The following is a 110,101-nucleotide window of genomic DNA, read 5'->3' as shown; positions in this document are numbered from 1 at the left end:
CCTCAGGCCGCTCGCAGCCCTTCAGAAGTTCGTCCAGCAGTTCTTTGGAAATCGTCATCGTCCTTGCTCCTCTCAGGAAGCATGGACCAAACCGAAGTTACACAGAAGATCGGACACTCTCGATACCAAGAAGGTTTACGGCAACGCCGGTCACGGCGTCCGCCCAGACGTCCTTCCATTGGTTGACGGTTGCGCCCAGATTGGACAGCTCGACCGGCTCCCACAGCGGCAGGATTACCCGGAACTTGTCCAAAGGTGCCGTTTTCAACACCACCCGCAGACCGTCCTTTGTTTGCTTGCGGGGTTCGACCATTTCAATGGTTGCGATAAAGGACTCATCATACTGGTCTTTGTGATGGTTCCGCAGGTATTCCTGAACCTGTTCCAGCGTCGGGGACTCGTCCAAACTCAGCTTGCGCATGATATCGTCATGCTTAAGCACCAACTGCGTTTTGCCGTTGTTGAAGCTGGTATACACCAACGCGAAGAGGCCAAGGTCTTCCAGCTTATCCAAAACATCATCCAGCGATGCACCGGAGTCGATATCCAGCCCAACGGCGTACATGGTCTTGATTGCAGAATCCGTCCGCGCGCCGTCGATTGCATCCGCCAGAACGATAGATGAACCTTCTTTACGCCGGGCAACCGGATGACGGGTCAATCCCCATGTTTCGGTGACAAGTTTTCCGTTCAGTTCAGAACCCTTTTCGGCACCGATCAACCACGCGAGCAAAGGCATTTCAACCCGTGTCCACTTGCCGTCTTGCGTGTTACGGTTGTCGCGCTGGCCCCAGAGTTGCCCCTGCATGAAGACGAACGGCTTCTGCAACAGCGCCTGCATTTCGGGGTGATCTTCGCCATGCAGGTGGGCGTTGTTCATGGTGGCCTGTTTGGGGCCGGATTGTTCTTTGGCAGGTTGTGCCATTCGCAGTATCTCCTATGCAGCCGCCAGACATAGCTCCGCCATCAGAGCCAAATGGCCCTGCAAAAGGTGCTTACTGTCTTGGCTGCGTGATTGGGTTAGATCGGACACGCCATTGGCGTGTTTTACGCAGTGCAGGAACGAAGCCGATTAGACCTCAGTTGCCCCCAACTTACACTCGGCAAGGGAGTGAGTCGAATCATTTCCGCACTTTGGTTTAAGAAAAATTCCTCAAGTCAAGCAAAAAGTATAGCAAGGCGGGAAAATACCAAAAACTGCAGGGCAAGCCACTGGCAATGCTAGAAACTTTTTTCGACCATATGTGCTGTATTCCTTGAATTTCCCAGTAGGGATGTGTATTCTGACTGTGCATTGTGGTTAGATGTACGCAGACAGACATTCGTCCGTCAGGATGATTGCTTAGAGAGGCGGTAGGGTTCGCAGTTCCCTGCCGCCTTTTCTTTTTCAGAACACCAGCCAACCGTCATCCACGCCCGTATGCTGCCCGCCGCCTTTGATCATTTGCGGGTTGATTGCGTCAACTTCGGTTTCCATGGCCCATTGGATGATTGGTTCAGGATCAAAGATGCCAACGGCGTGACAGTGCAGGCGCACCGCCTTTTCAACGTCGCTCTGCGTCTTGCAGACAAAGTTGCCAGCATCGGTGTAGATCATACAAGGCAGACGGCAATAATCGGCCTCACCGCCTGACGTGCGAAAGACGCCAAGGCGGTCAAGACGGTAGTTTGCGTGTTTGGGTTTTGCCATCAATCGGCGTTCCAGTCTTCCAGAAGGGTTGCGGGCAGCGTGACCGGCATTGTCGGTTCGCGGTCTGGCGCATCGGTCCAACGGACTTGGCGTCCATGCGCGCTACGCGCGCGAATACCACAAAGGCGCAATGCCAGATTGACGGTTTCCACATCCAACGCAGCCCGCAAATCGCTGGCATCAACGGTCACGTATTGGACGTCCGCGCGATACAGTTCCTTTGCGGTGAAAGCATCCACGGCGCGTGCCAGTTCGAAAACTTCACCGGGGTATTCGGCGTAAGCTACGGTTTCCGCAAAGGCGTGGCTGGTGTCATCATCCGGCATCCCTCCTGTCGGACGAATGTCTGGCAGCAAGCTTTCAAGCATGGCCAAGTGGATACGTGCTTTTGTCTCGCGGTTAAATTCGAATTGCATTTATCAGGTCCAGTTCATTGTGGTGCCTCCGGTCGGGTCTTGGCGTTAAAGTTGGTCGGGTGGGTGCGCGTCCCAGCCCTGACAAGGATGGACCGGGACGCTAAGGCGGTTTCGGGTTCCGCCTATTCGGTTTGTTCTTTCGCGCGCCGTGCCAACCGGCGTTTTTCGGCGGCGCATTTACAGGCTGTGCAGTAGCGGTCTTTTACCCGGCGAGGTGCGGTGTGACCGTTGCGGCATGGCAGGCCTGTGAAATACCGGTTCAGGCCACGGGCAATCGCTTCCTCTGGCGTGGCGGGCAAACTGTCGTTCACCAGAACGGTTGCTGGAAGATCACTGTAGATCATTGATTGACCCAAGCCGCTGTGCTGCGCGCAGAAGCAACCCACCATCGTCAACGGGCTTTACGGGGCCTTTCTGTGCGGCGCTGGGATCACCCGGCGGCAGGTCATCAAGCCACTTTGAAAGCTTGTCCAGCCCGCCGCTGAGCGTCGTCGCGGTACTTTCAAGCGCCCTCAACCGTGCGTCAATCGTACGGCTGTCCGCGTCTTCCAAGGCAGCCACACCAGCCTTCAGTTCCTCCAATGAGGTTACACAGACATAAGTCAAAGCTTCGATTTGGCTCATGGCTCAATCTCCAAGACGCGGCGGGCCAGCCGTTCCACGTCGCCTTCATCGGCAGCCCGCACCGCGCCCGGATTTTCGACCCGCTGCGATACCCGCGAATGCCGCCCAACGTGCCGAGTCAAGGATTGCCGCAGGGTATTCGCCAGCCGATCAGCGCCATGCGCCTTCGCCACCTTGGACGCTTGAAGCAACGCGGCGGATACTTGGTCCATCAACAGTAGAATGGATTGCGGGTCGGTCGAAACTTCGACGGGCGCGGTAGCAGCGGCCTTTTGCTTCGCCAAGAAGGCCCGGCGTGCCTCAGTACGCTTCGCCATGCGTGAAGCCTGAACGCGCGCCGAGTCTGAACGCTCAGGGCGAGGGCCGGGGCGGCTTTCAATAAAGGCGTCTTGGAAAGTCATCGACTCGAAGACAACAAAGCGGCTGAACGCCTCTTCGTCTTCCCGCGTCATTGGGATTGATCCGTCTTCAAGTACGTTCATTTTCGATCACCCGAATAATGTGCTGGCGCTCTTCCGATGTGACAAAACTGTAATCGCCACCCGGCCCGGTCCAGAGCCAACCGCCGGTTGGGCAGGGTTCGAACATCGAACGCGGGTCCGCGCCGTACCGGCGCAACGTCGTCAAGATGCGTTCAGCTACACCGGTCATCACACTGCCTCGCGAACCGCTGGACGTGCCAGTTCCCGCAAGCGGGCCTCAGCCTGTGCGCCAAAGTGGCGAGAGTGCCGATAGAGGAAGGCAACGGCGGCATCGACCGGATACCCCTTTTCCATCCAGTTGGAACGCCGGGAGCGGATGGATTCAGTCGGGGCCACGGGACGCCCCGCGACCATCAGGAACTTCTGGAATACGTCCAGCGAGTGGTTCACAGATTCCGCCATGTCCGAATTGCTGACGTATTTCATCCGAACGTCTCGCGATACCGCGCCATTTTCATACTGGCAGGCAAGCGTTCCATTTCTGCCAGCGCGCGGGCCTTTTCGTCGGGTGTCATAGGTGCCTTCTGTTCGCCAGTCTTCGGGCCGGGAAGGCGCTGACCAAGCTGGCGGGCGCGTGCCATGCGCTCACCGGGCGAGAGTTTGGACAGTTCGTCTTCCAAAGCCTTGCGGGCCTCTTCGTGGCGGTCGTTCTTGGCGTCGTTTACCGCTTCCATGATTGCCTTTTCTTCTGCGGCCTTCTGGAAGGACTCCAGCGTTCCTTCGGCTTCGTCCATCCAGTTGTCATTGATGCGCTCGCCGGTGAGCACATGCAGCCGTACAGCGCTCAAGGCGTAGCAGTCGTCCAGCGTCATGTTGATACCGCGCTGCGCTGCTTCGGCGATGTAACTGGCCGCGATTTCCTGCGCCTTGAATTTCAGTTCGGTGTTGTTTTCGTCGCTCAGCATTTTCTTGAACGACGACAGGTTGTCGATTGCCATTTTCGTGTTTCCGATGTGTGGGAAAATTTTTCTCTTGACACATCATATACCACAAAAACGAATCACTGACAAATGTGGACGGTCGAAACGGGTCATCGCCGAATAGATCAATCCAGCGGCTTCAATTTGTTCAAGCTGTCCGCCAAAATCTTGATGCTGAAACCATGTCCATACCTGTCTTCTGTCAGGTCAGTTCTTGGAGCATCCTTGTCCTTGTCCGCGTCGCTGTCGCGCCCGGCAAGCGCGCGGCGATGCTCAGGATTGATATCCGCATTTCGGGCCAAGTCGGTCCAAGCGTGCCGGAAACTGTGATACCCGACCTTGTACCCTTCGATACCCAGCGCTTTCACATCGCGGCGGAAGCGGGAACCATACATCGTTCCGAAACGCCCCTGCCCATCATGGGCAATCTCATGAAGCTTTCCGCCCCATCGCTCAGCTTCCATGAACAGCATGGCGCCACCCGCCTGACGGCGGCGCGTAACAAAGCCTTCAAAGCCAAGTTCGACAAGCCCGCTGTGCACCGGGATTGTCCTGAACGTATTCTCGTTCTTGACCTTCTGTAGCTCCGCCTCATCCGTCACAGAGACGCACAGGAAACCCTCTTCCGTAGTCAAGTCGCTAACACCTATCTGCGATACCTCTTCGATACGCAGTCCATGAAACGCGCCAAACAACGGCCCCCAATAATCCACGGTGTTGGGGTCACGTGTCTTCTTGGCCTGCGCCACGATACGCTTCACTTCATCCCGGTTGAAAACGTGCTTTTTCTTGGCGCGGGACGCGCTAACCTTCTGTTTGGCAACAGTCGGGTTGTACCTACTCCAAGGGTCCGGTGCTTCGCGGTCCCCTTCATCTACCGCAAAAGTCATTAGGGACTTGAGAAGGGTCAAGTTCTGGTCCCGCGTCCTGACAGAGGCGCGCGGTAGGCCTTCGGCATCTGCGATCTTCACCGCATCCCAAAACGCCAGCGGGCGAACGTCCTTCCGCGACGATACCGGCAACTTGAGGAAGTCCGCCGCAAAGTCGGAAAGGTGCTTTCGGGTAAGATCGGCAACAGCCAAATCGCCATGGTACTCAACAAACCGGCGAACCGCGTATTCGTATTGGCCGCGTGTCTTGTTCTTAATGGTCGCAGTGTGAAGGTAGCCCTTGGCCTCGCAAAACTTGTCCAGAAGGCCGCGCAACCCCGAGACTGCATCCGTCGCAGGTTCGATGACCTCAGCAGCGCTCAGCGCGTCCCGTAAAGCCTTACCCTTCTTTTCCTGCAACGCCAGAAACGACGCGTCCGCCGCCTCTTCAATCTCACGTTCGTCAGAGTCATATGGCTCGCCAACGTCATCTTTCACGCGATAGTCAGCGCCCAGCCCAACGGACATGAACGCGGCAGAAGCTTCATGGTCATCCATAGCGTCCATAGCCATGCTAACGCCGCCGGTCTTCTGAATTAGCTGGCGTTGGTCCGGAGGCAGAGCCGAAACGTTCTTGGCAATGTCGGCTCTCAATCGTTCTTGTTCTGAGGGCGTCAGCCCCCAGTAACCTTCCACACGCCCTGCCACGGAATCCAGCTTGGCCTCCAATTTGTCGAGGCGATTGAGCATGTCACGGGACCGTCGCTTCGCCTCATAGGGGTCCTGAGTCTTCATCGACCCGCGTATGAACCCGTTCTTGTAGTGCTGGAACATAGACGCCAGATCGAAGGATTCGACGAGTCTCTTGGGCACCCGTTTGTAGTAGTGCCAAGTGCTTCCAATGAGCTTCGCGCCTTCAATCTTCTCCACTGGTCAAACCCCTTTTGTGCAAACTTTGTGCAAAGTCTGTGCAAAAACCTTCGATCCCCAGACCTTCGAAAAGGCCTGATTTTCAGGGTTTTCTTGTAATTCAAGGGGATGCCAAAGGCAAGTATTTGGTGCGGTCGAGAAGACTCGAACTTCCACGGGTGTTACCCCACAGCGACCTCAACGCTGCGCGTCTACCATTCCGCCACGACCGCACGTGATCAGGTAGTGCGCGGTTACATAGCGATTTGCCCCCGCGATGTGAAGTGCATTTTTGTGCCTTCCGAAATGCACGCGCGGGGGCCGACCGGTCGGCCCCCGCCGCAATGCCGCACGGCTTAGTTTTCGACCTGGAATGTCGGCAGCGCCGCCGGCTGAACCGTGGGCAGTGCCGGGGATGCCGCCGCATCAGCGGCCCCGCCGACCTGATAGGCCGCCTTGCGGATCAGCCCCGCGCGCTCGGGCTGGCCCGGGGCAAAAACCGGCTGCGCGCCCTTGGTGATCGCGTCCAGCCCGGTCTGATACCAGGCCAGCGACAGATCGGGCCGTCTGGACGCGCCGAAGCCCTGGCTCAGGTGATGGCCCAGCAGTTCGGCATAGACCGGCTCGCCCAGCACCGACAGCAGCAGTGCCGAGGCCAGCGCCACATCCATGTCATCGGTGCGGTAGCCCACCGACAGACAGACCTTGGCGGTCCCCGACAGCTCGGCCGGGGCCATGCCCGATTGCAGCACGAAGCTGCCCACATCGCGCATCACCTCGGCCTGAGGCTTCAGCGACAGCGCAGCCACCTGCTCTTTCAGCGCCGGACCGAAGGCCGCACACTGCTGGGCGATCTGATCGGGGGTGAAGCCCGGAATCCGCGCGGCCATCTCCTCGCCCTGCGAAATCGCATAGGTCCGGGCTAGGCAGAACTGTTCGTTCAGCGCGAAATTGGCGTCTGTCATCGCCGCTTCGGTGACGAAACCGCCATTGGTATTGGTCAGCAGGCTGACCTTGTTGCAATGCGACGCCAGCGAGACCGCCTTCGATCCGCCCATGAAATTCGGCAGCGACGACGACGCGGCGAAGCTGGGCAGCGCTGCGGCCTCTACAGGGGCCTCTGCCACGGGTGCGGCGGGGGCTGCGGCCACGGTGGCAGCGGGGGCCGCGGCCTGGGGGGCCACGACGATCATCGTGCCCGGCGCGGCGGCCATGGTGCCGGTGGCGGCCATGGTCGCGGCGGGGGCCGCCATTTCCTGCTGATAACTTTTCAACACCCCTTTCAGCCCCATCGGGTTGGTCGAGGCCAGTTGCAGCGTCGCCTGACCGCCGGCGATCGCGCGGTGATAAGAACTGGTCAGGAACTGACTTTCATATGCCGTCAACTGCCCGGTCGGCGGATAGCCCATGAACGCCTGATACTGCGAGACTGCCGCGCGGGAATTGCGGCCCATCACCCCGTCCGGGGTCCCCGCCGGGAAGCCGAAATAGTTCAGCGAGGTCTGCACCTCTCGGTTTTCCGCCCGCTGCGCCGACGACACCGACGGCGCCACATAGACCTTTTTGGTGGTGGTCTTCTTCTTGTTGGCGGAATTCACCGCAGCCGATCCGATCACCCCCAACAGAACGCCCGCAGCGACATCGCCGGCATCGGCGGCGGCACGGGTCACCGGGGTCACGGCCAGAGAGGCGGCCAGTACGGCCATTGAAATTTGCTGCTTGAGCATGGCTTCCCTTCCTGAAATTGTGCAGCCGGCAAAACGCCGCCGCATGTGAATGCGCGTAAGAATGGCAAGAGTGTCAGGGCGATTCCCGATTCCTGTCAAGGTTTGAGGCTGCAAGGGGGGACGCCAACCATGGTGGACTGGCTGACATCACAGGGATTGACCCCCTATGAAATCGCCGTGACCGAAATGGAGGCACGCGCCGCCGCCATCGCCGCGGGCGACGCGAATGAGGCGATCTGGCTGGTCGAACATCCGCCGCTTTACACCGCCGGCACCTCGGCCCGCTCCGAGGATCTGACCGATCCGGGCCGGTTCCCGGTCCATGACACCCGGCGCGGCGGGCAATACACCTATCACGGTCCGGGCCAGCGCGTGGCCTATGTGATGCTGAACGTGGGCGCACGCGGCCGCGATGTGCGCCAGTTCGTGCAGCGGATGGAGGACTGGGTGATCGCCACCCTGGCCGAATTCAACGTCAAGGGCGAGCGCCGCGAGGGCCGGGTCGGCGTCTGGGTGGTGCGCGACGACAAGCCGCTGAACCCGGACGGCACCCCGCGCGAAGACAAGATCGCCGCGATCGGGGTGCGGCTGCGCAAATGGGTCAGCTTTCACGGGCTGTCGATCAATGTCGAACCTGATCTGAACCATTTCGACGGCATCGTGCCCTGCGGCATCCGCGAGCACGGGGTGACAAGCCTGGTCGATCTGGGCCTGCCGGTCACGATGGGCGACGTGGATGTGGCGCTGAAAAAGACCTTCGCGCAGGTGTTCGAAACGGGGTAAAGCCCCGTCCTTAAAATCCGGATTTCAAATGCACATTCAGATATATGTTGCCTTTCGCCAAGGCGGGCGTAATTTGCCTGCCAATCCCCGTGCACAATGCCTGCGGCGGCCCTGCGGGAAATCCGCTGCTGCGACGTATCGGAGCATTGCCCCCCTTGGCTGCGCGCATTAAACACGGGATCAGGGAAACGTGCGGCAGGATTGGGATCCTTCCGCTTCAACAGCAGGAACGGGAGGCATCGCATGGCGGACGCAGCCATTCACAGCCACGACGGACACGATTCGCGGGGATTCTTCACGCGCTGGTTCATGTCCACGAATCACAAAGACATCGGGATCCTCTATCTTTTCACCGCGGGCGCCGTCGGCTTCGTGTCGGTGCTTTTCACCGTCTACATGCGGATGGAACTGATGGACCCCGGCGTTCAGTACATGTGCCAGGAAGGCGCGCGCCTGACTGCCGCCGCCGCGGGTGAATGCACCCCGAACGGGCACCTGTGGAACGTTCTGATCACCGGCCACGGCATCCTGATGATGTTCTTCGTCGTGATCCCCGCCCTGTTCGGCGGCTTCGGCAACTTCTTCATGCCGCTGCAGATCGGCGCGCCGGACATGGCGTTTCCGCGTCTCAACAACCTCAGCTACTGGCTGTATGTCAGCGGCACCACCCTGGCGGTCCTGTCGGTGTTCAGCCCCGGCGGCAATGGCCAGATGGGGTCGGGCGTGGGCTGGGTTCTGTACCCGCCGCTGTCGACCAACGAGGGCGGCTATTCGATGGATCTGGCGATTTTCGCGGTCCACGTCTCGGGCGCATCGTCGATCCTGGGCGCGATCAACATGATCACCACCTTCCTGAACATGCGCGCACCGGGCATGACACTGCACAAGGTGCCGCTGTTTTCGTGGTCGATCTTCGTCACCGCATGGCTGATCCTGCTGTCGCTGCCGGTTCTGGCCGGCGCCATCACCATGCTGCTGACCGACCGCAACTTCGGCACCACCTTCTTCCAGCCGGAAGGCGGCGGTGACCCGATCCTGTATCAGCACATCCTGTGGTTCTTCGGCCACCCCGAGGTGTATATCATCATCCTGCCGGGCTTCGGCATCATCAGCCACGTCATCGCCACCTTCTCGCGCAAGCCGGTCTTCGGCTACCTGCCGATGGTCTATGCGATGGTCGCGATCGGCGTGCTGGGCTTCGTCGTCTGGGCGCACCACATGTATACCGTGGGCCTGAGCCTGTCGCAGCAGTCCTACTTCATGATGGCCACCATGGTCATCGCGGTCCCCACCGGCGTGAAGGTGTTCAGCTGGATCGCCACGATGTGGGGCGGCTCGATCGAGTTCAAGACGCCGATGCTCTGGGCCTTCGGCTTTCTGTTCCTGTTCACCGTGGGCGGCGTGACCGGCATCGTTCTCAGCCAGGCCGGCGTCGACCGCGCCTATCACGACACCTATTACGTGGTGGCGCACTTCCACTATGTGATGAGCCTTGGCGCCGTCTTCGCCATCTTCGCCGGTATCTACTACTACTTCGCCAAGATGTCGGGGCGCCAGTATCCCGAATGGGCCGGCAAGCTGCACTTCTGGATGATGTTCATCGGCGCCAACCTGACCTTCTTCCCCCAGCACTTCCTGGGCCGTCAGGGCATGCCGCGTCGCTATATCGACTATCCTGAGCAGTTCGCCTACTGGAACGAAGTCTCCAGCTGGGGCGCCTTCCTTTCCTTCGCGTCCTTCGTGTTCTTCATCGGCATCGTGTTTTACACCCTGTTCGCAGGCAAGCGCGTGACCGAAAACAACTACTGGAACGAATGGGCAGACACGCTGGAATGGACCGTCTCGTCGCCGCCGCCGGAGCATACGTTCGAAACGCTCCCCAAGCAGGAAGACTGGGACAAGGGCCACGCCCACTGAATGCCCTACGAATGGGACAAGAAATTGCAGGGGGCCCCGGATCATTCCGGGGCCTCTTTGCATGCGGCGGGGGCCCCGCCCCGGGCGGTGCTGCATCTGTGGCCCTACCGCTCGCTGCCGCGCCGTGGCTTCGTCTTCTTCATCGCCGTCACCTTCGCCCTGATCCTGCTGCCGCTGGTCGCGGTGCTGGGCACGCCGATCCTGTGGGGGCTGTTGCCCTTCATGCTGGGCGCGCTGGCATTGCTGTGGCTGCTGCTGGAACGGTCCTACAAGGACGGCTCGGTGCTGGAGGAACTGCGCCTGTGGCCCGACCGGGTGGAACTCACCCGGCATGAGCCCCGCGGCCCCGACCGGCACTGGTACGCCAACCCCTATTGGGTCAGCGTGCGGATCCACCCCAAGGGCGGCCCGGTGGAAAACTACCTGACCCTCAAGGGCGGTGAACGCGAGGTCGAGATCGGCGCCTTCCTGACGCCTGAGGAACGGCTGGCCCTGCACGACGCGCTGCAACAGGCCCTGGCGGACGCAGCGCGCCCATAAGGGTTTTCAGCCGGGGTGACAGCCAAATCCCTTTCAACTTCACCTTGGCGCAAATACTCCCGCCGCCACCTGCGGCGCAGACAAAAGACTTGCGCCGCAGGTGCGCGACCGGATCAGACCGGATCAGCCCAGCCGGTCCTTCACCATCGGGCCGACCGCGCCGAAATCCATCTGCCCGGTATATTTCGCCTTCAGCGCGCCCATGACCTTGCCCATGTCGCGGATCGACTCGGCCCCGGTTTCGGCAATCGCCGCACCGATCGCCGCGTCCACCTCGCCACCCGAAAGCTGCTTGGGCAGATACCCCTCGATCACCACGATCTCGGCGCGTTCGCGTTCGGCCAGATCCAGCCGCCCGCCTTCCTCATAGGCGCGCGCACTTTCCTTGCGCTGCTTGACCATCCGGCCCAAAATCTGCAGCACGTCCTCGTCCGACACGCCCTGATCGCCCTCCTCACCGCGGCGGGCGATGTCCATGTCCTTGATCGCAGCATTGATCAGCCGAAGCGTTGACAGCCGCTCGGCCTCCTTGTTTTTCATCGCATCCTTCATGCCGGCGGCGATGCGCGTTCTCATATCCATGTCGGTTTTGTATCCCCGTGAGTCCGAGCCTTGGAAAATACCCGCTCCCGCCCCGAGGCGCAACCGCGGGGCTGAAAACTCAAGACCTTGATTTTCAAAGAAAAGGCATTTTGCCTACCCCCTTGACCCTTCCGGTGCCGACGCCTAGGTTCCGCGCAATTTGAGCCTTGGAGCACGCCATGCCCGCCGCCAGCCCGCAAAATCGCCCCACCGCCTGCCTGACGCTTGCCAACGGGACCGTGTTCTACGGACACGGCTTCGGCGCCACCGGCGAAACCGTGGCCGAGCTGTGCTTCAACACGGCGATGACCGGCTATCAGGAAATCATGACCGATCCGTCCTATGCGGGCCAGGTCGTGACCTTCACGTTCCCGCATGTGGGCAATGTCGGTGTGAACCCCGAAGATGACGAAACCGCCGATCCCGTCGCCGCCGGCATGGTGGTGAAATGGGATCCAACCGAGCCCAGTAACTGGCGCGCGGCCGAACCATTGCAGGGCTGGCTGGCCCGGCGCGGCCGGATCGGCATCGGCGGCATCGACACCCGCCGCCTGACCCGCGCCATCCGTCAGCAGGGCGCGCCGCATGTGGCGCTGGCCCATGATCCCGAAGGCCGGTTCGACATCGAAGCGCTGGTCGCCAAGGCGCGCGCCTTTTCCGGGCTCGAAGGGCTGGATCTGGCCAAGGACGTGACCTGCGCCCAGTCTTATCGCTGGGACGAAAAGCGCTGGTCCTGGCCCGAAGGCTATACCAAACGCGACACGCCCGGCCGCCGGGTCGTGGCAATCGACTATGGCGCCAAGCGCAACATCCTGCGCTGCCTGGCCTCGGCCGGTTGCGACGTCACCGTGCTGCCCGCCACCGCAAGCGCCCAGGATGTGCTGGCACTGAACCCCGAAGGCGTGTTCCTGTCGAACGGCCCCGGCGATCCGGCCGCGACCGGCGCCTATGCGGTGCCGATGATCCGCAAGGTGCTGGACGCCGACCTGCCGGTTTTCGGCATCTGCCTGGGCCACCAGATGCTGGCACTGGCGCTGGGCGCCAAGACGATCAAGATGAATCACGGCCATCACGGCGCGAACCATCCGGTCAAGGATCTGGAAACCGGCAAGGTCGAGATCACAAGCATGAACCACGGCTTCACCGTGGACAGCCAGACCCTGCCGCGCGACGTCAAGGAAACCCATGTGTCGCTGTTCGACGGCTCGAACTGCGGCATCCGCATGGCCGATCGCCCGGTCTTTTCGGTGCAATACCACCCCGAGGCCAGCCCCGGCCCGCAGGACAGCTATTACCTGTTCGAGCGGTTCGTGGCGGCGATGGGCGCCCGCGGCTAAGCCAGACGGCGCCTTCGGGCGCCGCTTTTTTGCACACGTTAACCGTGCGTTAACCAATCCCTACGCACCTTTGGGTCGACCACTTCCGACCCGGGTGCACAATGACCTCTGCCGCCACGCTTCGCCTTGTCGAAACGCCCCTGACTGCGCCCTTGCCGGCACGCAGGCGCGCCACCCGCCGACCGCTGGGCGATTTCCTTCTGGAAAGCGGCGCGCTGTCGCCTGCGGATCTGACCCGCGCACTGGCCCTGCAATCGCGCGAGGATTTGCGCCTGGGCGATATCCTTCTGGCCCACGGCATGGTCACCGAACCGCAGCTGACCGCCGCGCTGGCCCGGCAATACAGCGCCCTGCCCGTCGATCTGGACGCGCTGCCGCCCGACCCGCGCCTGATCGACGAGATCGGCATAAATACCTGTCTGGACCAAGGCGTGCTGCCGGTGCGGCGGCTGGGCGGCGCCACCATCGTGGCCACCTGCCGCCCCGACCAGTTCGCCACCCTGCGCCGCCGCCTGCCCGACAGTTTCGGCGACCCGGTTATGGCGCTCAGCAGCGAGCGCAACCTGCACCGCGCCATCCTGGCCACCCGCAACCGCCGCCTGACACAAAAGGCCGAAACCCGCGTGGCCGAGGCCGAAAGCTGCCGCTACTGGTACGCCGCCGGGCCACGCACGACGCTGGCCACCGGGCTGATCGTGCTGGCGCTGCTGGCAGTTCTGGCCCCGGTCGCGACGCTGAGCCTGCTGACCGGCTGGGCGTTCGTGACCCTGGCGGCGACCACCGCGCTGAAGGCCGCCGCCGCCGTGACCACCCTGCGCGCCCGCAACCAGGCACAGGCCGCCACCGCCCCGCCCGAACGCCCGGCCATCGCCCGCCTGCCGGTGGTGTCGGTCATGGTGCCGCTGTTTCGCGAACAGGATATCGTGCCGCGGCTGGTGGCCCGGCTGGGCCGGCTGACATATCCCAAGGAGCTGCTCGATATCTGTCTGGTCACCGAAGAGGATGACGACACCACGCGCGAGATGCTGGCGCGCGCCAGCCTGCCCTATTGGATGCGGGTGATCACCGTGCCCACCGGCAGCCTGAAGACCAAGCCGCGCGCGCTGAACTTCGCGCTGGATTTCTGCCGCGGCTCGATCATCGGGGTCTATGATGCCGAAGACGCGCCCGCCCCCGATCAGATCCACCGCATCGTGCGATTGTTCCACGAACGCGGCCCCGAGGTTGCCTGCCTGCAAGGCGTGCTGGATTTCTATAACAGCCGCAAGAACTGGTTCTCGCGCTGTTTCACCGTCGAATATGCCGGCTGGTTCCGGATCATCCTGCCCGGCATCGCGCGGATGGGGTTGGTCGTGCCGCTGGGCGGCACCACGCTGTTCTTTCGCCGTCAGGTGCTGGAGGAACTGGGCGGCTGGGACGCCCATAACGTGACCGAGGACGCAGATCTGGGCATCCGGCTGGCCCGACACGGCTATCGCACCGAACTGGTCGCGACCGTGACCGAGGAGGAGGCCAACTGCGCGCTATGGCCCTGGATCAAGCAGCGGTCGCGCTGGCTAAAGGGCTATGCCATGACCTGGGCCGTGCATATGCGCGATCCGGTCCTGCTGTGGCGTCAGTTGGGGCCGTGGAAATTCGCGGGTTTTCAGGTGCTGTTTCTGGGCACGCTGACCCAGTTCCTGCTGGTGCCGCTGATGTGGTCGTTCTGGCTGTTGGTGCTGGGCCTGCCGCACCCGCTGAGCCAGGTCATGTCGCCGCCGGTCCTGTCTGCAATGGTGTCGCTGTTTCTGTGCAGCGAGGTGGTGAATATCGCGATCGGCATCGCGGGGGCGACCCTGGCGCGCAAACGCTGGCTGTGGGTCTGGGTGCCCAGCCTGCATCTGTATTACCCGCTGGCCGCGATCGCCAATTACAAGGCCCTGCTGGAAATGGTCATCAAGCCGTTCTATTGGGACAAGACCCAGCACGGGGTCGCCGATGACGAAGACGCCGCGCTGACGGCCCCGGCCTAGATTTCGGTCCCGTAACCGGCCGCGTCCAGCCGCAGCCGGGCCTCGAACGCGGTCGAGATATGCGATTTCAGCGCCTTGTAGGCCGCGTCGCCGTCGCGCGCCGCGATCGCATCGACGATCGCGTGATGCTCGGCCAGGGCGCGCTCGCCCCGCCCCTCGGCCGCCAGCGAGGTGGTCGCCATCAGCGCCATGGAGCGGTGCACAAGGTCAAGCTGCTGCACCAGATAGCGGTTATGCGAGGCCAGATGTACCTGCTTGTGGAACCGCCGGTTGGCGCGCGACATCGCGTTGGGATCGCCCAGCAGCGCCTTGTCCTCCTCGACCATGGCGCGCAGCACGTTGATTTCCTCGTCGGTGGCGTGGCGGGCGGCCAGCCGCGCGGCCAGCCCCTCCAACTCGCCGCGCACCACGTAAAGCTCGGCCAGTTGGTTGTGGTTCAGCGACGCCACGATCAGGCTGCGCCCGTCGCGCGCCAGCAACGACTGCGTCTCCAGCCGCTGCAATGCCTCGCGAACGGGGGTGCGCGATACGCCGAACCGCTCGGCCAACTCGCTTTCCACCAGCCGGTCGCCAGGCTTGTAGATACCCACGTCGATCGCATCGAGGATCAGCGCATAGGCATCCTTGTGGGCGGCTTTGAGGTCTTTCATCGGGTTCTCCGGCTGACAATATGCCACGCTACTCCCCGATTGGCCCACGGATCAAGCCCGGCCCATTGAACAGACTGACGCAGGGCGCTAGGTGGAGCGCATGGTCAAACGGCATTTTTCCCATCTGCGCGGCTGGGTCTTCGATCTGGACAACACGCTTTACCCGCCCGCGGCGCGGCTGTTCGACCAGATTGAAATCCGCATGACCGCCTATGTGATGGACGCGCTGAACGTGGACCAGCCCGAGGCGAACCGCCTGCGCAAACTTTACTGGGCCGAATACGGCACCACGCTGGCCGGGCTGATGGCGCTGCACGGCGTCGATCCCGCGCCCTATCTGACCCATGTGCATGAAATCGACCTTGGCCATCTGCACCCCGACCCCACGCTGCGGGCCGGGATCGCGGCGCTGCCGGGGCGGCGCATCGTCTATACCAACGGCTCGGCCCCTTACGCCGAGCGGGTGCTGGCGGCGCGGGGGCTGTCGGGGGTGTTCGACGCGGTATACGGCGTGGAACATGCCGGTTTTCGCCCCAAGCCCGAGCGCGCGGCGTTCGAGGCGGTGTTCGCCGCCGACGGGATCGACCCCGCCACTGCCGCGATGTTCGAGGATGACCCGCGCAACCTGGCCGCGCCCCACGCGATGGGAATGCGCACCGTGCATGTGGCGCCCGAGCCGCAGCCGGCCGACCACATTCATCACCACACTGACGATCTGAGCGGCTTTCTGACCGGCCTGACCGGATAATTCTGCCGCACCGGCGCTGAAACCGGCGCGCGTGACGGCATTATGTCGCAGTGCGGCAAGATGGGCCATTCCCCCCCGGCGCGGTGGCGGCGATAGGGATCGTTCACGCCGAAACAGGAGACCCGAATTCATGCATAACGATACCCAGGCCGGGGCCGTCCCGGCCGCGTTCAGCTTGCGCGCTTTTCTTAGCAGCGGCCTTGCCTTCACCTATTTCCTTGTGGCCGCGGCCGTCGCCCTGTGGGGGCTTGCCATCGCCACCTGGGGCGTGCCGGGGCTGTATGCCCCAGCCGTGGCCGCCGTGCCGGTGATGATGCTGATCCTGCTGTGGATCACGCGCGGATAATAACATGCCCTCTGGATCGGGACGGGTTTTGCGCCTATCCCTGTGACCGGGGGGCAGCGCCATGAACCGTATCACCACCGACATCCTGATTTCCGGCGGCGGCGTCGCCGGGCTGACCGCGGCGGCGGCGTTTGGCACGGCGGGGTTTTCCGTGATCTGCGTCGATCCCGCGCCCCCGGTCACCGACGAATCCGACGCCGGCGCCGATCTGCGCACCACCGCCTTTTTGCAACCCTCGCGCGAGGTGCTGGAGGCCGCGGGCCTGTGGGACCGCCTGGCGCCCCATGCCGCCGATCTGCAGATCATGCGCATCGTCGATGCCGGCGGCGAACGGCCCGAACCCCGCCTGACCCGCGATTTCGACGCCGCCGACATTTCCGGCCAACCCTTCGGCTGGAACTTTCCCAACTGGCTGCTGCGCCGCGAAATGGTGGCGCGGCTGGACGAATTGCCCAATGTCAGTTTCCGCCCCGGCGTCGCCACCCGATCGGTGCTGACCCGCGCGCGCGAGGCTTTGGTGACCCTCAGCGATGGCAGCCGGGTGTCGGCCCGTCTTTTGATCGGGGCCGACGGCCGCAACTCGCCGGTGCGGGCGGCGCTGGGGATCGGCGTGACCACGCTGCGCTATGGCCAAAAGGCGCTGGCCTTTGCCGTCACCCACCCGCTGCCCCACAACAATGTCTCGACCGAGGTGCACCGCTCGGGCGGGCCGTTCACCCTGGTGCCGCTGCCCGACCGGGGCGGCACGCCCTGCTCGGCCATCGTCTGGATGGAGCATGGCCCCGAAGTGCTACGCCTGGCGGCCCTGCCCGAGGCCGCATTCGAGGCCGAGATGAACGCCAGATCCGCCGGGCTGTATGGCCGGCTGACGCTGGCCTCGCGCCGCTCGGTCTGGCCGATCATCAGCCAGATCGCGGATCGGTTCTGTGGCGAGCGCACCGCGCTGATCGCCGAGGCCGCGCATGTGGTGCCGCCGATCGGCGCACAGGGGCTGAACATGAGCCTGGCCGATCTGCGCGTGCTGCTGGATCTGGCGCAGGAAGATCCGGCCGAACTGGGCAGCCCGAAGATGCTGGAACGCTACAACCGCCGCCGCTGGCCCGAGGTGCGCGCACGGGTCACGGGTATTGATCTGCTGAACCGCGCGTCGATGATCGGGGCGCAGGGGCTGCGCGACATGCGCGCCGGCACGTTGAACGCGCTGTATTCCCTCGCGCCGCTGCGCAAGACGCTGATGAAGGCCGGCCTGGGCGTGAAGTAACCGCAACAGCCGCGCGGTTCTGCCTTGTTTTCGCCACATTTCCGCCCGCCCTTTGCCATGCTCCGCCCGCAAACTTAACCGGCAGACAATTCCGCCATCCGAGCGGACAGGCAACAGGGCTGGCACGGGAAACGCCCCGGCCGCCGCGAGGCAGTAGGACATGACCGACACCACGCTGTTGATCAACGGATTTTCCGTTATCGACAATCCGCATGTGAACACCAACTCCTCGGGCGGCGGGAAGTTGATGATCCATGGCGGCACGTCGCCATTCGAGGATGACGATATCGTCAAGGTTCTGGTCGAGGACGCAAACGAGAATGGCGAAGTCACCGGTGCGTCCAAGATCGTCGGCGTGGTGGTCTATGACAACGCCACCGACTATTTCAACGACACCCCGATGTATACTTACGAGCCGATGAACCCCGGCCAATACGCCAATGTGCAATCCGACGTCTCGGGGCTGGGCGACACCTATCTGCGGTTCAACGCCAATGTGCTGGTCTCGGACGATCCGGGCGCGCCGCATCTGAATCAGCTGCTGCTGGCACCGGGCGAGGATCTGGCCAACGGGCTGGATCACGGGCCGATCAAGCTCGATCGGGTCACCTATGTCGATTACGATCAGGATAACACGATCGACGAGGGCACCACCGAAGAGGGCGACGGTTATTTCGCGACCGAGAATAATATCTTCGCCGCGATCTGCGTCGCCCGCGGCACGCTGATCGAAACCCCGGACGGGCCGCGCCGGGTGGAATGCCTGGCGGCGGGGGATCTGGTCAACACGCTGGATGACGGGCCGCAGGTGATCCGCTGGATCGGATCGCGCCGGGTGCCGGGGCGCGGCGCGCTGGCCCCGATCCGCATCCGCGCCGGCGCGCTGGGTAATCTGCGCGACCTGCGCGTGTCGCAAAACCACCGGATGCTGATCACCGGCGCCTGGGCACAGCTTCTGTTCGGCGAGGATCAGGTCCTTGTCGCGGCCAAGCATCTGGTCAATGACAGCACGATCCGCACCGAACCCTGCCGCGCGGTGGAATATTACCACTTTCTGTTCGACGCCCATCAGATCGTCTTTGCCGAGGCCTGCCCGACCGAAAGCCTGTACCCCGGCCAGCAAGCGCTTGATGCGGTGTCGCAGGCGGCGCGGGATGAAATCATCGCCCTGTTCCCCGAACTGGCGCTGAACGACTGCACGGCGCCCCTGTCACGGTATGAGCTGACCGGATACGAGGCCTCGGCGCTGCGCCGCGCCCGCTGACCCCCGCAGCCGTTTGCGCCGTTTCACGCAACGGCACCCTGCAAAAAGCCTGACATTTGCGATTTACGCCCCATTTTCGGCACATGTTGACCGTAATATCGGGGCAAGTACGCCTTCCGCTTCGAACACCCCCGCCCTTGACCGGGCCACAAACGGACGAAAAAGGCACACATGGCGACATCCAGCTTCCTGCTGACCGGATATAACGTACTGGCCAATCCCAGCGTCGGCACCAATTCCACGGGCGGCTATGAAAACGGCGGCACGATGACGGTGCACAGCGGCACCGCAGTCTTTCAGGAAGACGATATCGTCGAAATCCTGGTGGAAAACGTTAACGCGAACGGGGAAATCACCGGCGAGTCGCGCATCGTGGGCATGGTCGTCTATGACAATTCCGCCGATTATCTGAACGGTACGGCCAAATACAATTACACGCCGATGAATCCCGGCCAATATGCCAATGTCCAATCCGATGTCAGCGGACTGGGCGACAGCTATCTGCGGTTCAACGCCAACGTCCTGACCCCCGAAGAGCCGGGCGCGCCCACCTTCAATCAGCTTCTGGTGGCGCCGGGCACCGATCTGGTGAACGGGGTCGCGCAGGGGTCGCTCACGATCGACCGGATCACCGACACCGATTACGACAATGACGGCATGATCGACGCCGGCACGACCGAAGACGGAAACGCCTATTTCAACGCCGAGAACAACAATCTGGTGGTGGTCTGTTTTGCCCGCGGCACACTGATCGAAACCGGCCGGGGGCTGCGCCCGGTTGAACACCTGGAAAAGGGAGATCCGGTGCGCACGCTTGATCGCGGGCTGCTGCCGCTGCGCTGGATCGGCAGCCGGACGGTCCCCGGATACGGCCGCCACGCCCCGGTGCGCATCCGCGCCGGTGCGCTGGGCAACACACGCGATCTGCGCGTGTCGCAAAACCACCGGATGCTGATCACCGGCCCGCGCGCCGAACTGCTGTTCGCGGAACCGCAGGTTTTGGTCGCCGCCAAGCATCTGGTCAATGATGACAGCATCCGCATCGAACCCTGCGCCAACGTCGAATATTTCCACCTGATGTTTGACGACCACCAGATCGTCTTTGCCGAATCCTGCCCCGCCGAAAGCTTCTTTCCGGGGCGGCAGGCGCAAAACGCCGCCGAACGCGCCGCGCGCGACGAGCTGACCGAGCTGTTTCAGGATCTGGCCGCCCTGCCCTTTACCGGCGGCCTGTCGCGCTATGAGCTGGACGCGCACGAGGCGCGGGCCTGGCAACAGCGGGTCCCTAGCCCAGCGGACCGGGGCGGCGCTCCTCTGACAGGATCACATTTGCCTCGACATCGCCGACACCGGGCAATGTCATGATCCGCCGGCGCAGCACCCGCTCGAAATCGGGCAGATCGCGCGCTACGATCTTCAGCCGGTAATCGAACACACCCAGCACGTGCTGCACGGTCTGCACCTCGGGGATGGCGGTGACCGCGCGCTCGAAATCCTCCAGGCTGACGCGGCCCTTGGTGGCCAGTTTCACGCCCAGAAACACCGTCACACCAAAGCCCAGCGCCTGCTTGTCCAGCACCACGCGGCGCGATTTGAGGATCCCCGCCTCCTCCAGCCGCTTCACCCGGCGCCAGGCGGCGGGCTGGCTGAGCCCGAACCGGCGGCCCAGCGCACCGGCGCTTTGGCCCGCATCCTCGGCCAGGGCGCGCAGCAGTTTGCGGTCGGTGTCGTCCAGTTCGGTCACAGCGGCAGCGCCTCGTCCATCATGATATCGGCCACATGCATCAGCGCCTCGATATCGGTGATATGCGGCAGGGTCAGGATCCGCTCGCGGTAAATCTCCTGATAATGCGGCATGTCGCGGGCCAGTACGTTCAGCCGCACATCGACCCGGCCCAGAAAGGTCTGGATCTCGTGTACCTCGGGTACGTCGCGGGCGGCGGTCAGAAATTCATCAAAGGCGCGCGGGTTGGTCTTGTCGAGGGTGAAGCGCAGGCTGACCTCGACCGCGTAACCCAGCGCGCGCCAGTCGATCACCGCGCGCGTGCCCAGCAGGATGCCGCCCCGGCGCAGCCGTTCCAGCCTGCGCGAACAGGTGGCGGGCGTCACCCCGGCCCGTTCGGCCAGCGCCGCATTGGCGATCTCTGGATCGGCCTGAAGCTGGCGCAGCAACCGTCTGTCGGCGTCATCGATCTGCATGATTTCTTCGGATATCCGCAATTTTACGAATGATTTATCGCATAAATCTGCAATCAAGTCAAAGATTGCAACGCATATACGGAAAAACCCGCCTATTGTCCCCGCAGAAAACAGCCTGAACCAAGGAAGGGGCGAGACATGCGCGTTTATTACGATCGCGATTGCGACATCAACCTGATCAAGGACAAGAAAGTAGCGATTCTGGGTTACGGCTCTCAGGGCCACGCCCATGCGCTGAACCTGCGCGACAGCGGCGCCAAAAACCTTGTCGTCGCCCTGCGCGAAGGGTCCAAATCCGCCAAGAAGGCCGAGGCCGAGGGCCTGACCGTGATGGGCATCGCCGAGGCCGCCGCCTGGTGCGACCTGATCATGTTCACCATGCCCGACGAACTGCAGGCCGAGACCTACAAGAAATACGTGCGCGACAACATCAAGCCTGGCGCGGCCATCGCATTCGCCCACGGTCTGAACGTGCATTTCGGCCTGATCGAGCCGAAAGAGGGCATCGACGTCATCATGATGGCCCCCAAGGGCCCCGGCCACACCGTGCGCGGCGAATATGTCAAGGGCGGCGGCGTGCCCTGCCTTGTGGCCATCGACACCGACGCGACCGGCAAGGCGCTGGAAATCGGCCTGTCCTATTGCTCGGCCATCGGTGGCGGGCGTTCGGGCATCATCGAGACCAACTTCCGCGAGGAATGCGAAACCGACCTGTTCGGCGAGCAGGCCGTGCTGTGCGGCGGTCTGGTCGAACTGATCCGCATGGGTTTCGAAACCCTGGTCGAGGCCGGCTATGCGCCGGAAATGGCCTATTTCGAATGCCTGCACGAGGTGAAGCTGATCGTCGATCTGATCTATGAAGGCGGCATCGCCAACATGAACTACTCGATCTCGAACACCGCCGAATACGGCGAATATGTCTCGGGTCCGCGGGTTCTGCCCTATGAGGAAACCAAAAAAGCGATGAAGGGCATTCTGACCGACATCCAGACCGGCAAGTTCGTGCGCGACTTCATGCAGGAAAACGCCGTCGGCCAGCCGTTCTTCAAAGGCACCCGCCGCATCAACGACGAGCACCAGATCGAAGAAACCGGCAAGAAGCTGCGCGGCATGATGCCGTGGATTTCCGCCGGCAAGCTGGTCGATCAGGACAAGAACTGATCCGGTCCGGCCCTTCGGCCGGTATCGAAACATCCCGCGAAGACCCCGGCCATACTGCCGGGGTCTTTTCACTTCACACCCGCCGGGGCCCGCCATGAACAGCCTTCCGCAGATCACCCGCCAAAGCTGGCTGATGGTGGCCGTTCTGGGCCTTGTCTGGGGCTCGACCTTTCTGATGATCGAGCTGGCGCTGACCGGCATCCCGCCATTCTGGCTGGCGACCGGGCGGCTGGCGCTGGCGACGCTGGTGATGGGGGCGTTCTGGGCGCGGAAAGGGTTCCGGCTGGTGCTGGACCGCGCGCGCAAGCCCAGCGTCGGCGCGATCGTCTGGACCGGCGCGGTCAGTTCCGGCATTCCGTTTCTGCTGCTCAACTGGGGCCAGCAATATGTGACCTCGGGCTTTGCCGGAACCGCGATGGCGGTGGTGCCGCTGATCGTGCTGCCATTGGCGCATTTCTTGGTGCCGGGCGAACGCATGACCCTGCGCAAAAGCATCGGCATGGCGATGGGCTTTGCCGGGGTGTGGTTTCTGGTCGGCGCGGATGCGCTGCACAGCACCGGCGCCGCGATGGAACAGTGGGGCCGGCTGGCCTGCATCGCAGTGGCGGTCTGCTATGCGGTGAATTCCATCACCATCCGCCGCCTGCCGCCGGTCGATCCGATCGGGTTGACCACGCTGATGATGCTGGTCGGCACGCTGATCACCCTGCCCTTCGCGGTGGCGTTCGAAGGCGCGCCGCCACTGCCCCCGCTGCGCGCAGCGCTGGCACTGCTGGTGCTGGGCGTGGTGTCAACAGCGGCGATGAACCTGCTGCGGGTTCTGGTGATCCGCTCGGCCGGGCCGACCTTCATGACCCTGGTCAATTATCAGGTGCCGGTCTGGTCGGTTCTGATGGGTACGCTGCTGCTGAACGAGCCGCTGCCGGGCACGTTGCTGATCGCGATGGCGCTGATCCTGGGTGGTGTGGCGCTCAGCCAGTGGGGCGCGTTGCGGCGCATTTTCGTACGGGGCTGATCGGGCACGCCCGAAGGCCGGGTCAGCGCGTGGCGGTTTCCACCGCCGCCACGACACCGCCGACCACCTGCGCCAGCAGCCCCTCATCCTCGCATTCCGCCATCACGCGGATCAGCGGCTCGGTGCCCGATTTGCGGATCAGCAGCCGGCCCTTGCCGTTCAGCTGCGCCTCGGCCCCGGTGATCGCGGCCTTGACCGGCGCGCTGTCCAGTGGGGTCTGCCCCAGGGCGAAGCGCACATTCTGCAACAGTTGCGGCACCGGATCAAACTGACGGATCAGGCTGGATGCGGGCTGACCGGTTTCGACCATCGCGGCCAGAAATTGCAGCCCCGCCTGCAGCCCGTCGCCGGTGGTGGCGTAATCGGTCATCACGATATGGCCCGACTGCTCGCCGCCCAGATTCCAGCCGCCCCGGCGCATCGCCTCGACCACATAGCGGTCACCGACGCCGGTGCGTTCCAGCCGCAGTCCGTTGCCAAGCAGGAACCGCTCCAGCCCCAGGTTGGACATGACCGTTGCCACCAGCGTCCCGTCACGCAGTCGGCCCTCGTCGGCCCAGCGCGCGGCGAACAGCGCCATGATCTGATCGCCATCAGCCACATGGCCATGCTCGTCGATGATCATCACCCGGTCGGCATCGCCGTCCAGGCAGATCCCCACATCGGCGCCATGTGCCACCACGGCGGCAGCCGCGGCGCCGGTGTTGGTCGAACCGCATTTGTCGTTGATGTTGAACCCGTCGGGCGACACGCCCAGCGGCACGACATCGGCGCCCAATTCCCACAATACCTCGGGCGCTGTGCGATAGGCGGCACCGTTGGCGCAATCCACCAGCACCTTCAGCCCGTCCAGCCGCTTGCCCTGCGGAAAGGTCGATTTCACCCGCTCGTTATAGCGGAAGCGCCCGTCATAAATATGCCTGGCCCGGCCGATATTCTGCGATTGCGCGGGGTCCACCCCGTCCAGGGTCAGCGCCTCGATCTCGGCCTCGGCCTCGTCCGACAGCTTGAACCCGTCGGGGCCGAAAAACTTGATACCGTTGTCGTGATGCGGATTGTGGCTGGCCGAGATCATCACCCCCACATCCGCCCGCATCGAGGGCGTCAGCAACCCCACGGCCGGCGTGGGCACCGGCCCCAGCAGCAGCACGTTCATACCGGTCGAGGTAAACCCGGCGGTCAGCGCGTTTTCGAACATATAGCCCGACAGGCGCGTGTCCTTACCGATCACCACCCGATGCACGGTCGAGCCGTCGCGGCGAAAGTAGCGCCCGGCGGCCGCACCCAGACGCAGCGCCATCTCGGCGGTCATCGGCCAGGTATTGGCCCGGCCGCGCACCCCGTCGGTCCCGAACAGCTTGTCGCTCATGTCATCCCCCATAACGCGCAGGCCAGATCCAGCGCCTGGCGGGTGTCCGTAATATCATGAACGCGTAACAACTGAACCCCCTGGGCCGCCGCCAACAGGGCCACGGCAATGGATCCGGGGGCGCGATCGGCGGGATTCGGCGCATTTCCGATCACGCCGATGAAACCTTTGCGCGACGCGCCCAGCAAAACCGGGCAGCCCAGCCCGTGAAACAGGGCAAGCCCGCGCAGAAGCGCCAGATTATGCGCCAGCGTCTTGCCAAAGCCGATGCCGGGGTCAACCACGATACGGGCACGCGGGATGCCGGCGGCCTCGGCCACGGCGATCCGGTCGGCGAGGTAATCGTAGACATCCAGCAGCACGTCGCCATAGCGCGGATCGGCCTGCATCACATCGGGCGTCCCCTGCGCGTGCATCAGGCAGACCGGCGCGCCCGCCTGTGCCGCGACCCCGGCCAGCGCCGGATCGAATTCGAACGCCGCCACGTCATTGACCAGATCGGCCCCCGCCGCCAGGGCTGCCCGCGCCACCCCCGCCTTGCGCGTGTCGATCGAAATCGGCACCGTCACCCCCTTGGCGCGCAGCCCTTCGATCACCGGGCGGGTGCGGGCCATTTCCTCGGGCTCGGGCACTTCGGCGGCGCCGGGGCGGGTGGATTCGCCGCCAATGTCGATCATGTCGACACCGTCCTGAACCATCTGGCGGCCACGGGCCACCGCGGCCTCCAGCACATTGAAGCGCCCGCCGTCGGAAAAGCTGTCCGGCGTCACGTTCAGGATGCCCATCAGGCGCGGGCGATCCATCGCCAGCCCGGCCACCGGCGCGCGGGGCGCGGTCAGGGCGTCGCGCGCCCCGCGCGGCAGGTCCGCCACCGCAAGGCGCCGGGGCGCGGCGCTGCGCGACAGTTCCTCAACTTCGGTGAACCAGGCCCAGCCCCCGGCCAGCGGCAGGGCGTCTGCCGGGCGCTGCGGATCGGTCTGGACGATGGGGCGGAAATAACGGGTCATGGGCAAACCTCAGAGCAGGGTTTCAGCCTGTTCGGGGGTCATCTGCGTGACCCCGTCCGGCGCGCCGGTCGCGATCACCACGCTGCGCGCGGCCTCGACCTGGCCCGCGAACCACAGCGCCAGCGCCACCGCGTCACGCGGGCCGGCCGCCGGGCCGTCGACGGCATCAAGCACAATTTTAGAAGGGGCCCAGACGCTGATCTGGCCGTGTTTCATCGCCCAGTCGATTTCGGTCCGGGTGTTGGTCACCACACAGCGCCGGTCGCGCCCGGCCAGAACCCAGGCGTTCTGTTCGATCGCCAGCAGATCGATCCGCCGTTGCGCCAGCGGCACCCGCGATTGCGGCGCCGGACAATCGGCGGGGCCAACACACAGGATCACCGGCGCGCCACGCGCCTGAAGCCGATCCAGCCAGCGCGGCAACGCGGGCGCTGCAATCGCCGCATTCGACAAGAACAGCACCACCGGATGCAGCACCGGCACCTGCCCGGGGCCTGCGCCTGTGCCCTTGTCCCGGCTGCGCACGATTTCCACGCCCAGCGCGCCGGGGCCGCGATCCAGCTTTTCGATCCGCACGAACACCCGCAGCGGCTGCGGCTCGGCCAGCAGGCGCTGCGCGATCCGCTCGGCCAGGGTTTCCAGCAGGTTCAGCCGCTCGGCGGCCAGCTCTGCCTCGATCGCGTCGGTGATGGTGTCATAGGACAGGATGCGGTCCACATCGTCGTCCAGCGGCGCAGGGTTCGGGCGCAGTTCGACCACCACGTTGAAGCGCACCCGCTGGGTGCTGCCGCGTTCGGCCTGAAAGGCGCCGATCTCGACCGCGACCACATGATCGCGCAGCGAGATCCGGTCGCGCGGATCGCCGGGCTGCTCCATCGCCTCGGACCGGGCCGAGGGATGCGCGAAAGCCTGATGGATGTCATTGGTCATTGCGCCCTCCGGCAGTGGCTTGCGCCACAATCGGCGATCCTCGTCCCCGGGGCAACCGCAAGTGGCCGGACTCCGCCGTCAGTTCGAGCTGAGCCGGACCTGGGGCCGATAAAACAGATGCTGGCCGATCGACGCGGTGCGCAGGAACTTTCGCGCCCAACGCGGGTTGACCGCATGAGTATGGTAATAGGTGGCGCCGCCGGTCAGGTTGCGTGCGGCCCCGTCCAGCATGGCGCGGGCGATCTTGGTGCTGCGGGTATAGGCGGCAGGTTCATGCACCACCTCTTCGCGGCCGTCGCAGGTATAGGTGAACTGGCACTGATATTTGCGGCCGGTGCCCTGATGGACCACGCCGCAGACCGTATCGGGAAATTTCGGCGACGAGACCCGGTTCAGGATCACCTCGGCCACGGCGAACTGGCCCTTCACGCTTTCGCCGCGGGCCTCGAAATACAGCGCCTCGGACAGGCATTGCCATTCGGGGCCGCCCTGCGCGGCGGGACGTGCCGTCAGCCAGGCCGCGTCATACCGGATCGCGGGCACCGCGCCCGACGGGGCCGCGACCACGCGCGCCGGCGCCACCAACTGTTCCAGCCGGCGATGGCCGACGGCGCTGAGCGCGGTTTTCTCGGTCCCCAGAAGCTGGGTCAGACGGCTGTCGAGCACGGCGGTCGGATCGGTTGAGGTGGAGACAGTGACATCTGCACCGGCCGTCGTCGAAACGAACAGCCCCATCGCGACGCAAAGCGCCCGAACAAACCGATAACTCATGGATAGCCCCCAACGTGACACGACCGTTGCGGGCCGCTGCGGGCCGTCACATAGATGAAACATTGCCGCGCGTCCACCCTGACAGCCTAATTCCCGTGCAGCGTGCACCCGTGTTGTGCGGTTTGCAAAGCTCGCGCCGGGGCGCACGGGTGGCATACATATTTTAACTCTTTGACTTTATGTATTTTTATTTCAAAAGGACTTGCCTAGGGCAAGCTGAGCCGCCGCCAGCCGCGCAACCGGCACCCGGAACGGTGAACAGGACACATAGTCGAACCCCGCCTTGCGGCAAAAGGCGATGGATTCGGCATTGCCGCCATGTTCGCCGCAAACCGACACAACCACATCGGCCCGCGCCGCGCGGCCCCGTTCCGCACCGATCAGCAGCAATTCACCCACCCCGTCCACATCCAGCGTGTGGAACGGATCCTCCGGGAACACCTCCTGCTGGATGTACGACCCCATGAACCGGCCCGCATCGTCGCGTGACAGCCCATAGGTCATCTGGGTCAGGTCGTTGGTGCCAAAGCTGAGGAACGCCGCGTGCTGGGCGATCTCGCCCGCCCGCAGCGCGGCGCGCGGGGTTTCGACCATCACCCCAAGCCGATAGTTGAAATCGGCGTTTTTTTCGGTGCGGACGGCGGCGGCCACCGCATCGATGCGGGTTTTCACCAGCTCGACCTCGCGCTTGGCGGATACCAGCGGGATCATGATTTCGGGCACCACCGGATCGCCGCGCCGGCTGGCCTCGATCGTGGCCTCGAAAATCGCGCGCGCCTGCATGTCGTAAATCTCGGGCACGGTGATGCCCAGCCGCACGCCGCGCATCCCCAGCATCGGGTTGAACTCGGACAGCGCCTCGACCCGCCGGGTCACATCCGACAGCGGCAGATCCAGCGCCTCGGCCAGTTCGCGCAGGCCTTCGCGGCTGTGCGGCAGGAATTCGTGCAAGGGCGGATCGAACAGGCGGATGCAGACCGGCAGCCCCTGCATGATCTCGAACAGACGGATGAAATCCATCCGCTGCATCGGCAATAGCTGATCCAGCGCGGCGGTCCGGTCTTCGTGCGAATTGGCGAAGATCATCTCGCGCATCACTGTCAGCCGGTCCTCTTCGAAGAACATATGCTCGGTCCGGCACAGCCCGATCCCGTCGGCCCCGAAATCGCGCGCTGTCTGGGCGTCGGCGGGGGTGTCTGCATTGGCGCGGATGCCGATATCGGCGATATTCTCGGCCCAGCCCAGCAGGGACCGGAACGCATCGTCCAGCGCCGGTGGCAGCATCGGGGCCGCGCCCACCAGTGCCTCGCCCCGGCTGCCGTCGATGGTGATGATGTCGCCTTCGCGAAAGATGCGCCCGTCGGACGCCTTCAACACCTTGTCACGCCCGCGCAACGCCAGCCCGGACACGCCCACCACGCAAGGCAGACCCAGGCCGCGCGCGATCACCGCCGCATGGCTGGTCATGCCGCCGCGTTCGGTCAGCACCGCGCAGGCCGCATGCATCCCGCGAATATCCTCGGGCGCGGTTTCGCGGCGAACCAGGACACAGGCCTCGCCCCGCGCGGCACTGGCCTGCGCCGCGGCCGAACTGAATACAATCCGCCCGGTCGCGGCCCCCGGACTGGCGGCGATGCCCTTGGCGAAACAGTCGCGCCGACCCGCCGGGTCCACCTGGCTGTGCAGCAATTCGGTCAGCGCGCGGGGCTCGATCCGCAAGATCGCCTCTTCGCGCGGAATCACCCATTCCTCGGCCAGCGCCACCGCGATCCGCACCGCCGCGCGCGACGAGCGCTGCACCCGCACCGCATCGAGGATCTTCAGCACCCCGGCCTCGATCGTGAATTCGATCTGCATCTCTTCGCGCAGGCGCTGGCGGCAGATCGTCCCCCATTGCAGCAAATCCTGAAAGATCTCCGGGCAGTGTTCCTCAAGCGAGCGGCCGCGGCTGTCCTGGGTCAGGTACAGCACATCGTCACTGCCGCTGAGCGCGGCGCGGCCCTGGCTTTGGCTCAGATAACGGCCGGTGATCTGGCGTCGGCCGGTGGTCGGGCTGACGAACTGGATGACACCGTACCCGCTTTCCGCCGGGCCCAGCCCCATGACCATTTCCTGCACCACCAGCCCCAGACCGGCATCGGCCGGCGCGCCCTTGGCCTGACGCAGCAGCCGCGCGGTCGTCCCTTCCCATGCCCGTGCCATTGAGCGCAGAACATCGCCCAGTTGCCGGGCCGCGTCCTGCGGGAAGGGTTCGTCGGTTTCTTCCTCATAGGCCAGCAGCGCGGCGCGCACGGCCTCGCCGGTATTCTCGTCGGATTCGAACATATCCGGGTCCAGCCGCGCCACATGAATCGCAAAAGATTGTATGAATCGCAGATAAACCGCGTCGGCGGCCTGTTGGCCGATCCGGTCGCACAGCTCGGCGTGGCGGTCGGCATTCATGCCGATATTCAGGATCGCGCCCGGCCCGCCCCAATCGGGATCTTCGGAACTGGGCCGCACCGAAACCAGGGGACTGCCGCCGAACACCGCCAGGATTCCGTCCTTGTCGGGCATCTGCCCGGCGGCGATCCGGTGCACCGCATCAAACGACAACGCCACCGTGCGCGGCACCGGCATTCCCAGCCGGATCAACCGCTGCAGGCACTTGGCCCGACCGCCATGGCGCGCCACCGCGATATCCGCCGTGGGCGCTATGATCGTGAAATCGGTGAAATCGGCGTGTTTCTGCACCGCAGCATCCTCCTGTTGCCGCGCAGGATACGCCGATCCCGCCACTTGGCAAGCACCGCGTTGCGTCGTGCGGCTATCCTTCGATCCGGGTCAGATCAGCCACCTGCAGACAGGTTTCGCGGATTCGGTGCAACAGGTTCAGACGGTTGCGGCGCACCACCTGATTGTCGGTATTCACCTGCACCGATTCGAAAAACCCGTCGATCGGGGCGCGCAGATCGGCCATCGCCGCCATCGCCGCTGCGAAATCCTCGGCCTCGACCGCTGCGGCGATCACGCCTTCGGCCCGGTCAAGCGCCGCGAACAGCGTTTTTTCGCTGTCCTCTTCGGCGAATTTCACATCGGCGCCAAAGCGATATTCGACCCCATCGTTTTCTTCGGCCTGGATCAGGATGTTGTTGGCACGGCGGAAACCCTGCACCAGATTGTCGCCATCCTCGGTCGCCAGGAACGCGCCCAGCGCCCCGGCCCGCTTGACCAGCAGGGTCAGATCGTCGCTGCCGGGCATTGCCACGCAGGCGTCGATCACGTCATGGCGAATGCCTTCGCCCTTCAGATGCACCTTCAGCCGGTCATGGAAAAAGGCCAGCAGATCGTCGCTCATCGCGGGCAGCGAGGCGCGCAGATCCGATAACCAGGTGCCGTCTTCGACCTCGAAAGGTTCCTCCGTCTCGCCGCTCAGCTTGTCCAGAACCGCGTGGAAGGCCGCGCCGAACACGCCGTGATGGGCAATCGCATCGACCATGTGGCTCATGAAATACACCTCGCGCTCTTCGGCGGTATCGGTGCTCAGCGCGATGGTGTGGGTCAGAAGCTGCATGTCGATCAGCCGCTCCAGCCCGATGCGCAGATCATTGCCCAGAACGGTGCGGATGATGCCCAGCGCGGCGCGGCGCAGCGCGAAGGGATCCTTGCTGCCGGTCGGTTTTTCATCAATCGCCCAAAACCCGGTCAGCGTGTCCAGCTTGTCGGCCAGCGACACCGCGACCGAGACCGGGTTCACCGGCAGATCGTCCGAAGGGCCCAGCGGCTTGTAATGCATCTCGGCCGCGGCGGCGATGGCCGCGTCCAGCCCGGCCACTTCGGCGTAATAACGGCCCATGGTGCCTTGCAGTTCCGGGAATTCATAAACCATTTCCGAGGCCAGATCGGCCTTGGCAACCTCGGCCGCGGTCTGTGCCTGATCGGGATCGGCCCCCACCAGCGGCGCGATCTTGCGCGCCAGCATGGCGATACGCCCGACCCGCGCGCCCTGGGTGCCAAGCTGATTGTGGAACGTGACCTTTTCCAGCTTGTCCAGCCATGCGCCCATGCCCGCCCGCGCCACGCGCAGATCGTTTTCCCAAAAGAACTTGGCGTCCGACAGCCGGGCCGACAGCACCTTCTGGTTGCCCTCAAGGATGGTGGTGCCGTTGTCGGCGGTTTCGCGGTTGGCGACGGTGACGAATTTCACGATCCGTCCGGTTTTCGGCGCCCGGACCGAAAAGAATTTCTGATGCTCTTTCATCGAGGTTTGCAAAACCTCGGGCGGCAGGTTCAGAAACGCGCCGTCGATGGAGCCCATCAACACCACCGGCCATTCGACCAGCCCGGCGACCTCGGTCAGCAGGGCCTTGTCCTCGACCACTTCCAGCCCTTGGGCGAAGGCCATGTTGGTGGCATCGTGCCAGATATGCGCGGCCCGCTCGGCGGGGTCGATCATCACCTTGGCCTGTTTCAGCTTGGCGGCGTAATCGTCGAACGAAGTCACCGTGATCGGCCCCGGCGCCATGAAGCGGTGGCCCTGCGTGGTGGCACCCGCGCCGATCCCGTCGATCTGCATCGGCACCACCTGGGCGCCGGCCTCGTCGGTCAGAAGGCACAGGATCGAATGCAGCGGCCGGACCCAGCGCAAGGTGCCGCTGCCCCAGCGCATGGATTTGGGCCAGGGGAAATTGCGGATCACGCCCTCCAGCACCTCGGCCACGATCTGCGCCGCCGGGCGGCCGGCCTTCTCGATCACGGCGAAATAGACCTGGCCCTTCTTGTCGTCGCGGGTCTGCAACTGATCAAGGGTCAGGCCGGTGGCGCGCAGAAACCCGTCCAGCGCCTTTTGCGGTGCGTCGGTGCGCGGACCCTTGCGCTCTTCGCGCAGGGTCGGGCTTTCGGCGCTCAGCCCCTCGATGGTCAGCGTCAACCGGCGCGGCGTCGAAAACGCGGCAGCCGAGGCATAGGTCAGCCCCGCCTCGACCAAGCCATCGGTCATCCGCGATTTCAGATCCTCGCGCGCGCGGGCTTGCATCCGGGCCGGGATTTCCTCGGAGAAGAGTTCAATCAGCAGATCGGGCATCAGTCAGTCTCCGGCGGGGTTGGGCAGCCTTCGGGCGCGGGCTTGCCGTCATAGACGACTTCGCCGCAATGGTTCATCTGGTTCCAGGCATAGGCGCGGCCATCGGGAAAGACCGCGATCACCCGGTCCACGCCATAGGTGATGTTCGCCTGCCCCAGAAACGCCACCGCATCGCCGGTTTCCAGCGCCTCGCCGATCGCGACCGCATCGAAGCAGCCGAACTGGCGCGGCGCCACCAGCGGCACCGGCGTTTCATAGATCACATAGGTTTCCGACAGCGTCGCAACAGAGGTGGGCATGGTGAAACAGGCCCGGAACCGCAATGGCGAGGTGTCGGCGTCGATGCCTTCGAACCCGTCGGACGGCACCAGTTCCGGCGCGCCGCCGATCAGCGCGGTCAGATAGACATCGGCGGCCGGATCCGCGGGCGCGACCGGAGCGTAATAGGCGTATTCCTGCGTGTAATACAGCCCCACCCCCGCGATCACGGCGGCCAGAACGATCACGATCGCCAGTATCTTGCCGGTCAATCCAGTGCCCCCCCGGCCTCGGTCTGCACGAACGCATCGGCGCAGCGCTTGGCCAGCGCCCGCACCCGACCGATATAGGCCTGACGCTCGGTCACCGAAATCACCCCGCGCGCATCCAGCAGGTTGAACAGATGGCTGGCCTTGATGCACTGGTCATAGGCCGGGTGCGCCATCACGATGCGCTTGCCGGTCTTGGGGTCGTCATGCGGATGGGCCAGGATCGCCTCGCATTCGGCCTCGGCATCCTCGAAATGACGCAACAGCATCTCGGTTTCGGCCACGTCGAAGTTGAAGCGGCTGTATTCCTGTTCGGTCTGGCGGAAGATGTCGCCATAGCTCAGGGCAATCGGCGCGTCGGGGTCGTTGAACGGCATGTCCATGACGTGATCGACGCCCAGCACATACATCGCCAGACGTTCCAGCCCGTAGGTCAGCTCGCCCGCGACGGGTTTGCAGTCATGGCCGCCGACCTGCTGGAAATAGGTGAACTGCGACACTTCCATGCCGTCGCACCAGACCTCCCAGCCCAGTCCCCAGGCACCCAGCGTCGGGCTTTCCCAGTCATCTTCGACAAAGCGGATGTCGTGCAGGGCCATGTCGATGCCGATCGCCTCCAGGCTGCCCAGATACAGCGCCTGCAGATCGGGCGGGCTGGGTTTGATCAGCACCTGATACTGGTAATAATGCTGCAACCGGTTGGGGTTTTCGCCATAGCGCCCGTCGGTCGGCCGGCGCGAGGGTTGCACATAGGCCGCGGCCCAGGGTCGGCTGCCCAGCGCGCGCAGCGTGGTGGCCGGGTGAAACGTGCCGGCGCCCACCTCCATGTCATAGGGTTGCAGCACCGCACAGCCCTTGGCCGCCCAGTAATTCTGCAACCGCAGGATGATGTCCTGAAAACTCCGGGGTTTACTGTCGTTCATCGTCCTCGACCCGCTGAAGGGAAACAGCGTCTCAATAGGCAAGCGGGGCGGCAGGGTCAATCCGGGCGCCCCCGGATTATTGACGTGCAAAGCGGCAGGGCTTTGATACGTTTCAACCTGGATTCGCCGCAAGGCGCAGAAAGCAGGGGCAAAAAGGGTAATGCGTAAGGTTCTTTCCATCATCTGTGTAATTTTCGTCTGGGCCCTGCCCGCCGTCGCGCAGGAAAAGGTCTGGCTTCAGATCGAGGCACAGCCGACCCTGCGCGAGGCGCAGGACCGCGCCCGCGCCTATGCCGGCAGTTTCACCGATGTGAACGGGTTTCAATTGCGCTCGGGCTGGTATGCGATCGCGCTTGGCCCCTATTCCACCACCGAGGCCCCGACCAGGCTGGGCGAGCTGCGCCGCTATGGCCAGGTGCCGCGCGACGCCTATATATCGGACGGTGGTAATTTCCGTCAGCAGTTCTGGCCGGTGGGCGCCGCCCGGACCCCGACCGCCCAGCCCGACGCCCCCGTCACCGCGCCGCCTGCGACCCAAACCGTCCTGCCCGCGCCCCAGTTGGACGAAACCCCGGCCCAGGCGCGGCGGTCCGAACGCGACCTGACCCGCGAACAGCGCGAGTTGCTGCAGGAAGCGCTGAAATGGGAAGGCTTCTATGCGTCCGCCATCGACGGCGCCTTCGGCCCCGGCACCCGCAACGCGATGGCCGCCTATCAGGCCGCGATGGGCGATGCGCCCACCGGCATCCTGACCACCCGCCAGCGTGACAGGCTGGTGACGCAATATCGCGCCGCCTTTGCCGCGCTGGGGCTGAAAACCGTCGAGGACAGCGCCGCCGGCATCCGCATCACCCTGCCCGCCGCGATGGTTGCCTTCACCAGCTACGAGCCGCCCTTCGTACATTACGACAGCGTGGGGGACAGCGGCGTCCGGGTTCTGCTGATCAGCCAGAAAGGCGATCAGAACACGTTGTTCGGCCTCTACGACATCATGCAGACGCTGGAAATCGTGCCGCTGACCGGCCCGCGCGAGCGGCAGAACAACTGGTTCGAGCTGACCGGCCAGAACGCCACCCTGCACTCCTATACCTATGCCGCGCTGCGGGACGGGATGATCAAGGGCTTTACCCTGATCTGGCCCCCCGCCGACGAAAAGCGGATGACCCGCGTCGCCCAGATCATGCGCGACAGCTTCGAGCCGTTCGGCGGTGCGCTGGACGAAACCCTGGGCGCGCCGGGGGCCGAGCAAAGCGTCGACCTGTTGTCGGGGCTCGATATCCGCCGCGCCGACCGCACCCGCAGCGGGTTCTATGTGGACGGGGCCGGGCTGGTGCTGACCACGGCGGATGTGCTGGACCAGTGCCAGCGCATCACCATTGGCGACGACACCGAGGCCGAGGTGACCGCGCGCGACGACACCCTGGGCCTGATCGTGCTGCACCCGCGCCAGCGCCTGGCGCCGATGGCCTATGCCGCGTTTCAGACCGGCGTGCCGCGCCTGCAATCCGAGGTGGCCGTCGCCGGGTTTTCCTATGGCGACGCGCTGGACCTGCCGGTGATGACCTATGGCACCCTGGCCGACCTCAAGGGGCTGGCAGGCGAGGACGGCCTGAACCGGCTGGCCCTGTCGGCGCTGCCGGGCGACGCGGGCGGCCCGGTCTTCGATCAAAGCGGTGCGGTGATGGGAATGCTGCTGCCGCACCAGACCGGCGCGCGGCAACTGCCCGGCGATGTCAGCTTTGCCGCCACGGTGCCGGCGATCGCGGATTTCCTGTCGGCCAATGGCGTGCAGATGGCGGCCTCGGACCGGGGCGGCCAGATCGATCCGGTGGATCTGGCGGCGCTGGCCGCGGACATGACCGTGCTGGTGTCGTGCTGGAACTGACGGTGCGTCAGTCGCGCCAGAACTGGACCGTCAGGATCGCATAAACCGCCAGCAGTTCCAGCCGGCCGATCAGCATGGCAAAGGCCAGCAGCCACTTGGCGGTGTCGTTGAGGGTGGCGAAATTGCCCGCCGGGCCGATCGTGCCGCCCAGGCCGGGGCCGATATTGGCCAGCGCCGTCGCCGCCCCCGACACGGCGGTGACGAAATCCAGCCCGGTCAGCGCCAGCAGCACCGACAGCACGCCCAGGCTGACCACGAACAGCACGAAGAACGCCATGACCGAGGACAGCACATCCTCGGACACCGGGCGCCCGTCATAGCGCGGGGTGAACATCCCGTGCGGCGCATAGATCCGCCGGATCTGCGACCGGATCGAGGCAAACAGAAGCTGAAACCGGAACACCTTGATCGAACAACAGGTGGATCCCGCGCAACCGCCGATCAGCCCGATGAAAAAGAAGATCACCACCGGGAACGCGCCCCAAAGCTGATAATCCACGCTGGCATAGCCAGTACCGGTCATGATCGAGGTCACGTTGAAGATGCCCTCGCGGAACGCATGTTCCAGGTGGTCGTCATTGGCCACCACCCGGTAGGCGGCGATCACCACCACCAGCACCCCGATCGTGCTCAGAAAGACGCGCACCTGGCTGTCGCGCAGGATCGGACGCGACTGGCCCCCCATGATCTGGACGTAGCGCACGAACGGCAGGCTGGCCAGAACCATGAAGACCGAGGCGACATATTCCGTCGGCCCCTGAAACGTGCCGAACGAGGCGTCATAGGTCGAAAACCCGCCCGTCGACAGCGTCGTCAGCGCATGGTTCAGCGCGTCGAAACTGCCCATCCCCACCAGCATATAAGCGACATAGCACAACGCGGTCAGAAACACATAAACCACCGAAATGCGCGCCGCGATCTGGGCCGCGCGCGGCAGCACCTTGCCGCCGGTGTCGAACGCCTCTGACCGGAAGATCTGCATCCCGCCCACCTTCAGCTCGGGCAGGAACACCATCGCCACCACGATGATGCCGATCCCGCCGAACCATTGCAGCATCGAGCGCCACAGCAACAGCCCCGCAGGCAGCGCATCCAGCCCCGAAAAAACCGTGGCGCCGGTGGTGGTCATGCCCGACATCGCCTCGAAAAACGCATCGACCACCCGCGCGTCGGTGGCGCCGATCATGAACGGGATCGACCCGAACACCGGCAGGATCAGCCATACCCCCGTGGTCAGCAGAAAGGTCTGTTGCAGGGTCAGCCCGGCCTGCACACCGTTGGACGAGGCCAGCGCCAGCACGCCGCCGGTCAGTACCGACAGGATCGCCGCCTCCAGAAAAACCGACCATTCGCCGTTGCCCAGCCACAGATCGACAGCCATCGGCAACAGCATCGTCCCCCCCAAAACGGACACGAGCAGGCCAATGACATATCCGACGGGGCGCAGGTCAATCATGAGCGCAGGCTTGGCCGTCCGGCGCGGCGCTGTCAAGCATCAGCCGCGCGGTGAAAGAGTACAAGCCCCACTCCGAAGAACAGCGCCGACAGCGGCGCCGCGGGGGGCAGCGCCTCGCCCATCGCGGCGGCGATGCCCGCGCCGACCAGCGCCGCAACGCTGCCCAGCTGGCTCAGATAGACCGGCCCCGCGACATGCTGAAGCCGGAAATAGGCGACATACTGGATGCAGAACAGGGCGATGTTGAGCGCCACCAGCAGCCGCAGACCCGGATCGCGCCACAACAGCGCCGCCCCGGTACCTTCGCGCGCGATCGCCAGCGGCAGCACCAGAACCGCGGCCAGCACCAGCATCAGCCCCGCCAGCAGCACCGGCTGCGCGCCGGCGGGCCAGAACCGGGTGCGATAAAGATTGCCCAGCGCAATGAACAGCGGAACAGCACTGGCCAGCGCGATCCAGCCCGCGCCGGCGGCGGCGGGGCCATCCTGCCCGAACTTCGACAGCGCCAGCAGAACACCGCCCGCCAAAGCCGCGACAACCCCCGCCAGCCGGGCGGGGCGGAACCGGTCCATGCCCACCGCCAGTGCCATCAGATAGGTCAGCAACAGCGGAAAGGCGAAGGTCAGCGACAGATAGCCCGCCCCGACATGCGCCACGGCCAGATAACCCATCGCATTGGGCAGCGCCATGAAGGCCCCCGCCCCGGCACCATAGGCCAGCAGCGGCGCCCAGCGGCCCCGCGCCCGCCCCGGCATCTGACCCAACACCCGGGCCAGCATCAGCAGGCACAGCCCCGCGCCGCCCATCACCGCCACCAGAAAGGACAGGATCGGCGCGTCCCGCGCGGCAGCGACGCCCGACAGAATGATACTCAGCGCCAGCAGGCTGCCGGTCAGAACCAGCAGGCCAAGGGCGGACAGGAAAGAGCGGGCCGCGTCGGCATCTGGCCGCGCGGCAATCCGGGGGGACGCCATTGGAGAGGCTCCTGTGATGTGGTAAGATTTATCTTGATGAAAAGTATCTTTATGTCAAGATAAATGGAGCAAAGGATGGACCGAGCCTCGCGCGCGGCGATGCAATGGCGGGCGGAATGCCCCGAAATGGACCTGCTGCCGATGGAGTTGCTGGGGCGGCTGGCCGAAACCGCGCTGGTGATCGAGCGTCAGCATCTGGCGCCGGTCTTTGCCCAATTCGGCCTGCAAGGCGGCGAATTCGACGTGCTGGCCGCGCTGCGCCGGTCGGGCGCGCCCTATGCGCTCAGCCCATCCGCGCTGTTCGACGTCACGATGATGTCATCGGGGGGCATGACCGCACGGATCGACCGGCTGGAAAAGGCCGGGCTGGTCGCCCGCCGCCCCAACCCGGCGGACCGGCGCGGCACCCTGGTCGGACTGACCGACGCGGGCCGCACCCTGATCGACCAGGCGGTGACGGCGCATCTGGCCAATGAGGCGCAGATCGTCGGCGTGCTCAGCCGGACAGAACAAGACACCCTGTCGGAACTGCTGAAAAAGCTTCTGGGCGGGTTGCCCGGCACCTGACGCCGCCCCCACCCCGGCGCAGATGCCCGCACGCGTCAGATCGCTGCCAGCGCCGCCTGCATATCGGCCAGCAGATCGCCCGCATCCTCCAGCCCGACCGACACCCGCACCAGCCCCGGTGAAATGCCCAGAATCGCCTTCTGATCCTCGGGCAGGCGCTGATGCGTGGTCGTCGCGGGATGGGTCACCAGGCTTTTCGCATCGCCCAGATTGTTGGAAATCGTGAAAAGGTCCAAAGCGTTGAGGAACCTGAACGCCGCCTTCTGCCCGCCGGCCAGTTCCAGCGCGAACACGGTGCCGCCCGCCCCCATCTGCGCCATCGCCAGATCGTGCTGCGGGTGCGCGGCCAGCCCCGGATACAATACCCGCGACAGCGCGGCGTGCCCTTCCAGTGCGTCGGCCAGAATTTGCGTCGTCTCCACCTGCGCCCGCACCCGCAGATCCAGCGTTTCCAACCCCTTGAGCATCACCCAGGCGTTGAACGGGCTCAGCGCGCCGCCGGTGTGCTTCAGGTACGGCTCCAGCGTGCCACGGATATAATCCTTCGATCCCAGCACAACGCCACCCAGACAGCGCCCCTGCCCGTCGATATGCTTGGTCGCGGAATAGACCACCACATCCGCGCCCTGCGCCAGCGCATCGGAATAGACCGGGGTGGCAAAGACGTTATCGACGACCACCAGCGCACCCACCGCATGGGCCAGATCGGACACCGCCCGGATATCAATGACTTCCAGTGTGGGGTTCGAAACGGATTCGAAGAACACCGCCTTGGTGCCGGGGGTCAGCGCGGCCTTCCACTGGTCCAGATCGGTACCGTCGACGATGGTGATCGACACGCCGAACCGGCCCAGCACCTCCTCCAGGATATACAGGCACGACCCGAACAGCGCCCGCGCGGCGACCACATGATCACCCGCCCGCAACAGCGAGGTCAGCGCGCCGTTCACGGCGGCCATGCCCGACGCGGTAGCAAAGGCATCCTCGGCCCCTTCCAGCGCGGCGATCCGCTCCTCGAACATGCGCACGGTGGGGTTGCCGTAGCGGGCATAGATGAATTCATCCTCGCCCAACGCGACGAACCGGGCCTCGGCCTGTTCGGCGGTGTCATAGACAAAGCCCTGGGTCAGAAAGATCGCCTCGGCCACCTCGCCATACTGGCTGCGGCGCGTGCCGGCATGGACCTGCTTAGTCCGCTTGCTCCAATTCATCATCCGCGCCGTCCTTTCGCGCAAAGAAAAACCCCCGACCGGCAAAAGGCGGGGGTGCGCTGCATCCCGAACCTCTTTAGCGGAATGTTTAACGTGGCCCGCAATCCGGTAACAAAGCGCCACAAGGCCGAGCCATAGCGCCGCCCCCTGTCGCCGTCAAGCCACGTCACGCAGCTGTAACACCGGCTTCATGCTGCTGTCGTATGGCTGGCTTACCTGCTGAACCCAAGATGTAGTGGGAGCTGCCCCAATGCCCCTCGTCCAGGTCAATGCACATAAATCCCTGCCCTTCCCGGCGGCGGGCGGCGATCTGCAGGCAGATCTGGCCCGCGCGCTGCACGATGTCCCGCCCGGCGCGCCGGTCGTGATCCTGCTGCACGGGTTCAAGTTTTCACCGTTCCGCCCGGGCAAAAGCCCGCATGGCCATATCCTGTCGCTGACCCCCGACCGCGACACGCCCAAGGTGATTTCCTGGCCCCGGCATCTGGGCTTTTCCGGAACGCGCCCCGACGAAGGGCTGTGTATCGCCTTCGGGTGGGAAGCCTCGGGTCATATCTGGCGCGCCTACGGCGAAGCCGCCCGCGCCGGCGCGGCCCTGGCCCGGCTGACAGCGGCGATCCGCACCCTGCGCCCCGGCCAGCAGGTCGATCTGCTGGCGCATTCGCTGGGCGCGCGGGTGGCGCTGTCGGCGCTGCCACATATGGCCCCCGGCACGCTGCGCCGCGCGATCCTGATGGCCCCGGCCGAACTGTCCAGCCGCGCCGGTGCGCTGCTCGACACCCCGGCCGGGCACATGGCCGAATTCCTCAACGTCACCAGCCGCGAGAACGACCTGTTCGATTTCCTGCTCGAAGGGGTGATCGTACCGCACCGCCCGCGCGAACGCAGCCTGGGCCACAACGCACCGCTGCATCCCAACTGGTGCGATCTGCAGATCGACCATGCCGATACGCTGGAGACGCTGGCGCGGCTGGGCCACCGCATCGCCCCGCCCGCACGCCGCGTCTGTCACTGGAGCCCCTACCTGCGCCCCGGAATGTTCGGCCTCTACCGCGCCTTTCTGGACGGCAGCCTGCCCCTGGCGGCGCTGCCGCGGGCGCGCAGCCCGCGCTGGTCACGGCTTCTTGCACCGCCGCGCACCGCCTTCCCCTTGCCCTTTGCCGGGAAAGCCCCATCCTGAGGCGCGAAAGGAACGCGCCCATGACACAAACTATCGAGCTGTACTACTGGCCCACACCCAACGGATGGAAGATCACCATCGCGCTGGAGGAAATGGGCCTGCCCTATACCGTGAAGCTGGTGAATATCGGAACGGGCGAACAATTCGCCCCCGATTTCCTGAAAATCGCGCCGAACAACCGGATGCCCGCGATCATCGACCCCGACGGACCCGACGGCGACCCGATCTCGATCTTCGAGTCCGGCGCCATCCTGCAATACCTGGCCCGCAAGACCGGCCAGTTCTGCGGCCCGACCCAACGCGACCGGATCGCGGTGGATCAATGGCTGATGTGGCAGATGGGTGGCCTCGGGCCCATGGCCGGACAGGCGCATCACTTCTTGAAATACGCCCCGGCGATGGATCCGCCCAACGACCTGCCCTATGCCAAGGACCGCTACCGCGCAGAGACCGCCCGCCTGTACGGTGTGCTCGACCGGCAACTGGCGCAGCACGCGTTCGTGGCCGGCGATTTCTTCTCGATCGCCGATATGGCGATCTGGCCCTGGGCCTCGCTTTGGGAAGGGCAGGAACAGGTGCTTGACGACAAGCCGCATATGGCGCGCTGGCTGGATGCGGTGGGCAGCCGCCCCGCGGTGCAAAAGGGGCGCGCGGTGTCCGCCGAGCAGCGCAGCAACCTGCAAGACGACAAGAAGGCACAGGAGGTGCTGTTCAAGCGCCAGACCTGAGCCTTTCGAAATTGCGCGCCTGCGGCGCATGTCTTTGATATGCGCCGCGCGTTACGCGCGGCTGTGCCTCCGGCGGGGATATTTTCGCGAAAAAGAAGCCAGCCCCGGTTTCTTTTCCGTTGAAATATCCTCGCGCCGCAGGCGCGAAACAATCGCACGAAGTGCTGATAAAGCTGTGCGCCCGCAGGCCGCGCCGTTTGACGGGGCTAGCTTTGGTCCCTGTCGGATGCATATTTCTGAAGCAATCCGCCCTGGGTCATGAAGAAGGCGAAGACCGCGATGGTCAGACCGAAGGTCTTGAAATTGACCCAGGTATCGGTGCTCATGCTGCGCCAGATCACCTCATTCAGCACCGCCAGCCCGATGAAGAAGAACATCAGCCGCCGGGTCAGGATCTTCCAGCCCTCGGGCCGCAGCGGCATCATCTCTTCCATCACATATTGCAGATAAGACTGCCCGCGCAGCAGGCCAAAGCCCAGCACGCCGGCGAACAACGTGTAGATCATCGTCGGCTTCATCTTGAAGAACCGGTCGTCGTTCAGCCACACGGTCAGCCCGCCGAAGACCACCACCAGCGCGGCGGTGGCGATCTGCATCTTCGACACATGGCCCGACAGTTTCCACAGCAGCGCCGTGGTCAGCAGGATCAGCGGGATGAACCCGGCGGTGACCAGGATGAATCCTTCATACTCGGATCCGCCGATGCTGAAGCTGCGGTCGCGCAACGCGATATAGCCGGCGAAGAAGGCCAGGATGGGGCCGATCTCCAGCCCCAGTTTCACGATCGGATTGATCTTCTTTTTCTCGGCCATCGGTTCCTCTTTCATGCGCCCATCTCAACTATCACAGCGCCTGCCGCGATCAATGCCATCAGGGCCAGGCGGCGGGGCCCCACGGTTTCTTTCAGCACGATCCAGCCGATCAGCGCCGCGAAAACGGTCGAGGTTTCGCGCAGCACCGCCGCCTCGCCCACCTTGTCGAGCCGCGTGGCCAGCATGACCGACCCGAAACTGCCGTAAGCCACCAGCGCGCCGAGCAGCCCGCGCGCCAGCAGCGGCCCCGGCGCGGGCGGGTGACCCATGGTGCGGTAGCGCAGCAGGGCGATCGCCGGAAAATCCACCGCCGTGATCAGAAAGAACCAGGCCAGAAAGGTGAACGGGTCGGGCGTGGCACGAATGCCGAATGCGTCATAGGTGGTATAAAGCGCCACCAGCGCGCCGGTGCCCACCGCCAGCCACAGCGCCGGCACCAGCGTGGCGCGACCGACATCCACATGGATCAGGTTATAGACCGCCAGTCCGAAAATGCCGGCCAACAGCACCCCAACACCCAGCCATTGCACCCCGGTAAACGTCTCGCCAAACAGCGCATAGGCGCCGATCACCGTGAACAGCGGCCCCATACCGCGCACCACAGGATAAACCACGGTAAAGGCCCCCCGGCTATAGGCCAGCGCCATCCCCATCTTGTAGCTGAAATGGATCGGCAGCGTACCGGCCAGCAGCAGCCATTCATGGCCGCGGGGCAGCGGCACCAGCAACAACGCGATCGGCGCCGACAGCACCAGCAGCCAGATATCGATCGCGCCCCGGGTCAGCCACGGGTCGTGCCGCCCCTTTTGCAACGCCCCGAACACCGCGTGCAGCAGTGCCGCCAGCAGCGCCAGCGACAGGGCCAGCGTGCGGCCCGCATCGGTCCCTTCCAGCGAAACCAGCCAGGCGCTCATGGTACCCGCCGCGCCATGCCGGTCCGGTAGGCGAACCCGGCCTTTTCATACAGCCGCTCGGCGCCCGCGTCGGCGATCAGGCTGATATAGCAGCCCTGTGGCAGGCTGGCGTCGCACCAGCCCAGCAGGCGCGCGACAATCGCCGTGCCGTGGCCCTGCCCCTGATGATCGGGGTGCACCGCCACATCGTTTAGCTGCACGAAACAGGCGCCGTCCCCGGTGACGCGGCCCATGCCGATCAGCCGACCGTCGCCCGCGCGCAGCCAGACGCCGTGCAGCGTGCGTTCAAGGCTGGGCCCGGCGGCGGCGTCGGGAAAGACGCGCATGCCCGTGACGCGGCGCAGGGCCTGAAATTCGCACAAATCGGGGGCCGCGTCGGAAAAATCAGGCATCGACCCCCGCCAGGGCGTTGGCGAAGTCTTCGGGGTCGAAGGGGGCCAGATCGTCGATCTGTTCGCCCACGCCGATGGCATGGATCGGCAGACCGAACCTGTCGGCCAGCGCCACCAGCACCCCGCCCTTGGCGGTGCCGTCCAGCTTGGTCATCACGAGGCCGGTCACATTGGCCAGTTTCTGGAACGTCTCGACCTGGTTCAGCGCGTTCTGCCCCGTCGTCGCGTCCAGCACCAGCAGGGTGTTATGCGGCGCGTCGGGGTCTTTCTTGCGGATCACGCGGACGATCTTGGCCAGTTCTTCCATCAGGTCCTGGCGGTTCTGCAGCCGCCCCGCCGTGTCGATCAGCAACAGATCGGCGCCCTCTTCCTGCGCCCTGGTCATCGCATCATAGGCAAGGCTGGCCGGGTCGGACCCTTCGGGCGCAGTCAGCACCGGCACCCCGGCGCGGTCGCCCCAGACCTGCAACTGTTCGACCGCCGCGGCGCGGAACGTGTCGCCCGCCGCGATCACCACGGTCTTGCCGGCGGCCTTGAACTGGCTGGCCAGCTTGCCGATTGTCGTGGTCTTGCCCGAGCCGTTGACGCCGACCACCAGCACCACCTGCGGCTTGGTCGGGTAAAGCGGCAGCGGCCGGGCCACGGGGTCCATGATCCGGGTGATTTCACCCGCCAGCAGGCGCTTGATCTCGTCCACCGACAGTTTCCGGCCGAACCGGCCTTCGGCCATGTTGGCGGTGACACGCAGGGCGGTGTCGACGCCCATATCGGCGGTGATCAGCAGTTCTTCGAGGCTTTCGAGCATGTCATCGTCGAGCACCCGGCGCTTGACCGTCGCGGGTTCGCCCCGGCCCAGGATGCGGCCCAGAAAGCCGGGCTTCTGCGCCTCGGCGCTGACCTCGATCCCGCCGGGGGAATAGCTGGGGATTTCCTGCGGGAAGGGCTCGGGGCCCGGCTCGGGGAAATCGGGCAGCTCTTGCGGCATGTCGGGCGCGATCGTGTCGCCGCCGGGGACCGGCACGTTCAGCGGCTCGGGCGTGGGCTGCGGTTCGGTCAGGGGTTGCGGCGGCTCCGGCATCGGCTGCGGCGGCTCGGGCGTGGCGGGCACCGGTTCGGGTTCCGGCGCGGGCTGCGGTTCGGGTTCGGGGGCAGGTTCCGGCGTCGGGGCCGGAACCGGCAGGGGCTCGGGTTCGGGCTGCGGTTCAGGTTGTGGCACGGGTACGGGTTCGACCGGCTCCTGCGCGCCGCCCGCGTCGATGATCGCCTCCAACCCCTCTTCGAGTTTCGAAGAGGATTTGAACATGCGGGCCTTGAGCTTGCTGAAAAACGCCATGGGCACCTCCGTTAGCCGTGACTTAATCGCTCTTGCCCCACTATGGAAGGGCAAGTGCCCGCTGCCGGGGCCCCGGGGCTGGCAAATCGGCGCGCCCTGCCGCATGTTGCGGCAACCGCCACAGCCCAAAGTCCCCTGCCGCCGATGTCCGACCGCCGCCCCGTCACCCTGTTCGCTCTCGCCACGCTGGCGCCGCTGCCGTTGCTGGCACTTGGCGCGGCGCAGGGCGGGGTATGGATCGCGCTGGCGCTGATCTATCTGACCGGCCTTGTCTTCGCGCTGGACACGCTGATCGGACGCGCGGCCCCGAACGCGCCCGAGGGATGCGAATTTCCCGCCGCCGACCGACTGTCGGCCACGCTGGCGCTGGCGCATTTCGGACTGTTGGGGGTTGGCGTCTGGGCGGTGTCGGGGGCCAGCGGGCTGGGCGTCGCGGAACGCATCGCCGCCTTCTTTGCCTTCGGGCTGTTTTTCGGGCAGGTCAGCAATTCCAACGCGCATGAGCTGATCCACCGCACGCGCCGCACGCTGTTTGTGCTGGGCAAATGGGTCTATATCTCGCTTCTGTTCGGGCATCACACCTCGGCGCATCGCCATGTGCATCACCGGTTCGTGGCCACGCCCGAGGATCCCAATTCGGCCCGCCCCGGCGAAAGTTTTTACCGCTTCGCGCCGCGCGCCTGGGCGGGGTCGTTCCGCGCGGGCCTGCGCGCCGAAACCGCATTGCGGCAGGCGCACACCCCGCCCCCGCCCGCCTGGACGCACCCCTATGTCAGCTATCTGGGCGGCGCACTGGCGGGGCTGGCGCTGTCGGGGGCGGCGTTCGGCCTGCCCGGCGTCGCGGCGCATCTGGCGCTGGCGGGCTATGCCACGGCGCAGCTGCTGTTGTCGGATTACGTGCAGCATTACGGGCTGCGCCGGCCGCGCGGCGCGGACGGGCGCTATGCCCCGGTGAACGGCCGGCATTCATGGAACGCGCCGCACTGGTTTTCCGGTTATCTGATGCTGAACGCGCCACGCCATTCCGACCACCACGCCCACCCCGCGCGCAAATACCCCGGCCTGCACCTGCCGCCGCCGGAACAGGCGCCCATTCTGCCCCACAGCCTGCCCGCGATGGCCACGCTGGCGCTGATGCCGCGCCTGTGGCGCCGGGTGATGGACCCGCGCGCGGCGCGCTGGCAACAGGACGCCGGGTAACGGCAACGGCACTGGTCTGCGCCGGGGCGCTCTGGCAGACTGTTGTCACAGCCCTGAAAGGAGCCGCCCGATGCACCGCGCCTTGATGCTTGTCCCCCTGCTGGCCGCCGGCCCCGCGCTGGCCGATCCGCCGATGAGCGCGACCGCGTTCGAGGCCTATTCCACCGGCAAGACCCTGTATTACGGCACCGCGGGTGTGGCGTACGGCGCCGAGCAATACCTGCCGGGGCGACGGGTGATCTGGACCTTTCTGGACGGCGAATGCCAGCAGGGGATCTGGTACGAACAGGCCGGGAAGATCTGCTTTGCCTATGAAAACCGGCCCGATGCGCCGCAATGCTGGAGCTTTTACGAAAGCGAAAGCGGGCTGATGGCCCGGTTCGAGAATGACCCCGACGCCACGCCGCTGATCGAGGTCGAGCAAAGCCCCGAGCCGCTGATCTGCCCCGGCCCGGATCTGGGGGTCTGAGGGGCGTTTCCGGATTGCGCGCCTGCGGCGCATGTCTTTGGTTTGCGCCACGCGCTGCGTGGCGCGGTGCCTCCGGCGGGGATATTTGAGCGGAAAAGAAGGCTCAGAGCAGGCTGCCCTGTTCGGGCGGCGGATCTGATTTGCGCGGTTTGCGCGCGGGTTTGCCCCCGATGGCGAAGCGGCCGTCCTGAAACTCGATCTCCAGCGCGGTGGCGGTTTCGGCGGCGGCTTTGGTGGTGATGACCTGATCGCCCGAGCGGACAACCGCATAGCCGCGTTTTAGGGTTTCGACATAGCCCAGGCTCTGGCGCATGCGTTCCACAGCGTCCAGCCGGCTTGACCAGCCCTTCACCTGCCCCTGCGCTGCCATGGCGAAGCGCGCCGAGAGCCGGTCGAGGTCCTGCGATTTGCGGTCAATGTCGCGCTGCAACCCGTCAGGGCGCAGCCGTTGCGCGCGGGTCTGAAGCTGGTCGCGCTTGATCCGGGCCGTGCGCGCGAGTCCTGGTTCCAGTCGCGCGGCCCAAGCCTGCAGGCCGCGCTGCGCCTCGGCCAGGCGCCGGGTCAGAACCGGGGGGCGCAGGGCCGCAGCCGCGCGGGTCAGATGAACCCGCCGGGCCTGTGCCGTGGCCCGCAACGCCGCCGGCAACCGGTCGGAGGCACGGTCCAGACGCTGCGCCGCCACCTGTACCAGGGTTTCGGGGCGCGGCAGCGCGCGGGACAGATCGGTCAGCCGCTGGCCGCGCTGCCCAATCGCCTGCGCCATTCCCCGGGTCAGCCGCGCGCCCTGCCCGTCAGCCCAGGCCAGCAGTTCCATCCGCACCGGCACCGCCAGCTCGGCCGCGGCCGTGGGCGTAGGGGCCCGGCGGTCGGCGGCGAAATCGATCAGCGTCGTGTCGGTTTCATGCCCCACGGCCGAAATCAACGGAATCTCCGACGCTGCGGCGGCGCGCACCACCACCTCTTCGTTGAAGCCCCACAGATCCTCGACCGAGCCGCCGCCGCGCGCCACGATCAACAGATCGGGCCGGGGCAGCGCACCGCCGGCGGACAGCCGGTTGAAACCTTCGATCGCGCGTGTGACTTCCGCCGCGCAGCTTTGTCCCTGCACCGCCACCGGCCAGATCAGCACCTTGCGCGGAAACCGGTCGCGCAGCCGGTGCAGGATATCGCGGATCACCGCCCCCGAGGGCGAAGTGACGACGCCGATCACCTCGGGCAGATAGGGCAGCGGTTTCTTACGCTCGGGCGCGAACAGGCCCTCGGCCGCCAGCGCCTTCTTGCGCTTTTCAAGCATGGCCATCAGCGCCCCCATGCCGGCGGGGGCTATATCCTCGATCACCATCTGATACTTGGACTGGCCGGGGAAGGTGGTCAGACGGCCCGTCGCCACCACCTCCAGCCCTTCCTCGGGCTGAGTGGCCAACCGCGCGGCCACACCTTTCCAGATCACCCCGGACAGGACCGAGCGGTCATCCTTGAGGTCCAGATAGATATGCCCCGAGCGCGGGCGGCTGACGCGCCCGATCTCGCCGCGCACCCGGACATGGGAAAACTCGCCCTCGATGGCGCGTTTCACCGCGCCCGAAATTTCGGTCACGGTGAATTCCGGGGCGTTCAGGCCGGCGGCGGGGTCGTCGATCAGATCTGACATCGGTGCTCGCTTGTCTTGCGGTGACCCACAGCTTAGAACGCGGCGGAACGAAGGGAAAGCGGGGGCGGCAGATGAATATCCTTATCCTGGGCGGCGGCGGGCGCGAACACAGCCTGGCCTGGGCGATCAAGCAGAACCCGAAATGCGACCGGCTGATCGTCAGCCCCGGCAATGCCGGGATCGCGGAAATCGCCGAATGCGCCGATCTGGATATTCTGGACGGCGGCGCGGTCGCGACCTTCGCCGAGGAAAACGCGGTGGATTTCGTGGTGATCGGCCCCGAGGCGCCGCTGGCCGCTGGCGTGGCCGACCGGCTGCGCGCGGCAGGGGTGCTATGCTTCGGCCCTTCTCAGCCGGCGGCGGCGCTGGAGGCCAGCAAAGGCTTCACCAAGGAGATATGCGATGCCTGCGGCGCACCGACGGCGGCCTGGGCCCGGTTCGACGAAGCCGAGCCGGCAAAGGACTACATCCGCGCCCGGGGTGCACCGATCGTGGTCAAGGCCGACGGGCTGGCCGCCGGAAAGGGCGTGATCGTGGCGATGAACGAGGCCGAGGCGCTGGCCGCGATCGACGACATGTTCGGCGGCGAGTTCGGGGCTGCCGGAACACGGGTGGTGATCGAGGAGTTCATGGAGGGCGAAGAGGCCAGTTTTTTCATCCTGTGCGACGGCGAGAACGTGCTGCCAATCGGCACCGCGCAGGATCACAAGCGCGTGAGCGAGGGCGACACCGGCCCCAATACCGGCGGCATGGGCGCCTATTCCCCCGCGCCGGTCATGACCGACGCGGTCACGCAAAAGGCACTGGACGAGATCGTGAAACCCACCGTCGCCGAAATGGCACGGCGCGGCACGCCCTATCAGGGGGTGCTCTATGCCGGGTTCATGATCAAGGACGGCCAGCCGCGGCTGGTGGAATACAACGTGCGCTTCGGCGATCCGGAATGCCAGGTGCTGATGATGCGGCTGGGCGCACAGGTGCTGGACCTGCTGCTGGCCTGTGCCGAGGGACGGCTGGACAAGGCCCGGGTCAACTGGGCCGACGACCACGCGATGACCGTGGTAATGGCGGCGAAGGGATACCCGGGCGCCTATGAAAAAGGTACCGTTATCGGCGGACTGGCGGCGCTGCCCGAGGACAGCCTGAACATGGTGTTCCACGCCGGTACGCGCGCGGTGGACGGCAAGATCATCGCCGCCGGCGGGCGGGTGCTGAACGTCACGGCGCGCGGTGCCACATTGCGCGACGCCCGCGATCGTGCCTATGCCATGGCAGACACCATCGACTGGCCCGACGGTTTCTTCCGGCGCGATATCGGCTGGCGCGCGCTCTGATCCCGCACTTTGCAAGAATTGCGACCGGCCCTTCGGAGCCGGTCATGTCCTGGGTCGCCCCCTTCGGGAGCTCCGGTTTTCGCCTCCGGCGGGAGTATTTGCACCGAGAAGAACACTCACGGCTTCTTCTCGGCTCAAATACTCAAACCCTGAGCCGTCGCAGACGGCGAGGCAAAAGATATGGCGCGGCACGCGCCGCACTTTGGAAAAGCCCCGCTCAGTCCGCACAGGCCAGTGCCGCGGCGAAGGAGTCCGGCCCGTTATGGGCCCCGATATCACGCGCCACCAACTGACCGCCGGACAACCGCACCGCCATCAGCCGCGACCAGTCGGCATTGGCGGTCACCATCTCGGGCCCCTGCCCACACACCCGGATTCCGCCCGAGATGACATCCTGCCCGATCCGGTGATTGGTCAGCCCGTCGTGCCCCGCAACCGGAACCAGCCCGCCGTCGCGATAGCGCCACACGCGCAGCCGTTTGGTCAGATGCGGCCGGTCGATATAGGCGATCTCGACGAAGCCGTCGCCGTCCAGATCGGCCGCGCCCAGCGGCGCTAGCCAACGGTGCGGCTGACCGATGAAGGGGGTTGCGGCCAGCCGCTTGAACTGCCCCGCGTCCAGCCCCCAGACCGTCAGCCGCGCGCCCTTGGTCAGCGCTGTCTCGACGGTCACAATCTCGGGCGCGCCGTCGCCGTCCAGATCGGCTAGGCGCGGCGCGATATCCTCGAACACCAGGCTGTCGGGCAGGATCACGTCCACACCGCCTTGGCGCCAGCCGCAGGGTGGTTTTCCGGTCACGCTGGCCGACAGGCCGCCCCATTCCACCGCATCGCCCAGGATGCCGTGATCATAGCGCGTGGTCGGACGGTCGTAGCGGGCGGCGGTGATCGCGCCCACGCAATCGGCCCGCGGCCCCTTGATGCGGGTGGCGTCCTGCGCCAGAGCCCCCGTGGCCGACAGCGCGGCCACCGCGCCGATCACCGCCGCCCGCAGCATGGCTCAGATCTGCTTTTCGGGCAGCTTGACCACCAGCCCGTCCAGATCGTCGCTCACCTTGATCTGGCAGGTCAGCCGCGAGCGGCCCGGCTGCGGCTGCCAGGCGAAATCGAGCATGTCCTCTTCCATCGCCTCGATCGCGGGCAGCTTTGCCGCCCAGTCGGCGTCGATATAGGCGTGGCAGGTGGAACAGGCGCAGGCCCCGCCGCAATCGGCGTCGATACCGGGCACGTTATTGTCGCGCGCGCCTTCCATCACCGTCATGCCGGTGGCCACATCCACCACATGTTCGGTCCCGTTATGCTCGATATAGGTGATTTTCGCCATGTTTATCCTCTTGCCCTGAACTGATCGTCACCCGCCGACATAGGCCAGCCGCGCGGGATTCGCCAGTCCCGCCGGGCCGATCGGGTGCAGGCGGCGGCGCAGATGCCCCGTTTCGGGCCGGTGCCGGCCCCGGCCCGCCCGCGGAAGCCTTTCGCCGGACTGCAAAAACCGCTATCCTGCCGCCCAGAACAGAAGGGCATGAAGACCCGACCAGAGCAGGAACAGCCCGTGACGATCCGCAGCTTTCTTATGACCGGCGTGGCCGGGATGGGCCTTGCCGCCTGCCAGGGCATCGCGCCCATGGCCGATGTCACGCGCCTGATCGAACCCCCGCTGACCCGCAGCCACAATGCCGTGGCCCCGCCCGGCGCCGCCCCCGGCACCTGCTGGGGCATGGAGATGACCCCGGCCGAGATCGAGACCGTGACCGAGCATGTCCTGCTGCAACCGGCCGAGGTCACCACCGGCGGCCGGGTGCTGGAGCCTGCACTTTACAAGACCGAGACCCAGCAGCGCATCGTGAAGGAGCGCACGGAAATCTGGTTCGAAACTCCCTGTAGCGCGCAGATGGATACCGGGTTCATCGAAACCCTGCAACGGGCGCTGAAGGCACGCGATCTGTATCACGGCCCGATCAACGGTCATATGGACCACGCCACGCGCCGGGCCGTGCGCCGCTATCAGGCGCCGCAGGGGCTGGACAGTGCAATCCTGTCGCTGGCGGCGGCACGCAAGCTGGGGCTGATCGCCTATCCCAGACCGGCCCCCGCCGAATAAAAAAGGGCGCCCCGAAAGGCGCCCTGTTCCGTATCGCCTGCGTCTCCGCAGCCTACATGTCGTCCAGCGACAGCGCCACGAAGCGCGGCTCGCCCTGACGGCGGATCAGCAGTAGCAGCGACTTGCGCCCGGCCTCTTTCGCCTCGTCGACCCGCGCCTGCAGATCGGCGACCGCGACGACCTTTTGCTGGCCTGCCTCGGTGATCACGTCACCGGCGCGCAGGCCCTTTTCATAGGCTTCGGCCATCTCGTCGACATCGGTCACCACCAGCCCGTCCAGCCCGGCGGTCACGCCCAGTTGCTCGCGCAACTCGTCGGTCAGCGGCGTCAGGGTCAGGCCCAGCAGCACGGTCTCGACCGGCGCTTCGTCGGGGGCCTGGGCAACTGCGGGCACCGCGTTCTCGGCGGTTTCGCGGCGGCCAAGTGTTACCTTCAGGGTCTGGGTCTTGCCATCGCGGAACACCACGACACGCACCGATTTGCCCACCGCGCTGTTGCCGACCATGCGGACCAACTCGCGGGTGTCGGCCACGTCCTGCCCGTCGAAGGACAGGATCACGTCACCCGATTTCATCCCGGCCTCGGCGGCGGGACCTTCGGGCACATCGGTGACCAGCGCGCCGGCGGCGGCCTCCATCCCGATCGCCTCGGCCACGTCATCGCTGACATCCTGGATGCGCACACCCAGCCAGCCGCGGCGGGTCTCGCCGAACTCGCGCAGTTGGTCGACCACATTGGTCACCACGTTCGACGCCATCGAGAACCCGATCCCGATCGAACCGCCATTGGGCGACAGGATCGCGGTGTTCACGCCGACCACCTCGCCCGCCATGTTGAACAGCGGCCCGCCCGAGTTGCCCCGGTTGATCGCCGCATCGGTCTGGATGAAATCGTCATAGGTGCCGGTCAGCGCCCGGTTGCGGGCCGAGACGATCCCGGCCGAAACCGAAAAGCCCTGACCCAGCGGGTTTCCCACTGCCATCACCCAGTCGCCTACGCGCATCACGTCGCTGTCGCCGAACGGCACGAAGGGCAGCGGTTCGTCGCTGTCGACCTTCAGCAGGGCGATATCGGTGTTCGGGTCGGTGCCGATCACCGTGGCATCCAGGATATTGCCCGAGAAAAACTCGATCTTGATCTCGTCGGCCTTTTCGATGACGTGGTTGTTGGTGACGATATAGCCGTCCTCGGAAATCACGAAGCCCGAGCCAAGCGCCTGGCTGCGACGCTGGCGCTGCTGGCCGCCTTGGCCTTCGGGATCCATGAAATCGCGGAAGAAATCCTCGAACGGCGAACCTTCGGGCAATTGCGGCCCCGGCCCGGTCGAGGCCGCCACCGTGGTCGAGGTGGTGATATTCACCACCGCCGGGCTGACCTGATCGGCCAGATCGGCCAAGCTTTCCGGCATCCCGCGCGCCTGTGCCGACAATGCCTGCGCCAACAACAGCGCGACGCTGAACAGCAGCGCCATGAAGGCCCGCAGCGGCAACGCCGCATCACGCTGGGCCGGAAGGGTAATGGCCTGAGTTTTCAAGGGGACGTCCTCCTCATGTGTTCTTTGGGGGCCGGGCCCGCGGCCGCATTCCCCATGGCTCCATATGCAGATGGGGCACCGGGACCTTCAATTCAAAGCCTGTCGCATCTTTTCACATGGCTGTGATGACGCGCTAACCTTCGGGACAATCTTTTCAGGCGCCAAGGCTTTGGGCAAGCCATACCAGCGCAACCCCCAGCGCGACCGCCACAAGCCCCAGCATCCGGCGGGTGTCCACCGGCAAGCGGGCGATTGCGGCCAGCATTTCGTCCAGACGCGAAGGGGCCAGTGCGAACACCAGCCCCTCGACGACAAGAACCAGACCAATGGCCAGCAGCAGCATCGCCATCAAGGGCGATCCGCCTGCTTGAGATAGTTGAAGAATTCGCTGTCAGGCGACAGCACCATGGTCGAATTGCTGCCCTTCAGCGCCCGCGAATAGGCCGTGAGCGAGCGGTAGAATTCAAAGAATTCCTGATCCGCGCCATAGGCTTCGGCGAAGATCTTGTTGCGCTCGGCATCGGCTTCACCGCGCACGATCTCGGACTGGCGGCCGGCATCCGACACCAGTTCGACCACGGTACGGTCGGCCCCGGCGCGAACCCGCTGCGCGGCCTCTTCGCCGCGGGCGATTTCATCCGCGGCTTCGCGTTCCCGCTCCGCCCGCATCCGGGCATAGGTGGCCGACAGGTTCTGCTCGGGCAGATCGGTGCGTTTCAGGCGCACGTCGATGATTTCCAGCCCCAGATTGCTGGCCTCGGAAATCGCCGCGTTGCGGATGCGCAGCATCAGTGTGGCCCGGTCCGAGCTGAGGATGTCGTTCGAGCTGACCGAGCCCAGCACTTCGCGTGTCGCGGCGCGCAGGATGCGGTCCAGCCGATCCTCGGCCGAGCGGACACCGCCGGTGCCAACGGCCTGACGGAACTGACGCACATCGGCGATCCGGTAGCGCGCGAAGGCATCTACCACCAGGCGGCGGTCATCCAGCGGCGTGACCTCCAGCGCTGCGGTATCCAGGCTCAGAATGCGGTCGTCGTAATAGACCACTTCCTGAATCAGCGGGATCTTGAACGCCAGCCCGGGCTGTTCGTTCACCGAAATCACCCGGCCGAACTGCAGCACCAGCGCCTTTTCGGTTTCCTTGACAATGAAGACCGAGGACAGCGCCGCCGCCACCACGATCACGACGATCGGCAGAATGAATGTCGTCTTTTTCATGGCTCAGTTCCCCCCTGCGGCGGGTGCGCTGCGGCGCAGCTCGTTCAGCGGCAGATAGGGCACGACACCCTGACCGCCCGCGGCGTTCTCGTCGAGGATGATCTTGTCCACCTGGCCAAGCACCTCTTCCATCGTTTCCAGATACAGCCGCTTGCGCGTCACCTCGGGGGCTTTGTTGTATTCCGCCAGAACGGCAGAGAACCGGCTGGCCTCACCCTCGGCCTCGTTCACCACACGGGCGCGATAGCCTTCGGCCTCTTCCAGCTTTTGCGCGGCTTCACCGCGCGCGCCGGCCACAACCCGGTTGGCATAGGCGTCAGCCTGCTTTTCAAGCCGGTCGCGTTCCTGTTCGGCGGCCTGCACTTCGCGGAAGCTGTCGATCACCTCGCGCGGCGGGTCGGCCTTGTCGAAGTTGACCCGCACCACGGTCATGCCGCTGTCGTAGCTGTCGAGCGTGGACTGGATCAGATCCTGCAAACGGCTGGCGATCGCACCACGGTCGCGGTTCAGGATCGGTGCCAGTTCGGACTGAGCGATGATTTCGCGCATCGCCGATTCCGACACCGCCAGAATTGTCTGCTGCGGGTCGCGCAGGTTGAACAGATAGCGCTTCAGATCGTTGATGTTCCACACCACCTGAAAGTCGATATCGACGATATTCTCGTCCGAGGTCAGCATCAGCCCGGCATCGCCACCGGCACGGCCCAGCCCCACCTCGACCGTGCGCTCGCGCGTCACCGCCTCGATCTGCTTGGTCACGACGGGCCATGGCGCAAAGTTCAGACCCGGGGAGCCGGTCTGGGAATATTTCCCCAGGAACAGCTCGACCGATTGCTCTTCGGGCTTGACCGTATAGGCCGAGGCAAACAGCCACAGCACCAGCGCCGCCAACAGGCCCAACCCGACCGTGCCGCGTGTCAGGGCCGGCCCGCCAGAGCCGCCCGTGCCGCCGGGACGCCCGGACCGGCCACCGCCGCCCATGAGCACTTTCAACTGCTCTTGCCCCTTTTTCATCAGCTCTTCGATTTCAGGGATCTGCGGGCCGTCGCCGCCGGGGCCACGCCCGTCACCACCACCACGCTGGCCGGAGCCACCCTTGTTCGAACCGCCACTCCCCCAGGGGCCGCCGTTATTTCCAGACATCCAGGTTATTACCTCTTTCCGTGTCATTCAGTCGTTCATATCAAAGTGGTCGCCAAGATGCGACATTCAAGCGGTCCGCGTCGGCGTCTTCATTGTCACAAGTTCTTCCGACATGGTCGGATGCACCGCTACGGTGCGGTCGAAATCCTCTTTCGTGGCGCCCATCTTCAGCGCGACGGCGGCCAGTTGGATCAGTTCGCCCGCATGATCCGCGACGATATGACAGCCCAGCACCTTGCGCGTCGCCTGGCTGACGATCAGCTTCATCATCACCCGGTCGTCGCGCCCGGCGAACAGCGACTGCATCGCCCGGAACGAGGTTGAATAAACCTCGATCTTTTCCTGCTCGCGGGCCTGTTCCTCGGTCAGGCCGACCGCGCCCAGCTCGGGCTGGGTGAAGACCGCGCTGGCCACCAGATCGTGGTCGGGTCTGGTCGGGTTGCCCTTGAACACGGTCTCGACAAAGGCCGCCCCTTCGCGGATCGCCACCGGCGTCAGGTTGATCCGGTCGGTCACGTCGCCCACCGCATAGATCGACGGCACGGCGGTCTGTGAATAGGCGTCCACCTCGACCTGGCCCCAGCGGCCCGGTGTCACGCCGGCATTCTCCAGCCCCAGCCCTTCGGTATTGGGGCGCCGACCGGTGGCATACATCACCTGATCATAGGTGCCGTCCTTGCCGCAGGCCGATTTGACGAAGACCCCGTCGCCGGTCTTGCGAATCTCCAGCACATCGGTGCCGACATGCAGATCGACGCCGTGTTCTTTCATCAGTTCGGCCACATGGCCGCGCGCCTCGTCATCGAACCCCCGCAGCACCTGCGCGCCCCGGTAATATTGCGTCACCTCGACGCCCAGCCCATTCAGGATACAGGCGAATTCGCAAGCGATGAAACCGCCGCCGACGATCAGGATTTTCTTGGGCAGTTCATCCAGCAGAAAAATCTCGTTCGAGGTGATGACATGCTCGGCACCCTCGATTTCCGGCAGATAGGGCTTGCCGCCGGTAGCCACCAGAATGTGCTTGGCGGTGAAGCGCTGGCCGGTCGACAATTTGACCGTATGGGCATCTTCCAGCACCGCGCGGGCCGGAAAAATCTCGACCCCGGCCTTTTGCAGATTGGTGGTATAGATGCCTTCCAGCCGGTCCAGCTCTGCGTGCAGCTTGGTGCGGAAGTCGGGCCAGTCGAATCCGCCCGCCTGCACATCCCAGCCATAGGCCCGCGCATCGGCAAAACTCTCGCGATAGCCCGACGCGAACACCATCAGCTTCTTGGGCACACAGCCGCGAATGACGCAGGTGCCGCCCATGCGGTATTCCTCGGCCAAGCCCACCTTGGCGCCCGCTTCCGAAGCGGCCAGCCGCGCCGCGCGCACCCCGCCCGAGCCGCCACCGATCACGAACAGATCATAGTCGAATGTCATGGTGCCGCCACCCCTCAGAGATCCGCAAACAGGTTGTCATTGTCCAGAAAGTCGATCTTGTCTTCTTCGACCGTGCCGGCATTGATGTCGCGCAGTTCCACCCGGCCGTCGCCATGGCCGATCACCACCACATCGCAGATATCTATGAACAGCCCGTTTTCAACCACGCCGGGGATCTGGTTGATCACCAGCGCCAGCTGCCGGGGGTTGCCGATCCGGGTCAGGTGCATGTCGACGATGAAGTTGCCCTCGTCGGTGACGAAGGGCGCCTCGCCGTTCATCCGCAGCGTGGTGTCGCGGGTCAGCACGTCGATATTGATTAGGGTTTCCTCGATCAGCGCCTTGGTGGTCTGCCAGCCGAACGGAATCACCTCGACCGGCAGGGGGAAGGCGCCAAGCTGCGCCACTTCCTTGGCCACGTCGGCGATCACGATCATCTGGTCGGATGCGGTGGCCACGATCTTTTCTTGCAGCAGCGCGCCACCGCCGCCCTTGATCAGGTTCAGATCGGCGTCGAATTCATCGGCGCCGTCGATGGTCAGATCCAGCCATTTCGCCTCGTCCAGCGAAATCACCTCGATCCCCACCTGGCGGGCCAGCTCGGCGGTCCGGGTCGAGGTCGGCACGCCCTTGATGCGCAGCCCGTCCTCGCGCACCAGTTCGCCCAGGCAGCGCACCATCCAGGCCGCTGTCGATCCGGTACCCAGCCCCACCCGCATGCCATCCTCGACAAAGTCCACCGCCCGCTTGGCGGCCACGAACTTGGCCTTGTCGATGGGGGAAAGCTCTCCGCTCATGGGTGTCCTCCTGTTCAGCTCCCCGGTCTTATAAGAGAAGTGGCGCAGCGCTGCGAGGGCGAATTCGCCCCAATCGCGCACAGGCCGTTCAACCGTCGCGCTTCATCGCCGCGATCACCCGGCGCATCAGCGCCAGAAGCTGGGCCTGTTCGGCCGGATCAAGCCCCGACAGGGCGACGGTGTTCTGGTCCTGCGCCGCCGCCAACGCCTGCGCCTCCAGCGCGCAGGCCCGGTCGGTCAGGCAGATCAGGCGCACGCGCTTGTCGGTGGCATGGGCGCGGCGGGTGATCAGGCCGTCGCGTTCCATCCGGGCCAGGGTGTTGGCCATGGTCGCCTGCTCGACGTCCAGCCGCGCGACCAGATCGCGCTGGGTCAGCCCGTCCTCGGCCCACAGTTCGACCAGCGTCATGAACTGTGCCGGGGCCAGCCCCAGCGGCTGCACCCGCCGCGCCAACCCGGCCGCGAACAGCCGTGCCATGTGATTGGCCAGAAACCCCGCCGATGTGTCGCGTGAAAACCCCATGGCGGGAAATTAGGTTGAATAGCGCACTATGCAAGTGCTATGTGTATAGCAGGCTATCTGATTCGAGGTCCCCCATGCCCCCCAAACTGCACGCCCTTGCCGGAACCTGCGCCCTGCTGCTGACTGCCAGTTTCTGGTGCGGCACGGCCCTGTCCGAAACCCTTGGCACACCCGCACAGATCGCGACGGTGAAAACCGCGATCCTTTACGGGCTGGGCCTGCTGATCCCGCTCATGGCGGCCACCGGCCTGTCCGGCACCGCCCTGGGCCGCGGCTGGAAACGGCCCGAGGTCGCGCGCAAATCGCGCCGCATGAAATTCATCGCCGCCAACGGCCTGCTGATCCTGCTGCCCTGTGCGGTGTTTCTGGCGTTGCGCGCGCGGGCCGGGCAGCTCGACACCGCCTTTTATGGGGTGCAGCTGCTGGAACTGGTGGCGGGGGGCACGAATATCACCCTGCTGGCCCTGAACCTGCGCGACGGCATCGCGCTGGGGCGCCGGCGCGGCGCGGCGTGACCGCTCCGCCCCCTTGCCCTGTCGCATTCAGACCAGCATGGTGGCCACGCCCGGCCGATACCAAGGGCGGGTAACGCGAGGCACGCCATATGTTTCTGTCCGTCTTCGAGATGTTCAAGATCGGGATCGGCCCGTCCTCGTCCCATACGATAGGGCCGATGCTGGCCGCCGCGCGATTTCTGGACCGGCTGCGCGGGCTGCCGTTTCAGGCGCAGGGGCTGCGTGCCTCGCTGCATGGCTCGCTGGCGTTCACCGGGGTTGGCCACGCCACCGACCGGGCGGTGATCCTGGGGCTGGCCGGCTTCACCCCCGAACGCTATGATGCGGGCCAGGCCGAGGCCGCCCTGACCCGGATCAGATCTGACAGGACGGTCACACCTGACGGCCTGCCCGCGCTGGCCTTCGACCCCGCCACCGACCTGATCTTCGACTACGGCCCGCCCCTGCCCGGCCACGCCAACGGGCTGATCCTGATGGCCACCGACAGCCAGGGTGACGTGATCTTTCAGGACACCTATTATTCGATCGGTGGCGGCTTTGTCGTGACCGAGGCCGAATATCAGGGCGGCGCGGCCAAAGCCGAGGCCCGGCTGAAACCGATCCCCTATCCGTTCCATTCCGCCACCGAAATGCTGGAGATGGCCAAAACCAGCGGCCTCAGCATCGCCCAACTGAAACGCGCCAACGAGCTGACCTTCCGCAGCGCGGCGGATCTGGATGCGGGTATCCTGAGGATCTGGCAGGCGATGACCGATTGCATCACCCGCGGCCTGGCGACCGAAGGCATCCTGCCCGGCGGGCTGAACCTGCGCCGCCGCGCGCCTGCGATCCACCGCGCCCTGCTGGCCGAACGCGGGCTGAACCTCAGCGCACCGCATGTGATCAACGACTGGATCGGCACCTACGCCATGGCGGTGAATGAGGAAAACGCCGCCGGCGGTCAGGTCGTCACCGCACCGACCAACGGCGCCGCCGGCGTGGTGCCGGCCACGATCCGCTATTGGCTGGACCATGTGCCGGGCGCGGCCCAGGCGCAACTGCCCGAGTTCCTGCTGACAGCGGCAGCGATCGGCGGGCTGATCAAGCACAACGCCTCGATCTCGGGCGCGGAATGCGGCTGTCAGGCCGAGGTCGGCAGCGCCGCCGCGATGGCCGCCGCCGGGCTGGCGGCGGTGCTGGGCGGCACGCCCGAACAGGTGGAAAACGCCGCCGAGATCGCACTGGAACACCACCTTGGCATGACCTGTGATCCGGTGAAGGGGCTGGTTCAGGTCCCCTGTATCGAACGCAACGGGCTGGGCGCGATCAAGGCGGTCTCGGCGGCCTCGCTCAGCCTGCGCGGCGACGGGCGGCATTTCGTGCCGCTGGACGCCGCCATCGAAACCATGCGCCAGACCGGCGCGGACATGAGCGAGAAATACAAGGAAACCGCCCTGGGCGGGCTGGCCGTCAACATCCCCAACTGCTGACCGCGCTTCTTTTTCGCACAAATATCCCCGCCGGAGGCCAAAATGTCGGGCCCGCAAGGGCCCCGGTTTTTCGCAGAAAAATCGCCTACCCGCGCAGTGCGGCGATTGCCGCGCCCAACGCCGTGCGCGGCAGGATGGCGACCATGCACGGCGCCGACAGGTCCAGCACCACCTCGGGTTCCACCACCTCGTTCGAGGTGCCGATCCGCCCGTCCGGCGCGAACGCCAACCCCTCGATCGGCCATTTCAACCCCCGGCTCCGGCCCTGCACCGCCCCCATCGGAAACAGCGACAGCCGCGTGCCCGGTTCCAGCCGCAAGGACAGGTGCGGCGGGCACAGAAAGGCGATGTCGCGCCGCCCGATCAGGATGCAAGCCGCCCCCGGCCGCCGCGTCAACCCGGTCAGCGCCGCCAGCAGATGATCCAGCCGCGCCCCCATGAAACCCAGCCCCAGGATCAGGGGCGCCGAAATCGAGCGCAGACATTTGTCGAAATCCGTGCTTTCCTGTTCTCCGATCAGATGCATCCGGGCGGGCGGCAGGGCCGCGCGCGTGGCGGCTGAGATCGAATCGAAATCGCCGATCACCGCCTCGGGCATATGCCCGGCGGCCAGGGCGGCATCGGCCCCGCCATCGGCCGCCACCAGAACCGGGGCCAGGGTTAAGGCTTCTGCAAGGTCCTTTGGGGCAATCTCGCCCCCGCCAAGCAGGGTTACCATATCAGTTGTTTGCACAATAATGCCGTCCATGTCGTGATTACTGCGCGAAACGGAAACAGACCACAATCTGGACATGATTAATCCCCCCAAATAACCCAGTTCTGTTCCATTTCAGGAAACAGCATATGGTAAACAGTGCACTACAGTATTCGGGAGAAAGCGAGCAGGCCATGGTTGGTGCGAGTAAAATACTGACAGTATCCTACGGCACCTTTTCGTGCACCCTGGAAGGATTCGACGATTCCTTCGGCACGATGAAGGCCATCGCCGAGTATTTCCGGGATCTGGCATCCGACGATCGCTACTTCGGCGCCGAACCGCCCACCCCCGATGCCGAAATGCTGCAGCGAATCGCCGAGCGCGAGATCCAAAAGCGGGTGCAGGCCTATGTCGGCGACGATGGCGTGGTGCTGCGTGCGGGCGGTCAGGCCACCCTGCCCGCCGCCGCGCCCGAACCCGCCCCGGCCCAAGAACCAGCCCCCGTCCCGACCGAGGCCGCCACGGCCCCGCACGAACCGGCCCCGGCGGCCATGGTTGCCGCCCCCGAGGAAGAAGAAGTCACCGCCGAAGCGGAGCCGGAAACAGAGCCCGCCCCCGAAACGACCCCGTCGGGCGAACTTGGCTCGGTCGTGGACAAGCTGGCCCGCATCCGCGCCGTGGTCGATATCGCACGCACCAGTGCCGCGCGCCACGATGAGGAATATACCGAGGATCAGCAGGTCGCGGTCGCCCCGGCCCAGCCCGAAGCAGAAGCCCCCGCCATGCCCGCGGAAGCGAAAATTGTACCGGAGCAGGAGCCGGAACCCGACGACCTCGCCACAATCTCGGCCCATGCGTTTGATGACATCTCGGCCGACGATACTGGCCAACTGCCCGATATGGTGGCGGAACACCCCGAAGCCGTCGCCGCCCCCGAAGAGGCTGACGAAGACGACGGCATGCTGCTGAACGCGATCGCGATCCAGATGGCCACCGAAACCGAAGAGCCCGAGCAGGCAGAGATCGCAACACCGGAATCCGAAGAGGAATTCGAGCCGGACTTCGAAGCGGAACCCGACGTGGAGTTCGAAGCCGAACTCGAGGCCGAAGCCGAGACCGAGGTGGAATTCGAAGCGGACGCGCCCCTGGACTACGCAGAAATGCGCGAAGATGACGCCGACACCGGGGCAGCCGCCCTGGCCCTGGTCGAAATCGCCGGTGATCAGCCCGTCGAACCCGTCGAACCCGTCGAACCCGTCGAACCCGTCGAACCCGTCGAACAGCCAGAAACGTCCGACGGTGCAGACGACAAGTCCGAAACGCGCGAAGCCCGCCGCGCCCGCCGTCAGGCGGCCCGCGCCGCCCGCGAAGCGCGCGCCGACGCCGATGAAACCCGCAACGCCGCCGCCCGCGCCCGCGCCCGTGTGATCAAGGTCAAACGCGCCGATCTGGACACGATGGGCGCCGGCCTGTCCGTGGATGCCTCCCGCGCCGACGAAGCGGCGCAGCCTGAGGACCGCGAAGACCAGCCGGCCACCGCCCCGATCGCCCTGGGCCCCCTCGATCTGGGTCCCACAGACGACTCGGACACCGACGCCGCCGCACAGCTTTCGGCCCAGGCCGAGGCCGATTTGCTGGCCGAACTGGCCGAGGTCGAGCGCGACGCCGCGCAAGGAAGCGCGCCTAAAGCGGCAGGCGAACGTCTGCGCGCCTCGGGCCTGAACAGCGATGATGCCGCCGTCTCGCGTCTGGTCAGCGAAGTGAATACCAAGATGGAAGGCCCGGAAAACCGCCGCCGTCGGTCGGCGATTGCGCATCTGAAAGCCGCCGTTGCCGCCACCGTGGCCGATCGCGGCCGCAAGTCCGGCGCCGAGCGCGAAGCCGAGGCCGAAGCCGAACGCGACCCTTACCGCAAGGATCTGGCCCAGGTGGTCCGGCCCAGCCGCGCCGCCCAGCCGCGCCAGGCCGACAAGATGCCACCGCTGATGCTGGTGTCGGAACAGCGTATCGACGCGCCCAGCCCCGCAGGCACGGTGCGTCCCCGCCGGATCAGCACCGGAAATCTGGCACTGCAATCGCTGGAGGAAGACCCCGAAGAGGGCCAGCAGGGCGTCGGAAACATCTTCATCGACAGCGACAGTTTCGCCGATTTCGCCGACCGGATGGGCGCAAACGGCCTGTCAGACCTTCTGGAAGCCGCGGCCGCCTATTGCATCTCGGTCGAAGGTGCGCCCTTTTTCACCCGCCCGCAGGTGGTGCGCGCGGTGAACGAGGCGATGGCCGATGAACCCGACCTGTCACGCGAAGATACACTGCGCGCCTTCGGAACCTTGCTGCGTCAGGGCAAGATCGAGAAACTGAAACGCGGCCAGTTCACCATTTCGAAAAACTCTCGGTTTATCCCCGAGGCACGTGATTAGAACCCTCTCGGGTCTGTGACCAGTGCGGGCGGGCGGTCTTCAGGGACCGTCCGCCTTTTCTCTGTCCGCTGCTTCTCTGTCCGCTGCGGCATCCGGATCGGCCTGCCCGACGCCGCGAAACACAAAGCGGAACGGCACGATCCACGCGATCCCGAGCCCGACATAGACCGCCAGTTCCAACAGGAAATGCGGCCGCTCCAGCAGATTGACCAGCGTGACCGCCACCACAACATACAGCGGCAGCCCGATCAGCAGGACCACCAGCGACCAGCGCCGCCTTGCCTTGTAGGACAGCGCCATCAGTCGGCGAACGGATCGGTGACGAGGATCGTGTCCTCGCGCTCGGGGCTGGTGGACAGCAGCGCGACCGGGCATTCGATCAGCTCTTCGATCCGGCGCACATATTTGATCGCGCTCGCCGGCAGATCGGCCCAGCTGCGCGCGCCTTCGGTCGATTCCGACCAGCCCGGCATCGATTCGTAGATCGGGGTGCAGCGCGCCTGATGGTCGGCGGCGGTCGGCAGATAGTCGATCTGCACGCCGTCCAGCTCATACCCGGTGCAGATTTTCAGCTCTTCGAACCCGTCCAGCACATCAAGCTTGGTCAGCGCAATGCCATTGACGCCGCTCGTGGCGCAGGTCTGGCGCACAAGGGCCGCGTCGAACCAGCCGCAGCGCCGCTTGCGCCCGGTCACGGTGCCGAATTCATGGCCGCGCTCGCCCAGCCGCTGGCCGATCTCGTCGTTCAGCTCGGCCGGGAACGGTCCCTCGCCCACGCGGGTGGTATAGGCCTTGACGATGCCCAGCACGAAATCGATCGCACCGGGGCCGACGCCGACGCCGGTGGCCGCCTGACCGGCGATCACATTCGACGAGGTGACAAAGGGATAGGTGCCGAAATCGATATCCAGCAGCGCACCCTGCGCCCCCTCGAACAGAATCCGCTTGCCGGCCTTGCGCTTCTCGTTCAGCACCTTCCAGACCGGCGCGGCATAGGGCAGAACCTGCGGCGCGATCTCGCGCAACCTGGCGATCAGCGCGTCGCGGTCCACTGGCCCCAGCCCCAATCCGCGGCGCAGCGCATCGTGATGCACCAGCGCGCGGTCCACCCGCAGTTCCAGCGTGGCATCGTCGGCCAGATCGGCGACCCGGACGGACCTGCGCCCCACCTTGTCCTCATAGGCCGGGCCGATGCCGCGGCCGGTGGTGCCGATCTTGGCCACGGAATTCTGGTTCTCGCGGGCACGGTCCAACTCGCCATGGATCGGCAGGATCAGCGGCGTATTCTCGGCGATCATCAGATTTTCGGGGCTGATATCCACCCCCTGGCCGCGCAGCTTGGCGATCTCTTCGATCAGATGCCACGGATCGAGCACCACACCATTGCCGATCACCGACAGCTTGCCGCCGCGCACGATGCCCGAGGGCAGCAACGACAGCTTGTAAACCTCACCATCAATGACCAGCGTATGGCCCGCATTGTGCCCGCCCTGAAATCGGGCGATCACATCGGCCCGTTCCGAAAGCCAATCCACGATCTTGCCTTTTCCTTCGTCGCCCCACTGGGCGCCGACGACGACGACATTGGCCATAACTGATCCTTGCAATTAGGGAAAACCCGCGCCGGTATAGCCCCGCGCATGGGCCAAGCGCAAACGGGATTTTCGCCCGGAGGCTGGACAGGGCGCGCATATTGCGGCACGAACCCGAAAAAGACCGGAGGGACGGATGACGGCCATCTTTCTGCGCTGGGTTTTCGCGTTCGCGCTGCTGACCGCGACGTTCAACCCAACCCAGTGGAATTATGTGCAGTGGGCGCGCGCCTCGTATTCAGATGAGCTGCCGCTGACGGTGCTTTTGGGACTGATCCTGCTGATCGGCTATATCATCTACCTGCGGGCCACGCTGCGCTCGATCGGCGCGTTCGGAATGATCCTTGTAACCGCCCTGATCGCGGCGCTGATCTGGGTGCTGATCGACTGGGGTGTGATGCGCCTGACCAATACCGACCTGAACCTGTGGCTGGGGATTTTCGCGCTGTCGGTCGTGCTGGGCATCGGCCTGAGCTGGAGTCTGGTGCGCCGCCGCCTGTCGGGCCAGGCCGATATCGACGATGTGGATGAGTGACCCCGGCGCTTCCCGCCTCCGGCTACCCCGACGAATTGGGGCTCCGCCCCAAACCCCGGAGTATTTCCCCCGAGAAGAAGGGAGCTTCTTTTCGGGACAAATACTCCCGCCGGAGGCGCGCCCGAAGGTCTTTCCGCAAGGAAAGGCCTGAGAGATGACTTTGCGCCGCAGGCGCACAATCCGGAAACGGCACGCGCATCCGTCCTCGCACCAGTCAGGGGTTGCGACCGGCTGCGCATCCGCCTAGATAGACCCGTCAGTGAAAAGCCCGGATCCGCGCACCCATGGAAAACGTCATCCTCATCATCCACCTGATCCTCGCGCTCTGCCTGATCGGTATCGTTCTGCTGCAGCGGTCCGAGGGCGGCGGGCTTGGCATGGGCGGCGGTGGCGGTGGCGGTGGCGGCGGTGTCATGAGCGGTCGGGCCGCGGCAACAGCTCTGGGCAAGCTGACCTGGTTCTTCGCCATCGCCTTCATCGGCACCTCGATCGGGCTGACGATCATCGCGGCGGAAAAATCCGCCGATACCTCGGTTCTGGACCGGCTTGGCGTTCAGCAGCAGGCCCCGGCCGCGGAAGAGTCCGCACCGGCGGGTGCTGGCACCGACCTGCTTCCGCCCAGCACCGGCAGCAGTGATGCGCCGCTGGTCCCGCCGCGCGCGGACTGACGAAACATCGCGAAACACCACAAAACATTGGCACGGGCGAACTATTCGCCCCAGCATCTTGCGGTCAGGTTGCGGCGCGTGCGCGAATCCGTTATACCTTAAATCCCGTGATGCTGCGGCTTTTCAGAGCCGGATCGAGCAGCCAGAACACCACTAATCACGGGGGATGCCAGCCATATGGCACGGTTCATTTTCATTACAGGCGGCGTTGTTTCCTCGCTGGGCAAGGGTCTTGCATCCGCGGCCTTGGGATCCTTGCTGCAGGCACGAGGCTTTTCGGTGCGGCTGCGCAAGCTGGATCCATACCTGAATGTAGATCCGGGCACGATGTCGCCGTTCGAGCATGGCGAGGTTTTCGTTACCGATGACGGCGCCGAGACCGACCTGGACCTGGGTCATTACGAACGCTTCACCGGCGTGTCGGCGCGCAGCACCGATTCCGTGTCGTCCGGCCGGATCTATTCCAACGTGCTGGAAAAAGAGCGCCGGGGCGATTACCTGGGAAAGACGATTCAGGTGATCCCCCACGTCACCGACGAGATCAAGGATTTCATCCGGATCGGCGAGGATGAGGTCGATTTCATGCTGTGCGAAATCGGTGGCACCGTCGGCGACATCGAGGGTCTGCCGTTTTTCGAAGCGATCCGCCAGTTCAGCCAGGACAAGCCGCGCGGTCAGTGCATTTTCATGCATCTGACGCTGCTGCCGTTCATCAAGGCCAGCGGCGAGCTGAAGACCAAGCCGACCCAGCACTCGGTCAAGGAATTGCGCTCGATCGGGATTGCGCCCGATGTTCTGGTCTGCCGCTCCGAAGGGCCGATCCCGCAGAAAGAGCGCGACAAGCTGGCGCTGTTTTGCAACGTGCGCCCCGACGCGGTGATCGCCGCGCAGGATCTGGATTCGATCTATGAGGCGCCGCTGGCCTATCACCGCGAAGGGCTGGATCAGGCGGTTCTGGATGCGTTCCAGATCAGCCCCGCCCCCAAGCCCGACCTGACCCGGTGGGAAGACGTCGCCGACCGCATTTTCAACGCCGAGGGCGAGGTGAAGGTGGCGATCGTTGGCAAGTACACCCAGCTTGAGGACGCCTACAAGTCGATCGCCGAGGCACTGACCCATGGCGGCATGGCCAACCGGGTCAAGGTGCGCGCCGAATGGATCGACGCCGAGATTTTCGAGCGTGAAGATCCCGCGCCCTGGCTCGAAGGTTTCCACGCGATTCTGGTGCCCGGCGGCTTTGGCGAGCGCGGCACCGAGGGCAAGATCAAGGCTGCCGAGTTCGCCCGCACCCGCAAGATCCCCTATCTGGGGATCTGTCTGGGAATGCAGATGGCGGTGATCGAGGCCGCGCGCAATCTGGGCGATCTGCCTGATGCCGGGTCCGAGGAGTTCGATCACGAAGCGGGCAAGAAACGCTTCACCCCGGTCGTCTATCACCTGAAGGAATGGATCAAGGGCAACCACACCGTGGCGCGCAAGCTGGGTGACGACAAGGGCGGCACCATGCGGCTGGGCGCCTATACCGCGGTGCTGACCAAAGGGTCCAGGGTGGCCGAGATCTATGGCTCGACCCGGATCGAGGAACGCCACCGCCACCGCTATGAGGTGGATATCAAATACCGCGACAAGCTGGAGGCGCAGGGCCTGTCCTTTTCGGGCATGTCGCCCGACGGTCGCCTGCCCGAGATCGTGGAATGGAAGGATCACCCCTGGTTCATCGGCGTGCAGTTCCACCCCGAGCTGAAATCCAAGCCCTTCGCCCCCCACCCCCTGTTTGCCGATTTCGTGCGCGCGGCGCGGGATATTTCAAGGCTGGTGTGATGCGCCCGTGCGCGGCCCTGCTGCTTTGGGCCACGCTTTGCCTGCCTGCCGCCGCGCAGCAGGTGCAGCCCGTACCGTATGACGAGGTCGCGCAGACGGTTCCGGGCCGAATCGATTTCGACTTTCTGCCCGAACGGGCCGGGCCGGGGTATAATTTCGATCACGGGCTGGCCTTTGACGGTGGCCATATCGGCGAGCATTTCGCCGGTCAGACCCTGAACACCATTCCCTTCGACGGCAACCTTTTTGACGGGCTGGCGGTGGCCACGGCCACGGCGCCACTAACCTTGCGGATGGGCATGCCGGGGCGCACCCTGTCGGTGTCCCATCATCGGGCGTTCCGTTCCAACGCGCTGTACCCGCTTGGCCCGACCGGCCAGCCCCACCCCGAAGCGCGCGGCGAAGGGGCGGTGGCCTTTCTGTTCGATCGCGACATCTGTGCCTTCGCGCTGCGGGTGCATACCCAGTACGAAGACGACCTTGGCACCCAGCGCGACCATCTGGGCCCGGTCGAGCTGCTGTTCCTTGCCCGCGACGGCCGGATCATCGCCCGCGCGCCGCAGCAGTTGCCCGCCGGGATCACCAGCCTTGGCTTTCGCCGTGACGGCGGGCGGGCCGATATTGCCGGGGTGATGGTGCTGAACCTTGACCCCGGCGGCATCTCGCTGGACGATATCGCGTTCGGATGCACGCCGATGATCGGCTGACCGCAGGAAGGGGGCGATATGGCAAAAGGATACTGGATCGGGCACACGGTCATTCATGACCCCGAGGCCTATAAGCGCTATCAGGCCGCCAATGCCGCCGCCTTCGCCAAGTATGGCGCGCGGTTTCTGGTACGCGGCGGGGCCCAGCAACTGGTCGAAGGCGACGCACGGGCTCGCTCGGTGGTGGTCGAGTTTCCCAGCTATGCCGACGCGCTGGCCTGTTACGAAAGCCCCGAATATCAGGCGGCCAAGGCGCTGCGCGCACCGGTGTCAAAGATCGATCTGGTGATCGTCGAGGGCTATGCGGGCTAAGCCCCTGTTTCCCTTGGTGCGACTCACCTCAGCGAATATACCAAAGTCATGTTTACCGAGTTCCTGATCCGCCTTGCCGATCCCCGACCCGACCCGCTGTCCGATGCCGACGCGCGGCTGGCGCTTGGCGCGCTGCTGGTGCGCGTTGCCAAATCCGACCGCCATTATGCGGTCGAGGAAATCCGCCGCATCGACGCGATCCTGACCCGGCGCTATGGCCTGAGCACGGTCGAGGCGATGAAGCTGCGCGCGCGTTGTGAAAAGCTGGAACAGGCCGCGCCGGGGACCCAGGATTTCGCCGGCGCCGTCAAATCCGCCGTCGCCTATGACGAACGCTCGGCCATTGTCGCGGCGCTGTGGAACGTGGTCATGGCCGACGGGGTGGAACGCCCCGAGGAAGCGGCGATTTTCATGCATGCCTGCCAGACGCTGGGCGTGGATGCCCGCGACCTGCGGGGCTGATCCGGGCAGCGCGGATTTCGCCATTGGCCTTGCGCCCGCGCGCGCCTATATCGGTGGGCATGTTTGCTGATTTCCTGTCCCGGCTGATCCAGCCAAACCCCGCCCGCCTGCCCGACGCCGATGCGCGGCTGGCGCTTGGCGCGCTTCTGGTGCGTATTGCACGAGCAGATGGCGAATACGCGCATGAGGAGGCGGACCGGATCGACCGGATCCTGGCCACCCGCTATGAGCTGTCGCCGTTCGAGGCCGTGGCCCTGCGCAAACAGGCCGAAACGTTGGAGGCAGAGGCCCCCGATACCGTCCGCTTTACCCGCGCGATCAAGGATGCGGTCGCCTACGAAGCACGCGAAGCGGTGGTCGAGGCGCTGTGGGACGTGGTGCTGGCCGACGGCATCCGCGACCACGAGGAGGACGCGCTGCTGCGGCTGGTCGCCAACCTGCTGGGCGTCAACGACCGCGACAGCAATCTGGCCCGCCAGCGGGTAGAAGCCCGCCGCGCATGATCGCGGCCCTGCCGATGTATGATCGGCCCGAAAACGCAGATGCGCATGACCGGCTGTGGGCGCTGATCCGTGACGCGCTGCGCGCCGAAGGCGTGGCCGCACCCGACACCCTGACCCGCGACATGGATATCTGGGACGGCTGGCAGCACCCCGATCTGGTGTTGGGTCAGGCCTGCGGGTTGCCGATCCGGGCGCGGCTGCACGATCGGGTGACGCTGATCGCCACCGCCGATTACGGGCTGCCGGACACCCCGCCGGGTCATTATCACAGCCTGTTCGTGGTGCGCGCCAACGCCCCGGACGATCTGACTGCCTATACCGACAAGGTGCTGGCCTATAACGAGGCGCTGTCGCATTCCGGCTGGGCCGCGCCGCCGCTTGCCGCCGGAAAGCTGGGCTTTCGCTTCACCCGCCACCGCGAAACCGGCGCGCACCGCCACAGTGCCGCAGAGGTGGCCGGGGGCCGCGCCGACATCGCCGCGATCGACGCGATTTCCTGGCGCGGGATCGTGGCGCATGACCCGGCGGCCCGCGCGCTGAAGGTGATCGGCCGCACCGCCGCCAGCCCCGGCCAGGGGTTTATCACCGCGCGTGGCACCGATCCCGAACCGCATCTGCGCGCGTTGCACGCGGCCTTCGCCGCGCTGCCCGCCGGTGATCGCACCGCGCTGGGGCTGCGCGGGCTGGTGCGACTGCCGCTGTCGGACTATCTGGCGGTTCCCACACCGCCCGGCCCGGGGCAGCCCCCCGGCGAGTTGCCCGAATCTTGGGCGTGACCGGGCGTCACTTGCCTTGCCCCGTTGCATTTGCCGTTTTTTTGCGCCCTACTCCGCAGCCAACGACCCACAAAAAGCGCCGCCAATCCGTGAACCAGCCAGACCCGCCCGTCATCGAGATCCGCGACCTTCACAAGAGCTTCGGCAATCTGGAGGTTCTGAAAGGCGTCGATATCGCCGCGCGCAAAGGCGATGTGGTATCGCTGATCGGCTCTTCGGGCTCGGGCAAATCCACCCTGCTGCGTTGCGCCAACCTGCTGGAAAACAGTCAAAAGGGCGAGATCCTGTTCGAGGGTGAGCCAGTGCTGTGGCGCGGCGACGCCACCCGCCGCCACCCCGCCGACCGCAGCCAGGTGATGCGCATCCGCACCAACCTGTCGATGGTGTTCCAGCAGTTCAACCTGTGGGCCCACATGACCATCCTGCAAAACGTGATGGAGGCCCCGCTGACTGTGCTGGGCCGCGACCGCGACGAGGTGCAGGCCGCCGCCCGGGGCTATCTGGACAAGGTTGGGATCGGCGACAAATGCGATGCCTATCCGGCGCAGCTTTCGGGGGGCCAGCAGCAGCGCGCGGCCATCGCCCGCGCCCTGTGCATGGAACCGCGCGCCTTGTTGTTCGACGAACCCACCTCGGCGCTCGACCCCGAGCTGGAGCAGGAGGTGGTCAAGGTGATCAAGGCGCTGGCCGAAGAGGGGCGCACGATGATCATCGTCACCCATGACATGCGCCTGGCGGCGGATGTGTCCGACCATGTGGTGTTCCTGCATCAGGGCAAGATCGAGGAACAGGGCCCACCGGCCGAGATCCTCGCCAGCCCCAGAACCGAACGCCTGCAACAATTCCTCAGCGCGACCGTTTCCGCCTGAACACCACGACCTCAACACGGGAGAAGAGAACCATGAAAAAACTGATCCTTACCACCACAGCACTGGCCCTGACCGCCGGCATGGCCCTGGCCGAAAGCCACGGCATGACCATCCGCATGGGCACCGAGGGCGCCTATCCTCCGTACAACTTCATCAACGACAACGGCGAGGTGGACGGCTTCGAGCGCGAGCTGGGCGACGAGCTGTGCGCGCGCGCCGAACTGACCTGCGAATGGGTCACCAATGAATGGGACAGCATCATCCCCAACCTGGTGTCGGGCAACTATGACACCATCATCGCCGGCATGAGCATCACCGACGAGCGCGACGAGGTGATCGACTTCACCCAGAACTACATCCCGCCCGCGTCGTCGGCCTATGCCGCGATGGACGGTGCCGTGGATGTCACCGGCGGCGTGATCGCCGCGCAGACCGCCACCATTCAGGCCGGCTATGTCGCTGAAACCGGCGCCACCCTGCTGGAATTCGCCACCCCTGACGAAACCGTCGCCGCGGTCAAGAACGGCGAGGCCGACGCCGTGTTCGCCGACAAGGATTACCTGGCGCCGATCGTGGCCGAATCCGATCTGGTCTGGGCCGGCGAAGACGTGCAGCTGGGCGGCGGCGTGGGCATGGGCCTGCGCGAATCCGACACCGAGCTGAAAGCCAAGTTCGACGCCGCCATCACCTCGATGAAGGAAGACGGCACGCTGAACACGATGATCGTCAAGTGGTTCGGCCCCGACGTCGCCACCTATTGATCAGGCATTTGGCGGGGCTGTCCGCGGCCCCGCCTGTCCTTCATGTTCTCATATTGCACCGATCCCTCCACCCTTGACGGGCTGACCTGGCTGGGCTGTTACCTCAGTAACGGCAAGCATATGGCGTTCTATGGCTCGTTCGGTGTGGTGATGGTGCTGTTGCTGGTTACCGCCCCCACCGCGCTGGCCTTCGGCTTTGGCGGCGCGATGGCGGCGCGGTCGCGCATCCTGCCGCTGCGGCTGATCGGCAAGGCCTATAGCGCGATGGTGCGCGGCATTCCCGATATCGCCTTCTTCCTTTTCGTGCCCTTCGCCATGGATCAGGGTCTGGAATGGCTGCGCCATCACGCCAGATGCCCCGACTGGGACGCGCCCATTCGCCAGGGCAATGATTTCGTGGTCTGCGCCGCGGCCAAGCTGCCGCTGTCAAGCAGCCCGCAATGGGTGCATGAAACCTACGGGTTCTTCATGGCCGTCTTCGCCTTCGCGGTGGTTTTCGGCGCCTTTGCCGCCAACGTGCTCTATGGCGCGATGCGCGCCGTGCCCCGCGCCCAGATGGAAACCGCCGAGGCCTATGGCATGTCCGATCGGCAGGCGTTCTGGCGCATCCTCGTGCCGCAGATGTGGATCTACGCGCTGCCCGGCCTGTCGAACCTGTGGATGATCCTGATCAAGGCCACGCCGCTGCTGTTCCTGCTGGGGGTCGAGGATATCGTTTACTGGGCGCGTGAATTAGGCGGCGCCAAGACGTCGATCTATGCCTATCCGCATGGCGACTGGCGGCTTTATTATTTCCTCGGGCTTCTGGTCTTCTATCTGAGCCTGACCCGGATCAGCGAAGTGGTGCTGGGCCGGCTGACCCGCAACCTGACGCATGGGCAGGCCACGCTGGGCGGCGAAGCACAACGAAAGGCCGCCGCATGAGCTGTTGGCAAACCGTGCAGGATTATGGCCTGCGCTCGATCGGGATCGGTGAGCGGCTGCTGCCGCGCGCGGATTTCACGATCTGCGAGCAGGTCACGCTGATCGGGTCGGGGATGATCTGGAACATCTATTTCGGGGCGCTGGCGCTGTTTTTCGGGTTCTTTCTGGCCACGGCCGCAGCCCTGGCCAAGAACAGCCCCAACCCGCTGATCCGCAAGCCCGCTGAATGGTTCATCTTCCTGTTCCGCGGCTCGCCCTTGTTCATCCAGTTTTTCCTGGCCTATGAAAGCTTCGTGCTCCTGCCCAAGGCAGGGTTAGATCTGAATCTGGGCTTCGTCACGCTGACCGCCAGCACCGGCTGGCTGACCAAGGCCTGGGCCGGGGCGCTGATCGTGCTGTTCCTGAACACCGCCGCCTATTCCGCCGAGATTTTCTATGGCGCGCTGCGCTCGGTGCCGAAGGGCGATGTCGAGGCGGCGGATGCCTACGGCATGTCGGGCTGGACGCGCTTTCGGCGGGTGATCTGGCCCACGATGCTGCGGCTGGCCTGGCCCGCCTATACAAACGAGGCGATCTTTCTGTTCCATGCCACCACGCTGGTCTATTTCTCGGGCTTCCCCGCCTGGCGGCAAAAAGGGGATGCTCTTTACTATGCCAGCTATTTCGCAGACAAGACGTTCAACCCCTTCATCCCGTATCCAATCGTGGCGGGGTACTTCATCTTGCTGACGCTGGTCATCATTGTGTTCTTCGGTCTGATGAACCGCCGGTTGAACAGGCACCTGCCGCAAGAGGCCCGCACAAGGATACGGTTCAAACCGCAGGTAATACGATGACCTTCCGAACGGCTTTCCTGAACCATTTCGAGGAAAGCGGCCTTACGACTTCAGACCTGTCGCGCCTGAGCGGCGTGAGCGTTGATGTCATCAACGAACTCATGGCGCAGGAAAGCGCGTCGCCGTCGATCGAGCATGCGGTCGCCCTGGCGCAGGCGCTGAATTTTGATCTGATGCATGCCGCCGAACGCGATACGTCCAACGAAAAATGGCTGATGGACAATCCAGAGGTCCGCACCATTCGGGTCGCGGCCTGCGATCTGAACGGCCAGCCGCGCGGCAAGCGCATCCCGACCCGCTTTGCCGGCAAGGTCGCGGACGAAGGCACGCGCTTTCCGTTCTCGGTGCTGAACCTTGACATCTGGGGCGAAGATATCGAGGACAGCCCGCTTGTCTTCGATATCGGCGACCCCGACGGGGTGCTGCGCCCGACCGAGCGCGGCTTTGTTCCGATGCCCTGGCTGGAAGCCCCCACCGCCCTGCTGCCGCTGTGGATGTATCATGAGGATGGCCGCCCCTTCGATGGCGATCCGCGCCATGCGCTGGCGGGGGTGGTGAACCGCTACAAGGCGCTTGGCCTGACCATGGTGGTGGCGACCGAGCTGGAATTCTATCTGATCGACGACAGCGGCACCCGGCTGCGTGTGCCGCCCTCGCCGCGCACCGGCAAGCGGCGGCCCGGCGCCGACACGCTGGCGCTGCGGGCGCTGGATGCGTTCGACACGTTCTTCACCGATCTTTACGATGCGTGCGAGGCGATGGACATCCCCGCCGACACCGCGATTTCCGAGGCCGGGCTGGGCCAGTTCGAAATCAACCTGATGCACCAGCCCGACGCGCTGAAGGCCGCCGACGACACCTGGCTGTTCAAGACGCTGGTGCGCGGGCTGGCACGCAAACACGGCTTCGCGGCCAGCTTCATGGCGAAACCCTATGACGATTACGCCGGCAACGGGATGCATACGCATTTCTCGATCCTTGATGCCAGCGGCGCCAATATCTTCAGCGATGGCGGCCCCAAAGGCTCGGACGCGCTGCGCCATGCGGTCGCGGGCTGTTTGCGCGCGATCCCCGGCTCGGCCCTGCTGTTCGCGCCGCATGGCAATTCCTATGACCGGCTGGTGCCCGGCGCCCATGCGCCCACCGGCATCTGCTGGGCCTATGAAAACCGCACCGCTGCGGTGCGTGTGCCCGGCGGCAACCCCGCCGCCCGGCGGATCGAGCATCGGGTCTCTGGCGGCGACATCAACCCCTATCTGATGCTGGCCGGCGTTCTGGGCGCGGCGCTGCTGGGGCTGGAAGACAAGATCGAACCGCCCGCCCCGGTCACCGGCAACGCCTATGATCTGGATCTGCCGCAAATGCCAAGCAGCTGGAAAGAGGCGATCGATGCGTTCGAAAGCAGCCCAGAGATCGCCCGCATCCTGCCGGCCGAACTGATCCGCAACCTGGTTCTGACCAAGCGGCAGGAGCTGTTCCACTATCAGGACCTCAGCCACGAGGAACGGGTCGAGCTGTATCTGGATACGGTCTGACCCCCTTGCGGGGCGCATCGCGCGGGCGTACCGTCGCGTAAACAACAAGACGAGCCCCCCATGCAGATCGGCATCCTGCAAACCGGTCCCGCGCCCGAAGCACTTCGGGCGGCGCCTGTGCCGCTGATGGGCGTCTGTTGCGGACATCAAATCATCTTACCATCACCAACCGCGCGAGGCTGACCATGGCTGACTGGATCGACACATTGCCCGAGGCCGCACAGGCCTATCTGCAAGGCCGCCGGCTGGACGAGGTCGAATGCATCGTCGCCGACATCGCCGGTGTGGCGCGGGGCAAGGCAATGCCCGCCCTCAAGTTCAACACGCAACGCCATTTCTACCTGCCCAACTCGATCTTCCTGCAAACCATCACCGGCGACTGGGCCGATATCGAAGACCAGGCCTTCACCGAGCCCGACATGATCCTGACCCCTGACCTGTCGACCGCGACCGCCGCACCCTGGACCGCCGACTGGACGTTGCAGGTGATCCACGACATCAACGATCAGGCCGGCAACCCGGTGCCCACCGCCCCGCGCAACGTTCTGAAACGCATCGTCGAGTTGTACAACGCGCAGGGCTGGTCGCCGGTCGTCGCGCCCGAAATGGAATTCTTTCTGGTCGCCCGCAACATCGACCCCGCCCAGCCGATCGAGCCGCCCATGGGCCGCTCGGGCCGCCGCGCCGCCGCCCGTCAGGCCTATTCCATGAGCGCGATCGACGAATACGGCAAGGTGATCGACGACATCTATGATTTCGCCGAGGCCCAGGGCTTCGAGATCGACGGCATCCTGCAGGAAGGCGGCGCCGGGCAGGTCGAGATGAACCTGCGCCACGGCGACCCGGTCAAGCTGGCCGACGAGATCTTCTTCTTCAAACGGCTGATCCGCGAAGCCGCCATGCGCCACGACTGCTATGCCACCTTCATGGCCAAACCGATCGAGGCGGAACCGGGCTCGGCGATGCATATCCACCATTCTGTGGTGGACATGAAAACCGGCGCCAACATCTTTTCCCAACCCGACGGCACCGAAAGCCACGCCTTCCTGCATTTTATCGCCGGGCTGCAGACCCATCTGCCCTCGGTCATCGCGCTGCTGGCGCCCTATGTGAACAGCTATCGCCGCTATGTCCCGGATTTCGCGGCGCCGATCAATCTGGAATGGGGCCGCGACAACCGCACCACCGGACTGCGGGTGCCAATTTCGGACGCGGCCGGGCGGCGGGTGGAAAACCGCATCGCCGGGATGGACTGCAACCCCTATCTCGGCATCGCCGCGTCGCTGGCCTGCGGCTATCTGGGTCTGATGGAGGCGAAATACCCCAAAGAGGAATTCAAGGGCGACGCCTATGCCAGCGACGAAGGCATCCCCCGTAACGTGAGCGAGGCGCTGGACCTGTTCGAGGCCGCCCCCGAGATCCGCGCCGTGCTGGGCGAAGAATTCTGCAAGGTCTACACGGCGGTGAAAGAACTGGAATACAAGGAGTTCCTGCAAGTCATCAGCCCCTGGGAACGCGAGCATCTGTTGCTGAATGTCTGAGCCTGCGGCGCAGCGGTGATCGGCGCGGGGCCTGTCCGCCACAGAACCGTTACAAAAAACTGTTTGGCCCGCCTGTGAATATTCTTTACACCTTTTCTGAAAGAAACCTTCAGAAAAGGTGTATGTGATGGCCCTCGCCCCCAACGTCTACGACGCCGAGCCGATCCCCGACGCCGCCCGGGCCGAGATTGAGCGCCTGCTCGTCAGCGGCGATCTGTTCCGCTATACCGCGCCGGAAAACGCGCCGGTCGCGCTGCTGGAACAGGAATTCGCCGACTTCATGGGCGCGCGGTTCGCGCTGGCGGTGGCGTCCTGTTCGGCCGCGCTGTTCCTGTCGCTCAAGACCCTCGGGCTGCCGCGCGGGGCCAAGGTTCTGGTTCCGGCCTTCACCTTCGCCGCCGTGCCGTCGGCCATCGTTCATGCCGATTGCCAGCCGGTGCTGGTCGAGGTCGGCGCGAACTACCGCATCGACATCGCCGATTTCGAGGCTAGGCTGACCGACGATATCGGCGCGGTCATCATCAGCCACATGCGCGGCCACACCTCTGACATGGATGCGATCCTGGCGCTGGCCGATGCGCGCGGCGTGCCGGTGATCGAGGATGCGGCGCATTCGCTGGGTACGCTCTGGCACGGCAAGAAGATCGGCACGCTGGGCAAGATCGGCTGTTTTTCATTCCAGTCCTACAAAATGATCAACGCGGGCGAAGGGGGCATCCTGATCACCGACGACGCCGATATCATCGCCCAGGCGATCATCATGTCCGGCGCTTATGAGCATAACTGGAAGAAACACCCGGTGGTGCATGACCGCTTTGCCTTCTGGCAAAACAAACTGCCGCTTTACAACACGCGGATGCAGAACCTCAGCGCCGCGGTGATCCGGCCGCAACTGGCCGAGGTGCCGCGCCGGGTACGCGACGGGCGCGCCAATCACGATTATGTGGCGGGGCTGCTGAACGAAACGCCCTGGCTGCATGTGCCCGATCCCCTGCTGCCCGAAACCCGCGCACCGGATTCGATCCAGTTCAATCTGATGGGGTTTGAAACCGACGCCGAGGCCCGCGCCTTTCAGGATGCGGCCAAGGTCCGGGGTATCGCCGTGCAGGTCTTCGGCCTGTCGGCCGACAATGCACGCGCCTTCTGGAACTGGAAGTTCATCGACGGCGAAACCCCCGATCTGCCGCAGACCCGCGCCATGCTGATGCGCGCCTGCGACATGCGCCTGCCGGCGCGGCTGACCCGCGACGAACTGGATTTCATCGCCGACGCGCTGATCCTAGCCGCCGAGGATGTGAAGGGCGAAACCCGCGCCTACGGCACCTGAACGCCCGGCGCGCACAGAGATTCCGAGCCTCCGGCGGGGATATTTTCGCGAAAAAGAAGCGGCCGGGTTACAGCACGGTCAGCGCGCCCTGCAGCCAGGGCATCTGCGCCGTGGCGGGCGAGACGATCAGATCCGCCAAGAGCGGCCGCAACCGCAGCGCCACCCGCGCCGGCATGTCCTGCAACACGCCCGCGCGGGCACATAGCGAAATCCGGCGCGACAGCGGCGCGAAGGGCAGCGGCAACAGCGTCACCTGATCGTGGAACCGCTGCGCGCGCAGATAGCCCAGCGGCGTCAGAATGGTCCAGCCCGCGCCGCCCGCCACCATCGCCAGAATCGCGTGATAGCTGTCCAACTCGAACCGATGCGCAAGTGTCAGGTGCTGACGTGCCAGATGCGCGTCGATCTGACGGCCCATGTGATGGCGCAGCGTGTACTGGATCAGCGGCAGCGTCTGAAGCCGGGCCAGCACATCGCCGCTGCCCGCCGTGCCGTCGATCAGCCCGGTGGGCACGGCCGCGACAAAGGGTTCCTCCAGCAGCGGGTGCATTTCCATCCAATCGGCGGTGGCGCCCATGTCGGCGGCCACGATCACGTCCAGCGCGCGCGTATCCAGAAGGTCGAACAGCCGGTGGCTGGCGCCGGTTTCCAGCAGGAACTGACAGGTTTTCAGTTCTTCGGCCATGTCGCCCAGAAGGCGCGGCGTCACGTCGGCGTCGAAATCCTCGATCATGCCGAGGCGGAAATCGGTCAGCGCCGACAGATCATGCGCCGCCACCTCGGCGCGGGCCTGCTGCGCCTCGGCCAGGATGGTGCGGGCGCGGCGGCGAAACATCTGCCCCGCCGGGGTCAGCGCCACCGGTCGCGTACTGCGATCCATCAGCGCGCCGCCCAACGCGGCCTCAAGCCCGGTGATCTGCTGGCTGATCCCCGACGGACTGACCCCCAACCGGCGCGCCGCGGCCGAGACCGAGCCCTCATCGGCGGTGGCAACGAAGGCCTCGATCCCCAACAGGGTGATACGGCCGGACGGCTGGACCATGTGCTGCGTCTCTCTCATACTGCCGGGCAACGGTAGGGCGAATGGCCGCCCTGCGCAACGCGCAGCACCACAAACGAAGGGATTCATCATGCAGACGGAAACCGGGCATTGCCTGTGCGGCGCGGTGCGCTTCGCGTTCGACCCGGCGCGGGTCAACTGGCGGGGCATCTGCCACTGCGAAAGCTGCCAGCGCGCCACCTCTTCACCGATGACCGGCTTTCTCGGCGTGGCCGATGGCGGCTGGCGCTGGACCGGGGCCGCGCCTGCGGTCTATCGCTCGTCCCCCGGGGTCGAGCGGCGGTTTTGCCCGACCTGCGGCACGCCGATATCCTATTGTTCGGCGCGCTGGCCGGGCGAGATGCATTTCCATGCCGCCTGTCTGGACGACCCCGCCGGTTTCAGGCCCGAGTTCCATGTTTTCTGCCGCGAGGCGCTGCCCTGGGCGCCGATTTGTGACGACCTGCCGCAATATTCGCAAAGCACGGATGGCGGCGCCGACTGACCCGGCCGGGCCCTTGTCACACAGACGGGCCCAACCGGAAACGGTGGTTCATTCGCCCAGCTTGGACAGTTTCGACTGAAGCTCGGCCAGTTGTTTCTTGATCTCGTCCAGATCGTCACTGTCGGCATTGCCGTCGTCGTCCTCGGGCGTGATCCCGGTCGAGGCGCCAGGCCAGCCGCCCATCAGCGCCTTCAAAAACGCCTGCTGCTGTTTTTGCATCGCGTCGAAGCCCGGCATCGTCGCGATCGGCGGCGGCAACGTCCCGAGGTTTTCCATCATCTTGGACTGGCCGTCGCGCAGCATCTCGAAGCTCATCGCCAGGAATTGCGGGACAACGCTTTGCGCCTGGGTGGTATAGCCACGCACCAGATCGGTCAGCACATTGATCGGCAGCATGTTCTCGCCGCGGCTTTCATGTTCCGCGATGATCTGCAGCAGATACTGGCGCGTCAGGTCGTCGCCGCTTTTGAGATCAATGATCTGCACTTCGCGTCCGCCACGGATGAACCGCGCGATATCTTCCAGCGTCACATAGTCGCTGGTTTCGGTATTATAGAGTCGCCGACTGGCATAGCGCTTAATCAGCAGCGGTTTCACATCGTCCGTCACCAGCAAACCTCCCCGTTTGAGCCATTTCTGCGGCAGCACAAAAAAGCTTAGGCGCACTCGGATCAAAAAGAAAGGGCGGGCTGTTAAGCCCGCCCCACGCGATCACATCGATCGGGAGGAGATCGACGCGAATGCCGGATCACTTGGCCGCGGCGGTTGCCTTCTTGGCAGCAGCGGTGGCCTCGTCGGTAGCCTTCTTGACGACGGCGGACGCCTCTTCCGAGATGTCCTTGCCGGCGGAGAGCATCAGCTCGACGGTTTCCATCTGCACCTTCTTGGCGACCTCGGCGAAGGCGGCCATGTTTTCAGCGGCCATTTCGGCAGAGGCAGAGGCGAAGTCGGTCAGCGCCTTGGTGTAGTCGGTCGGCTCGGACTTGACGGTGGTCACGTCACCCATCTTGGCCAGCGCTTCCTTGGTCCATTTCGAAGAAATGTCTGCGGACTTGCTTGCGGCGTCGAGCGCAACCTTGGACATTTTCTCACCCAGCGCGGCCGAGGTCTTGAACGCGTCCTGAGCTGCGGACATGTCGACCGGGAACGAGCCCATCATGTCCTGCATCATCTTCGAGAAATCTTGTGCGGTCGCCATTTCAATACTCCTTGAAATTTTCGGCTGGGGCGGGGCACCCCGTTTCGTCTTATTCAATAACATACATGCTGCAGTGCAGCATTGCAAGTGAAGATGCTGCGACACAGCGACCTTTCCGGTTGAACGACGAAGACCGGGATCACTTCGGAAGGACGTAAGTCCCCGGTGCCTTGGCCAGCGACGGATGACTGGTATCGCCCGGCGCGCGCGCGGGTACCTGCCGGCCGGATTGCTTTTTCAACCAGGCCCCCCAGCGCGGCCACCACGACCCCTCGTGGAAGGTGGCCCCGGCCTGCCAGTTGTCGGCATCCGTCATCGGGCCATTATTGGTGTAATGGCCGTATTTCATTTTGCTGGGCGGGTTTATCACCCCTGCGACATGACCGCTTTCGGACAGGATGAAGGTCTTGCTGCGGCTGCCCATCTGACGGATCCCGTCAAAACTGGACCTCCAGGCGGCGATATGATCGGTCTCGCAGGCAATCGCGCAGATCGGCAGTTTGATGTCCTTCAGCGTTGGATTCTCATCCAGGATCTGGAACGTGCCCTTGGCAAGCTGATCCTCCTGACACAGTTTGCGCAGATACTCGACCGCCATCCGCGCCGGCAGGTTGGTGCTGTCGCCGTTCCAATAAAGCAGATCGAAGGCCGGGGGCGACTCGCCCATCATGTAGCTGCGGATCGCCGGGCGATAGACCAGATCGTTGGATCGCAGAAAGCTGAAGGTGCGCGACATGAAAAAGGAATCGAGGATCCCCTTCTCGGTCACCTCGCGTTCGATCCCATCCACGAAATCATCGGTCAGGAACACGCCGATTTCGCCCTGATCGGAAAAGTCGGTCAGCGCGGTGAAGAAGGTCGCGGATTTCACCGATGTGTCGCCACGCTTTTGCAACAGGCCCAGGGTGATCGACAGCGTGGTGCCCGCGATGCAATAGCCGACCGCATTCACCTTTTCCTCGCCGGTGATCTTCTTCACCTCGTTGATCGCGGTCAGGTATCCCTCTTCGATATAGGTATCCATGCCCACGTCGGCATAGGACGCGTCGGGGTTCACCCAACTGACCACGAACAGCGTGAAGCCCTGATCGACGATCCATTTGATCAGCGAGTTCTTGGGTTTCAGGTCCATGATGTAGAACTTGTTGATCCAGGGCGGAAAGATGATCAGCGGCGTGGCGTGGACCGTCTCGGTGCTGGGGGCGTATTGGATCAGCTCGAACATGCGGTTGCGGTACACCACCTCGCCCGGCGTGGTGGCCAGGTTCTCGCCCACCCGGAAGGCCTCCTTGTCGGCCAGCGTGACCAGCAGCTCACCCTGATTGGCCTCGATGTCGCGCACCAGGTTTTCCATCCCCCGGACCAGCGACTCGCCCTCGGTCTCGACCGCGCGGGCCAGCGCCTCGGGGTTGGTGCCCAGAAAATTCGCCGGCGACATCATGTCGATGATCTGCTGCGAGAAATAGTCGAGCCGCTGGCGGTCCTTCGGCGCCAGCCCCTCGATACCGCTGACCGCGTCCTGCAATGCCTCGACCGAGTTCAGATACTGCCGTTTGACATAGTTGAAATAGGGGTGCGTCTGCCACAGATCGTCGGCAAAGCGCGGGTCATTCGGGCTGGTATCGGGCGGCACCGTCAGCTTGCCGGTGGCCAGCGCCTCCTGCGCCTCGATGAAATGTTTCAGGGTCTTGCCCCAATAGGTCACCTGCTGCTCGAACAGTTTCGAGGGGTGCTGCATGATCTGGGCCATATAGGCGGTGCCCGCCTTCATCATCAGATCCTGCCCCGGGCCCTGCAGGTTCGGCTCCATCTTGCGCTTGTTCGACAGCGCCGTCACCAGACGCTCGGACAGGGACTCGACCTTTGCCAGATTTTCGTTCAGCCGGTCCAGATCTGCTGCCTTTTCCACTTCTTCAGTTGTCATGCGCAAAAATCCCCCCTATCTTTCGCACCCGCAGCATCGATATTTCGATCCGCGCGGTTCGACTGAGACTATAACCGGGCGAGTTCCGATGCAAAGGAGTGACGCATGAAAAACATCGCGACGTATGACCTCATGGAAAGCATCCGGAACACCAATCAGTGGCTGGGTGCCTCGGCTTTTGCGCTGGGATCCTACCCGATCACCGGGATGCTGCCCAACCCGTTCTTTCAGATGGTCGCCGCATGGGGCCAGGTGACCGAGCGCAGCTTTGCCCGCATGGTCGCCAAACCCGACTGGAACATCCACACCGTCGTCGGCGCCGATGGCCGCGACCACCTGGTCAGCGTCGAATGCGAGATGAAGCGCCCGTTTGGCGATCTGATCCGGTTCCGCGTGCATGGCCGCCAGACCAAGAAGCGCAAGATCCTGCTGGTCGCGCCGATGTCGGGCCACTATGCCACGCTGCTGCGCTCGACCGCGGCCAGCCTGCTGCCCGATTGCGAGCTGTATGTGACCGACTGGCATAACGCGCGTGATATCCCGGTATCCGAAGGCAAGTTCGATATCGAGGATTACACCCTCTATCTTGTCGATTTCATGAAACATCTCGGGCCCGATACCAATGTTATCGCCGTGTGCCAGCCCGCGCCGCTGGCGCTGGCCGCGACCGCCTATCTGGCCGAGGAAGACCCCGCCACGCAGCCGCGCACCCTGACCCTGATCGGCGGCCCGATCGACCCCGACGCCGCCGCCACCGACGTCACCGATTTCGGCAGCCGGATCACCATGGGCCAGCTTGAACAGCTTGCCATCCAGCGCGTCGGTTTCAAATATGCCGGCGTCGGTCGGCTGGTCTATCCCGGGCTGCTGCAACTGGCCTCGTTCATCTCGATGAATGCCGACCGCCACAGTGACGCCTTCCGCGAGCAGATCATGCGGGTCGCCAACAATGAGGCGGGCGAGCATGACAAGCACAACCGCTTTTATGACGAATACCTTGCGGTGATGGACATGACCGCGGAATTCTATCTGTCCACCGTCGAGCGGATCTTCAAAGGGCTGGAAATCGCCGAGAACCGCTTTGTCGTGAACGGCAAGCAGGTCGATATCGGCAAGATCACCGATGTGGCGGTGAAAACCGTTGAAGGCGCCAACGACGACATCTCGGCGCCCGGCCAATGCGTCGCCGCGCTGGACCTGTGCACCGGCCTGGCCGACAGCAAGAAGGCCAACCACCTGGAACCGGGCGCAGGCCATTACGGCATCTTCGCCGGCAAAAGCTGGCGCAACAACATCCGGCCGCTGGTACTCGATTTCATTGACGCCAATGCGGGCGAACCCGACGCCAACATCACCCGGCTGACATCGGTCTGAACCCGGCTCAGACCAGACGGTACGGGGCGGCGAGCCAATCGCGCATCGCCGCCGTGACCGCATCCGGCGCTTCCAGCAGCGGCATATGCCCGGCCGCGTCGATCACCGACAGCGTGGCATTCGGGATCAGTTCGGCCATGAATTCATGGCGCCGGGGCGGGGTCAGCGTGTCATGCGCGCCGCACAGCACCAACACCGGCGCGCGCAACTGGCGCAGCACCTTCTGCTGATCGGGGCGGCGCTGCATGGCGCGCGACTGATGCACGAACACCTCGGGGCCCAGCGTCTGGGCCATTTCCGTCAGCGCCGCCTGCACCGCCATCCGGCCCGGCCCCGGCGCCAGGCTGCTGCCGGGCAGCTCGGCACGGATCGCCTCGTCCAGCCGCCCGGCACGGGCGCCGACGATCCGCTCTTCGCGCGCGGCGGCCTCCTGCGGGGTTTCGGCCAGCGGCGTGCAGGACATCAGCGCGATCCGCGTCACCCGGTCGGGCGCCTGACGCAGAACATCCATCGCCACCGCCGCCCCCATGCCGTGACCGGCCAGCGCGAACCGCTCGGGCGCGCCGTCCAGCACCCCGCGCGCCATCGCCGCGATCGAGCCCGCGTCGCACAGCGCCGCGATCTGCACCGCGCGGGTACCGTTGAAGGCCAGTATCTGGTCGGAAAACACCCGCGCATCGCACATCATGCCGGGCAGCAACAGCAATGTTTCAGCCATGCCGATCATGCCCACCGCAGCACGGCCTGCCTGTCATCGCGCCTGATCCTTCTGCCTGCCTGTGCCACCCGAAACGGGGCGTGCCAGGTTTCCCGACACGCCCCGAAACCCTAGCAGTCCGCAACGGCCCTTACCACTCCAGGCGGTTGTCATGGCTATATTGCTTGTCGCGCGGCAGGGTCGGCGCGGTGGCGCTGTCGATGCTGGAATGCACGTTCCTGGGCGGCGTCACCGTGGCGTCGCGCCCGAAGATAAAGCTCTGCTCGGCCGTGATCACCCGGTAGGCCTTGTTCAGCTTCAGCGCCCGTTCGCGCGACGGGGCGATCAGCTCATAAACCGTGGCCGCCCGCACCTTTTCGGTGTTCACGCTGCCATCGGCATTGAACCAGCGCGCGATCATCTCGTCGTTGGACCGGAACTCGTCGCCACCGCCGACGCGGGTGAAATACTGCTCGATCTCGCCGATCTGCTGGCCCTTGCTGGGCACGTCGCGCATGGCGCGATAATCGATATAGCCCCAGCCCGCGACCCCGGCCACCTTGCGCGGGAAGGCCCAGGTCTGATCCAGCACGGCACCGGCGGTGGTATGGCAGCCCTTGCAAAAGAACTGCTCTTCGCGGGTTTGCGGGCGCAGCGCGCCATCCGCATCCTCGATGAAGCCCAGCAACAGCCAGCCCATGCCGGTGTCCATCCCCAGATCGCCCACGTCGATATAGCGCGGCAGGTTCTCGTCCTTCTTCTCCTGCCGCTCATTGTCATAGGCGGTGCGCAGCTCGGCCTCGGTCATGTCCACCGTCTTGCGCATATAGCGCAACTCTTTCATATGCGGCGGGGTGACGATCGTGTCCCCCTCCAGCCCGACATAGCGGACCGAATGCAGAAACTCGGTCCCCTGGGGATAGCGCATCCGGTTCACCGCCTGCTCTGCGGCACCGCCGACATAAGTCGCGCGCCGCTTGATCACGCCGGTCACGCCCAACGCACCGTCGCCGTCCAGATCGACGCCAAGCGCGGCCTCGTCCACCGGCGGCACGGTGGTCTGCGCATAATCCTGAAACGCGATTTCCAGCAGGCCCAGATTGGCGATATAGGCATCGCGGCTGTCACGGAACGCTTCGGGCAACCGGATCAGCACATCGTCGGTCGAGCCATTGGTGGGCCAGAAGGTCGACGGCTGCGGCTTGTAGTTGAAGGCCACCCAGCCCGAGCCGTCCTTTGCGATGCCGATCTCGTCGAACGCGGCGGCGCCCTGCCCGTATCCGGCCAGATCGGGCACATAGCCGCCCCAGCCCTGCGCGGTCAGCCGCTCGGCCAGCGGCGCGTAATTGTCTGTGTTGATATAGTCCAGAATTTCATCATCGGAAATCGCCGCCACATCGGCGGTGCGATCCACGAACAGGTTGACCCAGTGATTGGTCAGCGCCGCGTCCGAGAAATTGTAAGCCTCCTGCAACGCGCCGTCATACATGTAATTCGGGCGCGCATCATCGTCATAGGTCTGATGGCAGACATAACAGGGGTTATACTTCCCCTCGATCGACGTATAGCACTGCGGCGGGATCACCCCTTCGACATTGTAGAACCGGCCGGCCTGCTCGACCGCTTGCGAGGTCGGGCGCAGCGCCATCAACTGTTCGGCGGTCAGGGTGGCCAGATCGTCACTGGCAAAGGCGGGGGTGCCGGTCAGCAGGGCGGCGGCAATCCAGACAGGGCGGGTCATGGCAATCTCCGAAGGGTCAGGCGGAAAGACAAAGGGGCGCAGGCATCGGCCCGCGCCCCTGTTCGGTTTACGAGCCAGATTACATCTGGGCCGAGGTCCAGAGCCACAGCATGTTATTCTCGTGGTTGCCGGTGTCCTCGCCAATAACCACGCGACCGTCGTTCAGCACGGCGATGTTGTCGGGGTTCGAGATGCTGTCGACCGAGCAGGCATTCGGGGCGTTGTTCTTGTCATAGCCCATGCCCGCCGCGATCGGCACCATATTGGTGATCGAATATGCGTCGTCATAGGCCATCTGATAGACCACGCCGCACTTGTTCTCGCCAACCTGGATGTCACCCTTGTCGTCGGCCATACCCTTGGCCACTTCCGACATCGCCATATAGACGTAGGGGGCGGTGCCGTCGGCCATGGCCTTGTGGTTGCCCATCACGCCTTCCATCTTGCGGAATTCGGCAGTGGCACCCTTGGCGGCGGCGGCACGGCGGCTTTCCAGAAACGCCACGCGGTCGTCGGCGGCTTTGCCTTCGGCCCATGCGGCGACATCTTCGTCGCTGATGAAGGCGGTCTGACCTTCGACATAATCGGCCTTGGTCTTGCCGTCATAGTCGCGCACCCAGGCGTTGATCTGATCGTTGCTGGCGTGGGCCAGTTCGATCCACTCCACGTCGAACCCGGCTTCGCCAGCGGCGGTGCCTGCGGCGGCGGTCTGGGTCATCTTGCCGGCATAAAGCGTGCCGGCGGTCAGGTCGGCGGCCACATCGGCCACGAACTTGAAGAACACCACATCGGTGCCGTCATCCGACAGATAGACGGTTTTCTGGTCGGGCATCACGAACGAATTTTCGTGGCTGAACCGGCCCAGGGCCATCTGCTTGACCGGGGCGGCGGCGCCGGTGGGATCGGTGATCTCGACGATATAGCCATAGTCATAGGGGTTGCCGTATTCGCCCAGATAAGCCTCGACCGCCTCGGCATCCTTGATGTCTTCGAAGGCCGGGTTGATCCACTGCGCGGTCTCGTCGAAATACAGCTCTTCCGAGGTCAGCGGGGTATTCCAGGGCGACACCGAGCCAAAGCAGTTCACCCAGGTGCCACGCACGCCGGTGAAATCCAGCATCTTGACGTCCTCGGCATCGACCAGCCAGCGGCCGGCGTCCTTCTTCAGCTTCATGCGGGACATGCCGCCGGGGCGATCTTCCCAGTTGGTGAACAGATAGCCTTCGCCAGCGCCAGTCTTGATGAAGCCGTTGAAATCCGGGTCGTTCGAGGATTTCATGATCGAACCGTCGGCGGCGATGATCGCGCCCAGGCCACCGGGGACCGTTTCGGCGAAATCGCCCTGCTGCGCCAGAACCTGATACTGGCCCAGTGCGGTCTTGACGGTCTGCTTGTCATAAGCGGCGGTCGGCGTCGGCGAGGCCTCGAATTTTTCCGGCAGGCCGTTGAAATCGGCGTCGACGACGATGCCCACGGTGGCCTTGTTGAACGGGCCGGTGATCGCGGTCGAGGGGTGCTGCAGGTTGAAGAAGAAGTCGCCCTCTTCGGTCAGGTGCATGCCCGTGATCTCGGCGCCCACCGGCACAGAGGCCAGGCGGGTCAGGTCGGCGGCGGCAGAGGTTGCCAGCATCGGCGTGGCAACGACAAGCGCAAGAAGGGAGGTGGCTGTTTTCATGGCTGATCCTTCGGTTTGCGGCGCAGCCCCCCGGTGATTCAGGCGGCGCGCTCGGACCCCGTTCATTTGCCCTTGGAACATGACAGTAACGTAAAGCTTCGCGCCTCAATCCACATTTGTCGCCCCCCCGAACCGCGGCAGAATGGCGCGGGTGGCAGCGGCCCCCTATGTGCCCTGCCGGGCCAGCACCTCGTCTATGCCGGCCTCGATCAGCGCCAGGCAGTCGGGGGTGGAAAAGCGGTGATCGGCGCCTTTCACAAGGGTCAGCCGCACATCGTCGCCGTCGATATGGTCCAACAGCCGCAGCGCGACCGACATATCCACATCCGCATCCGCCGTGCCCTGCAACAGGCGCACCGGAAACGGCAGCGGCAGCGGGGCGCGCAGCACCAACTGGTCGCGCCCCTCCTCGATCAGGCGGCGGGTGATGATATAGGGACCGTCGTCATAGTCGGAAGGCAGTGCCACCTGACCGGTCTGCGCCAGTTCGGCCTTTTGCACGGCGCTGAACCCGGCCCACATGCTGTCTTCGGTAAAGTCCGGCGCGGCGGCGATGCCGACCAGCCCGGCCACCCGGTCGGGCATGGCGCGGGCCACCAGAAGCGAAATCCACCCGCCCATGCTGGATCCGACCAGGATCTGCGGCCCTGTGGTCAGCATCGTGATCGCCGCCATCGCATCCCCCGCCCAGTCGCCGATGCAGCCTTCGGTGAACGCGCCCGAGGATTGCCCGTGCCCCGAATAGTCGAAGCGCAGAAAGGCCCGGCCGCGCGCCTGCGCCCAGGCCTCCAGATGCACCGCCTTGGTGCCCTGCATGTCGGATTTGAACCCGCCCAGAAACACCACGCCGGGCCCGTCCCCCGCGCTTTGGTGATAGGCAATGCGGCGGCCGGCGGGGGTGGTCAGGGTGCGTGGCATGGGGGGCTCCTTCGTGGTTTGGCGCAGGATACGCGGGGCCGTCCCGATGCGGAAAGGGCTTTCTGCGCGCCGGTTTGATCCGGCGGGGATATTGGGGAAAAGATGAAGGGGGGCACCCCTTGCCGCCCGGCGCGGTTTCGTGGTCTTGTCCGCGCCATGACTGGACCCCGCTTTACCGATCTGATCGCCGGGCTGCCTTCGACGGCACCCTTTGTCGGCCCCGAAACCCAGGAACGGGAGCGGGGCCGCCGCTTTCGCGCACGGCTTGGTGCCAATGAAAACCTGTTCGGCCCCTCGCCCCGCGCGGTCGACGCGATGTGCCGCGCGGCGGCTGAAAGCTGGATGTACGGCGATGCGCAAAGCTGGAACCTGCGCCAGGCGCTGGCCGCGCATCTGGGCGCGCGCATGGAAAATACCGTGATCGGCGGCGGGATCGACGGGCTGTTGGGCTCGCTGGTGCGGCTGCTGATCGAACCGGGCGATGCGGTGGTAACGTCGGCGGGCGGCTATCCGACCTTCAACTATCATGTCACCGGCCATGGCGGCGTGCTGCACAAGGTCCCGCTGCGCGGTGATCACGAAGACCCCGAGGCGCTGATCGCCAAGGCGCGCGCGGTCGGTGCCAAGCTGATCTATATCGCCAATCCCGACAATCCGATGGGCAGCTGGCATAGCGCTGCGCGGATTCAGGCGATGATTGATGCGGTGCCCGCAGGCAGCCTGCTGGTGCTGGACGAGGCCTATGTCGAATTCGCCCCCGAAGGCACCGCGCCGCCGATTGATGCGGATGATCCGCGGGTAATCCGGATGCGGACCTTTTCCAAGGCCTACGGGCTGGCGGGCGCGCGGGTGGGCTATGCGGTGGGGGCGGCGGCGCTGATCGCGGCCTTCGACAAGGTGCGCGATCATTTCGGCCTGTCGCGCGTCAGCCAGGCCGGGGCGCTGGCCGCGCTGGCGGATCAGGACTGGCTGCGCGACGTGCAGGGCCGGGTCGTGGCGGCGCGCGCCCGGCTGGCCCGGATCGCGCGCAACAATGGGCTGATGCCGCTGCCCTCGGCCACCAATTTCGTGACCATGGATTGCGGCGCGGATGGCGCATTCGCCCGGCGCGTTCTGGCCGAACTGGGCGCGCGCGACGTGTTCGTGCGGATGCCCTTCGTGGTGCCCGGCGACCGCTGCATCCGCGTCACCGCCGGGCCCGAGGCCGAAATGGACATCTTCGCCGCTGAACTGCCCAAGGCGCTGGCCGCCGCGCGCGGGGCCTGACCGGGCCCGCCGCCGCTCAGCCTGCCGCGATCACCGCCGCTGCGGCCTCCAGCGCGCCCTTGGCGTGGGGGATGTCCAGCGCGATCAGGCCGGCCTCGATCGTGCCCAGCATCCCCAGCACCATATGCGCGTTCACATGGCCCATATGGCCGATGCGGAAGAACCCGTGCCAGGCCGGGTCGCCCGCAGGCGCCATGCCCAGCCCGATGCCCAGCGTCACCCCGGCGCGCGTGCTCAGCCAGTCGCGCAGCGCGGTGCCATTGGGCGCGCCGATCCGCACCGCCGTCACCGCATGGGCGCGGTGGGCGGGGTCGGTGATGTTCAGCTCCACCGGGCCGGCCTGGCCCCAGACCTCCAGCGCGGCCCAGATCGTGCGCGCCAGCACCGCGTGACGGGCCAGCGCCCCGGCCACGCCTTCCTCATGCACCAGCATGGTCAGCGCCTCGCGCAGCGCGAACAGGTGATGGGTCGGCGCGGTGCCCCCGAAATACTGATAGAACTCTTCCGGATGGGCACGCGGCACCCAGTCCCAATAGTTGCTGACCAGATCCATCCCGGCGCGCACCGCTTCGGCCTTGTCGTTGAAAAACACAAAGCCCAGCCCCGGTGGCGTCATCAGCCCCTTCTGGCTGCCGGTCACCATCACATCGACGCCCCAGGCGTCCATCTCGAACGCATCGCAGCCCAGCGAGGCGATGCAATCGACCATGTAGAGCGCCGGATGCCCGACCGCGTCGATCGCCGCGCGGATGCCGGCCACGTCATTGCGCACCGAGGTGGAGGTATCCACATGCACGGTCAGCACCGCCTTGAACCCGTGGCCGGTATCGGCGCGCAGCCGATCCTCGACCTGGGCCACATCCACCGGCGCGCGCTTGCCGAATTCGAGGATTTCAACCTCGACCCCCATGCGCCGCGCAATTTCCGCCCAGCCATGACCAAAGCGGCCGGTGGCCAGCACCAGCACCTTGTCGCCGCGCGCGCAGGTATTGGCCAGCGCCGCTTCCCACGCGCCATGGCCGTTGGCGATATAGATCGCCGCATTGTGCCGGGTGCGCGCCACCGCCTTCAGGTCGGGCACGATGCCTGCCACCATATCGACCAGCGCGCCGGCATAGATATTGGGGGCGGGGCGATGCATGGCCTGCAACACCCGGTCGGGCATGACCGAGGGGCCGGGAATGGCAAGATAGGGGCGACCGTGGCTGAGCGGCATGAAACAGATCCTTTCACAAGGGGGCCAATCCCCCTTAGGCCCGCCGGCCGGACGCGTCAATCGCTTGTCAGGACGGCGCATTCGCGATAGACCCCGGCCTTGTTCCGATCCGGCAGAAAGCGCCCATGTTCAACCAGCTCAAGACCCGTCTGGACACTGCCGAGCGCAACCTGCGGCAATCCTTCGGAAACGATTTTTCCTCGGCCCAGGGCCGCCGCGCCGCGTTCTGGCATTTTCAGTTGATGGACCATGCCTTTCTGCGGGTTCTGTGGACCAATCTGGACGAGATCGCGCCGGGGGTCTGGCGCTCGAACCAGCCTTCGCCCAAGCGTCTGCGCCGCTATCACGCGATGGGCATCCGCAGCATCATCACCCTGCGCGGGGATGCGCCGAAAAGTCATCACCTGTTCGAAGTCGAAAGCTGCGAAAACCTGGGCATCACGCTGCACATGATCTCGATCTCGGCGCGCGTGCTGGCGCCGAAGGCGCAGCTTCTGGCGCTGCTCGATCTGTTCGATACGATCGAAAAGCCGTTCCTGATGCATTGCAAATCCGGGGCCGACCGGGCGGGCCTTGCGTCGGCGCTGTATCTGCTGCACGCCGAGGGGCGGCCGGTGACCGAGGCCGCCAGGCAGCTCAGCTTTCGCTATCTGCACCTGAAGAACGACAGCACCGGCATCCTTGATCACATGCTTGACGCCTATGCCGCCGACATCGCGCAACAGCCGATGGCGATCCGCGACTGGATCGAGAGCCGCTATGACCCCAAGGCGCTGACCGCGTCGTTCCAGCAGGCACGGGGGCGCGGCGATGGCTGATCCAGCCGCGACCGAAACGGACACGCCCCGTACGCCGCCCGACAAGGCCTTGTCGCTGACCGGCTGGCTGTGGCGCGACTATCTGCGTCGCCATATCCCGCTGATCGGACTCGCGCTGGTGCTGATGAGCATCGAGGGCAGCATGATGGGCGCGCTCAGCTACATCGTCAAACCGATGTTCGACGAGGTCTTCGTCAACGGCAATCGTGCGGCGGTGGCGCTGGTGGCCGGCGGCATCTTCGCGGTGTTCGTGCTGCGCGCGCTGACCGGCTTTGGCCAGCGCGTTCTGATGGCCCGCATCGGGCAGAAGGTGTCGGCCGCGCTGCAGGGCGATCTGGTGGCGCATATGCTGACCCTCGATACCGCGTGGTTCCAAAAGACCCCGCCGGGCAACCTGATCGAGCGGGTGCGCGGCGATACCGGTGCCGCCGCCGGCATCTGGTCCACCGTGCTGGCCGCCGGCGGGCGCGACGTGATCGCGGCGCTCTCTCTGTTTGCGGTGGCGCTGTCGGTCGACTGGGTCTGGACGCTGATCGCGCTTGCGGGCGTGCCGCTGCTGGTGCTGCCGCTCATGACGCTTCAGCGCTGGGTGCGCAGCACCACCCGCACCGCGCGCGCCGCCGCCGCCGCCATCGCCACCCGGCTGGACGAGATTTTCCACGGCGTCACCACGATCAAGCTGAACCGGATGGAAGCGCGCGAAAGCGGCCGCTTCAACGACACGCTGGCGGGCTTCATCAGCGCGCAAATCCGGTCTGCCGCCGGTCAGGCGGGTATCCCCGCGCTGATCGACGTGGTGGCGGGCCTCGGCTTTCTGGGCGTGCTGTCTTATGGCGGGCTTCAGATCATCGACGGCGAAAAGACCGTGGGCGAATTCATGAGCTTCTTTACCGCCATGGCCCTGGTGTTCGAGCCGCTGCGCCGGATCGGCAACGTTTCCGGGGCGTGGCAGGTCGCGCTGTCCAGCATCGAGCGGCTGCACGAGGTGTTCGAGGCCCAGCCCACCATCCTGTCCCCCGCCCGGCCCCGGCGTCTGAGCTGCGCACCGGGGCAGGCGGATATCGTCCTCGACAACGTGCATCTGGCCTATGACACCGCGCCGGTGCTGCAAGGGCTGTCGCTGACCGCCAAGGCCGGGCAGATGACCGCACTGGTGGGCGCATCGGGCGCGGGCAAGAGCACCGTCTTCAACCTGCTGACCCGGCTGATCGAGCCGCAGCAGGGCACCATCACCCTGGGCGGCATTCCGATCGACCAGATGGCGCTGCCCGATCTGCGCGGCAACTATTCGGTCGTGACCCAGGATGCACAGCTTTTCGACGAAACCCTGCGCGACAATATCCTGCTGGGCCGCACGGACGTATCCGAGTCCCGCCTGCAGGAGGTGCTGGAGGCCGCCCATATCGCTGATTTCCTGCCCAACCTGGCCAACGGGCTGGACAGCCCCTGCGGCCCGCGCGGCAGCAGCCTGTCGGGCGGTCAGCGCCAGCGCGTGGCGATCGCCCGCGCCCTGCTGCGCGACGCGCCGATCCTGCTGCTGGACGAGGCGACCTCGTCGCTGGATGCGAAATCCGAACGGGTGGTGCAGGAAGCGCTGGAGCGGCTTAGCCAGAACCGCACCACGCTGGTCATCGCCCACCGGCTGGCGACCGTGCGCGACGCCGATCTGATCGTGGTGATGGACAAGGGCCAGGTGGTCGAACAAGGCAGCCATGACGCGCTGATCACGCAGGGCGGGGTCTATTCGGGCCTGTACAAACTGCAATTCGCGACAGACGTCTGACCCGCAGGATGGAAGAATTTTCACGAAAATTCTTCGGCCGGAAAAATCTTCGTGAAGATTTTTCCCCCGTCGGCCTTGTCGGCTTGGCCCCCCGGCACAGCTTTCCCTATAGTTGAAACGCGCGCCCGAACTGGGAATAACAGATCATGACCGGCGAAACCGCCCCCGACAGAACCGTTTTCGAAATCACCGGCGCGGATCGGCTGCACTTTCTGCAAGGGCTGGTGTCGAACGATGTCACCGCGCCCGAGGGGCGGCTGATCTATGCCGCGCTGCTGACGCCTCAGGGCAAGTATCTGGCCGATTTCTTTCTGACCGCGCACGGCGATGCGGTGCTGCTGGATGTGAAAACCGATCTGGCCCCGGCGCTGGCCCGCCGTCTGAGCATGTACAAGCTGCGCGCCGATGTGGCGATCACACCCTCGGCGCTGCACGTCCTGCGCGGGTTGGGGGATGCGCCCGAAGGCGCCCTGCCCGATCCGCGCCACCCGGCACTGGGCTGGCGAATGTACACCGACCGGCCCGGCAGCGCGCCGCAGATCGACTGGGACGCGATCCGCGTCGCCCATTGCATCCCCGAAACCGGGATCGAGCTGATCCCCGAGGACACCTATCTGCTGGAAGCCGGGTTCGAGCGCCTGCACGGCGTCGATTTCCGCAAGGGCTGTTACGTGGGCCAGGAGGTCACCGCGCGGATGAAGCACAAGACCGAACTGCGCAAGGGGCTGGCGACGGTGCGGATCGAAGGTGCCGCGCCGGTGGGCACCACGATCACGGCCGATGACAAACCGGCCGGCACGCTGTTTACCCAATCGGGCGGGCGCGCCATCGCCTGGCTGCGTTTTGATCGGGCCACGGGCGACATGCAGGCTGGGGATGCCATCCTGCACCGGGACGGCTGAGGGCTCTCCGGTAAAGCCACCTGACACAACGCTGTCAGGGGGACTCTGGCATGGTCGGTTCACTGCCAGCCAACCACAAGGACCCTGCCAATGCCTTTTATCCCCGAAAACCCCGCCGTCTGGACCGAAATCAAAGTCACCGACCTGGCCGCCGCCACCGATTTCTACCGTAAGGTTTTTGATTTCGAACTCACGCCCGACGACAGCGGCCCGGCACCCAGCACGGTGATCCGCTATGCTGCCGATGGGGGCGGCGTCTCGGCCCAATTGATGCCCGGCATCCCGGCCGCCCCCGGAACCGGATCGACCATTCACCTGTGTGTGCCCGACACCGTCGAAGCGGCGATGAAACGGCTGGTGGCCGCGGGCGGAACCGAGGTCAGCCCGATCATCACCATCCCGCCCGGCCGCTTTGCCTATGCGCAAGACCCCGACGGCAATTCCATCGGCCTCTTCCAGCCCCACACGGCCGCCTGATGCGCCGCGCCGACCGCCTGTTCCAGATCGTTCAGTATCTGCGGGGCGGTCGGCTGCTGACGGCGCGCCATCTGGCCGAAAATCTGGAGGTGTCCGAGCGCACGATTTATCGCGATATCGCCGATCTGATCGGTTACGGCGTACCGATCGATGGCGAGGCGGGCCTGGGTTATCTGATGCGGAGCGGCTATGATCTGCCGCCGCTGATGTTCACCACCGACGAAATCGCCGCGCTGGTCGCCGGGCCCGGCTGATCCGCGCCTGGGGCGGGCTGGACATTGGACATGGCCCGCGCCGCCGAAAACGCGCTGGACAAGATCGACGCCGTGCTGCCCGACGCCGCCCGCGCCCGCGCGCAATCGGTGCAGATCCACGCCCGGCCCGCGCTGGAAATGACCGAGACCCAGCGCGCACTGATCGACCAGCTGGATCAGGCGACCGAGGCCCGGCAGCGCCTGACCCTGTCCTATCGCGACGCTGCGGGCCAGATCACCACCCGGCGCGTGCGCCCGCTGGGCCTGTGGTTCTGGGGCAAGGTCTGGACCTTGGTCGCCTGGTGCGAACTGCGCGAGGATTTCCGCGTGTTCCGGCTGGACCGGATCGAAACCCTTACAAAGGGCGCCGCGTTCAAACCCGAGCCGGGCAAGGATCTGACCGCCTTCTATGCCACGGTCACCCCGCACCCACAGTAAATCCGCACCGGGCGCAGGGCCCGATCAGGCGCGTTCGGAATATTCCATGGTCTCGGTGTTGACGATGATATCCTCGTCCTGCCCGACGAAGGGCGGCACCATCACCTTGACCCCATTGTCCAGGATCGCGGGCTTGAAGCTGTTGGCGGCGGTCTGCCCCTTCACCACCGGCTCGGTTTCGACCACCTTGCAGGTCACCTTCTGCGGCAGCGTGGCGTTCAGCGCCTCGGACTCGTAATATTCGATGACCACGGTCATACCGTCCTGCAGAAACGGGCGGCGGTCGCCCAAAATCTCGGCGGGCATCTCGATCTGCTCATAGGTTTCAGTGTCCATGAACACCAGCATCCCGTCGGTTTCATACAGGAACTGCTGGTCTTTCTGCTCCAGCCGGACCCGCTCCACCTTGTCGGCGCTGCGGAATCTTTCGTTCAGTTTGGAACCGTTGCGCAGGTTGCGGAGTTCTACCTGTGCGAACGCGCCACCCTTGCCGGGCTTGACATGGTCCACCTTCACGGCGGCCCACAGGCCGCCATTATGTTCCAGCACGTTGCCGGGGCGGATTTCGTTACCGTTGATCTTGGCCATTGGATAAAACCTGGACGGAAGGTTGATTGGAATTTGACCGCACCTATATCTTGACCACCCAAGGCTGGCAAGACGACTAGATGCGGTAAAACATCGGGACAAGCCATGCGCAATGTGCATAGGTGACATTCCAAATGGGAAATACCGAATCGCAACAAAACCGCCATATTCGGCGGCACGCCAAAAAACGCAAGAGCAAGAATAAAAGGACGACGAGATGGTCGATTTCGTTGATGGCACCGCATTCAACCACGAACAGGGCAACCGCGCGCGAAAACTATTCGCCGCAGTGGTTCTGGCCGCATTGGACGATGCGATTGCAGACGATAAGAAATATGGTAACGGCCCCGAGCAGATCGCCCGGTGGGCGCGGTCCCGCGATGGACGCGAAGTGCTGTCCTGCGCCGGGATCGATCCCAACGAGCGCGTCGTGTCCGGGCTGATGGAGTTCGTCTCCAAAGGTGTGCGCACGTCGGTCGCGCTGTCGCGCGAGGAAAGCGAACGCCGCCACATACAGGAGCAGGCCGAAGCCGCCTGATCGCTATTCTGCTGCCAAAGGTCAGAAAAGCGCGCCCTTGCCGGGCGCGTTTTTCGTTGTGCCGTGATGCGGGAAGCAGAGGCCGTGCCGGTCTTATTCGAAATCGCGGCTGGCCATCGCGCGGTTGATTTCGCGGCGGACCAGCTTGCGCACATTGCGGGTGATGCGTTCGCCCAGATCGCCCTGCAGTTCTTCGCGGACGATGTCATTGACCAACTGGCGCAGCATGTCTTCGTCCAGCACGTCGGGGTCGCCGCCGAACATGTTCGCCTCGTCCCCGGTCTTGTCCGATTCGGTGTCGGGCACGGTGGCGGCTTCGACGGTCGGCCCTGCCGCTTCGGCCTCCACCTCTTCGGGCATGACCGCAGGTTCAGCGGGTTCGGCCCGGCTGGAAATCAGATCGTCCAGACTGAAGGTACGATGCGGGCCCAACTCGCTGCCATCGGGCTCCCACTCCTCTTCACAGCCCGCAACCGCGGCTTCCAGCTCTGCTATGCGATCCTCAAGCGAGACCTCTTCCCAGGAATCGACCGGGTGCGGCGCAGCCTCGCTGGTCTGTTCCGGCGCCAAATCCGTGTCTTCCCCCACCGGGGCACCGGCGGGAGCCCGGGGGGCTTCAGCCTCCGCCTCTTGCGGCACCTCTGCGGGTGCGGGCGTCGCATCCGGCTGCTCTACCCGCAGCGCCGGGGTCAGCACCAAACGGCCCGCAGAGGCCGCCACCCGTCCCTCGGCCCGAAGAGCTGTGGGCACGACCCGGTCCGCCGTCTCATCCGCGACAAGCCGCCGGATCGACGACAGCACATCTTCGATTTCCATATGCTTGATCGGGTCGGGCATCCGCGTTCCTCTGACAAACAATGCAGGTATGGTAGCGCGAGCCGCGCCATCACACAACAAATGGTATTGTCTTACTCCTGCCCGATGCTCTTGAGCACCTTTTCCAGCCGGTCGCCCTGCACGCTGCGCACCGGCGCATTCTTGACCGCATTGTAATAGGCGGCGGGATCATAGGTCGGAATGCCAAGGTTCAGATGCTCCACCGTCAGAAAGCCCATGGACGACAACACCTGATAATAGGCCACATATTGCGTCGCCTCGGCCTCGACCCGTCCGGTCCGCGCATCCAGCAGTTCCTGTTCGGCGTCCAGAACCTCTAGCGTGGTGCGCGCGCCCAGCCGGGCCTCTTCCTTGGTCCCGTCGAAGGCAAGCTGTGCGGCGCGAATCTGCTGATCGCTGGCGCGAAGCTGGGCCCGCGACACCGCAAGCTGCGCCCAGGCGTTGCCGACCCCCTGCTCGATCTGGCGCACGGCATAATGCAGGTTCGACAGCGCCGCATCCCGGTTCGCCAGCGCCTGCCGCTCCGCCGAGACCAGCCCGCCACCAGCATAGATCGGCTGGGTCAGGGTCAGGTCGATCGAGCTGCTTTCAAGACTGTTATCGTTATGGGACAGGTTCGCCCCCGCCGTGATCGACGGCTTGCGCGCGGCCCGGGCCCGGGCCAGCGTCAACTCGGACACGGTAACCTGACGCTGGGCCACCTCAAGGCTGGGATGGTTGCGCTGCGCGATCGCGCTGGCCTCTTCCAGCGTCTTGGGCAGCGCGGGCGTGCGCGGTGTGCCGGTCAGCGTGCCGGGATAGCGACCGATCACCAGCTTGTAGGATTCGCGGGCCACGGCCAGCGCGCCCTGCGCCGCCACAAGCGAACTTTGCGCCGCAGCCAGACGCGACTGGGCCTGCGACACGTCGGTGCGCGTGACCTCGCCCACCTCGAACCGGTCCTGCGCGGCGCGCAACTGCTCGGTGATCAGGCGCACGTTGTTGTTGCCCAGCGCGACATTCTGGATCGCGCTGCTGACATCCATATAGGCCTGCACCGCCGACAAAAGCACCGACTGCTCGATATTCAGCAGGCTGGCGCGGGTCGACAGCACGGTTTCCTTGGCCGACTCGACGGCCAGACGGTTCGCGCCGCCGTCATAGATCGACAGGCTGGCATTCAGCGTCATGTAGGCCTCGGTCGTGTCCGAGGTCACCGAGGTGTCGGTATAGCTGCCATTGGCGATAAAGCTGATCACCGGCCGCAACGCGGCAATGGATTGCGCCACGTTTTCGTCGGTGGCCCGCAGCAGCGCGCGGTTCTGTTCCAGCAGGTCGCTGTTCTGGTAGGCCAGGATCAGCGCGTCGGTCAGGGTTTCGGCCCGCGCCGGGGCTGCCCCCCCGCCGCTTAGAAAGACCGCTGACAGAAGCCCCGCCATCGCACCCCGAATAACCTTTTTCATCTGCATCTGCCTCTGTCCATTCCGACTGACCGGGGGCGTCTCTTGCCTGTCGCCGCCCGGCTTCCTGCGGCCCCTGAGGGCCTTACAATACGAATGCGCGCTGGCGCTCGAATCCCGGCAGCACGGGCGCCCCTGCGTTGAAAGCGAAGCGCCAGGTCATTCTGCCGTCGATTTTATACCCTATCCGGCAAACGCCAAGCGCGTTTTCCATGAACAGCACCGCCATGCGCCCGCCTTCGCGCAGTTGATCGACAACCGCGTCCGGCAGATGCGCCACCGCGCCCTGAATCGTGATCACGTCATAAGGGCCGTGCTTGGCCGCGCCCTGGGCCAGCGGCCCTTCGATCACCGCCGCGTTGTCCACCCCGGCCTGCGACAGGGTGGCCTGCGCCTCGGCCGCCATGTCGCCGTCTTCCTCGACCGCGATCACGGCCTCGGCCAGCCGCGCGATGACGGCGCTGGAATAGCCCAGCCCGCAACCCAGATCGAGCACCAGTTCGTCGGGCTGAATATCCAGCGCATCCAGCATCTTGGCCAGGGTCCGCGGCTCCAGCATCACGCGGCCGCCGCCCAGATCGACATTCTCGCCTATATAGGCCGCCTCGCGCCGGGCCGTGGGCACGAAGTTTTCGCGCGGGACGGAAAGCATGGCATCGATGATCGGAAACTTGGTCACATCAGAGGGGCGGACCTGGCTGTCCACCATCATCCGACGGCGCATCGCGTAATCTGTCATGGGACTAAACTCTTCGGTCTAGTTGAGGTCCATTCCGTCATGCCACAGAAACGCGGGCACGGCAACATGCCAGCGCCGCGCGCAAGGGGATTGCACCCCGGGAATGCTTGCGCTATGTCGGCGCGGCGCTGGCGAGTTGGCGGAGTGGTTACGCAGCGGATTGCAAATCCGTGTACAGGAGTTCGATTCTCCTACTCGCCTCCACTCAAATTGGCACCGTAATGGCAGCACCGGAGTCATTCGAGAGCGAAATGGCGGGTGGAAGACGCGACCATTCAAACATCCCCACGCGAAACAGTGCTCCAGGATGCGGGACCCCACAGACAACAGTCACTGTAAAAAACGCTGCGCGCTCTATATAGGCTTTCGACACACCGTCCCTGGCGCTAACTCTCGGGCGGCACACATGGCAGCCGAGCCGTCGGCCATACGAATGAATGCTTCGGTTTTTACCGGGATGCGGGCTGACATGACGATCGAATCCAGACGCACACTCACCTTCGCGCGGTTGCCGGACATTTCGCCCGACGCGATCATGGCCCACATGTCCGATCCCCGCGTCGCGGCACACATGCCCCTTCTTACCTTCGAATGGGACCGGCACGCCGTTACCGAATTCGTTGCCGCCAAGGAGGCGTGCTGGCATCGCGACGGGCTTGGCCATTGGGCGATCCTCTGTGACGGCGCCTATGTCGGTTGGGGCGGATTTCAGAAGGAAGGCGACGAATGGGATTTCGGCCTGGTGCTGAGGCCCGACAACTTTGGGCTTGGCGTGCCGATCGCCAGGAAGGCAATCGCGTTCGCCAGGGCTGATGAACGAATTCCCTTCGTGACATTCCTTCTGCCGCCGTCGCGCACGCGCCTTGGGGGGCTTGCGCGGCTCGGCGCCCGGTTCGTCGGAGAGGTCGAATATGGTGGCACCCTCTTTTTGAAATATCGCCTGGATACGGAATGACCGGTTCGGCAAGATATGACTCTTACGTGATCTGTGCCACGCCACGCACAGGAAGCACACTTTTGTGCGGCCTGTTGGCGTCGACCAATGCTGCCGGAAAGCCGGACTCTTTCTTTCGGCGACAATCGATTTCGCGGTGGGCAGCGCATTTGGGGGTCCCTGCCCCGGATGAGTGCAGCGCGCTTGAATTCAATCGAGCGTATTTGGCGGCGGTACTGCGTGAAGGGCGCGGCGCGACAGGCGTCTTTGGGGTTCGTCTCATGATGGAAAACACCAAAGAGCTGTCTGCCCGGCTCGACATCCTGCATCCGAACCTTCCCGACGACGCCGCACGTTTTGAAAGCGCTTTCGGTCGAACCCTCTACATCCATCTGTCGCGCCTGGACAAAGTTGCTCAGGCGATTTCCTACGCCAAGGCCATGCAGACCGGTCTCTGGCACGTTGCCCCGGACGGAACGGAAATAGAGCGCACCGCGCCGCCCAAAGCGCCCGAATACGATGCTGACCTCCTCCGGCAACATGTTCAGAAGTTTGAAGCGTTTGAGGGCGAATGGAACCTTTGGTTCGAACAGCAACGGGTTGCGCCGCTTCGCATTACATATGAATCGCTTTCCTTCGCCCCCAAAAACGTGCTTGCCACCATCCTGCGCCATCTTGGACTTGACCCGGAAATAGCTGCCGGCGTGGCGCCAGGCGTCGCCAAACTGGCGGATGAGGTAAGTCTTGACTGGCGAGGCCGCTATCGCGCCGATTGGGAAGATCACGCGCAGCCCTGAAGCCCGGGCAATCGTTTCGTCACGAAAAAGGCCGGCACGCTGGCCGGCCTTTCCTCAGTCCCGCATGCCCGCCCTATTCGATGATCACTTCGGCCGTCGGGCGCGGCGTGGTTGCGGTTTCGGTCGGCAGCACAGGCACCGTGACCTCGGGCACCGTGCCGGTCAGGGTGCCCAGGAACGCCACCAGCTGATCGGCCTCTTCGTCGGCCAGTTCCTCACCCAGCTGCGACTCGGCCATGATCTGCACCGCGACCTTCAGATCCCAGACCTTGCCCGAATGGAAATAGGGCGCGGTCACGGACACGTTGCGCAAAGGTGCCGCACGGAACACGTATTCATCATCCGCGGTGTCGGTCACCGCGAACCGGCCCTTGTCGCCCACCGGCAGGATATCGGCACCGGGTTTTTCAATCAGGCCAAACGGGTGATAGCCCTCACCACCCACATTCACGCCGCTGTGGCAGGCGATGCAGCCCTTGTCCATGAACAGTTCCAGCCCCGCGCGCTCCATGTCGGTCAGTGCCATGTCATCGCCGTTCAGGAAGGCGTCGAACGGCGCGGGGGTGATCAGCGTGGCCTCGAACGCCTCGATCGCGCGGGCCATGTTGTCGAACGAGACCGCCTCGCCGTCATCGGGGAATGCCGCGTTGAACCAGGCCACGTAATCGGTCATCGAATTCAGCGTCACGACCACGTTCTCCGGCGTGTTGGCCATTTCAACCCCGGCCTGGATCGGCCCTTTGGCCTGGGCCTTCAGGTCATCGGCGCGACCATCCCAGAACTGCGCCTCGTTCAGCACCGCGTTCAGAACGGTCGGCGAATTGCGCGGCCCCTTCTGCCAGCCATGGCCGATCGAGGTTTCCTGATTGTCATCCCCGCCGGTGGCCAGGTTATGGCAGGAATAACAGCTGAACACCCCCGAGGCCGACAGCCGCGGATCGAAGAACAGCGATTTGCCCAGCGCGATCTTTTCGGGCGTGACCCGATTGTCCGCGATCTGCGGCACGGTAGAGGGAAGCGGCTGGAAGAAGTCGAGCGCCGCGTCGCGCAGGTCGTCGGCCGCAGCAGCGCCCGTCATCGCGGTTGTCACAAGGAAGGACGCAAGAAGACGTTTCATAGGATCACCTATTGTTCGTGTTCGAATTTCTCGCGCGTCCGGCTACAGGATGCCTGCACCTCAAGTACCGGCCTTGATCCAGATCAATTTCGTTAGAATCATTCTAGTTTGCCTCACGCCACCCGCCCCTTGCCTGCGCCCCGCCCCCCGCGTAAGCCTAGGGCACCCTTCGCAAGAGCGTGCCGTGTGTTTGCTTACCGCCTTCTTCTAAGCCTCGCCGCCCCCTATTTCGTCCTGCGCCTGTGGCGTGGCGGGCGCGCGCAGATGGTCGAGCGGCTGGGCGGCAACGGCCCCGGCCGGATGGGCCGGGGTTTGGTGATCTGGCTGCATGCCGCCTCGAACGGCGAGGCGACCGCCGCCCGCCCGCTGATCGACGCGCTGCTGGCGCGCGATGACAAGCTGACGCTGATCGTGACCTGCAATTCCGAAACCGGGCGCGCGCTGGTGCGGGGCTGGGGTCTGGCGCGGGTGTCGGCCCGGCTGGCGCCGCTGGATTACCGGCTGACGTTGCGCCGCTTCATCGGCAACTGGCAGCCCGACGCGCTGATCCTGATCGAAAGTGAACTATGGCCCAATCGCATGGCCGCGATGCGCGCCTTGTCGCGCCCGGTGGTGGTGTTGTCGGCCCGGATGTCGGACAAAAGCGCCGCCACCTGGGGCCGGATGCCGGGGCTGGCGCGTCAGGTGATCGGCGCGATCAGCTATCTGTCGGCCCAGGATGCCGCGTCCGAGGCGCGGTTTCAGGCACTTGGCCTGCCCGAGGACCGAACCGGCCCGGTGCTGAGCCTGAAAACCCGCGCCGCCCCCGGCGGTTTCGATGCGGATGAAAAGGCGCGGCTGGCCCCGCTGCTGCCGCGCGTGAACACCGTTCTGGCGGCCTCGACCCACGAGGGCGAGGAACAGGTGATCCTGCTTGGCTTTCGCAAGGCCCATGCCCGGCGCCCCGATCTGCGGCTGATCCTGGCCCCGCGCCATCCGCGCCGCCGGGCCGAGGTGCAGGCGCTGATCGCGCGTCAGGGGCTGGGCTGCGCCACCCGTTCCGCGGCAGAACTGCCCGATGCGCAACACCCGGTCTATCTGGCCGATACGCTGGGCGAGATGCCGCTGTGGTATGATCTGGCCGCGACCACCTTCGTCGGCGGTTCGCTGGTGGCGCGGGGCGGGCACACCCCGTTCGAACCGGCCAGCCACGGCAGCGCCCTGCTGCACGGGCCGCATCTGGACAATTTCGCCGAGATTTACGCAGGGCTTCAGGCGGCGGGTGGCTCGGCCATGATCGACAGTGCCGATGCGTTGGCCCATGCCCTTCTGTCCCTCGACGACGCCGCGCGCCGCCGCATGACACAGGCCGCCGCCACGGTGATCGAGGCCCTGCAAGGCAGCGCCGGTCTGGCCCCGATCCTGGACCGGCTGGCGGATCTGACCGGCGACCCCGGCCTGCGCCCGCACCACGGGACGTGACAAAGGACATGCCCCGTACCGCGCGACACCTGTCGCCGGGCCGGTCACCAGGGCCGTTACCGGGGCAGCAGCGCCTCGATCTCGTGGATGATCTGCGGCGCTTCCGGCGTGACCCTGGCGCCCCATGTCGCCACCACCTGCCCGTCGGGGCCCAGCAGGACCTTGTTGAAGTTCCAGCGCGGCTCGAACCCCGCCGTGTCGGCCAACCAGCGGTAGAACGGATGCGCCTGCGGCCCGCGCACATGGGTGATCTCGGTCATCGGCAGGTTCAGGTCGAAGGTCGTGTCGCAAAACCCCTTCACCTCGGACTCGGTGGCCAGTTCCTGGCGGAAATCGTTGGACGGCACCGCCAGCACCACAAGCCCCCGGTCGCCGTAGCGGTCGTAAAGCGCCTGCAACCCTTCATACTGCGGGGTGAACCCGCACAGCGAGGCGCTGTTGACCACCAGAACCGGCTGCCCGGCCCAGTCGTTCAGCCGAATCCGCCCGCCATCGATCGACGCGAAACTGAAGTCTTCGGTCGCCGCCACAGGCAGCGTCAGCGCCAATGCCCAAAGGACCAGTCCAATCAGCCGCCGCATCTGCAATCCGTCCTTCGCCATGTTGCGCCCCGCCCCGATGAACTATACCCTGCGGTTGATCCGCAAAGCCAGCATTAGGGCATTTCTGCCACGCGCAGACCGCGGCTTGGTTGATGTTTGGACATATTGGCCGATAATATGAGACGTAATATTAACCCGGAGCAAATGCCGGCCGCAATTTGGATGATGAGCAGATCGTGACACTGCAAAGAACGACTCAGCTGCCGATTTCAGTCGGGCGTGCGCAAAAACGCGACGCCCGGACGCAGTTTGCCGCGCTTTGCTATCGGATCGTCAAGGACAAGCCCCAGGTCCTGCTGATCACCAGCCGCGACACCGGGCGCTGGGTCGTGCCCAAGGGCTGGCCGATGGACGGGCTGACCCCCGCCCAGGCCGCCGCCCAGGAAGCCTGGGAAGAGGCCGGCGCCGAGGGACGCACCCATGATTTCGTGCTGGGCATCTATTCCTATGACAAGCTGATGCCGGACAGCGCCCCCCTGCCCTGCATCGTCGCGGTGTTTGCCCTGAAGGTGAAGCGGCTGGCCCCCGATTTCCCCGAAAAGGGCGAGCGCAAGCGCAAATGGTTTACCCTGAAAAAGGCCGCCGCGCGGGTCGATGAGGCCGAACTGGCCCAGATCATCCTGAGCTTCGACCCGCATCGCCTGCGCTGGTGACGCACCACACAGGGCATTGATCGCGCGGCGGTTTCGCCTATTTTAGCTGTTCCACCCACTGACGGAGCCCCCATGATCCGCTACGCCATGAACTGCAAGCAAGGCCACCGGTTTGAAAGCTGGTTCCAGTCCGCCGAAGCCTTCGAAAAGCTTCAGGCGGCGGGCATGGTTGCCTGCGCGGTCTGCGGCGGCAGCGAGGTCGAGAAGGGGCTGATGGCGCCGCGCATCGGCGCCGCCACCGCCGCCACGGCGTCCGACGCCGCGCCCGAACGCCCGCTCAGCGCGCCGGCCTCGCCCGCCGAACAGGCCCTGACCGAGTTGAAGCGCAAGATCGAGGCGAACTCGGATTATGTCGGCCGCGATTTCGCCAAAGAGGCGCGGCGCATTCACGACGGCGACGCGCCCGCGCGCGCAATCTATGGCGAGGCGAAACTGGACGAGGCCAGGAAACTGATCGAGGACGGGGTGCCGGTGGCGCCTCTGCCCTTCATGCCCGGCCGCAAAAGCAATTAAGGACCCCGCCATGACCGTTCTGATCACCGGCGCCAATCGCGGCATTGGGCTGCAACTGGCCCAAAACTACGCCGCGCAGGGCACTGCCGTGATCGGCACCACCCGCAGCGACGTCGCGCCGGATCTGCCGGGCGCCGACTGGCAGCGACTGGACGTGACCGATGCGGCCGCGCAGCGCGCCATGGCGCAGGCGCTGACCGGCCGTGCGATCGACCTTCTGGTATGCAATGCGGGGGTCTATCTGGACGGCGGTCACCCCCTCGACGACGGCTATCCGCCCGCGATGTGGGCGCAAAGCTTCGCCGCCAACGTCACCGGCGTATTCCTGACAGTGCAGGCGCTGCTACCCAATCTGCGCCTGTCGGCCAATCCGAAAATCACGATCATCTCGTCGCAGATGGCATCGCATACCCGCGCCCCGGGCGGGTCCTACATCTATCGCGCGTCCAAGGCGGCGGCGCTGAACCTGGGCCGCAATCTGGCCACCGATCTGGCGCCGCAGGGCATCGCCGTGGGCATCTACCATCCTGGCTGGGTGCGCACCGACATGGGCGGCGCCGGGGCCGCGATCAGTGTGGACGAGGCCGCCGCCGGGCTGATGGCACGGTTCAGCGCGCTGTCGCTGACCACCACCGGCTGTTTCGAGACATGGGACGGCCAGCCGCATCCCTATTAAAGCCGCGCCTCAGATCTCGCCCCAGGCGTGAAGCTGGCCAAGCCGGGCCGATTTCTTGTTCTGGTGCCGGTCCATCCGCGTCAGGATGCCGCTCAGAAACGCCACCGCCTCGGGCAGATAGGGCCCCTTGTTCAGCATCACGCATTCGGCGCGCTGGCCCATCGCCGCATCGGTGGTTTCGGCGCGGGTGGCCTGCCCCTGTTTCAGCAATCCTTCCAGCACCTGGGTGGCCCAGACCACTGGCACCCGCGCCGCTTCGCACAGCCACAGGATTTCCTCCTGGATCTCCGACAACCGCTCGAACCCGATCTCGACCGCCAGATCCCCGCGCGCGATCATCACCGCCACCGGCAGCCGCCCGCCCGCCGCGACGATCAGTTCGGGCAGGTTGCGCACCGCCAGCGGGGTTTCCACCTTCAGCATGATGCCGGGCAGCGGCCGGTCCGGCACGGCCCGCGCTTCCATCGCCGCGATCAGCGCGGCCACATCGCCGGGCGTCTGGACAAAGGAAAAGGCGACCAGGTCGGCATGGCCCACCACGAAATCGAGGCTTTCCAGATCGTCAGCTGTCAGTGCCGGGATCGCCAGATCGACCCCCGGCAGGTTCACACCCTTTTCCAGCTTGATCCGTGCGCCCTTGGCCGGGGCGCCGGTCACTTCCAGAACTGCGTGGCACGGTTCGGCCTCGACCACGCGCGCGCGCAGCTTGCCGTCGTCGATCCAGACCGGCGCGCCGGGTTTGAGATGGGTCAGCAACACCGGATCGGTCAGCGTGGCGGTCAGCAGATTGTCGCCTTTCTTGATGCGCTCGGCCAGCGCGAACCGGTCACCCGGGAACAGACGGTGTTTCTTGGTGCTGCTCAGCGCCTCGATCCGCAGCTTGGGGCCGCCCAGATCCATCTGCACCGGCACCGCCCGGCCCGCCGCGTCCGCAGCCCGGCGCACATTTTCAATCATCGCGGCCCAGACATCGGGGCCGTCATGGGCACAGTTGATCCGCGCGCAATCGGCGCCCTCGGCCACCATGCGGTGCACCAGCGCCGGATCCTCGGCCGCTGCCGTCGGCAGCGTGACCATGATCCGGGTGCGCCGCGCCCCCGCGCCGCCGCCGAACAGCGCATCGCGCCGCGCGCCCAGCAGGGCATGGCCAGCCTCGAACGCCGCAGGCGCGGGATAGTGCGCCGATGCGGCGCCACCGATCAGTGCGAGCGAGGCCAGCACCGCGTCGATACTGGCGCGCACATGGCCCTCGGCCCGGCCCAGCGTCGACAGGCCCAGAGCCGCCAGCGGGGCCTGTAACGCGCTGAAATCAGCCCGGCGCAACGCCAGATAATCGGCCAGGTTGCGGGCGGAATCCTGAAACTCGGGCCGGATCACCACATCGGCCCAGCGCACCATGGTCCGGTCCGATCCGGCCACAAGCGCCACGCGCAGATCGGCCAGCGCCGTATGCAGCGCGCGCGCGGTCCGGGCGTGATCGGGAATATCGCTGTCGGTTTCGGTCTGCTCCGGCATGGCCTGTCCTTCGGTTCTGCACGCATCATTCCCGCTTAGCGCGCGATTGCGACGGATCCGTGTCACCCGATCCCGCGGCCCTTGCAACGCGGCCCCGCGCCGCATAAGAAACGCTCGATTTGGGCGGACGGGTCAAGGGGGCCATTCAATGCCGGTTCTTGTGATGAAATTCGGCGGCACCTCGGTGGCCGATCTCGACCGTATCAAAAACGCGGCCGGCAAGGTCAGGCGCGAGGTCGAGCGCGGCTATGACGTGATCGTCATCGTATCGGCCATGTCCGGCAAGACCAACGAACTGGTCGGCTGGGT

The 110,101-nt window shown here is 65.0% G+C and carries 114 protein-coding genes, 2 tRNA genes and 1 riboswitch (1 of these 117 cut by a window edge); of the genes, 56 read left to right on the top strand and 60 right to left on the bottom strand.

From position 1 onward, the window contains the following. Positions 1–97: 97 nt before the first annotated feature. The 12 genes from ACSR1C_RS08600 to ACSR1C_RS08545 form a co-directional block, all read right to left on the bottom strand. Positions 98–925, bottom strand: coding sequence for a hypothetical protein (locus ACSR1C_RS08600; RefSeq protein WP_460258586.1), 828 nt, complete (start codon positions 923–925; stop codon positions 98–100). Positions 926–1,387: 462 nt separating this feature from the next. Then, positions 1,388–1,690, bottom strand: a complete 303-nt coding sequence (locus tag ACSR1C_RS08595) for a hypothetical protein (protein ID WP_460258587.1) — start codon at positions 1,688–1,690, stop codon at positions 1,388–1,390. Continuing rightward, entirely contained in the window at positions 1,690–2,106 is a 417-nt protein-coding gene (locus ACSR1C_RS08590; protein WP_460258588.1) for a hypothetical protein, read from the bottom strand. The genes ACSR1C_RS08595 and ACSR1C_RS08590 overlap by 1 nt, the downstream gene beginning before the upstream one ends. Positions 2,107–2,228: 122 nt before the next feature. Next, positions 2,229–2,450: a hypothetical protein gene (locus ACSR1C_RS08585; protein ID WP_460258589.1), complete on the bottom strand. Its 222-nt coding sequence runs from the start codon at positions 2,448–2,450 to the stop codon at positions 2,229–2,231. Then, a complete protein-coding gene (locus ACSR1C_RS08580; protein ID WP_460258590.1) occupies positions 2,437–2,730 on the bottom strand; it encodes a hypothetical protein in 294 nt (97 codons plus the stop codon). Before ACSR1C_RS08580 ends, ACSR1C_RS08585 begins: the two co-directional genes overlap by 14 nt. Beyond that, the gene (locus tag ACSR1C_RS08575) at positions 2,727–3,212 is read right to left on the bottom strand and encodes a hypothetical protein (protein WP_460258591.1); all 486 of its coding nucleotides are present in this window, start codon (positions 3,210–3,212) and stop codon (positions 2,727–2,729) included. The genes ACSR1C_RS08580 and ACSR1C_RS08575 overlap by 4 nt, the downstream gene beginning before the upstream one ends. Then, positions 3,199–3,381 carry a hypothetical protein gene (locus ACSR1C_RS08570; protein ID WP_462596919.1) on the bottom strand — a complete coding sequence of 61 codons (183 nt, stop codon included), beginning with the start codon at positions 3,379–3,381 and terminating at the stop codon, positions 3,199–3,201. Before ACSR1C_RS08570 ends, ACSR1C_RS08575 begins: the two co-directional genes overlap by 14 nt. After that, the gene (locus ACSR1C_RS08565; protein ID WP_460258592.1) at positions 3,381–3,638 is read right to left on the bottom strand and encodes a hypothetical protein; all 258 of its coding nucleotides are present in this window, start codon (positions 3,636–3,638) and stop codon (positions 3,381–3,383) included. The genes ACSR1C_RS08570 and ACSR1C_RS08565 overlap by 1 nt, the downstream gene beginning before the upstream one ends. Continuing rightward, positions 3,635–4,150: a hypothetical protein gene (locus ACSR1C_RS08560; RefSeq protein WP_460258593.1), complete on the bottom strand. Its 516-nt coding sequence runs from the start codon at positions 4,148–4,150 to the stop codon at positions 3,635–3,637. Before ACSR1C_RS08560 ends, ACSR1C_RS08565 begins: the two co-directional genes overlap by 4 nt. A gap of 107 nt (positions 4,151–4,257) precedes the next feature. Next, complete coding sequence (locus ACSR1C_RS08555) at positions 4,258–5,931, bottom strand: DUF6538 domain-containing protein (RefSeq protein WP_460258594.1); 1,674 nt, start codon at positions 5,929–5,931, stop codon at positions 4,258–4,260. Positions 5,932–6,057: 126 nt separating this feature from the next. Further along, positions 6,058–6,143 (bottom strand) — tRNA-Leu (locus tag ACSR1C_RS08550). A 123-nt stretch (positions 6,144–6,266) separates the two neighbouring features. Beyond that, positions 6,267–7,637, bottom strand: a complete 1,371-nt coding sequence (locus ACSR1C_RS08545; RefSeq protein ID WP_460258595.1) for a peptidoglycan-binding domain-containing protein — start codon at positions 7,635–7,637, stop codon at positions 6,267–6,269. 129 nt (positions 7,638–7,766) lie between these two features. Here ACSR1C_RS08545 and lipB point away from each other — a divergent pair, with 129 nt between their 5' ends. From lipB to ACSR1C_RS08530, 3 genes are all read left to right on the top strand, one after another. Continuing rightward, positions 7,767–8,420, top strand: coding sequence for a lipoyl(octanoyl) transferase LipB (gene lipB / locus ACSR1C_RS08540; protein ID WP_460258596.1), 654 nt, complete (start codon positions 7,767–7,769; stop codon positions 8,418–8,420). 243 nt (positions 8,421–8,663) lie between these two features. Next, positions 8,664–10,337, top strand: coding sequence for a cytochrome c oxidase subunit I (ctaD, locus tag ACSR1C_RS08535; RefSeq protein WP_460258597.1), 1,674 nt, complete (start codon positions 8,664–8,666; stop codon positions 10,335–10,337). Beyond that, complete coding sequence (locus ACSR1C_RS08530; protein ID WP_460258598.1) at positions 10,338–10,877, top strand: DUF2244 domain-containing protein; 540 nt, start codon at positions 10,338–10,340, stop codon at positions 10,875–10,877. Between the two features lie 123 nt (positions 10,878–11,000). Here ACSR1C_RS08530 and ACSR1C_RS08525 read toward each other — a convergent pair whose 3' ends face one another. Next, positions 11,001–11,459, bottom strand: a complete 459-nt coding sequence (locus ACSR1C_RS08525; protein ID WP_460258599.1) for a GatB/YqeY domain-containing protein — start codon at positions 11,457–11,459, stop codon at positions 11,001–11,003. A gap of 179 nt (positions 11,460–11,638) precedes the next feature. Between ACSR1C_RS08525 and carA the strand changes: the two genes are divergently transcribed. Further along, complete coding sequence (carA, locus tag ACSR1C_RS08520; RefSeq protein ID WP_460258600.1) at positions 11,639–12,796, top strand: glutamine-hydrolyzing carbamoyl-phosphate synthase small subunit; 1,158 nt, start codon at positions 11,639–11,641, stop codon at positions 12,794–12,796. Positions 12,797–12,897: 101 nt separating this feature from the next. Beyond that, positions 12,898–14,808: a glycosyltransferase family 2 protein gene (locus ACSR1C_RS08515; RefSeq protein ID WP_460258601.1), complete on the top strand. Its 1,911-nt coding sequence runs from the start codon at positions 12,898–12,900 to the stop codon at positions 14,806–14,808. Here ACSR1C_RS08515 and ACSR1C_RS08510 read toward each other — a convergent pair. After that, a complete protein-coding gene (locus tag ACSR1C_RS08510) occupies positions 14,805–15,458 on the bottom strand; it encodes a GntR family transcriptional regulator (RefSeq protein WP_460258602.1) in 654 nt (217 codons plus the stop codon). The two genes, ACSR1C_RS08515 and ACSR1C_RS08510, sit on opposite strands and share 4 nt — an antisense overlap. A gap of 100 nt (positions 15,459–15,558) precedes the next feature. On the opposite strand from ACSR1C_RS08510, the gene ACSR1C_RS08505 reads away from it, so the two are divergent. From ACSR1C_RS08505 to ACSR1C_RS08485, 5 genes are all read left to right on the top strand, one after another. Then, entirely contained in the window at positions 15,559–16,206 is a 648-nt protein-coding gene (locus ACSR1C_RS08505; protein WP_460258603.1) for a pyrimidine 5'-nucleotidase, read from the top strand. 130 nt (positions 16,207–16,336) lie between these two features. Further along, positions 16,337–16,552, top strand: coding sequence for a hypothetical protein (locus ACSR1C_RS08500; RefSeq protein ID WP_460258604.1), 216 nt, complete (start codon positions 16,337–16,339; stop codon positions 16,550–16,552). Positions 16,553–16,613: 61 nt separating this feature from the next. Continuing rightward, positions 16,614–17,813 (top strand): UbiH/UbiF family hydroxylase, encoded by a 1,200-nt coding sequence (locus ACSR1C_RS08495; protein ID WP_460258605.1) that lies wholly within the window; start codon positions 16,614–16,616, stop codon positions 17,811–17,813. Between the two features lie 160 nt (positions 17,814–17,973). Further along, positions 17,974–19,077 (top strand): Hint domain-containing protein, encoded by a 1,104-nt coding sequence (locus ACSR1C_RS08490; protein ID WP_460258606.1) that lies wholly within the window; start codon positions 17,974–17,976, stop codon positions 19,075–19,077. A gap of 171 nt (positions 19,078–19,248) precedes the next feature. Beyond that, entirely contained in the window at positions 19,249–20,442 is a 1,194-nt protein-coding gene (locus ACSR1C_RS08485) for a Hint domain-containing protein (RefSeq protein WP_460258607.1), read from the top strand. On the opposite strand, the gene ACSR1C_RS08480 is transcribed toward ACSR1C_RS08485, so the two are convergent. Then, a complete protein-coding gene (locus ACSR1C_RS08480; protein WP_460258608.1) occupies positions 20,363–20,821 on the bottom strand; it encodes an Lrp/AsnC family transcriptional regulator in 459 nt (152 codons plus the stop codon). The genes ACSR1C_RS08485 and ACSR1C_RS08480 overlap by 80 nt on opposite strands. Further along, the gene (locus ACSR1C_RS08475; protein ID WP_460258609.1) at positions 20,818–21,276 is read right to left on the bottom strand and encodes an Lrp/AsnC family transcriptional regulator; all 459 of its coding nucleotides are present in this window, start codon (positions 21,274–21,276) and stop codon (positions 20,818–20,820) included. The genes ACSR1C_RS08480 and ACSR1C_RS08475 overlap by 4 nt, the downstream gene beginning before the upstream one ends. 138 nt (positions 21,277–21,414) lie before the next feature. On the opposite strand from ACSR1C_RS08475, the gene ilvC reads away from it, so the two are divergent. Next, on the top strand, positions 21,415–22,437 hold the full coding sequence (gene ilvC / locus ACSR1C_RS08470; protein WP_460258610.1) for a ketol-acid reductoisomerase: 1,023 nt from the start codon (positions 21,415–21,417) through the stop codon (positions 22,435–22,437). A 94-nt stretch (positions 22,438–22,531) separates the two neighbouring features. Then, positions 22,532–23,452, top strand: a complete 921-nt coding sequence (locus ACSR1C_RS08465; protein ID WP_460258611.1) for a DMT family transporter — start codon at positions 22,532–22,534, stop codon at positions 23,450–23,452. A gap of 22 nt (positions 23,453–23,474) precedes the next feature. On the opposite strand, the gene glmM is transcribed toward ACSR1C_RS08465, so the two are convergent. From glmM to ACSR1C_RS08425, 8 genes are all read right to left on the bottom strand, one after another. Beyond that, on the bottom strand, positions 23,475–24,821 hold the full coding sequence (gene glmM / locus ACSR1C_RS08460; protein WP_460258612.1) for a phosphoglucosamine mutase: 1,347 nt from the start codon (positions 24,819–24,821) through the stop codon (positions 23,475–23,477). Then, positions 24,818–25,828: a dihydropteroate synthase gene (gene folP, locus ACSR1C_RS08455; protein ID WP_460258613.1), complete on the bottom strand. Its 1,011-nt coding sequence runs from the start codon at positions 25,826–25,828 to the stop codon at positions 24,818–24,820. The genes glmM and folP overlap by 4 nt, the downstream gene beginning before the upstream one ends. Positions 25,829–25,837: 9 nt before the next feature. After that, entirely contained in the window at positions 25,838–26,758 is a 921-nt protein-coding gene (locus tag ACSR1C_RS08450; RefSeq protein WP_460258614.1) for a dihydroneopterin aldolase, read from the bottom strand. 78 nt (positions 26,759–26,836) lie between these two features. Beyond that, positions 26,837–27,529: a cell wall hydrolase gene (locus tag ACSR1C_RS08445; protein ID WP_460258615.1), complete on the bottom strand. Its 693-nt coding sequence runs from the start codon at positions 27,527–27,529 to the stop codon at positions 26,837–26,839. Between the two features lie 192 nt (positions 27,530–27,721). Then, complete coding sequence (locus ACSR1C_RS08440; RefSeq protein WP_460258616.1) at positions 27,722–30,262, bottom strand: putative PEP-binding protein; 2,541 nt, start codon at positions 30,260–30,262, stop codon at positions 27,722–27,724. A gap of 73 nt (positions 30,263–30,335) precedes the next feature. Further along, positions 30,336–32,591, bottom strand: coding sequence for a glycine--tRNA ligase subunit beta (glyS, locus tag ACSR1C_RS08435; RefSeq protein ID WP_460258617.1), 2,256 nt, complete (start codon positions 32,589–32,591; stop codon positions 30,336–30,338). After that, the gene (locus ACSR1C_RS08430; RefSeq protein ID WP_460258618.1) at positions 32,591–33,121 is read right to left on the bottom strand and encodes a DUF6446 family protein; all 531 of its coding nucleotides are present in this window, start codon (positions 33,119–33,121) and stop codon (positions 32,591–32,593) included. Before ACSR1C_RS08430 ends, glyS begins: the two co-directional genes overlap by 1 nt. Continuing rightward, the gene (locus ACSR1C_RS08425) at positions 33,118–34,041 is read right to left on the bottom strand and encodes a glycine--tRNA ligase subunit alpha (RefSeq protein WP_460258619.1); all 924 of its coding nucleotides are present in this window, start codon (positions 34,039–34,041) and stop codon (positions 33,118–33,120) included. The genes ACSR1C_RS08430 and ACSR1C_RS08425 overlap by 4 nt, the downstream gene beginning before the upstream one ends. A gap of 160 nt (positions 34,042–34,201) precedes the next feature. On the opposite strand from ACSR1C_RS08425, the gene ACSR1C_RS08420 reads away from it, so the two are divergent. Next, on the top strand, positions 34,202–35,926 hold the full coding sequence (locus tag ACSR1C_RS08420; protein ID WP_460258620.1) for a serine protease: 1,725 nt from the start codon (positions 34,202–34,204) through the stop codon (positions 35,924–35,926). A 7-nt stretch (positions 35,927–35,933) separates the two neighbouring features. Here the strand turns inward: ACSR1C_RS08420 and ACSR1C_RS08415 are convergent, their stop codons facing one another. Together ACSR1C_RS08415 and ACSR1C_RS08410 are read right to left on the bottom strand one after the other, a co-directional pair. After that, on the bottom strand, positions 35,934–37,382 hold the full coding sequence (locus tag ACSR1C_RS08415) for a TrkH family potassium uptake protein (protein ID WP_460258621.1): 1,449 nt from the start codon (positions 37,380–37,382) through the stop codon (positions 35,934–35,936). Between the two features lie 32 nt (positions 37,383–37,414). Beyond that, positions 37,415–38,356 carry a hypothetical protein gene (locus tag ACSR1C_RS08410; RefSeq protein ID WP_460258622.1) on the bottom strand — a complete coding sequence of 314 codons (942 nt, stop codon included), beginning with the start codon at positions 38,354–38,356 and terminating at the stop codon, positions 37,415–37,417. Positions 38,357–38,431: 75 nt separating this feature from the next. Between ACSR1C_RS08410 and ACSR1C_RS08405 the strand changes: the two genes are divergently transcribed. After that, positions 38,432–38,923 (top strand): MarR family winged helix-turn-helix transcriptional regulator, encoded by a 492-nt coding sequence (locus ACSR1C_RS08405; protein ID WP_460258623.1) that lies wholly within the window; start codon positions 38,432–38,434, stop codon positions 38,921–38,923. A 35-nt stretch (positions 38,924–38,958) separates the two neighbouring features. Here ACSR1C_RS08405 and metZ read toward each other — a convergent pair whose 3' ends face one another. After that, a complete protein-coding gene (metZ, locus tag ACSR1C_RS08400; protein WP_460258624.1) occupies positions 38,959–40,137 on the bottom strand; it encodes an O-succinylhomoserine sulfhydrylase in 1,179 nt (392 codons plus the stop codon). A gap of 52 nt (positions 40,138–40,189) precedes the next feature. Continuing rightward, a riboswitch (SAM riboswitch) is annotated at positions 40,190–40,267 on the bottom strand. Between the two features lie 117 nt (positions 40,268–40,384). Here metZ and ACSR1C_RS08395 point away from each other — a divergent pair. Next, on the top strand, positions 40,385–41,314 hold the full coding sequence (locus ACSR1C_RS08395) for an alpha/beta hydrolase (protein WP_460258625.1): 930 nt from the start codon (positions 40,385–40,387) through the stop codon (positions 41,312–41,314). Between the two features lie 20 nt (positions 41,315–41,334). Then, complete coding sequence (locus tag ACSR1C_RS08390; protein ID WP_460258626.1) at positions 41,335–42,042, top strand: glutathione S-transferase N-terminal domain-containing protein; 708 nt, start codon at positions 41,335–41,337, stop codon at positions 42,040–42,042. A 206-nt stretch (positions 42,043–42,248) separates the two neighbouring features. Here the strand turns inward: ACSR1C_RS08390 and ACSR1C_RS08385 are convergent, their stop codons facing one another. From ACSR1C_RS08385 to ftsY, 4 genes are read right to left on the bottom strand one after another with little or no spacing between them, the layout of a single operon-like run. Then, positions 42,249–42,869, bottom strand: coding sequence for an inner membrane-spanning protein YciB (locus ACSR1C_RS08385; RefSeq protein WP_460258627.1), 621 nt, complete (start codon positions 42,867–42,869; stop codon positions 42,249–42,251). Further along, entirely contained in the window at positions 42,866–43,768 is a 903-nt protein-coding gene (locus tag ACSR1C_RS08380) for an EamA family transporter (RefSeq protein ID WP_460258628.1), read from the bottom strand. The genes ACSR1C_RS08385 and ACSR1C_RS08380 overlap by 4 nt, the downstream gene beginning before the upstream one ends. Continuing rightward, positions 43,765–44,160: a GNAT family N-acetyltransferase gene (locus ACSR1C_RS08375; protein ID WP_460258629.1), complete on the bottom strand. Its 396-nt coding sequence runs from the start codon at positions 44,158–44,160 to the stop codon at positions 43,765–43,767. Before ACSR1C_RS08375 ends, ACSR1C_RS08380 begins: the two co-directional genes overlap by 4 nt. After that, positions 44,153–45,493, bottom strand: a complete 1,341-nt coding sequence (gene ftsY, locus ACSR1C_RS08370; protein ID WP_460258630.1) for a signal recognition particle-docking protein FtsY — start codon at positions 45,491–45,493, stop codon at positions 44,153–44,155. The genes ACSR1C_RS08375 and ftsY overlap by 8 nt, the downstream gene beginning before the upstream one ends. A gap of 54 nt (positions 45,494–45,547) precedes the next feature. Between ftsY and ACSR1C_RS08365 the strand changes: the two genes are divergently transcribed. Beyond that, a complete protein-coding gene (locus ACSR1C_RS08365; protein ID WP_460258631.1) occupies positions 45,548–46,693 on the top strand; it encodes an alkane 1-monooxygenase in 1,146 nt (381 codons plus the stop codon). 70 nt (positions 46,694–46,763) lie between these two features. Next, a complete protein-coding gene (locus ACSR1C_RS08360; RefSeq protein ID WP_460258632.1) occupies positions 46,764–47,162 on the top strand; it encodes a hypothetical protein in 399 nt (132 codons plus the stop codon). A 103-nt stretch (positions 47,163–47,265) separates the two neighbouring features. Here ACSR1C_RS08360 and xseA read toward each other — a convergent pair whose 3' ends face one another. Further along, positions 47,266–48,813, bottom strand: coding sequence for an exodeoxyribonuclease VII large subunit (gene xseA, locus ACSR1C_RS08355; protein ID WP_460258633.1), 1,548 nt, complete (start codon positions 48,811–48,813; stop codon positions 47,266–47,268). A gap of 71 nt (positions 48,814–48,884) precedes the next feature. On the opposite strand from xseA, the gene purD reads away from it, so the two are divergent. Next, positions 48,885–50,147 (top strand): phosphoribosylamine--glycine ligase, encoded by a 1,263-nt coding sequence (gene purD, locus ACSR1C_RS08350; RefSeq protein ID WP_460258634.1) that lies wholly within the window; start codon positions 48,885–48,887, stop codon positions 50,145–50,147. Between the two features lie 217 nt (positions 50,148–50,364). On the opposite strand, the gene ACSR1C_RS08345 is transcribed toward purD, so the two are convergent. Beyond that, positions 50,365–51,144 carry an FG-GAP repeat domain-containing protein gene (locus ACSR1C_RS08345; RefSeq protein WP_460258635.1) on the bottom strand — a complete coding sequence of 260 codons (780 nt, stop codon included), beginning with the start codon at positions 51,142–51,144 and terminating at the stop codon, positions 50,365–50,367. Positions 51,145–51,147: 3 nt separating this feature from the next. Continuing rightward, positions 51,148–51,471: a 2Fe-2S iron-sulfur cluster-binding protein gene (locus tag ACSR1C_RS08340; protein WP_460258636.1), complete on the bottom strand. Its 324-nt coding sequence runs from the start codon at positions 51,469–51,471 to the stop codon at positions 51,148–51,150. A 198-nt stretch (positions 51,472–51,669) separates the two neighbouring features. On the opposite strand from ACSR1C_RS08340, the gene ACSR1C_RS08335 reads away from it, so the two are divergent. Continuing rightward, a complete protein-coding gene (locus ACSR1C_RS08335; protein WP_460258637.1) occupies positions 51,670–52,248 on the top strand; it encodes a peptidoglycan-binding domain-containing protein in 579 nt (192 codons plus the stop codon). 52 nt (positions 52,249–52,300) lie between these two features. On the opposite strand, the gene ACSR1C_RS08330 is transcribed toward ACSR1C_RS08335, so the two are convergent. From ACSR1C_RS08330 to ACSR1C_RS08300, 7 genes are all read right to left on the bottom strand, one after another. After that, positions 52,301–53,719, bottom strand: coding sequence for a Do family serine endopeptidase (locus tag ACSR1C_RS08330; RefSeq protein ID WP_460258939.1), 1,419 nt, complete (start codon positions 53,717–53,719; stop codon positions 52,301–52,303). 217 nt (positions 53,720–53,936) lie between these two features. Further along, a complete protein-coding gene (locus ACSR1C_RS08325) occupies positions 53,937–54,131 on the bottom strand; it encodes a DUF2065 domain-containing protein (RefSeq protein ID WP_460258638.1) in 195 nt (64 codons plus the stop codon). Continuing rightward, positions 54,131–55,000: a protease modulator HflC gene (hflC, locus tag ACSR1C_RS08320; protein ID WP_460258639.1), complete on the bottom strand. Its 870-nt coding sequence runs from the start codon at positions 54,998–55,000 to the stop codon at positions 54,131–54,133. The genes ACSR1C_RS08325 and hflC overlap by 1 nt, the downstream gene beginning before the upstream one ends. Before the next feature lie 3 nt (positions 55,001–55,003). After that, entirely contained in the window at positions 55,004–56,143 is a 1,140-nt protein-coding gene (gene hflK, locus ACSR1C_RS08315) for an FtsH protease activity modulator HflK (RefSeq protein ID WP_460258640.1), read from the bottom strand. A gap of 66 nt (positions 56,144–56,209) precedes the next feature. Beyond that, positions 56,210–57,568 carry a glutathione-disulfide reductase gene (gene gor, locus ACSR1C_RS08310; protein WP_460258641.1) on the bottom strand — a complete coding sequence of 453 codons (1,359 nt, stop codon included), beginning with the start codon at positions 57,566–57,568 and terminating at the stop codon, positions 56,210–56,212. Positions 57,569–57,582: 14 nt separating this feature from the next. Then, on the bottom strand, positions 57,583–58,365 hold the full coding sequence (gene rpiA / locus ACSR1C_RS08305) for a ribose-5-phosphate isomerase RpiA (protein WP_460258642.1): 783 nt from the start codon (positions 58,363–58,365) through the stop codon (positions 57,583–57,585). Between the two features lie 88 nt (positions 58,366–58,453). After that, a complete protein-coding gene (locus tag ACSR1C_RS08300) occupies positions 58,454–58,843 on the bottom strand; it encodes a MarR family winged helix-turn-helix transcriptional regulator (protein WP_460258643.1) in 390 nt (129 codons plus the stop codon). A gap of 119 nt (positions 58,844–58,962) precedes the next feature. Here ACSR1C_RS08300 and ACSR1C_RS08295 point away from each other — a divergent pair, with 119 nt between their 5' ends. Both ACSR1C_RS08295 and ACSR1C_RS08290 read left to right on the top strand, forming a co-directional pair. Then, on the top strand, positions 58,963–59,403 hold the full coding sequence (locus tag ACSR1C_RS08295) for a hypothetical protein (protein WP_460258644.1): 441 nt from the start codon (positions 58,963–58,965) through the stop codon (positions 59,401–59,403). An 89-nt stretch (positions 59,404–59,492) separates the two neighbouring features. Further along, positions 59,493–60,872: an L-serine ammonia-lyase gene (locus ACSR1C_RS08290; RefSeq protein WP_460258645.1), complete on the top strand. Its 1,380-nt coding sequence runs from the start codon at positions 59,493–59,495 to the stop codon at positions 60,870–60,872. Between the two features lie 85 nt (positions 60,873–60,957). Here ACSR1C_RS08290 and ACSR1C_RS08285 read toward each other — a convergent pair whose 3' ends face one another. Next, positions 60,958–61,590 carry a thiamine diphosphokinase gene (locus ACSR1C_RS08285; RefSeq protein ID WP_460258646.1) on the bottom strand — a complete coding sequence of 211 codons (633 nt, stop codon included), beginning with the start codon at positions 61,588–61,590 and terminating at the stop codon, positions 60,958–60,960. Positions 61,591–61,715: 125 nt separating this feature from the next. On the opposite strand from ACSR1C_RS08285, the gene ACSR1C_RS08280 reads away from it, so the two are divergent. Further along, a complete protein-coding gene (locus ACSR1C_RS08280; RefSeq protein ID WP_460258647.1) occupies positions 61,716–63,989 on the top strand; it encodes a hypothetical protein in 2,274 nt (757 codons plus the stop codon). Positions 63,990–64,028: 39 nt separating this feature from the next. Here the strand turns inward: ACSR1C_RS08280 and ACSR1C_RS08275 are convergent, their stop codons facing one another. Together ACSR1C_RS08275 and ACSR1C_RS08270 are read right to left on the bottom strand one after the other, a co-directional pair. After that, the gene (locus ACSR1C_RS08275) at positions 64,029–64,289 is read right to left on the bottom strand and encodes a DUF2842 domain-containing protein (protein WP_460258648.1); all 261 of its coding nucleotides are present in this window, start codon (positions 64,287–64,289) and stop codon (positions 64,029–64,031) included. Then, positions 64,289–65,581 (bottom strand): adenylosuccinate synthase, encoded by a 1,293-nt coding sequence (locus tag ACSR1C_RS08270; RefSeq protein ID WP_460258649.1) that lies wholly within the window; start codon positions 65,579–65,581, stop codon positions 64,289–64,291. The genes ACSR1C_RS08275 and ACSR1C_RS08270 overlap by 1 nt, the downstream gene beginning before the upstream one ends. Before the next feature lie 136 nt (positions 65,582–65,717). Between ACSR1C_RS08270 and ACSR1C_RS08265 the strand changes: the two genes are divergently transcribed. The 15 genes from ACSR1C_RS08265 (at position 65,718) to ACSR1C_RS08195 (ending at position 79,158) form a co-directional block, all read left to right on the top strand. Then, positions 65,718–66,116 carry a DUF6524 family protein gene (locus tag ACSR1C_RS08265; RefSeq protein ID WP_460258650.1) on the top strand — a complete coding sequence of 133 codons (399 nt, stop codon included), beginning with the start codon at positions 65,718–65,720 and terminating at the stop codon, positions 66,114–66,116. 284 nt (positions 66,117–66,400) lie between these two features. Further along, a complete protein-coding gene (gene secG, locus ACSR1C_RS08260) occupies positions 66,401–66,784 on the top strand; it encodes a preprotein translocase subunit SecG (protein WP_460258651.1) in 384 nt (127 codons plus the stop codon). A 177-nt stretch (positions 66,785–66,961) separates the two neighbouring features. Further along, positions 66,962–68,605, top strand: coding sequence for a CTP synthase (locus tag ACSR1C_RS08255; protein WP_460258652.1), 1,644 nt, complete (start codon positions 66,962–66,964; stop codon positions 68,603–68,605). Beyond that, entirely contained in the window at positions 68,605–69,312 is a 708-nt protein-coding gene (locus tag ACSR1C_RS08250; RefSeq protein WP_460258653.1) for a hypothetical protein, read from the top strand. Before ACSR1C_RS08255 ends, ACSR1C_RS08250 begins: the two co-directional genes overlap by 1 nt. 18 nt (positions 69,313–69,330) lie before the next feature. After that, complete coding sequence (locus tag ACSR1C_RS08245) at positions 69,331–69,624, top strand: DUF1330 domain-containing protein (protein WP_460258654.1); 294 nt, start codon at positions 69,331–69,333, stop codon at positions 69,622–69,624. Positions 69,625–69,672: 48 nt separating this feature from the next. Next, on the top strand, positions 69,673–70,086 hold the full coding sequence (locus ACSR1C_RS08240) for a tellurite resistance TerB family protein (protein ID WP_460258655.1): 414 nt from the start codon (positions 69,673–69,675) through the stop codon (positions 70,084–70,086). Between the two features lie 59 nt (positions 70,087–70,145). Next, positions 70,146–70,589: a tellurite resistance TerB family protein gene (locus ACSR1C_RS08235; protein ID WP_460258656.1), complete on the top strand. Its 444-nt coding sequence runs from the start codon at positions 70,146–70,148 to the stop codon at positions 70,587–70,589. Next, positions 70,586–71,365, top strand: coding sequence for a phosphate/phosphite/phosphonate ABC transporter substrate-binding protein (locus ACSR1C_RS08230; RefSeq protein ID WP_460258657.1), 780 nt, complete (start codon positions 70,586–70,588; stop codon positions 71,363–71,365). The genes ACSR1C_RS08235 and ACSR1C_RS08230 overlap by 4 nt, the downstream gene beginning before the upstream one ends. 89 nt (positions 71,366–71,454) lie before the next feature. Next, positions 71,455–72,234, top strand: coding sequence for an ABC transporter ATP-binding protein (locus tag ACSR1C_RS08225; RefSeq protein ID WP_460258658.1), 780 nt, complete (start codon positions 71,455–71,457; stop codon positions 72,232–72,234). Positions 72,235–72,266: 32 nt separating this feature from the next. After that, positions 72,267–72,995 (top strand): transporter substrate-binding domain-containing protein, encoded by a 729-nt coding sequence (locus tag ACSR1C_RS08220; RefSeq protein WP_460258659.1) that lies wholly within the window; start codon positions 72,267–72,269, stop codon positions 72,993–72,995. A 42-nt stretch (positions 72,996–73,037) separates the two neighbouring features. Further along, complete coding sequence (locus ACSR1C_RS08215) at positions 73,038–73,919, top strand: ABC transporter permease (RefSeq protein ID WP_460258660.1); 882 nt, start codon at positions 73,038–73,040, stop codon at positions 73,917–73,919. Next, a complete protein-coding gene (locus ACSR1C_RS08210) occupies positions 73,916–74,755 on the top strand; it encodes an ABC transporter permease (protein ID WP_460258661.1) in 840 nt (279 codons plus the stop codon). The genes ACSR1C_RS08215 and ACSR1C_RS08210 overlap by 4 nt, the downstream gene beginning before the upstream one ends. 173 nt (positions 74,756–74,928) lie before the next feature. Further along, positions 74,929–76,290, top strand: a complete 1,362-nt coding sequence (locus ACSR1C_RS08205) for a glutamine synthetase family protein (RefSeq protein ID WP_460258940.1) — start codon at positions 74,929–74,931, stop codon at positions 76,288–76,290. A gap of 185 nt (positions 76,291–76,475) precedes the next feature. After that, positions 76,476–77,831 carry a glutamine synthetase family protein gene (locus tag ACSR1C_RS08200; protein ID WP_460258662.1) on the top strand — a complete coding sequence of 452 codons (1,356 nt, stop codon included), beginning with the start codon at positions 76,476–76,478 and terminating at the stop codon, positions 77,829–77,831. 127 nt (positions 77,832–77,958) lie between these two features. Then, complete coding sequence (locus ACSR1C_RS08195; RefSeq protein ID WP_460258663.1) at positions 77,959–79,158, top strand: DegT/DnrJ/EryC1/StrS family aminotransferase; 1,200 nt, start codon at positions 77,959–77,961, stop codon at positions 79,156–79,158. Positions 79,159–79,225: 67 nt separating this feature from the next. Here the strand turns inward: ACSR1C_RS08195 and ACSR1C_RS08190 are convergent, their stop codons facing one another. Beyond that, positions 79,226–80,200 carry a LysR family transcriptional regulator gene (locus ACSR1C_RS08190; protein ID WP_460258664.1) on the bottom strand — a complete coding sequence of 325 codons (975 nt, stop codon included), beginning with the start codon at positions 80,198–80,200 and terminating at the stop codon, positions 79,226–79,228. Positions 80,201–80,288: 88 nt separating this feature from the next. Between ACSR1C_RS08190 and ACSR1C_RS08185 the strand changes: the two genes are divergently transcribed. Next, on the top strand, positions 80,289–80,702 hold the full coding sequence (locus ACSR1C_RS08185; protein ID WP_460258665.1) for a GFA family protein: 414 nt from the start codon (positions 80,289–80,291) through the stop codon (positions 80,700–80,702). 48 nt (positions 80,703–80,750) lie between these two features. Here ACSR1C_RS08185 and phaR read toward each other — a convergent pair whose 3' ends face one another. The 3 genes from phaR to ACSR1C_RS08170 all read right to left on the bottom strand — a co-directional run bounded on the left by phaR (position 80,751) and on the right by ACSR1C_RS08170 (position 83,824). Then, positions 80,751–81,311 carry a polyhydroxyalkanoate synthesis repressor PhaR gene (gene phaR, locus ACSR1C_RS08180; protein ID WP_460258666.1) on the bottom strand — a complete coding sequence of 187 codons (561 nt, stop codon included), beginning with the start codon at positions 81,309–81,311 and terminating at the stop codon, positions 80,751–80,753. A gap of 139 nt (positions 81,312–81,450) precedes the next feature. Beyond that, entirely contained in the window at positions 81,451–81,900 is a 450-nt protein-coding gene (locus ACSR1C_RS08175) for a phasin family protein (protein WP_460258667.1), read from the bottom strand. Positions 81,901–82,039: 139 nt separating this feature from the next. After that, positions 82,040–83,824, bottom strand: a complete 1,785-nt coding sequence (locus ACSR1C_RS08170; protein ID WP_460258668.1) for a PHA/PHB synthase family protein — start codon at positions 83,822–83,824, stop codon at positions 82,040–82,042. Between the two features lie 105 nt (positions 83,825–83,929). On the opposite strand from ACSR1C_RS08170, the gene phaZ reads away from it, so the two are divergent. Beyond that, positions 83,930–85,198 carry a polyhydroxyalkanoate depolymerase gene (gene phaZ / locus ACSR1C_RS08165; RefSeq protein ID WP_460258669.1) on the top strand — a complete coding sequence of 423 codons (1,269 nt, stop codon included), beginning with the start codon at positions 83,930–83,932 and terminating at the stop codon, positions 85,196–85,198. 7 nt (positions 85,199–85,205) lie between these two features. On the opposite strand, the gene ACSR1C_RS08160 is transcribed toward phaZ, so the two are convergent. From ACSR1C_RS08160 to ACSR1C_RS08145, 4 genes are all read right to left on the bottom strand, one after another. Then, positions 85,206–85,916 carry an alpha/beta fold hydrolase gene (locus ACSR1C_RS08160; RefSeq protein ID WP_460258670.1) on the bottom strand — a complete coding sequence of 237 codons (711 nt, stop codon included), beginning with the start codon at positions 85,914–85,916 and terminating at the stop codon, positions 85,206–85,208. Positions 85,917–86,046: 130 nt separating this feature from the next. Further along, positions 86,047–87,636 (bottom strand): hypothetical protein, encoded by a 1,590-nt coding sequence (locus ACSR1C_RS08155; protein ID WP_460258671.1) that lies wholly within the window; start codon positions 87,634–87,636, stop codon positions 86,047–86,049. 79 nt (positions 87,637–87,715) lie between these two features. Then, the gene (locus ACSR1C_RS08150) at positions 87,716–89,311 is read right to left on the bottom strand and encodes an alkaline phosphatase PhoX (protein ID WP_460258672.1); all 1,596 of its coding nucleotides are present in this window, start codon (positions 89,309–89,311) and stop codon (positions 87,716–87,718) included. Positions 89,312–89,476: 165 nt separating this feature from the next. Then, positions 89,477–90,229: an alpha/beta fold hydrolase gene (locus tag ACSR1C_RS08145; RefSeq protein ID WP_460258673.1), complete on the bottom strand. Its 753-nt coding sequence runs from the start codon at positions 90,227–90,229 to the stop codon at positions 89,477–89,479. A gap of 156 nt (positions 90,230–90,385) precedes the next feature. Between ACSR1C_RS08145 and ACSR1C_RS08140 the strand changes: the two genes are divergently transcribed. After that, positions 90,386–91,495 carry a pyridoxal phosphate-dependent aminotransferase gene (locus ACSR1C_RS08140; protein WP_460258674.1) on the top strand — a complete coding sequence of 370 codons (1,110 nt, stop codon included), beginning with the start codon at positions 90,386–90,388 and terminating at the stop codon, positions 91,493–91,495. 16 nt (positions 91,496–91,511) lie between these two features. Here ACSR1C_RS08140 and ACSR1C_RS08135 read toward each other — a convergent pair whose 3' ends face one another. Beyond that, positions 91,512–92,711, bottom strand: a complete 1,200-nt coding sequence (locus ACSR1C_RS08135; protein WP_460258675.1) for a pyridoxal-phosphate-dependent aminotransferase family protein — start codon at positions 92,709–92,711, stop codon at positions 91,512–91,514. 125 nt (positions 92,712–92,836) lie between these two features. Here ACSR1C_RS08135 and ACSR1C_RS08130 point away from each other — a divergent pair, with 125 nt between their 5' ends. From ACSR1C_RS08130 to ACSR1C_RS08105, 6 genes are all read left to right on the top strand, one after another. Beyond that, a complete protein-coding gene (locus ACSR1C_RS08130; protein WP_460258676.1) occupies positions 92,837–93,529 on the top strand; it encodes a phosphatase domain-containing protein in 693 nt (230 codons plus the stop codon). Then, the gene (locus ACSR1C_RS08125; protein ID WP_460258677.1) at positions 93,522–95,312 is read left to right on the top strand and encodes an ABC transporter ATP-binding protein; all 1,791 of its coding nucleotides are present in this window, start codon (positions 93,522–93,524) and stop codon (positions 95,310–95,312) included. The genes ACSR1C_RS08130 and ACSR1C_RS08125 overlap by 8 nt, the downstream gene beginning before the upstream one ends. A gap of 146 nt (positions 95,313–95,458) precedes the next feature. Next, positions 95,459–96,214: a CAF17-like 4Fe-4S cluster assembly/insertion protein YgfZ gene (gene ygfZ / locus ACSR1C_RS08120; protein ID WP_460258678.1), complete on the top strand. Its 756-nt coding sequence runs from the start codon at positions 95,459–95,461 to the stop codon at positions 96,212–96,214. 90 nt (positions 96,215–96,304) lie between these two features. Further along, positions 96,305–96,691, top strand: coding sequence for a VOC family protein (locus tag ACSR1C_RS08115; protein ID WP_460258679.1), 387 nt, complete (start codon positions 96,305–96,307; stop codon positions 96,689–96,691). Then, positions 96,691–96,945 carry a helix-turn-helix transcriptional regulator gene (locus ACSR1C_RS08110; RefSeq protein ID WP_460258680.1) on the top strand — a complete coding sequence of 85 codons (255 nt, stop codon included), beginning with the start codon at positions 96,691–96,693 and terminating at the stop codon, positions 96,943–96,945. The genes ACSR1C_RS08115 and ACSR1C_RS08110 overlap by 1 nt, the downstream gene beginning before the upstream one ends. A 30-nt stretch (positions 96,946–96,975) precedes the next feature. Beyond that, the gene (locus ACSR1C_RS08105; RefSeq protein WP_460258681.1) at positions 96,976–97,383 is read left to right on the top strand and encodes a helix-turn-helix transcriptional regulator; all 408 of its coding nucleotides are present in this window, start codon (positions 96,976–96,978) and stop codon (positions 97,381–97,383) included. Positions 97,384–97,407: 24 nt separating this feature from the next. Here the strand turns inward: ACSR1C_RS08105 and efp are convergent, their stop codons facing one another. Beyond that, on the bottom strand, positions 97,408–97,971 hold the full coding sequence (gene efp, locus ACSR1C_RS08100; RefSeq protein ID WP_460258682.1) for an elongation factor P: 564 nt from the start codon (positions 97,969–97,971) through the stop codon (positions 97,408–97,410). Between the two features lie 217 nt (positions 97,972–98,188). Here efp and ACSR1C_RS08095 point away from each other — a divergent pair, with 217 nt between their 5' ends. Continuing rightward, positions 98,189–98,509 carry a DUF6280 family protein gene (locus ACSR1C_RS08095; protein WP_460258683.1) on the top strand — a complete coding sequence of 107 codons (321 nt, stop codon included), beginning with the start codon at positions 98,189–98,191 and terminating at the stop codon, positions 98,507–98,509. 93 nt (positions 98,510–98,602) lie between these two features. Here ACSR1C_RS08095 and ACSR1C_RS08090 read toward each other — a convergent pair whose 3' ends face one another. The 3 genes from ACSR1C_RS08090 to ACSR1C_RS08080 all read right to left on the bottom strand — a co-directional run bounded on the left by ACSR1C_RS08090 (position 98,603) and on the right by ACSR1C_RS08080 (position 101,524). Further along, positions 98,603–99,346 (bottom strand): hypothetical protein, encoded by a 744-nt coding sequence (locus tag ACSR1C_RS08090; protein ID WP_460258684.1) that lies wholly within the window; start codon positions 99,344–99,346, stop codon positions 98,603–98,605. A gap of 71 nt (positions 99,347–99,417) precedes the next feature. Further along, the gene (locus ACSR1C_RS08085) at positions 99,418–100,788 is read right to left on the bottom strand and encodes a TolC family outer membrane protein (RefSeq protein ID WP_460258685.1); all 1,371 of its coding nucleotides are present in this window, start codon (positions 100,786–100,788) and stop codon (positions 99,418–99,420) included. Positions 100,789–100,870: 82 nt separating this feature from the next. Continuing rightward, positions 100,871–101,524, bottom strand: coding sequence for a protein-L-isoaspartate O-methyltransferase family protein (locus tag ACSR1C_RS08080; protein ID WP_460258686.1), 654 nt, complete (start codon positions 101,522–101,524; stop codon positions 100,871–100,873). Positions 101,525–101,654: 130 nt separating this feature from the next. Between ACSR1C_RS08080 and ACSR1C_RS08075 the strand changes: the two genes are divergently transcribed. The 3 genes from ACSR1C_RS08075 (at position 101,655) to ACSR1C_RS08065 (ending at position 103,255) form a co-directional block, all read left to right on the top strand. After that, positions 101,655–101,728: transfer RNA gene (locus ACSR1C_RS08075), tRNA-Cys, on the top strand. A 265-nt stretch (positions 101,729–101,993) separates the two neighbouring features. Continuing rightward, the gene (locus tag ACSR1C_RS08070; RefSeq protein WP_460258941.1) at positions 101,994–102,479 is read left to right on the top strand and encodes a GNAT family N-acetyltransferase; all 486 of its coding nucleotides are present in this window, start codon (positions 101,994–101,996) and stop codon (positions 102,477–102,479) included. Next, the gene (locus ACSR1C_RS08065; RefSeq protein WP_460258687.1) at positions 102,476–103,255 is read left to right on the top strand and encodes a Stf0 family sulfotransferase; all 780 of its coding nucleotides are present in this window, start codon (positions 102,476–102,478) and stop codon (positions 103,253–103,255) included. The genes ACSR1C_RS08070 and ACSR1C_RS08065 overlap by 4 nt, the downstream gene beginning before the upstream one ends. A gap of 73 nt (positions 103,256–103,328) precedes the next feature. Here ACSR1C_RS08065 and ACSR1C_RS08060 read toward each other — a convergent pair whose 3' ends face one another. Then, complete coding sequence (locus tag ACSR1C_RS08060) at positions 103,329–104,372, bottom strand: cytochrome-c peroxidase (protein ID WP_460258688.1); 1,044 nt, start codon at positions 104,370–104,372, stop codon at positions 103,329–103,331. A gap of 186 nt (positions 104,373–104,558) precedes the next feature. On the opposite strand from ACSR1C_RS08060, the gene ACSR1C_RS08055 reads away from it, so the two are divergent. Next, positions 104,559–105,833 carry a 3-deoxy-D-manno-octulosonic acid transferase gene (locus ACSR1C_RS08055; protein ID WP_460258689.1) on the top strand — a complete coding sequence of 425 codons (1,275 nt, stop codon included), beginning with the start codon at positions 104,559–104,561 and terminating at the stop codon, positions 105,831–105,833. Positions 105,834–105,889: 56 nt separating this feature from the next. On the opposite strand, the gene ACSR1C_RS08050 is transcribed toward ACSR1C_RS08055, so the two are convergent. Beyond that, on the bottom strand, positions 105,890–106,435 hold the full coding sequence (locus ACSR1C_RS08050; RefSeq protein ID WP_462596918.1) for a glutathione peroxidase: 546 nt from the start codon (positions 106,433–106,435) through the stop codon (positions 105,890–105,892). Positions 106,436–106,611: 176 nt separating this feature from the next. Between ACSR1C_RS08050 and ACSR1C_RS08045 the strand changes: the two genes are divergently transcribed. From ACSR1C_RS08045 to ACSR1C_RS08035, 3 genes are all read left to right on the top strand, one after another. Beyond that, positions 106,612–107,088, top strand: coding sequence for an NUDIX hydrolase (locus tag ACSR1C_RS08045; RefSeq protein ID WP_460258691.1), 477 nt, complete (start codon positions 106,612–106,614; stop codon positions 107,086–107,088). A gap of 72 nt (positions 107,089–107,160) precedes the next feature. Further along, positions 107,161–107,601, top strand: coding sequence for a DUF1178 family protein (locus ACSR1C_RS08040; RefSeq protein ID WP_460258692.1), 441 nt, complete (start codon positions 107,161–107,163; stop codon positions 107,599–107,601). Positions 107,602–107,611: 10 nt separating this feature from the next. Beyond that, positions 107,612–108,277, top strand: a complete 666-nt coding sequence (locus ACSR1C_RS08035; RefSeq protein ID WP_460258693.1) for an SDR family NAD(P)-dependent oxidoreductase — start codon at positions 107,612–107,614, stop codon at positions 108,275–108,277. A 9-nt stretch (positions 108,278–108,286) separates the two neighbouring features. Here ACSR1C_RS08035 and ACSR1C_RS08030 read toward each other — a convergent pair whose 3' ends face one another. Continuing rightward, a complete protein-coding gene (locus ACSR1C_RS08030) occupies positions 108,287–109,792 on the bottom strand; it encodes a pyruvate kinase (protein ID WP_460258694.1) in 1,506 nt (501 codons plus the stop codon). A 148-nt stretch (positions 109,793–109,940) separates the two neighbouring features. Between ACSR1C_RS08030 and ACSR1C_RS08025 the strand changes: the two genes are divergently transcribed. Next, positions 109,941–110,101 carry the beginning of an aspartate kinase gene (locus ACSR1C_RS08025; protein WP_460258695.1) on the top strand. The gene runs 1,078 nt beyond the window's last position, so 161 of the gene's 1,239 nt are visible here — the first part of the coding sequence; the start codon lies at positions 109,941–109,943; its stop codon lies beyond the right edge, outside the window.

The organism is Actibacterium sp. D185-2 (assembly GCF_054954595.1).
Note: the sequence above shows the minus strand (reverse complement) of the source record. Positions and strands in the feature narration are given on the sequence as shown.

What these genes read in the sequence shown, in the direction of transcription:
- ACSR1C_RS08530 (WP_460258598.1), top strand. Translation starts at nt 10,338, where the DNA reads ATGCCCTACGAATGGGACAAGAAATTGCAGGGGGCCCCGGATCATTCC.
- ACSR1C_RS08270 (WP_460258649.1), bottom strand. Translation starts at nt 65,581, where the DNA reads ATGGCCAATGTCGTCGTCGTCGGCGCCCAGTGGGGCGACGAAGGAAAA.
- ACSR1C_RS08295 (WP_460258644.1), top strand. Translation starts at nt 58,963, where the DNA reads ATGCCCCCCAAACTGCACGCCCTTGCCGGAACCTGCGCCCTGCTGCTG.
- ACSR1C_RS08390 (WP_460258626.1), top strand. Translation starts at nt 41,335, where the DNA reads ATGACACAAACTATCGAGCTGTACTACTGGCCCACACCCAACGGATGG.
- ACSR1C_RS08205 (WP_460258940.1), top strand. Translation starts at nt 74,929, where the DNA reads ATGCATGCCGCCGAACGCGATACGTCCAACGAAAAATGGCTGATGGAC.
- ACSR1C_RS08070 (WP_460258941.1), top strand. Translation starts at nt 101,994, where the DNA reads ATGACGATCGAATCCAGACGCACACTCACCTTCGCGCGGTTGCCGGAC.
- ctaD (WP_460258597.1), top strand. Translation starts at nt 8,664, where the DNA reads ATGGCGGACGCAGCCATTCACAGCCACGACGGACACGATTCGCGGGGA.
- ACSR1C_RS08255 (WP_460258652.1), top strand. Translation starts at nt 66,962, where the DNA reads ATGGCACGGTTCATTTTCATTACAGGCGGCGTTGTTTCCTCGCTGGGC.
- ygfZ (WP_460258678.1), top strand. Translation starts at nt 95,459, where the DNA reads ATGACCGGCGAAACCGCCCCCGACAGAACCGTTTTCGAAATCACCGGC.
- ACSR1C_RS08525 (WP_460258599.1), bottom strand. Translation starts at nt 11,459, where the DNA reads ATGGATATGAGAACGCGCATCGCCGCCGGCATGAAGGATGCGATGAAA.
- ACSR1C_RS08125 (WP_460258677.1), top strand. Translation starts at nt 93,522, where the DNA reads ATGGCTGATCCAGCCGCGACCGAAACGGACACGCCCCGTACGCCGCCC.
- ACSR1C_RS08230 (WP_460258657.1), top strand. Translation starts at nt 70,586, where the DNA reads ATGATCGCGGCCCTGCCGATGTATGATCGGCCCGAAAACGCAGATGCG.
- ACSR1C_RS08405 (WP_460258623.1), top strand. Translation starts at nt 38,432, where the DNA reads ATGGACCGAGCCTCGCGCGCGGCGATGCAATGGCGGGCGGAATGCCCC.
- efp (WP_460258682.1), bottom strand. Translation starts at nt 97,971, where the DNA reads ATGGCCAAGATCAACGGTAACGAAATCCGCCCCGGCAACGTGCTGGAA.
- ACSR1C_RS08105 (WP_460258681.1), top strand. Translation starts at nt 96,976, where the DNA reads ATGGCCCGCGCCGCCGAAAACGCGCTGGACAAGATCGACGCCGTGCTG.
- ACSR1C_RS08495 (WP_460258605.1), top strand. Translation starts at nt 16,614, where the DNA reads ATGAACCGTATCACCACCGACATCCTGATTTCCGGCGGCGGCGTCGCC.
- ACSR1C_RS08395 (WP_460258625.1), top strand. Translation starts at nt 40,385, where the DNA reads ATGCCCCTCGTCCAGGTCAATGCACATAAATCCCTGCCCTTCCCGGCG.
- ACSR1C_RS08220 (WP_460258659.1), top strand. Translation starts at nt 72,267, where the DNA reads ATGAAAAAACTGATCCTTACCACCACAGCACTGGCCCTGACCGCCGGC.
- ACSR1C_RS08380 (WP_460258628.1), bottom strand. Translation starts at nt 43,768, where the DNA reads ATGAGCGCCTGGCTGGTTTCGCTGGAAGGGACCGATGCGGGCCGCACG.
- ACSR1C_RS08145 (WP_460258673.1), bottom strand. Translation starts at nt 90,229, where the DNA reads ATGCCACGCACCCTGACCACCCCCGCCGGCCGCCGCATTGCCTATCAC.
- ACSR1C_RS08505 (WP_460258603.1), top strand. Translation starts at nt 15,559, where the DNA reads ATGGTCAAACGGCATTTTTCCCATCTGCGCGGCTGGGTCTTCGATCTG.
- ACSR1C_RS08240 (WP_460258655.1), top strand. Translation starts at nt 69,673, where the DNA reads ATGTTTACCGAGTTCCTGATCCGCCTTGCCGATCCCCGACCCGACCCG.
- ACSR1C_RS08285 (WP_460258646.1), bottom strand. Translation starts at nt 61,590, where the DNA reads ATGGTAACCCTGCTTGGCGGGGGCGAGATTGCCCCAAAGGACCTTGCA.
- ACSR1C_RS08030 (WP_460258694.1), bottom strand. Translation starts at nt 109,792, where the DNA reads ATGCCGGAGCAGACCGAAACCGACAGCGATATTCCCGATCACGCCCGG.
- ACSR1C_RS08500 (WP_460258604.1), top strand. Translation starts at nt 16,337, where the DNA reads ATGCATAACGATACCCAGGCCGGGGCCGTCCCGGCCGCGTTCAGCTTG.
- ACSR1C_RS08570 (WP_462596919.1), bottom strand. Translation starts at nt 3,381, where the DNA reads ATGACCGGTGTAGCTGAACGCATCTTGACGACGTTGCGCCGGTACGGC.
- ACSR1C_RS08445 (WP_460258615.1), bottom strand. Translation starts at nt 27,529, where the DNA reads ATGAGTTATCGGTTTGTTCGGGCGCTTTGCGTCGCGATGGGGCTGTTC.
- ACSR1C_RS08265 (WP_460258650.1), top strand. Translation starts at nt 65,718, where the DNA reads ATGACGGCCATCTTTCTGCGCTGGGTTTTCGCGTTCGCGCTGCTGACC.
- ACSR1C_RS08035 (WP_460258693.1), top strand. Translation starts at nt 107,612, where the DNA reads ATGACCGTTCTGATCACCGGCGCCAATCGCGGCATTGGGCTGCAACTG.
- ACSR1C_RS08545 (WP_460258595.1), bottom strand. Translation starts at nt 7,637, where the DNA reads ATGCTCAAGCAGCAAATTTCAATGGCCGTACTGGCCGCCTCTCTGGCC.
- ACSR1C_RS08090 (WP_460258684.1), bottom strand. Translation starts at nt 99,346, where the DNA reads ATGCCCGACCCGATCAAGCATATGGAAATCGAAGATGTGCTGTCGTCG.
- metZ (WP_460258624.1), bottom strand. Translation starts at nt 40,137, where the DNA reads ATGATGAATTGGAGCAAGCGGACTAAGCAGGTCCATGCCGGCACGCGC.
- ACSR1C_RS08420 (WP_460258620.1), top strand. Translation starts at nt 34,202, where the DNA reads ATGCGTAAGGTTCTTTCCATCATCTGTGTAATTTTCGTCTGGGCCCTG.
- rpiA (WP_460258642.1), bottom strand. Translation starts at nt 58,365, where the DNA reads ATGAGCGGAGAGCTTTCCCCCATCGACAAGGCCAAGTTCGTGGCCGCC.
- glmM (WP_460258612.1), bottom strand. Translation starts at nt 24,821, where the DNA reads ATGAGCGACAAGCTGTTCGGGACCGACGGGGTGCGCGGCCGGGCCAAT.
- ACSR1C_RS08150 (WP_460258672.1), bottom strand. Translation starts at nt 89,311, where the DNA reads ATGAAAACAGCCACCTCCCTTCTTGCGCTTGTCGTTGCCACGCCGATG.
- glyS (WP_460258617.1), bottom strand. Translation starts at nt 32,591, where the DNA reads ATGCCCGATCTGCTGATTGAACTCTTCTCCGAGGAAATCCCGGCCCGG.
- ACSR1C_RS08490 (WP_460258606.1), top strand. Translation starts at nt 17,974, where the DNA reads ATGACCGACACCACGCTGTTGATCAACGGATTTTCCGTTATCGACAAT.
- ACSR1C_RS08210 (WP_460258661.1), top strand. Translation starts at nt 73,916, where the DNA reads ATGAGCTGTTGGCAAACCGTGCAGGATTATGGCCTGCGCTCGATCGGG.
- ACSR1C_RS08465 (WP_460258611.1), top strand. Translation starts at nt 22,532, where the DNA reads ATGAACAGCCTTCCGCAGATCACCCGCCAAAGCTGGCTGATGGTGGCC.
- ACSR1C_RS08300 (WP_460258643.1), bottom strand. Translation starts at nt 58,843, where the DNA reads ATGGCACGGCTGTTCGCGGCCGGGTTGGCGCGGCGGGTGCAGCCGCTG.
- ACSR1C_RS08190 (WP_460258664.1), bottom strand. Translation starts at nt 80,200, where the DNA reads ATGGTCCAGCCGTCCGGCCGTATCACCCTGTTGGGGATCGAGGCCTTC.
- ACSR1C_RS08325 (WP_460258638.1), bottom strand. Translation starts at nt 54,131, where the DNA reads ATGGCGATGCTGCTGCTGGCCATTGGTCTGGTTCTTGTCGTCGAGGGG.
- ACSR1C_RS08600 (WP_460258586.1), bottom strand. Translation starts at nt 925, where the DNA reads ATGGCACAACCTGCCAAAGAACAATCCGGCCCCAAACAGGCCACCATG.
- folP (WP_460258613.1), bottom strand. Translation starts at nt 25,828, where the DNA reads ATGACCCGTTATTTCCGCCCCATCGTCCAGACCGATCCGCAGCGCCCG.
- ACSR1C_RS08450 (WP_460258614.1), bottom strand. Translation starts at nt 26,758, where the DNA reads ATGACCAATGACATCCATCAGGCTTTCGCGCATCCCTCGGCCCGGTCC.
- secG (WP_460258651.1), top strand. Translation starts at nt 66,401, where the DNA reads ATGGAAAACGTCATCCTCATCATCCACCTGATCCTCGCGCTCTGCCTG.
- ACSR1C_RS08410 (WP_460258622.1), bottom strand. Translation starts at nt 38,356, where the DNA reads ATGGCGTCCCCCCGGATTGCCGCGCGGCCAGATGCCGACGCGGCCCGC.
- ACSR1C_RS08185 (WP_460258665.1), top strand. Translation starts at nt 80,289, where the DNA reads ATGCAGACGGAAACCGGGCATTGCCTGTGCGGCGCGGTGCGCTTCGCG.
- ACSR1C_RS08170 (WP_460258668.1), bottom strand. Translation starts at nt 83,824, where the DNA reads ATGACAACTGAAGAAGTGGAAAAGGCAGCAGATCTGGACCGGCTGAAC.
- ACSR1C_RS08280 (WP_460258647.1), top strand. Translation starts at nt 61,716, where the DNA reads ATGGTAAACAGTGCACTACAGTATTCGGGAGAAAGCGAGCAGGCCATG.
- ACSR1C_RS08510 (WP_460258602.1), bottom strand. Translation starts at nt 15,458, where the DNA reads ATGAAAGACCTCAAAGCCGCCCACAAGGATGCCTATGCGCTGATCCTC.
- ilvC (WP_460258610.1), top strand. Translation starts at nt 21,415, where the DNA reads ATGCGCGTTTATTACGATCGCGATTGCGACATCAACCTGATCAAGGAC.
- ACSR1C_RS08080 (WP_460258686.1), bottom strand. Translation starts at nt 101,524, where the DNA reads ATGACAGATTACGCGATGCGCCGTCGGATGATGGTGGACAGCCAGGTC.
- ACSR1C_RS08095 (WP_460258683.1), top strand. Translation starts at nt 98,189, where the DNA reads ATGGTCGATTTCGTTGATGGCACCGCATTCAACCACGAACAGGGCAAC.
- ACSR1C_RS08360 (WP_460258632.1), top strand. Translation starts at nt 46,764, where the DNA reads ATGCACCGCGCCTTGATGCTTGTCCCCCTGCTGGCCGCCGGCCCCGCG.
- ACSR1C_RS08385 (WP_460258627.1), bottom strand. Translation starts at nt 42,869, where the DNA reads ATGAAAGAGGAACCGATGGCCGAGAAAAAGAAGATCAATCCGATCGTG.
- ACSR1C_RS08060 (WP_460258688.1), bottom strand. Translation starts at nt 104,372, where the DNA reads ATGAAACGTCTTCTTGCGTCCTTCCTTGTGACAACCGCGATGACGGGC.
- ACSR1C_RS08485 (WP_460258607.1), top strand. Translation starts at nt 19,249, where the DNA reads ATGGCGACATCCAGCTTCCTGCTGACCGGATATAACGTACTGGCCAAT.
- ACSR1C_RS08200 (WP_460258662.1), top strand. Translation starts at nt 76,476, where the DNA reads ATGGCTGACTGGATCGACACATTGCCCGAGGCCGCACAGGCCTATCTG.
- ftsY (WP_460258630.1), bottom strand. Translation starts at nt 45,493, where the DNA reads ATGGCGTTTTTCAGCAAGCTCAAGGCCCGCATGTTCAAATCCTCTTCG.
- ACSR1C_RS08415 (WP_460258621.1), bottom strand. Translation starts at nt 37,382, where the DNA reads ATGATTGACCTGCGCCCCGTCGGATATGTCATTGGCCTGCTCGTGTCC.
- ACSR1C_RS08195 (WP_460258663.1), top strand. Translation starts at nt 77,959, where the DNA reads ATGGCCCTCGCCCCCAACGTCTACGACGCCGAGCCGATCCCCGACGCC.
- hflC (WP_460258639.1), bottom strand. Translation starts at nt 55,000, where the DNA reads ATGAAAAAGACGACATTCATTCTGCCGATCGTCGTGATCGTGGTGGCG.
- ACSR1C_RS08425 (WP_460258619.1), bottom strand. Translation starts at nt 34,041, where the DNA reads ATGAACGACAGTAAACCCCGGAGTTTTCAGGACATCATCCTGCGGTTG.
- ACSR1C_RS08275 (WP_460258648.1), bottom strand. Translation starts at nt 64,289, where the DNA reads ATGGCGCTGTCCTACAAGGCAAGGCGGCGCTGGTCGCTGGTGGTCCTG.
- ACSR1C_RS08130 (WP_460258676.1), top strand. Translation starts at nt 92,837, where the DNA reads ATGTTCAACCAGCTCAAGACCCGTCTGGACACTGCCGAGCGCAACCTG.
- ACSR1C_RS08290 (WP_460258645.1), top strand. Translation starts at nt 59,493, where the DNA reads ATGTTTCTGTCCGTCTTCGAGATGTTCAAGATCGGGATCGGCCCGTCC.
- ACSR1C_RS08215 (WP_460258660.1), top strand. Translation starts at nt 73,038, where the DNA reads ATGTTCTCATATTGCACCGATCCCTCCACCCTTGACGGGCTGACCTGG.
- carA (WP_460258600.1), top strand. Translation starts at nt 11,639, where the DNA reads ATGCCCGCCGCCAGCCCGCAAAATCGCCCCACCGCCTGCCTGACGCTT.
- ACSR1C_RS08065 (WP_460258687.1), top strand. Translation starts at nt 102,476, where the DNA reads ATGACCGGTTCGGCAAGATATGACTCTTACGTGATCTGTGCCACGCCA.
- ACSR1C_RS08155 (WP_460258671.1), bottom strand. Translation starts at nt 87,636, where the DNA reads ATGACCCGCCCTGTCTGGATTGCCGCCGCCCTGCTGACCGGCACCCCC.
- ACSR1C_RS08250 (WP_460258653.1), top strand. Translation starts at nt 68,605, where the DNA reads ATGCGCCCGTGCGCGGCCCTGCTGCTTTGGGCCACGCTTTGCCTGCCT.
- ACSR1C_RS08590 (WP_460258588.1), bottom strand. Translation starts at nt 2,106, where the DNA reads ATGCAATTCGAATTTAACCGCGAGACAAAAGCACGTATCCACTTGGCC.
- ACSR1C_RS08340 (WP_460258636.1), bottom strand. Translation starts at nt 51,471, where the DNA reads ATGGCGAAAATCACCTATATCGAGCATAACGGGACCGAACATGTGGTG.
- ACSR1C_RS08235 (WP_460258656.1), top strand. Translation starts at nt 70,146, where the DNA reads ATGTTTGCTGATTTCCTGTCCCGGCTGATCCAGCCAAACCCCGCCCGC.
- ACSR1C_RS08375 (WP_460258629.1), bottom strand. Translation starts at nt 44,160, where the DNA reads ATGCCTGATTTTTCCGACGCGGCCCCCGATTTGTGCGAATTTCAGGCC.
- purD (WP_460258634.1), top strand. Translation starts at nt 48,885, where the DNA reads ATGAATATCCTTATCCTGGGCGGCGGCGGGCGCGAACACAGCCTGGCC.
- ACSR1C_RS08560 (WP_460258593.1), bottom strand. Translation starts at nt 4,150, where the DNA reads ATGGCAATCGACAACCTGTCGTCGTTCAAGAAAATGCTGAGCGACGAA.
- ACSR1C_RS08515 (WP_460258601.1), top strand. Translation starts at nt 12,898, where the DNA reads ATGACCTCTGCCGCCACGCTTCGCCTTGTCGAAACGCCCCTGACTGCG.
- ACSR1C_RS08135 (WP_460258675.1), bottom strand. Translation starts at nt 92,711, where the DNA reads ATGCCGCTCAGCCACGGTCGCCCCTATCTTGCCATTCCCGGCCCCTCG.
- ACSR1C_RS08565 (WP_460258592.1), bottom strand. Translation starts at nt 3,638, where the DNA reads ATGAAATACGTCAGCAATTCGGACATGGCGGAATCTGTGAACCACTCG.
- xseA (WP_460258633.1), bottom strand. Translation starts at nt 48,813, where the DNA reads ATGTCAGATCTGATCGACGACCCCGCCGCCGGCCTGAACGCCCCGGAA.
- ACSR1C_RS08245 (WP_460258654.1), top strand. Translation starts at nt 69,331, where the DNA reads ATGGCAAAAGGATACTGGATCGGGCACACGGTCATTCATGACCCCGAG.
- ACSR1C_RS08040 (WP_460258692.1), top strand. Translation starts at nt 107,161, where the DNA reads ATGATCCGCTACGCCATGAACTGCAAGCAAGGCCACCGGTTTGAAAGC.
- ACSR1C_RS08580 (WP_460258590.1), bottom strand. Translation starts at nt 2,730, where the DNA reads ATGAGCCAAATCGAAGCTTTGACTTATGTCTGTGTAACCTCATTGGAG.
- ACSR1C_RS08050 (WP_462596918.1), bottom strand. Translation starts at nt 106,435, where the DNA reads ATGGCGAAGGACGGATTGCAGATGCGGCGGCTGATTGGACTGGTCCTT.
- hflK (WP_460258640.1), bottom strand. Translation starts at nt 56,143, where the DNA reads ATGTCTGGAAATAACGGCGGCCCCTGGGGGAGTGGCGGTTCGAACAAG.
- ACSR1C_RS08595 (WP_460258587.1), bottom strand. Translation starts at nt 1,690, where the DNA reads ATGGCAAAACCCAAACACGCAAACTACCGTCTTGACCGCCTTGGCGTC.
- ACSR1C_RS08160 (WP_460258670.1), bottom strand. Translation starts at nt 85,916, where the DNA reads ATGGCTGAAACATTGCTGTTGCTGCCCGGCATGATGTGCGATGCGCGG.
- ACSR1C_RS08175 (WP_460258667.1), bottom strand. Translation starts at nt 81,900, where the DNA reads ATGGCGACCGCACAAGATTTCTCGAAGATGATGCAGGACATGATGGGC.
- phaZ (WP_460258669.1), top strand. Translation starts at nt 83,930, where the DNA reads ATGAAAAACATCGCGACGTATGACCTCATGGAAAGCATCCGGAACACC.
- ACSR1C_RS08475 (WP_460258609.1), bottom strand. Translation starts at nt 21,276, where the DNA reads ATGCAGATCGATGACGCCGACAGACGGTTGCTGCGCCAGCTTCAGGCC.
- ACSR1C_RS08115 (WP_460258679.1), top strand. Translation starts at nt 96,305, where the DNA reads ATGCCTTTTATCCCCGAAAACCCCGCCGTCTGGACCGAAATCAAAGTC.
- ACSR1C_RS08335 (WP_460258637.1), top strand. Translation starts at nt 51,670, where the DNA reads ATGAAGACCCGACCAGAGCAGGAACAGCCCGTGACGATCCGCAGCTTT.
- ACSR1C_RS08085 (WP_460258685.1), bottom strand. Translation starts at nt 100,788, where the DNA reads ATGAAAAAGGTTATTCGGGGTGCGATGGCGGGGCTTCTGTCAGCGGTC.
- ACSR1C_RS08575 (WP_460258591.1), bottom strand. Translation starts at nt 3,212, where the DNA reads ATGAACGTACTTGAAGACGGATCAATCCCAATGACGCGGGAAGACGAA.
- ACSR1C_RS08345 (WP_460258635.1), bottom strand. Translation starts at nt 51,144, where the DNA reads ATGCTGCGGGCGGCGGTGATCGGCGCGGTGGCCGCGCTGTCGGCCACG.
- gor (WP_460258641.1), bottom strand. Translation starts at nt 57,568, where the DNA reads ATGACATTCGACTATGATCTGTTCGTGATCGGTGGCGGCTCGGGCGGG.
- ACSR1C_RS08140 (WP_460258674.1), top strand. Translation starts at nt 90,386, where the DNA reads ATGACTGGACCCCGCTTTACCGATCTGATCGCCGGGCTGCCTTCGACG.
- lipB (WP_460258596.1), top strand. Translation starts at nt 7,767, where the DNA reads ATGGTGGACTGGCTGACATCACAGGGATTGACCCCCTATGAAATCGCC.
- ACSR1C_RS08110 (WP_460258680.1), top strand. Translation starts at nt 96,691, where the DNA reads ATGCGCCGCGCCGACCGCCTGTTCCAGATCGTTCAGTATCTGCGGGGC.
- ACSR1C_RS08585 (WP_460258589.1), bottom strand. Translation starts at nt 2,450, where the DNA reads ATGATCTACAGTGATCTTCCAGCAACCGTTCTGGTGAACGACAGTTTG.
- ACSR1C_RS08330 (WP_460258939.1), bottom strand. Translation starts at nt 53,719, where the DNA reads ATGGCGCTGCTGTTCAGCGTCGCGCTGTTGTTGGCGCAGGCATTGTCG.